The organism is Collinsella acetigenes (assembly GCF_012844445.1).
GTDB classification, from domain to species: Bacteria; Actinomycetota; Coriobacteriia; order Coriobacteriales; family Coriobacteriaceae; genus Collinsella; species Collinsella acetigenes.
Map to the genome: position 1 here is coordinate 57,672 of NZ_JABBCP010000002.1, position 115,343 is coordinate 173,014.

General features: G+C 59.3%; 95 protein-coding genes and 1 tRNA gene. 56 read left to right on the forward strand and 40 right to left on the reverse strand.

All coding sequences use genetic code 11. The features are described 5' to 3' along the window. Window positions 1-394: 394 nt before the first annotated feature. The 7 genes from HF320_RS03275 (at window position 395) to HF320_RS03305 (ending at window position 9,992) form a co-directional block, all read left to right on the forward strand. On the forward strand, window positions 395-3,202 hold the full coding sequence (locus HF320_RS03275; protein ID WP_169277052.1) for a coiled-coil domain-containing protein: 2,808 nt from the start codon (window positions 395-397) through the stop codon (window positions 3,200-3,202). A gap of 546 nt (window positions 3,203-3,748) precedes the next feature. Beyond that, window positions 3,749-5,971, forward strand: coding sequence for an anaerobic ribonucleoside-triphosphate reductase (gene nrdD, locus HF320_RS03280; RefSeq protein ID WP_169277053.1), 2,223 nt, complete (start codon window positions 3,749-3,751; stop codon window positions 5,969-5,971). Between the two features lie 129 nt (window positions 5,972-6,100). Further along, window positions 6,101-6,685, forward strand: a complete 585-nt coding sequence (nrdG, locus tag HF320_RS03285) for an anaerobic ribonucleoside-triphosphate reductase activating protein (RefSeq protein WP_169277054.1) — start codon at window positions 6,101-6,103, stop codon at window positions 6,683-6,685. An 11-nt stretch (window positions 6,686-6,696) separates the two neighbouring features. Further along, window positions 6,697-7,254, forward strand: a complete 558-nt coding sequence (gene folE / locus HF320_RS03290) for a GTP cyclohydrolase I FolE (protein ID WP_169277055.1) — start codon at window positions 6,697-6,699, stop codon at window positions 7,252-7,254. A gap of 14 nt (window positions 7,255-7,268) precedes the next feature. Then, the gene (locus tag HF320_RS03295) at window positions 7,269-7,787 is read left to right on the forward strand and encodes an HD domain-containing protein (protein WP_169277056.1); all 519 of its coding nucleotides are present in this window, start codon (window positions 7,269-7,271) and stop codon (window positions 7,785-7,787) included. A gap of 32 nt (window positions 7,788-7,819) precedes the next feature. Beyond that, complete coding sequence (gene folB, locus HF320_RS03300) at window positions 7,820-8,308, forward strand: dihydroneopterin aldolase (protein ID WP_169277057.1); 489 nt, start codon at window positions 7,820-7,822, stop codon at window positions 8,306-8,308. Between the two features lie 166 nt (window positions 8,309-8,474). Next, window positions 8,475-9,992, forward strand: a complete 1,518-nt coding sequence (locus HF320_RS03305) for a zinc ribbon domain-containing protein (protein WP_169277058.1) — start codon at window positions 8,475-8,477, stop codon at window positions 9,990-9,992. 24 nt (window positions 9,993-10,016) lie between these two features. Here HF320_RS03305 and HF320_RS03310 read toward each other — a convergent pair whose 3' ends face one another. Beyond that, entirely contained in the window at window positions 10,017-10,709 is a 693-nt protein-coding gene (locus tag HF320_RS03310) for a M48 family metallopeptidase (protein WP_349290694.1), read from the reverse strand. Between the two features lie 141 nt (window positions 10,710-10,850). Between HF320_RS03310 and HF320_RS03315 the strand changes: the two genes are divergently transcribed. After that, window positions 10,851-11,915 carry a D-alanine--D-alanine ligase family protein gene (locus tag HF320_RS03315; protein ID WP_211158936.1) on the forward strand — a complete coding sequence of 355 codons (1,065 nt, stop codon included), beginning with the start codon at window positions 10,851-10,853 and terminating at the stop codon, window positions 11,913-11,915. 108 nt (window positions 11,916-12,023) lie between these two features. On the opposite strand, the gene HF320_RS03320 is transcribed toward HF320_RS03315, so the two are convergent. Beyond that, a complete protein-coding gene (locus HF320_RS03320; RefSeq protein ID WP_169277060.1) occupies window positions 12,024-13,040 on the reverse strand; it encodes a dipeptidase in 1,017 nt (338 codons plus the stop codon). 163 nt (window positions 13,041-13,203) lie between these two features. On the opposite strand from HF320_RS03320, the gene HF320_RS03325 reads away from it, so the two are divergent. After that, a complete protein-coding gene (locus HF320_RS03325; protein WP_169277061.1) occupies window positions 13,204-13,632 on the forward strand; it encodes an FKBP-type peptidyl-prolyl cis-trans isomerase in 429 nt (142 codons plus the stop codon). A gap of 209 nt (window positions 13,633-13,841) precedes the next feature. Here HF320_RS03325 and HF320_RS03330 read toward each other — a convergent pair whose 3' ends face one another. The 5 genes from HF320_RS03330 to HF320_RS03350 all read right to left on the reverse strand — a co-directional run bounded on the left by HF320_RS03330 (window position 13,842) and on the right by HF320_RS03350 (window position 19,229). Beyond that, a complete protein-coding gene (locus HF320_RS03330) occupies window positions 13,842-15,794 on the reverse strand; it encodes a heavy metal translocating P-type ATPase (RefSeq protein ID WP_169277062.1) in 1,953 nt (650 codons plus the stop codon). 93 nt (window positions 15,795-15,887) lie between these two features. Beyond that, the gene (locus tag HF320_RS03335; protein WP_040220728.1) at window positions 15,888-16,106 is read right to left on the reverse strand and encodes a cation transporter; all 219 of its coding nucleotides are present in this window, start codon (window positions 16,104-16,106) and stop codon (window positions 15,888-15,890) included. 62 nt (window positions 16,107-16,168) lie between these two features. Next, window positions 16,169-16,534: an ArsR/SmtB family transcription factor gene (locus HF320_RS03340; protein WP_248276590.1), complete on the reverse strand. Its 366-nt coding sequence runs from the start codon at window positions 16,532-16,534 to the stop codon at window positions 16,169-16,171. A 376-nt stretch (window positions 16,535-16,910) separates the two neighbouring features. After that, on the reverse strand, window positions 16,911-18,095 hold the full coding sequence (locus HF320_RS03345; protein ID WP_169277063.1) for a PDDEXK family nuclease: 1,185 nt from the start codon (window positions 18,093-18,095) through the stop codon (window positions 16,911-16,913). Between the two features lie 165 nt (window positions 18,096-18,260). After that, the gene (locus HF320_RS03350; protein WP_022386241.1) at window positions 18,261-19,229 is read right to left on the reverse strand and encodes a 3'-5' exonuclease; all 969 of its coding nucleotides are present in this window, start codon (window positions 19,227-19,229) and stop codon (window positions 18,261-18,263) included. Between the two features lie 156 nt (window positions 19,230-19,385). Between HF320_RS03350 and HF320_RS03355 the strand changes: the two genes are divergently transcribed. Further along, complete coding sequence (locus HF320_RS03355) at window positions 19,386-20,474, forward strand: putative manganese transporter (RefSeq protein WP_169277064.1); 1,089 nt, start codon at window positions 19,386-19,388, stop codon at window positions 20,472-20,474. Window positions 20,475-20,528: 54 nt separating this feature from the next. On the opposite strand, the gene HF320_RS03360 is transcribed toward HF320_RS03355, so the two are convergent. Continuing rightward, entirely contained in the window at window positions 20,529-21,188 is a 660-nt protein-coding gene (locus tag HF320_RS03360; protein ID WP_248276591.1) for a YaiI/YqxD family protein, read from the reverse strand. Between the two features lie 99 nt (window positions 21,189-21,287). Here HF320_RS03360 and HF320_RS03365 point away from each other — a divergent pair, with 99 nt between their 5' ends. From HF320_RS03365 to HF320_RS03375, 3 genes are read left to right on the forward strand one after another with little or no spacing between them, the layout of a single operon-like run. Next, window positions 21,288-21,944: a nitroreductase family protein gene (locus HF320_RS03365; RefSeq protein ID WP_211158937.1), complete on the forward strand. Its 657-nt coding sequence runs from the start codon at window positions 21,288-21,290 to the stop codon at window positions 21,942-21,944. Window positions 21,945-21,986: 42 nt separating this feature from the next. Next, window positions 21,987-22,298, forward strand: coding sequence for a phosphoglycerate mutase family protein (locus HF320_RS03370; protein ID WP_169277065.1), 312 nt, complete (start codon window positions 21,987-21,989; stop codon window positions 22,296-22,298). Next, entirely contained in the window at window positions 22,231-22,590 is a 360-nt protein-coding gene (locus tag HF320_RS03375) for a histidine phosphatase family protein (protein WP_169277066.1), read from the forward strand. The genes HF320_RS03370 and HF320_RS03375 overlap by 68 nt, the downstream gene beginning before the upstream one ends. A 476-nt stretch (window positions 22,591-23,066) precedes the next feature. Here HF320_RS03375 and HF320_RS03380 read toward each other — a convergent pair whose 3' ends face one another. The 5 genes from HF320_RS03380 to HF320_RS03400 all read right to left on the reverse strand — a co-directional run bounded on the left by HF320_RS03380 (window position 23,067) and on the right by HF320_RS03400 (window position 27,184). Further along, a complete protein-coding gene (locus tag HF320_RS03380; RefSeq protein ID WP_169277067.1) occupies window positions 23,067-23,615 on the reverse strand; it encodes a DUF1015 family protein in 549 nt (182 codons plus the stop codon). Between the two features lie 128 nt (window positions 23,616-23,743). Beyond that, window positions 23,744-24,205 (reverse strand): hypothetical protein, encoded by a 462-nt coding sequence (locus tag HF320_RS03385; RefSeq protein WP_248276592.1) that lies wholly within the window; start codon window positions 24,203-24,205, stop codon window positions 23,744-23,746. Window positions 24,206-24,320: 115 nt separating this feature from the next. Continuing rightward, complete coding sequence (locus HF320_RS03390; protein WP_169277068.1) at window positions 24,321-24,593, reverse strand: metal-sensing transcriptional repressor; 273 nt, start codon at window positions 24,591-24,593, stop codon at window positions 24,321-24,323. Between the two features lie 8 nt (window positions 24,594-24,601). Beyond that, a complete protein-coding gene (locus tag HF320_RS03395; RefSeq protein ID WP_169277069.1) occupies window positions 24,602-24,823 on the reverse strand; it encodes a heavy-metal-associated domain-containing protein in 222 nt (73 codons plus the stop codon). 33 nt (window positions 24,824-24,856) lie between these two features. After that, the gene (locus HF320_RS03400) at window positions 24,857-27,184 is read right to left on the reverse strand and encodes a heavy metal translocating P-type ATPase (protein WP_169277070.1); all 2,328 of its coding nucleotides are present in this window, start codon (window positions 27,182-27,184) and stop codon (window positions 24,857-24,859) included. A gap of 449 nt (window positions 27,185-27,633) precedes the next feature. On the opposite strand from HF320_RS03400, the gene HF320_RS03405 reads away from it, so the two are divergent. Continuing rightward, a complete protein-coding gene (locus HF320_RS03405; RefSeq protein WP_169277071.1) occupies window positions 27,634-29,610 on the forward strand; it encodes a DEAD/DEAH box helicase in 1,977 nt (658 codons plus the stop codon). Window positions 29,611-29,677: 67 nt separating this feature from the next. Here HF320_RS03405 and HF320_RS03410 read toward each other — a convergent pair whose 3' ends face one another. Both HF320_RS03410 and HF320_RS03415 read right to left on the reverse strand, forming a co-directional pair. Continuing rightward, window positions 29,678-30,646 (reverse strand): YdcF family protein, encoded by a 969-nt coding sequence (locus HF320_RS03410; protein ID WP_169277072.1) that lies wholly within the window; start codon window positions 30,644-30,646, stop codon window positions 29,678-29,680. A gap of 69 nt (window positions 30,647-30,715) precedes the next feature. Next, a tRNA-Ala gene (locus tag HF320_RS03415) sits at window positions 30,716-30,788 on the reverse strand. 407 nt (window positions 30,789-31,195) lie between these two features. Between HF320_RS03415 and HF320_RS03420 the strand changes: the two genes are divergently transcribed. From HF320_RS03420 to proB, 4 genes are all read left to right on the forward strand, one after another. Beyond that, complete coding sequence (locus HF320_RS03420; RefSeq protein ID WP_169277418.1) at window positions 31,196-32,116, forward strand: radical SAM protein; 921 nt, start codon at window positions 31,196-31,198, stop codon at window positions 32,114-32,116. A gap of 138 nt (window positions 32,117-32,254) precedes the next feature. Continuing rightward, window positions 32,255-32,653, forward strand: coding sequence for a hypothetical protein (locus HF320_RS03425; RefSeq protein ID WP_169277073.1), 399 nt, complete (start codon window positions 32,255-32,257; stop codon window positions 32,651-32,653). A 39-nt stretch (window positions 32,654-32,692) separates the two neighbouring features. After that, complete coding sequence (locus tag HF320_RS03430) at window positions 32,693-34,207, forward strand: nicotinate phosphoribosyltransferase (RefSeq protein ID WP_169277074.1); 1,515 nt, start codon at window positions 32,693-32,695, stop codon at window positions 34,205-34,207. A gap of 3 nt (window positions 34,208-34,210) precedes the next feature. Continuing rightward, window positions 34,211-35,338: a glutamate 5-kinase gene (gene proB, locus HF320_RS03435; RefSeq protein WP_169277075.1), complete on the forward strand. Its 1,128-nt coding sequence runs from the start codon at window positions 34,211-34,213 to the stop codon at window positions 35,336-35,338. A gap of 195 nt (window positions 35,339-35,533) precedes the next feature. On the opposite strand, the gene HF320_RS03440 is transcribed toward proB, so the two are convergent. Next, complete coding sequence (locus tag HF320_RS03440) at window positions 35,534-36,673, reverse strand: DUF389 domain-containing protein (protein WP_169277076.1); 1,140 nt, start codon at window positions 36,671-36,673, stop codon at window positions 35,534-35,536. Window positions 36,674-36,712: 39 nt separating this feature from the next. Then, window positions 36,713-38,134, reverse strand: coding sequence for an alpha/beta fold hydrolase (locus HF320_RS03445; protein ID WP_169277077.1), 1,422 nt, complete (start codon window positions 38,132-38,134; stop codon window positions 36,713-36,715). A 168-nt stretch (window positions 38,135-38,302) separates the two neighbouring features. Here HF320_RS03445 and HF320_RS03450 point away from each other — a divergent pair, with 168 nt between their 5' ends. The 4 genes from HF320_RS03450 (at window position 38,303) to HF320_RS03465 (ending at window position 46,946) form a co-directional block, all read left to right on the forward strand. After that, on the forward strand, window positions 38,303-39,586 hold the full coding sequence (locus HF320_RS03450; RefSeq protein ID WP_169277078.1) for a glutamate-5-semialdehyde dehydrogenase: 1,284 nt from the start codon (window positions 38,303-38,305) through the stop codon (window positions 39,584-39,586). Window positions 39,587-39,828: 242 nt separating this feature from the next. After that, window positions 39,829-40,128, forward strand: a complete 300-nt coding sequence (locus HF320_RS03455; RefSeq protein ID WP_022387688.1) for a YerC/YecD family TrpR-related protein — start codon at window positions 39,829-39,831, stop codon at window positions 40,126-40,128. 144 nt (window positions 40,129-40,272) lie between these two features. Beyond that, the gene (locus tag HF320_RS03460; RefSeq protein WP_169277079.1) at window positions 40,273-43,305 is read left to right on the forward strand and encodes a PD-(D/E)XK nuclease family protein; all 3,033 of its coding nucleotides are present in this window, start codon (window positions 40,273-40,275) and stop codon (window positions 43,303-43,305) included. A gap of 5 nt (window positions 43,306-43,310) precedes the next feature. Beyond that, the gene (locus HF320_RS03465; RefSeq protein ID WP_169277419.1) at window positions 43,311-46,946 is read left to right on the forward strand and encodes a UvrD-helicase domain-containing protein; all 3,636 of its coding nucleotides are present in this window, start codon (window positions 43,311-43,313) and stop codon (window positions 46,944-46,946) included. Here the strand turns inward: HF320_RS03465 and HF320_RS03470 are convergent. Then, window positions 46,943-47,890, reverse strand: a complete 948-nt coding sequence (locus HF320_RS03470) for a LysR family transcriptional regulator (protein WP_169277080.1) — start codon at window positions 47,888-47,890, stop codon at window positions 46,943-46,945. The two genes, HF320_RS03465 and HF320_RS03470, sit on opposite strands and share 4 nt — an antisense overlap. A 310-nt stretch (window positions 47,891-48,200) precedes the next feature. Between HF320_RS03470 and HF320_RS03475 the strand changes: the two genes are divergently transcribed. Beyond that, complete coding sequence (locus HF320_RS03475) at window positions 48,201-49,508, forward strand: O-acetylhomoserine aminocarboxypropyltransferase/cysteine synthase family protein (protein WP_169277081.1); 1,308 nt, start codon at window positions 48,201-48,203, stop codon at window positions 49,506-49,508. Between the two features lie 141 nt (window positions 49,509-49,649). Here HF320_RS03475 and HF320_RS03480 read toward each other — a convergent pair whose 3' ends face one another. After that, window positions 49,650-50,561 (reverse strand): ketopantoate reductase family protein, encoded by a 912-nt coding sequence (locus HF320_RS03480; protein ID WP_169277082.1) that lies wholly within the window; start codon window positions 50,559-50,561, stop codon window positions 49,650-49,652. 142 nt (window positions 50,562-50,703) lie between these two features. On the opposite strand from HF320_RS03480, the gene HF320_RS03485 reads away from it, so the two are divergent. Continuing rightward, window positions 50,704-51,909 carry an aldo/keto reductase gene (locus tag HF320_RS03485; protein ID WP_169277083.1) on the forward strand — a complete coding sequence of 402 codons (1,206 nt, stop codon included), beginning with the start codon at window positions 50,704-50,706 and terminating at the stop codon, window positions 51,907-51,909. A gap of 83 nt (window positions 51,910-51,992) precedes the next feature. Here the strand turns inward: HF320_RS03485 and HF320_RS03490 are convergent, their stop codons facing one another. Then, window positions 51,993-52,865, reverse strand: a complete 873-nt coding sequence (locus HF320_RS03490) for a LysR substrate-binding domain-containing protein (RefSeq protein WP_169277084.1) — start codon at window positions 52,863-52,865, stop codon at window positions 51,993-51,995. A gap of 169 nt (window positions 52,866-53,034) precedes the next feature. Between HF320_RS03490 and HF320_RS03495 the strand changes: the two genes are divergently transcribed. Continuing rightward, a complete protein-coding gene (locus tag HF320_RS03495; RefSeq protein WP_211158939.1) occupies window positions 53,035-53,985 on the forward strand; it encodes a DMT family transporter in 951 nt (316 codons plus the stop codon). Window positions 53,986-54,526: 541 nt separating this feature from the next. Here HF320_RS03495 and HF320_RS03500 read toward each other — a convergent pair. Beyond that, window positions 54,527-56,284: a coiled-coil domain-containing protein gene (locus HF320_RS03500; protein ID WP_169277085.1), complete on the reverse strand. Its 1,758-nt coding sequence runs from the start codon at window positions 56,282-56,284 to the stop codon at window positions 54,527-54,529. Window positions 56,285-56,500: 216 nt separating this feature from the next. Here HF320_RS03500 and HF320_RS03505 point away from each other — a divergent pair, with 216 nt between their 5' ends. The 11 genes from HF320_RS03505 to HF320_RS03555 all read left to right on the forward strand — a co-directional run bounded on the left by HF320_RS03505 (window position 56,501) and on the right by HF320_RS03555 (window position 66,987). After that, the gene (locus HF320_RS03505; RefSeq protein ID WP_169277086.1) at window positions 56,501-57,301 is read left to right on the forward strand and encodes an SDR family NAD(P)-dependent oxidoreductase; all 801 of its coding nucleotides are present in this window, start codon (window positions 56,501-56,503) and stop codon (window positions 57,299-57,301) included. A gap of 218 nt (window positions 57,302-57,519) precedes the next feature. Then, window positions 57,520-58,410 carry a substrate-binding periplasmic protein gene (locus HF320_RS03510; protein ID WP_169277087.1) on the forward strand — a complete coding sequence of 297 codons (891 nt, stop codon included), beginning with the start codon at window positions 57,520-57,522 and terminating at the stop codon, window positions 58,408-58,410. 33 nt (window positions 58,411-58,443) lie between these two features. Next, complete coding sequence (locus HF320_RS03515) at window positions 58,444-59,097, forward strand: amino acid ABC transporter permease (RefSeq protein ID WP_169277088.1); 654 nt, start codon at window positions 58,444-58,446, stop codon at window positions 59,095-59,097. A 175-nt stretch (window positions 59,098-59,272) separates the two neighbouring features. Then, the gene (locus HF320_RS03520) at window positions 59,273-60,433 is read left to right on the forward strand and encodes an FprA family A-type flavoprotein (RefSeq protein WP_169277089.1); all 1,161 of its coding nucleotides are present in this window, start codon (window positions 59,273-59,275) and stop codon (window positions 60,431-60,433) included. Window positions 60,434-60,575: 142 nt separating this feature from the next. Then, window positions 60,576-61,715 (forward strand): tRNA guanosine(34) transglycosylase Tgt, encoded by a 1,140-nt coding sequence (gene tgt / locus HF320_RS03525; RefSeq protein ID WP_022387674.1) that lies wholly within the window; start codon window positions 60,576-60,578, stop codon window positions 61,713-61,715. 78 nt (window positions 61,716-61,793) lie between these two features. Further along, window positions 61,794-62,810 (forward strand): sugar-transfer associated ATP-grasp domain-containing protein, encoded by a 1,017-nt coding sequence (locus HF320_RS03530; RefSeq protein ID WP_169277090.1) that lies wholly within the window; start codon window positions 61,794-61,796, stop codon window positions 62,808-62,810. Between the two features lie 519 nt (window positions 62,811-63,329). Beyond that, complete coding sequence (locus tag HF320_RS03535) at window positions 63,330-63,956, forward strand: YczE/YyaS/YitT family protein (protein WP_211158940.1); 627 nt, start codon at window positions 63,330-63,332, stop codon at window positions 63,954-63,956. A 15-nt stretch (window positions 63,957-63,971) separates the two neighbouring features. Beyond that, window positions 63,972-64,403, forward strand: coding sequence for a hypothetical protein (locus HF320_RS09010; RefSeq protein ID WP_211158941.1), 432 nt, complete (start codon window positions 63,972-63,974; stop codon window positions 64,401-64,403). A gap of 91 nt (window positions 64,404-64,494) precedes the next feature. Beyond that, entirely contained in the window at window positions 64,495-64,854 is a 360-nt protein-coding gene (locus HF320_RS03545; protein ID WP_169277092.1) for a hypothetical protein, read from the forward strand. Between the two features lie 356 nt (window positions 64,855-65,210). Next, a complete protein-coding gene (locus HF320_RS03550) occupies window positions 65,211-65,924 on the forward strand; it encodes an SDR family oxidoreductase (RefSeq protein ID WP_169277093.1) in 714 nt (237 codons plus the stop codon). A gap of 277 nt (window positions 65,925-66,201) precedes the next feature. After that, the gene (locus HF320_RS03555) at window positions 66,202-66,987 is read left to right on the forward strand and encodes an ADP-ribosylglycohydrolase family protein (RefSeq protein WP_169277094.1); all 786 of its coding nucleotides are present in this window, start codon (window positions 66,202-66,204) and stop codon (window positions 66,985-66,987) included. A gap of 25 nt (window positions 66,988-67,012) precedes the next feature. On the opposite strand, the gene HF320_RS03560 is transcribed toward HF320_RS03555, so the two are convergent. After that, the gene (locus HF320_RS03560; RefSeq protein WP_169277095.1) at window positions 67,013-67,600 is read right to left on the reverse strand and encodes a GNAT family N-acetyltransferase; all 588 of its coding nucleotides are present in this window, start codon (window positions 67,598-67,600) and stop codon (window positions 67,013-67,015) included. 186 nt (window positions 67,601-67,786) lie between these two features. On the opposite strand from HF320_RS03560, the gene HF320_RS03565 reads away from it, so the two are divergent. After that, entirely contained in the window at window positions 67,787-69,589 is a 1,803-nt protein-coding gene (locus HF320_RS03565) for an ABC transporter ATP-binding protein (protein ID WP_169277096.1), read from the forward strand. Between the two features lie 634 nt (window positions 69,590-70,223). On the opposite strand, the gene HF320_RS03570 is transcribed toward HF320_RS03565, so the two are convergent. The 4 genes from HF320_RS03570 to HF320_RS03585 all read right to left on the reverse strand — a co-directional run bounded on the left by HF320_RS03570 (window position 70,224) and on the right by HF320_RS03585 (window position 75,322). Next, window positions 70,224-71,561 carry a TFIIB-type zinc ribbon-containing protein gene (locus HF320_RS03570; RefSeq protein WP_169277097.1) on the reverse strand — a complete coding sequence of 446 codons (1,338 nt, stop codon included), beginning with the start codon at window positions 71,559-71,561 and terminating at the stop codon, window positions 70,224-70,226. Window positions 71,562-71,934: 373 nt separating this feature from the next. Beyond that, window positions 71,935-73,152: an ABC transporter permease gene (locus HF320_RS03575; RefSeq protein WP_169277098.1), complete on the reverse strand. Its 1,218-nt coding sequence runs from the start codon at window positions 73,150-73,152 to the stop codon at window positions 71,935-71,937. Beyond that, window positions 73,149-73,943: an ABC transporter ATP-binding protein gene (locus tag HF320_RS03580; RefSeq protein ID WP_248276593.1), complete on the reverse strand. Its 795-nt coding sequence runs from the start codon at window positions 73,941-73,943 to the stop codon at window positions 73,149-73,151. The genes HF320_RS03575 and HF320_RS03580 overlap by 4 nt, the downstream gene beginning before the upstream one ends. Further along, window positions 73,943-75,322, reverse strand: coding sequence for an efflux RND transporter periplasmic adaptor subunit (locus tag HF320_RS03585; RefSeq protein WP_169277099.1), 1,380 nt, complete (start codon window positions 75,320-75,322; stop codon window positions 73,943-73,945). Before HF320_RS03585 ends, HF320_RS03580 begins: the two co-directional genes overlap by 1 nt. Before the next feature lie 391 nt (window positions 75,323-75,713). On the opposite strand from HF320_RS03585, the gene HF320_RS03590 reads away from it, so the two are divergent. Further along, window positions 75,714-76,976 (forward strand): arginine deiminase, encoded by a 1,263-nt coding sequence (locus HF320_RS03590; protein WP_169277100.1) that lies wholly within the window; start codon window positions 75,714-75,716, stop codon window positions 76,974-76,976. A gap of 103 nt (window positions 76,977-77,079) precedes the next feature. Here HF320_RS03590 and HF320_RS03595 read toward each other — a convergent pair whose 3' ends face one another. Beyond that, complete coding sequence (locus HF320_RS03595; RefSeq protein WP_169277101.1) at window positions 77,080-78,207, reverse strand: 5-methyltetrahydropteroyltriglutamate--homocysteine S-methyltransferase; 1,128 nt, start codon at window positions 78,205-78,207, stop codon at window positions 77,080-77,082. Window positions 78,208-79,028: 821 nt separating this feature from the next. Between HF320_RS03595 and rbr the strand changes: the two genes are divergently transcribed. Beyond that, window positions 79,029-79,565 carry a rubrerythrin gene (rbr, locus tag HF320_RS03600; RefSeq protein WP_169277102.1) on the forward strand — a complete coding sequence of 179 codons (537 nt, stop codon included), beginning with the start codon at window positions 79,029-79,031 and terminating at the stop codon, window positions 79,563-79,565. A gap of 179 nt (window positions 79,566-79,744) precedes the next feature. Then, window positions 79,745-80,965 carry a tRNA preQ1(34) S-adenosylmethionine ribosyltransferase-isomerase QueA gene (queA, locus tag HF320_RS03605; RefSeq protein ID WP_169277422.1) on the forward strand — a complete coding sequence of 407 codons (1,221 nt, stop codon included), beginning with the start codon at window positions 79,745-79,747 and terminating at the stop codon, window positions 80,963-80,965. 165 nt (window positions 80,966-81,130) lie between these two features. Here the strand turns inward: queA and ilvC are convergent, their stop codons facing one another. The 5 genes from ilvC to ilvA all read right to left on the reverse strand — a co-directional run bounded on the left by ilvC (window position 81,131) and on the right by ilvA (window position 87,937). After that, window positions 81,131-82,126, reverse strand: a complete 996-nt coding sequence (ilvC, locus tag HF320_RS03610; protein WP_040220671.1) for a ketol-acid reductoisomerase — start codon at window positions 82,124-82,126, stop codon at window positions 81,131-81,133. A 128-nt stretch (window positions 82,127-82,254) separates the two neighbouring features. Next, window positions 82,255-82,746 (reverse strand): acetolactate synthase small subunit, encoded by a 492-nt coding sequence (ilvN, locus tag HF320_RS03615; protein WP_022387721.1) that lies wholly within the window; start codon window positions 82,744-82,746, stop codon window positions 82,255-82,257. 2 nt (window positions 82,747-82,748) lie between these two features. Further along, a complete protein-coding gene (gene ilvB, locus HF320_RS03620) occupies window positions 82,749-84,599 on the reverse strand; it encodes a biosynthetic-type acetolactate synthase large subunit (protein ID WP_169277103.1) in 1,851 nt (616 codons plus the stop codon). Beyond that, complete coding sequence (gene ilvD / locus HF320_RS03625; RefSeq protein ID WP_169277104.1) at window positions 84,596-86,272, reverse strand: dihydroxy-acid dehydratase; 1,677 nt, start codon at window positions 86,270-86,272, stop codon at window positions 84,596-84,598. Before ilvD ends, ilvB begins: the two co-directional genes overlap by 4 nt. Before the next feature lie 444 nt (window positions 86,273-86,716). Then, the gene (gene ilvA, locus HF320_RS03630; RefSeq protein WP_169277105.1) at window positions 86,717-87,937 is read right to left on the reverse strand and encodes a threonine ammonia-lyase; all 1,221 of its coding nucleotides are present in this window, start codon (window positions 87,935-87,937) and stop codon (window positions 86,717-86,719) included. 108 nt (window positions 87,938-88,045) lie between these two features. On the opposite strand from ilvA, the gene HF320_RS03635 reads away from it, so the two are divergent. The 6 genes from HF320_RS03635 to HF320_RS03660 all read left to right on the forward strand — a co-directional run bounded on the left by HF320_RS03635 (window position 88,046) and on the right by HF320_RS03660 (window position 94,007). Further along, a complete protein-coding gene (locus HF320_RS03635; protein ID WP_248276594.1) occupies window positions 88,046-88,873 on the forward strand; it encodes an ABC transporter ATP-binding protein in 828 nt (275 codons plus the stop codon). An 8-nt stretch (window positions 88,874-88,881) separates the two neighbouring features. Then, complete coding sequence (locus HF320_RS03640) at window positions 88,882-89,751, forward strand: deoxyribonuclease IV (RefSeq protein WP_169277106.1); 870 nt, start codon at window positions 88,882-88,884, stop codon at window positions 89,749-89,751. Between the two features lie 150 nt (window positions 89,752-89,901). After that, window positions 89,902-90,738, forward strand: a complete 837-nt coding sequence (locus HF320_RS03645; RefSeq protein WP_169277107.1) for an ABC transporter substrate-binding protein — start codon at window positions 89,902-89,904, stop codon at window positions 90,736-90,738. 106 nt (window positions 90,739-90,844) lie between these two features. After that, window positions 90,845-92,188 carry an amino acid ABC transporter permease gene (locus tag HF320_RS03650; RefSeq protein WP_349290695.1) on the forward strand — a complete coding sequence of 448 codons (1,344 nt, stop codon included), beginning with the start codon at window positions 90,845-90,847 and terminating at the stop codon, window positions 92,186-92,188. A gap of 21 nt (window positions 92,189-92,209) precedes the next feature. After that, complete coding sequence (locus HF320_RS03655; RefSeq protein WP_169277108.1) at window positions 92,210-92,983, forward strand: amino acid ABC transporter ATP-binding protein; 774 nt, start codon at window positions 92,210-92,212, stop codon at window positions 92,981-92,983. Window positions 92,984-93,203: 220 nt separating this feature from the next. After that, window positions 93,204-94,007: a DUF3825 domain-containing protein gene (locus HF320_RS03660; RefSeq protein ID WP_169277109.1), complete on the forward strand. Its 804-nt coding sequence runs from the start codon at window positions 93,204-93,206 to the stop codon at window positions 94,005-94,007. Between the two features lie 198 nt (window positions 94,008-94,205). Here HF320_RS03660 and HF320_RS03665 read toward each other — a convergent pair whose 3' ends face one another. The 3 genes from HF320_RS03665 to HF320_RS03675 all read right to left on the reverse strand — a co-directional run bounded on the left by HF320_RS03665 (window position 94,206) and on the right by HF320_RS03675 (window position 96,890). Then, window positions 94,206-95,432 (reverse strand): iron-containing alcohol dehydrogenase, encoded by a 1,227-nt coding sequence (locus HF320_RS03665; RefSeq protein ID WP_169277110.1) that lies wholly within the window; start codon window positions 95,430-95,432, stop codon window positions 94,206-94,208. 266 nt (window positions 95,433-95,698) lie between these two features. Further along, window positions 95,699-96,118 carry a flavodoxin gene (locus HF320_RS03670; RefSeq protein WP_169277111.1) on the reverse strand — a complete coding sequence of 140 codons (420 nt, stop codon included), beginning with the start codon at window positions 96,116-96,118 and terminating at the stop codon, window positions 95,699-95,701. Window positions 96,119-96,158: 40 nt separating this feature from the next. After that, the gene (locus HF320_RS03675; RefSeq protein ID WP_169277112.1) at window positions 96,159-96,890 is read right to left on the reverse strand and encodes a DUF3793 family protein; all 732 of its coding nucleotides are present in this window, start codon (window positions 96,888-96,890) and stop codon (window positions 96,159-96,161) included. A gap of 216 nt (window positions 96,891-97,106) precedes the next feature. Here HF320_RS03675 and HF320_RS03680 point away from each other — a divergent pair, with 216 nt between their 5' ends. The 8 genes from HF320_RS03680 to HF320_RS03715 all read left to right on the forward strand — a co-directional run bounded on the left by HF320_RS03680 (window position 97,107) and on the right by HF320_RS03715 (window position 106,284). Continuing rightward, window positions 97,107-97,478, forward strand: coding sequence for a heavy-metal-associated domain-containing protein (locus HF320_RS03680; protein WP_169277113.1), 372 nt, complete (start codon window positions 97,107-97,109; stop codon window positions 97,476-97,478). 309 nt (window positions 97,479-97,787) lie between these two features. After that, on the forward strand, window positions 97,788-98,492 hold the full coding sequence (locus tag HF320_RS03685; protein ID WP_169277114.1) for a zinc metallopeptidase: 705 nt from the start codon (window positions 97,788-97,790) through the stop codon (window positions 98,490-98,492). Window positions 98,493-98,637: 145 nt separating this feature from the next. Then, window positions 98,638-100,170 carry an exodeoxyribonuclease VII large subunit gene (xseA, locus tag HF320_RS03690; protein ID WP_432417934.1) on the forward strand — a complete coding sequence of 511 codons (1,533 nt, stop codon included), beginning with the start codon at window positions 98,638-98,640 and terminating at the stop codon, window positions 100,168-100,170. Between the two features lie 46 nt (window positions 100,171-100,216). Further along, window positions 100,217-100,486 carry an exodeoxyribonuclease VII small subunit gene (xseB, locus tag HF320_RS03695; RefSeq protein ID WP_022387738.1) on the forward strand — a complete coding sequence of 90 codons (270 nt, stop codon included), beginning with the start codon at window positions 100,217-100,219 and terminating at the stop codon, window positions 100,484-100,486. Between the two features lie 173 nt (window positions 100,487-100,659). Continuing rightward, window positions 100,660-100,995 (forward strand): histidine triad nucleotide-binding protein, encoded by a 336-nt coding sequence (locus HF320_RS03700; protein WP_169277115.1) that lies wholly within the window; start codon window positions 100,660-100,662, stop codon window positions 100,993-100,995. A gap of 167 nt (window positions 100,996-101,162) precedes the next feature. Beyond that, complete coding sequence (locus HF320_RS03705; RefSeq protein WP_169277116.1) at window positions 101,163-102,329, forward strand: acetate/propionate family kinase; 1,167 nt, start codon at window positions 101,163-101,165, stop codon at window positions 102,327-102,329. A gap of 392 nt (window positions 102,330-102,721) precedes the next feature. Further along, a complete protein-coding gene (locus tag HF320_RS03710) occupies window positions 102,722-104,551 on the forward strand; it encodes an NAD(P)-binding protein (protein WP_169277117.1) in 1,830 nt (609 codons plus the stop codon). Continuing rightward, entirely contained in the window at window positions 104,545-106,284 is a 1,740-nt protein-coding gene (locus HF320_RS03715) for a [FeFe] hydrogenase, group A (RefSeq protein ID WP_169277118.1), read from the forward strand. The genes HF320_RS03710 and HF320_RS03715 overlap by 7 nt, the downstream gene beginning before the upstream one ends. A gap of 111 nt (window positions 106,285-106,395) precedes the next feature. On the opposite strand, the gene pta is transcribed toward HF320_RS03715, so the two are convergent. Continuing rightward, entirely contained in the window at window positions 106,396-107,376 is a 981-nt protein-coding gene (gene pta / locus HF320_RS03720; protein ID WP_169277119.1) for a phosphate acetyltransferase, read from the reverse strand. 154 nt (window positions 107,377-107,530) lie between these two features. Here pta and glf point away from each other — a divergent pair, with 154 nt between their 5' ends. Continuing rightward, on the forward strand, window positions 107,531-108,733 hold the full coding sequence (gene glf, locus HF320_RS03725; protein WP_169277120.1) for a UDP-galactopyranose mutase: 1,203 nt from the start codon (window positions 107,531-107,533) through the stop codon (window positions 108,731-108,733). Then, complete coding sequence (locus HF320_RS03730; RefSeq protein WP_211158942.1) at window positions 108,726-109,772, forward strand: glycosyltransferase family 2 protein; 1,047 nt, start codon at window positions 108,726-108,728, stop codon at window positions 109,770-109,772. The genes glf and HF320_RS03730 overlap by 8 nt, the downstream gene beginning before the upstream one ends. A 252-nt stretch (window positions 109,773-110,024) precedes the next feature. Here the strand turns inward: HF320_RS03730 and HF320_RS03735 are convergent, their stop codons facing one another. The 4 genes from HF320_RS03735 to ppk1 all read right to left on the reverse strand — a co-directional run bounded on the left by HF320_RS03735 (window position 110,025) and on the right by ppk1 (window position 115,299). Further along, on the reverse strand, window positions 110,025-110,579 hold the full coding sequence (locus HF320_RS03735) for a Maf family nucleotide pyrophosphatase (RefSeq protein ID WP_169277122.1): 555 nt from the start codon (window positions 110,577-110,579) through the stop codon (window positions 110,025-110,027). Next, window positions 110,576-111,121 carry a DJ-1 family glyoxalase III gene (locus HF320_RS03740; RefSeq protein WP_169277123.1) on the reverse strand — a complete coding sequence of 182 codons (546 nt, stop codon included), beginning with the start codon at window positions 111,119-111,121 and terminating at the stop codon, window positions 110,576-110,578. The genes HF320_RS03735 and HF320_RS03740 overlap by 4 nt, the downstream gene beginning before the upstream one ends. Window positions 111,122-111,256: 135 nt before the next feature. After that, complete coding sequence (gene rlmD / locus HF320_RS03745; RefSeq protein ID WP_349290696.1) at window positions 111,257-112,603, reverse strand: 23S rRNA (uracil(1939)-C(5))-methyltransferase RlmD; 1,347 nt, start codon at window positions 112,601-112,603, stop codon at window positions 111,257-111,259. A gap of 53 nt (window positions 112,604-112,656) precedes the next feature. Next, the gene (ppk1, locus tag HF320_RS03750; protein ID WP_169277125.1) at window positions 112,657-115,299 is read right to left on the reverse strand and encodes a polyphosphate kinase 1; all 2,643 of its coding nucleotides are present in this window, start codon (window positions 115,297-115,299) and stop codon (window positions 112,657-112,659) included. Window positions 115,300-115,343 lie beyond the last annotated feature (44 nt).

The following is a 115,343-nucleotide window of genomic DNA, read 5'->3' on the forward strand; positions in this document are numbered from 1 at the left end:
GGGGCCCTCCGAAAGGAGGGCCCCTTTTCGTTCGCGGCACCCAGATTCGGGCGGTGCCGGCGGCGCGGTGCGCGCCGCCCCGTGCGGATCCGGGCGCTTTTCCAAATGGAGCAAGAAATCCCATTTGGCACGGGCCCAAGACGGTCCAAATGGGACTTTCTGCTCCATTTGGGATTCGAACCTTTGCTGAGGGCGGGCATGTTCTCGGAAGATTCCTCGACACCCTGCTTTCGATAAAAACATTATTTGTCGATTATGCATCAAATGTACGTTTCTCTACATATGTGGTCTACTTATCCATTGTTGAAGAAAAGCTTGAGGGGTATTCTTTCGCAGTGAATTTAATGGACACATGTCGCTTCAACGGCGGCAACGCAGCGGAAAAAGGTGCATCATGGCCTCTTCCAAGAAGAATTACTTCAAGCCGACGGTTGCCGCGGTGATAACGGCCGGATTCGCACTTTCCCCTATGCTCTCTACTGCCGCGATGGCGCAGACCAATAACGACTTGGTGCTCGCCGGCTGCTATGAGGAGTGCCAGGGCGGTACCATGTCGCTTACCGCTTGCAAGAAAAATCTCGATGACGCCAAGGCCAAGCTCGATAAAGCAAAGGCTAATTACCAGGCCAAGCGCGATGCGACCGGCGACGCTGCGACCGATCTTGAGGTTGCCCAGGCAGCAGAGAAGAAGGCTGCCGCGAATCTCGAGGCGGCTCAGGCGGCATACGACGAGGCTGCGGCCGCAAACGAGGCTGCCCAGCAACATCTTAAGGATATCGAGGGCGAATGGACCGAGAAGAGCGACGAGGTCAAGGAAGCCGACCGCACGGTCGTGAAGAAGACCGCCGGGCTCGAAGTTGCTAAAGCCGAGCACGCCAAAGCGACGCTCGAGGTACAGCGCCTCCAAGCTCTCGCCGGTCTTTCGAGCGATTCCGTTGATAGTCTTAAGGCGGCGGCCGGTCTTGCTCAGAAGAATTACGAAGCTGCTCAGAAACTCTGGGAGACGGCGAGTGCTCAAAGTAAAAAGGCGCAGGACAAGTTTGACGATGCGCGAACCAAGCACGATGCCGCGGTAAGCGCGCTCGAGACTGCCAAGAAGAATCTCGAAAACGCCGAGAACTGGTATAACAACATGGTCGATCGTCAAAAGGACGCGCAGGCCAAGTACGACAAGGCCAAGAAGGCCCTGGACGATGCCAATGCGCGTCGCGACGAGATCAATCAGGGACACGTCGACCTTGAGAAGAAGGTCGACGAGGCAAATACGGCGCTCGACGCGGCAAAGGCCGATGTTGCCTCGGCGCAGGCCGCGCTCGACGCCGCGACGAGTTCGTATAACGATGCGGTGGCAAATCAGCAGGCAAAACAGAAGGCAGCCGATGATGCCCGTGCGCTTTATGAGGATGCCACGAAGATCGCCGGAGATGCATCGCAGGTTCAGGCGCTACGTGCGCACAAACATGAACTCGAGGACAAGGTTGCCCGCGGGCAGCAGCAGGTTGAAGGCGATCAAGAGGCACTCGATAGGGCCGCAGCGGCGCTCGATGCTGCGCAAGCGACTCAGAAGACTGCCGAGGACAATCTGGTCGCCCCGACGCAGGCGGTGAAGGATGCCCAGGCTGCTCTTTCCGCTAGGCAGAAGGAGAAGTCGGATATTGACTTCAGGGTGAGCGCTTCCCGGACCGCATATAACCTCGCAAAGGTCAATTACGATGCTGTCAAATGGGTTCCGTCGTTGAAAAACGAGGCCAAGAAGAGGCTTGACTCTGCCGAAGCCGACCTGAACAGCTGGAAGGCGAAGCAGGATGCCAAGGCAGAGGAGGTCGCCGCCGCCCAGGCTGCACTCGACAGCGCAAACACCGCGAAGGCGCCGTTTGATGAGGCTCTGGCTCAGGCAAAGCAAAGTGTTGCCGATGCTCAGGCGGCAAAGCAGGCGGCAAGCGATGACCTCGATGCGGCGAAGGCGGCGCTCAGTGCCGATCAGACTGAGCTCGATAATGTGAGCACTCGGCTGGACGCTATCGGCCATTTGGATGAGTACAAGCGAAAGCTCGACGATGCCGAGAAGGCTCTCGAGCAAGCGAAGCAGCAGACCAAGCAGGCAGAGGCGAAAAAGAACGAGGCCCAGCAGGCTCTCGATCAAAAGCTGGCAGTCCAGAAAGACGCGCAAGCTGGTGTCGATGCTGCAAACTCCGCCGTTTCTTCCTACGACACGCAGCACGCTGCCGAGCTCAAAAAGCTCAATGAGCAAATTGACGGCAAGACCGTGCTTGGCGTGAAGATTCCAGGCGAGCTTACCCGAAAGTACGAAGAGGCGAAGGCAGAGCTCGATATCGTGAATGCCCAGCTTGCGGTGGCTGCCAAGAACCTGGACGCCGCCCGTGTGCTCATGGTGGGCGCCGAGGTTGCCGAGAAGGCAACGAAGCTCGCCATGGACGCAGCGGGTGTTCAGCTGCAGGTTGCAAAGGACGCCGAGGCTGCCGCCTATACCGTTATGGAGGCTGCGCGCAAGGTGGCGGAGTCTGCCTCTAAACTTGCTGAGAACGCCGAACAGGCGGCCCAGCAGGCAGCGCAAAAGCTCGAGGAGGCTCGTGCGGCGCAGGCGGCTGCAAAGCAGAAGGTCGACCAGTCCCGTACCGACCTGGATGCGGCGAAGCAGCACGCCGAGCGCGCAAACAAGGAGCTGGCCGAGCTGAGCGCGCAGGTTGCCCAGGCCGAGGTGAACGCCATCAAGGCTAAGATCGGCTTGCAGATGAAGGAGAAACCGCTTGCCTCCGCCAAGGCGGCGTTTGATGCCGCCCATGCGAACACGTTGGCGAAACAGGCTGCATACGACAGCGCTGTGTCCGCGGAACAGCAAGCTAAAGATGAGCTCGATGCCGCGCAGGCAAACTACGACGCTGCACTCGAGTGCTACAACAAGTGTTCGCAGGCTGCAGGTTCTGGTGCCGCCGCGGGCTCGGGCTCTGCATCCGGCACCTCTTCGACGTCTTCGACGGAGGCTCCGACTGGGGGCAAGGGCGGCGCATCTGCTACGTCCCAGCAGGCTTCGAGCGGCGCTGCTGTCACCTCGCGCGCCGCAATCGCTACGCTGCCGCAGACGGGCGATGCGACTCTTGAGGGCATCGTCGTCATTGCCGGCACCGGCGCTGCTGCCATCGCTGCGGGTGAGGCTGCTCGTCGCCGTCATGCGGCGAAGTAGCCGCGGGCTTTCGCATCCATAACCTTCGATTTGGAGGGCGCGTCGAATCAATGCGGTTTGACGCGCCTTTTTCTCGGTGAACGCACAACATATAGGTCAAGTGCTTTTTTAACGCCGTTCATCGCGGGACTCGTGAGGTTTTGAAAGATTTCCAAAAGGAATATGTCCAATATGCTTGAGGGCCAAACTGCAGGTCACGTGTTGGCGGCGCGTGGAATAAATCGACCCGTGGAGGCAATGTAAATGTTTACGGTATCTTTCTTACGCCGTTGACCTGCTAAAACACAATATATAGTGTTGACCATAAATAAGAAAACATTATATAGGGTGAGTAACTTGTCGTATGATAGGTATCGACGCACTGTAAGATATGACTTCGCGCCTGCCAAGCACGTTACGACACTTCCCTTGCCGCCCTATGGGCAAGGCCGGGATCTGTCCGCACGCGAGCGTAAAGTCTTTCAACGAATAGAGAAGACGCAGGAAGGCGGGAGAGACCCGCGACGTTCGTGCGCCTTGTAGAAGAGGACGAGAGGTACGAGCTTCATGAAGATCATCAAGCGCAGCGGAGTGGAAGTTACGTTTGACATCGAGAAGATCAGCAGCGCGATTCGAGCGGCGAACCGTGAGGTCAAGGAGGCCGATCGCTTGACCGAGCGCCAGGTTGTCTATGCCGCGCAAAACGTTGCCGATGCCTGCGAGAACGCAGGCCACACCGTTTCCGTCGAAGAGATCCAGGATATGGTCGAGGACGAGATTATGCGTCTCGACCGCTACGAGGTGGCTCGCCACTACATCATCTACCGCTATGTGCAGAGTCTCAAGCGCACCAAGAACACTACCGACGACAAGATTCTCTCGCTCATCGAGTGCAACAACGAAGAGGTCAAGCAGGAGAACTCTAACAAGAACCCCACCGTCAATTCCGTTCAGCGCGACTACATGGCTGGCGAGGTTTCCAAGGATCTGGCCCAGCGCGTCTTGCTGCCTGCCGATGTCGTGGCCGCTCATAACGAGGGCATCATCCACTTCCACGACTCGGATTACTTTGCTCAGCATATGCACAACTGCGACCTGGTGAACCTTGAGGACATGCTGCAAAACGGCACGGTTATCTCGGGTACGCTTATCGAGAAGCCGCATAGTTTCTCGACGGCGTGCAACATCGCCACGCAGATCATCGCCCAGGTTGCGTCGTCTCAGTATGGCGGCCAGTCCATCTCGCTGACGCATCTGGCGCCTTTTGTCGAGGTGAGCCGCCAAAAGATCCGTCGTGAGGTGACTCGCGAGCTCGAAGAGCTTGGTGTGAGCGCTCCCGAGGAGAAGGTGCATGAGGTTGTGGAGGAGCGTCTGCGCGACGAGATTCGTCGTGGCGTTCAGACCATCCAGTACCAGGTTGTAACCCTTATGACCACCAACGGTCAGGCCCCGTTTGTCACCGTGTTCATGTATCTTAACGAGGCTCGTTCCGAGTCCGAGAAGCATGACCTCGCCATGATTGTCGAGGAGACCTTGCGCCAGCGTTATGAGGGCGTGAAGAACGAGGCGGGCGTATGGATCACCCCAGCGTTTCCCAAACTCATCTACGTGCTCGAGGACGACAACGTAGCCGAAGATTCTCCGTTTTTCTACCTCACGCAGCTTGCGGCCAAGTGTACCGCCAAGCGTATGGTGCCCGATTACATCTCTGAGAAGAAGATGCGCGAGTACAAGCTGTCTCTGGGCGAGACCGAGGGCAACGGCGACTGCTACACCTGCATGGGCTGCCGCAGCTTCTTGACTCCCGATCGCTCTGGCAACGGCTATGACAACGTGGCGAATGCCGGCAACTGGGAGCCGGGTAAGCCCAAGTACTACGGTCGCTTTAACCAAGGCGTTGTCACCATCAATCTCCCCGACGTGGCGCTCTCGTCGCATCAGGACATGGACAAGTTCTGGGAGATCTTTGACGAGCGCTTGGAGCTGTGCCACAAGGCGCTCATGTGCCGCCACGATCGCCTGAAGGGCACACTATCCGACGCCGCTCCGATTCTGTGGCAGTACGGTGCCCTTGCGCGTCTGAAGAAGGGCGAGACCATCGACAAGCTGCTGTATGGCGGGTATTCGACCATCTCGCTTGGCTATGCGGGCCTGTACGAATGCGTCAAGTACATGACCGGCCACAGCCATACAGAGTCGGAGGGTACGCCCTTTGCGATGCAGGTCATGCAGCACATGAACGACAAGTGCAACGAATGGAAGGCCGGGAGCAACATCGACTTTTCGCTTTACGGCACGCCGCTCGAGTCCACGACGTACAAATTTGCCAAGTCGCTGCAGCGCCGCTTTGGCATCGTTCCCGGCGTGACCGACAAGGGCTACATCACCAACAGCTATCACGTGCACGTGTCCGAGCAGATTGACGCTTTTGACAAGCTCAAGTTCGAGAGCCAGTTCCAGCGTCTGAGCCCTGGTGGCGCCATCTCTTACGTTGAGGTTCCCAACATGCAGGATAACCTCAAGGCCGTTATCCGCGTGATGCAGTACATCTACGACAACATCATGTACGCCGAACTCAACACCAAGAGCGACTATTGCCAGGTATGTGGTTACGATGGCGAGATCAAGATTGTGGAAGACGATGGCAAGCTGGTGTGGGAGTGCCCCCACTGCGGTAACCGCGACCAGGAAAAGATGAACGTGGCGCGTCGTACTTGCGGCTATATCGGTACGCAGTTTTGGAACCAGGGTCGCACCGAGGAGATTCGCGACCGCGTTTTGCACCTATAAGAGATTGCGCTGAGGTGCGGTCTTTCTGCCTGCAATAATTGATGGGGCTGTTTTTGCGGCCCCATTCTTTCATCTGCAGGATGTTTGGTCGGTGAACATAGGGCGGGTGCCGTTTTTTAGGGAGGCAGTGTGAATTACTCGGCTATCAAATACTTTGATATCGCCAATGGCGAGGGGGTTCGTACTACGCTGTTCGTCAGCGGGTGCCGCCGCGGCTGCAAGAATTGCTTTAATGCCGTGGCATGGGATTTTGCTGCCGGTGACCCGTTTACGCCTGGGATTGCCGACCAAATCATTGCAAGCATCGACCATCCGTTTTGCGACGGCCTTACCCTGCTGGGTGGCGAGCCGATGGAGCCGGAGAACCAAATGGGCCTCGTGGACTTTGTCGAGCGCGTGCGCGCGGCATATCCTACAGAATCGGGCAAGACCATCTGGTGCTATACGGGCGACACGCTTGATGCGCTTATGCCGGGCGGGGCGCATCGCACCGACGTTACGGATCGCCTTCTCGCCTGTATCGATATCTTGGTTGACGGTCCTTTCGTGCAGGATTTGCATGACATCTCGCTGCGCTTTCGCGGATCGTCCAATCAACGTATCATCGACATGAACGCGACGCGTGCCCGTGCCGCCTCCGAGGGCGTGAGCCTTGCAGATGCGGTTGAGCTCTGGCATGACGAAGCGGTGTACAGCACCCATACAATGAAGTAGGAAAGGCCCCCATGGTCGATTCGGAAAAGGTAAAAGAAGCGATTCGTCTGCTGCTCGAGGGAATCGGTGAAGACCCAACGCGCGAGGGGCTCGTGGAAACCCCCGATCGCGTGGCGCGCATGTGGGAGGAGCTTGCCGGCGGAATGGAGTCGGACGCCTCCGAGCATTTGAGTCGCACCTTTGCGGTGAATTCGAACGATCTGGTGATCGAGCGTGATATCACGTTTTACTCCATGTGCGAGCATCACATGCTTCCCTTTTATGGTCGTGTGACCATTGGCTATATACCGTGCGGTCGCGTGGCGGGGCTGTCGAAGCTTGCACGCACGGTCGAGGTCTATGCGCGTCGTTTACAACTGCAAGAGCAGCTTACCGCGCAGATTGCCGATGCGCTGATGGAGCATTTGGCTCCCGAGGGCGCGATCGTCCTTATCGAAGCGGAACATATGTGTATGACCATGCGTGGCGTGCAGAAGCCCGGCACTACCACGGTGACACTTGCGCGACGCGGTTGTTTTGAGAGCGATCCCGCCCTCGAGGAGCGTTTCTTCCGCATGCTGGAGCGCTAACGTTGCTTGCGAGCATGCCGCGGGTCGACGCAATTTGGGCAAACCCCTTATTTCAAGAAAACCTGGCTGCCATCGAAGCAGCGGAGACGCAGCGCGTCTACTGCAGGCACGGTTTGTCCCACCTGTTGGATGTGGCGCGTACGGCGTGGATTATCAACCTCGAAGGTGGCTTTGGTCTTGCACGGGACGTTGTCTACGCTGCGGCGCTTTTGCATGACATCGGTCGCGCTGCTGAATATTCCGAGGGCATTTCCCATGATGTGGCGGGCGTCGAGATAGCGCGCCGGATTTTGGGTACGGTAGTGGCTGAACAGAGATTCTCTTCCGCCGAGGCGGAGGCAATCGTCAAGGCGGTGCGAGGTCACCGTGCCGACGACGCCGATGCGGCATCGTGCGAGCTTTCCTCTCTGTCAAGTCGTTTGGCCCGCGTGATTGCCGAGGCCGACCATCGGTCGCGTCCTTGCTTCGCGTGCTCCGCTTGTGCTACCTGCTATTGGCCGGAAGAGAAGAAAAACATGGCGGTGCGTGTCTAGCCGATGCGAACCGCATTGGAGGAGTGATTCGCATGAGTAGCAAGAAATTGCCCGATAGCACAACGCCGATTGAAGGGGCAAAGCTTGCGCGCCGCGATGGCGCGAATGTCCCGGCGACGCGAACCTCGATCGTTCGTGCGACCTCCGATCAGATTTCTCGTGCCGATCGCATCCTGATTGACGGTCTTGAGGTTTTTGCCAATCACGGCGTGTACCCCGAGGAAAATACCCTGGGGCAGAAATTCGTCGTTTCGCTGGTGCTCTACGCCGATCTGCATGCGGCGGGGGAGAGCGACGACCTGAACACGTCAATCGATTATGGCGCTGTCTGCCACGATGTGGACAGCTATATGCGAGGGCATACGTTCAAGCTCATCGAGGCGGCGGCGGAGGGTGTGGCACAGACCTTGCTCGCACGTTATCCGTTGCTCCTGGGTGTGCGTGTGAAGATCGAAAAGCCCTGGGCACCCGTAGGCCTGCCGCTTGTCTCTTGCGGCGTGGAAATTGAGCGCTTGCGCTAACGAAGTTGAGGCATGTGTTTGAAACCCCTGTGCATCATTCGGTGTGCAGGGGTTTGCTGTTCGACGCATGCCGATTATACCTTTGCACCTGTAGAGTTGGAGCGGGGCCACAGCGGCGCGTATGTGATAATCACGGTAAGACCCGATTCTGATATGGGGGTATGCCATGTTTTGCACCAACTGCGGGGCGCAGCTGAACGAAGGTACCAAATTCTGCACGAGCTGCGGCGCTCCTGTCGCCGGCCCTGCTCCCGAGCCGGAGGCGCAGTCGTCCGCCGACGTTGCGCCCGAATCCGCGCCGATGCCTGAGTTAGCATCAATTCCCGAACCTGCTTCGGATTCTGCGGCTGCTTTCCAAACCGCGCCGGAGCCGGTGCCAGAGACTGAGCCCATGTCGATCCCGGAGGCCGTATCCGGGTTTGATTCTGAGCCCGAGCCTGTTGCAGCAACAGAACCCATGACGATTCCCGAGCCCATGCCGGAGCCTACGCCGGCCCCCATGCCGGAGCCGTCGTATGATTCTGTCGCCGACTCTCAGCCTGCAGCCGAGACGGTGCCCGATTTCCAACCTGCTCAGGCACCTGACTTCTCGTCTCAGGTCGCGACGCCCTCGCCTAAGAAGAACACAAAGCTGCCCATTATCATCGCTGCCGTTGTCGTTATTGCTGCTCTTGTTGTTGGTGGGTTCTTCCTGCTGGGCAATGGCGGCTCTGGCAAGCTCGCCGAAGACGTCACCCCTCAGATTGAGGAGCTGCTGGAAGAGGAGTACGGAGAATCCTTCGAGGGCTTTGCTTCCAACGATTATGTCGAGGAGGCCAAGTATCGCGTCAAAGACGTCGAGGTGTCGGACATTAAGGAAGAAAACGGCCACGTTACCGCGACTGCCGAGGCAACTATTCAGAATCGATTCTTTGTTTCCGAGGCGACGTTTGCGGTCAGTGCGCATATCGATAGCGACAACGACATTTCTTCCGTTCGCTTCGAGCTAGAAGATCAGACCACCACGCCGCGTTGCGGTGTTATGCGCGACGATGACAACGGTGGAGCCGCGCTTGACAGCAAGCTTTCGTCCGATAAGAAGAGCTGCTCTGTTGTGACCACCGGTTGCTGGGTTACCGGCGGTACCGAGGTTGCGAAGAGATATGTCTTTACGGGCAAGAAGTGGGAGCTTGATAGCTCGAACACAACGGGCGAGCAGAACAAGTGGGATGTCGCGGGCAAGTACTATAGCGATGACGATTACATCGAGATTTCCAATTGGGACAACAACCGCCATACGGCGACGGTGAAGCTCTACATGGAGTGCAGCCTCAATCTCGATAACGGTTCGGAGGACTGTTCGGTTACCGCTACGCTTGATTCCGTTCAGATCATGGATGCCGGCGACGATTACTATTGGTTCCGGTTCGAAGATTACGGTGCCAAGACCAGTACTGGCAGGCCCGCGCTCGTCCACTTCGATGTCTACTTCAATCCGACCGAGAAAGGCGAGCTCGCGCTCTTTGCAGACGCCGACGCTGTGAACGAGAACGTTTTAAGCGAGGACGGCTATGCGGCCGCTGAAACCGTGATGGAGGTCGAGGTGTCGGAGGAGGGCGCTTACTACGGCGTCTACACCGATCTTTCCGACTTCGAGAAGAATGAGGATGCGTTTGTCTACAACTACTTGAACTTCTATCGATAGGATATACTGAGTAAAACAGGTTACCTACCGCGGGGCGCTGCAGCAATTGAGCTCGGCGCCCCGCGTCATGTTTACGGCTTCGAGCGGGGATTTCCTGAGGATACGCGAAGCCTCTCGATTGCTAGGGCAATAGGTGTCGAGCAAAGCGTGGAACCGGGCGTTATGGCTGGGCTCCATCAGGTGCACGAGCTCATGGGTGACGACCATCTCCAAGCAGAGGGGCGGGTAGGCGGCGAGCTGCGTATTGATACGGATTGTCTTGCGTGCAGGCGTGCACGAGCCCCAGCGCGACTTCATGGTCCGGAGGCTCCATCGCTCGGCGTGTATACCCATGGTTGCCTCGATGCGCCCTACGATACGTGGCAGCGCCCTTTCCAACTCCAAGCGATAAAGCTGTTGGAGCGTGGTTGCGTTGGGAATGACCTCAGCCGCGTCTACAAGTTCGCCCCAGAGGGGGATGAGACCGTCGCAGGTTGGTTCATCGCGCCGTGGTTGCATGCGCGCTGCCTGCTCGGCGCGCTCGACGTGCCGCACAATCCAGGATGCATGCCGGGTGAGAAAGTCATCGATTTGCTTGCTGCTCGCTGCGTTTGGGGCGCTGCAAAAGACGCTTGCGTCGGCACGGACATGCAGGTTGAAGTTCTTGACGCGCTTGCGCTCGACAAGAACGGGTACATCGCGCCCGGCGTGATGAACGCAATGCGAGCTAGGCTTCACGCCCTCTCCTTTCAGCCGGTTCATAAGCGTTTGTCATTCTAGCGTTTATGAGACGATGCACCATCTTTGGCAACGATGCTTATAATAGGGCCTCGTGAACAAGCGCGCCCACGGGCGTCGCTGCGAGAGAGGACAATCCCCATGATCAACGTCGCCATCCTGTTCGGAGGCATCTCTACCGAGCACGATATCTCCCTTAAGTCTGCCGATAACGTTATCGCCGCGCTCGATTCCGAGCGCTTCTGCCCGGTGCTGATCGGCATCGATCGCAACGGTTCCTGGTTCCATTACACGGGTGATCTTGCCGATGTGGTGACGGGTGCCTGGGAGGAGCATGATTGCGCTCCCGTAGTGCTGATTCCTGGCAGCGCACCCGATGCCCGCGGCGGCTTTCTCGAGCTTGTCGACGGCGAGTTTCGCGAGCTCGAGGTCGATGTGGCCCTTCCTGTCTTGCATGGTCAGGGCGGCGAGGACGGCACCGTTCAGGGCGCGCTTGAGGTTTGCGGCGTTCCCTATGTGGGCTGTGGCGTGCTTGCGAGCGCTGTGTGCATGGATAAGGATGCGAGCCATCGCCTTGCTGCGGCGGCCGGCGTGCGCTCGCCGAAGTGCGAAGTGCTCTACCGCGGCGCTACTGTCGAGGACGAGGCTGCCGTAGTGGAGAAGTGCGGCGGATACCCCGTCTTCGTGAAGCCCGCTCGTGGCGGCAGCTCGATCGGCGTCTCCAAGGCGAACGATGCAGATGAGTATCGTGAAGCGCTCGACGCTGCTTTCGCGCTCGATGAGAAGGTTGCCGTTGAGGAGAACATCACCGGTGTCGAGGTCGGTTGTGCCGTCGTGGGTGATGCTGTTCATGGCGTACGCATGGGCGAGGTGGACGAGATTGTCGTTCATGGTGACGGCTTCTTCCGCATCCATCTGGAAAAGGACCCGGGTGCCAATACCGAGCTCCGCTGCCCGTCCGAGCTCCCCGCAGATGTGCTCGAGCGTATACGTCAGGTGGGGCGCACGGTATATGAGGCTCTCAACTGCTCGGGTTTTGCACGTGTGGACCTGTTTGTCACACCCGAGGGCGAGGTCGTGTTCAATGAGGTCAACTCTACGCCCGGCATGACGTATTACAGTCGCTTCCCGCAGATGATGCGCGTTGCCGGACATGAGCTGGGCGAAGTGCTGGCAGATCTTATCGACACGAGGCTTGGGCTGTAGATAAGTCACCTTAGTACAAGGCAAGCGCTCAATCGCTAAAGAAGCGCGGGCGCGGGATGCAACTCAGTGTATCCCGCGCCCGTTTTGTTATTTGGATGGGGCCGTGACCTAGAAGCGTTCGAAGAAGGACAGTGCGTTCTCAAAGCAAAGCTTGCGCGTGATCGTTTCGCCAAAACGTTCGACAAGCATCTGCTGGAATGCGGGGAACTTGGAGGCATCTGCCACGTACTCGGGCACATCGGCTCCGTCGAGGTCGCCGCCAAGCGCGATGACATCTTCGCCGCCCAGCTCGAGCCAGTGCTCGATGTGGCGTGCGGTGGCGTCAAAGGTGACCAGTTCGGCCGACGTATCTTTATTGGCGCCATCGACCAAGAAGCCATTGCAGTAGTTGAGGCCCACGACACCGCCGGCGTCGCGGATAACTTGGAACTGCTGGTCGGTGAGGTTGCGCACGTGACCGCAGATGGCACGCGAATTGGAGTGGCTTGCTGCGAAGGGGCGCTTGGCAAGGGCGGCTACCTCGTCAAAACACTCATCGTTGAGATGCGAGACGTCGAGCACCATGCCGCAGCGTTCCATCTCGGCAACTGCCTGGCGACCAAGATCGGTGAGGCCTGCGTGAGTATCGTGTCCACTGGCAAGCGGGCCCGCGGCGTTCCACGTAAGGGAGGCCATGAGCACGCCGGCACGTTTGAGGGCCTCGATGAGGTTGAGGTCGTGCGCGAACATGCGCGCGTTCTCGATCGTGTGGATGCAGGCGAATCGACTCTGATCGAGAGCGGGGCGAATGTCGCTTGCTGCATGTACCTCGGTTGCTTCGGCATGGTTGAGGTTCGTCTGAGCGCTGATGTGCGCCATGATCTGCGCATGGAAACGCAGAGACTGCTCGGGGGAGAAGCAATCGGGGACGAACGTGGCAAAGCACTGCGCCCAGGGGGTGCTTCCGGCCATGTCGATCGAGATGGCGCAGTCGTTGTCCTTAAGGGAGAAGTAGCGCTCGGGGCATTCGGCGTCGTCTGGGGTGAAGAATTCGTCTCCCGAGACGGTCTTGAGTTCGCGATCGATGGTTTGCCAGCCCAAGCGATCGGCGGTGTCGCAATGTAGGTCAAGTACGGGAATAGACATGAAGCCTCCTGTTGGTGCGGTTTTAGTCTCGTCCATTCTACACGTCTACGTGTAGGCTACGCTCGTCCGATAGGTTGGATTGCGGCATACGGTTTGGGGTATAGTTGACCCTACGTGTCCGCTCCGGCGGGCAAAATCGAGTTTTCACTGAAATGAGGACGATATGTCAAACGAAGGCAAGAAGGTGCGCGCCCACTACCGCGGTACGCTGGATGACGGCACCCAGTTCGATAGCTCCTACGATCGCGGCGAGCCGTTGGAGTTCACCTGCTGCGCCCACCAGATGATTCCCGGCTTTGATGCCGCCGTGAAGGACATGAAGGTGGGCGAGAAGAAGACCGTCCATATTCCGTGTGCCGAGGCCTATGGCGAGCGCCGTGAGGACCTGGTCATGTTCTTCCCCGCCGCGCAAGTACCCAACATCGACCAGATTCATGTGGGTGATAAGCTCGCGCTTTCCGGTGCCGGCGGTCAGCCTGTTCCCGTTACGGTTGTCGAGGTGACCCCCGAGGGCGTCAAGATCGACGCCAACCACGAGATGGCCGGCAAGGACCTCAACTTCGAGATCGAGCTCGTAGAGGTTCTGGGCTAATTCAACTCAGATAAAACGAGCAGGAGCGGCGACGTTGGTGCAACGTCGCCGCTCCTTTTTTGATTTTTTGCCCTGAATCTTGCAAGGCAAGCCATAAGCGTATGGAGAATATTCCCGCAGCCGAGAGCCGGCATTTCCCTCCCGAGCGATTCCGCAGCGAAGCGAGGACCAGCGAGGGAAGGAAATGCCGGCTCTCGGCGTTGGGGCCCTTAAGCCCCCTTGACGTTCATGGCGCGCATTGCGTTCAGGATCGCTATGATTGCCACTCCCACGTCGCCAAAGACCGCAAGCCACATGTTGGCGATGCCCAGCGCTGCAAGCGCGAGGATCAGCAGCTTCACCGCAAGGGCAAACACGATGTTTTGCCAGACGATACCCATGGTTTTGCGTGCGATGCGCATGGCACGCGCGATATTGGAGGGCTTGTCGTCCATCAGCACGATGTCGGCCGCCTCGATGGCCGCGTCGGAACCCATAGCGCCCATGGCGATACCGACGTCAGCGCGCGTGAGGACCGGGGCGTCGTTGATGCCGTCGCCCACAAAGGCAAGCTTGTGTTTGGCACCTTCACTGGCGAGGAGTTTTTCGACGCGTTCCACCTTGTCGCCGGGAAGGAGCTGCGCGTGGTACTCGTCCAGGCAAAGCTCGCGGGATACTGCCGCTGCCACCTCCTTGCGGTCGCCTGTGAGCATCACGCAGCGGCGCACTCCCGCGGCGTGAAGGTCGCTGATGGTTTGCTTGGCGTCGTCTTTTACGGTGTCGGCGATCACGATATGGCCAGCGTAAGTGGTATCGACCAGCACGTGGAGAATCGTTCCCGCGATTTCGCAATCGGGCGCTGTGAAGCCTGCTTTTGCAAGCATTTTTGCGTTGCCCACTATGGCCTTTTTGCCGTCGATGGTTGCGAAGACGCCATGGCCGGAGTCATTGCCGGAATTCGTGACGCGCTTGGAGTCCAGTTCGCCCGTGTAGGCGGCACGGACAGACTGCGCGATGGGGTGATCGGAGAAGGATTCTGCAAGGGCCGCCATTTCGAGCAGGGAGGACTCGGTGTAGCCGTTTTCGGGATGAATCGCTGCGACGGAAAACGTGCCGCGCGTAAGCGTACCCGTCTTATCGAACACTACGGTGTCGACTTCGGCGAGGGCCTCCAGGTAGTTTGACCCCTTGACCAGGACGCCGATTTTGGAAGCACCGCCGATGCCGCCAAAAAAGCTCAGGGGCACGCTGATCACGAGCGCGCAAGGGCAGGAGACGACTAAGAATGTGAGGCCGCGCAAAATCCAATCAGGCCACGCCCCCGTGACGATCCCGCCACCCACCGCGAGCAGTGCCGCGGCGCCGGTGACGGCAGGCGTGTAAATGCGGGCAAAACGCGTGATGAAGTTTTCGGTCCGTGCCTTCTTTTCGCTGGCGTTCTCCACAAGCTCAAGGATGCGCGAGACAGTGGACTCGCCAAAGGGCTTGGTAGTCTTGACCTTGATGAGGCCCGTCATGTTGATGCAGCCCGAGACGACCTCGGCGCCCGTTTCCGCATGACGAGGGATGGATTCGCCGGTGAGAGCGGCGGCGTCGAGCTGGGTGGCACCCTCAACGATTGTTCCGTCGATGGGCACGCGCTCGCCTGGCTTGATTACGATGATGCTTCCGCACGCCACCTCATCGGGGTCTACCTGCTTAAGGTTGCCTTCGGCATCTTCGATGTTTGCATAATCGGGCGCGATATCCATCATGGAGCTAATAGACTTGCGGCTCTTTCCTACGGCGTAGGCCTGGAAGAGCTCTCCCACTTGGTAAAAGAGCATAACGGCTGCTCCCTCTGCCATGTGCGGGTCGGTGTCTGGAAAAAACACCATAGCAAAAGCGCCGAGCGTGGCCACGGCCATGAGGAAGCTCTCGTCAAATGCTTTGCCGTGACGAATGTTATTCCAGGCTTTTTTGAGCACGTCATGGCCGGCGATGACAAATGGCACGAGGAAGAGCATGAAGCTTGCGTAAACGTCCCCGGGGTTTCCAAAGGCGCGCTCAAGGACGCCCAGTTCATCCATCGCGTATACCGCGACAAAGGTTGCAAGCGCTACAAGGATGCGACTGCGTTTGTGCTCGAGTGACTCCTTCTTGCGACGCTTCTTCTTTTTCTTTTTGGGATCGGCGGTTGCCATGATTCAAATACCTCCCATTTGAATGTATGAACACTCGCTCATATGACTTTGCGAATGAAGGCCGCAGTGACTGCGGCCTTGCTGGCGTGTGGGCTAGAGAATGATTTCGCAGTCAGGTTCTGCTTCGGCGGTGAACTCAACCACGCGGTCGAGTACCTCATCGAACTCGTTGTCTTCGGCCTCGAGGGTAAGTTTTTGTGTCATAAAGTTCACGGAGACGGATTTGACGCCCTCGAGCCGGGTGAGCTCGTCTTGGAGCTCACGAGCGCAGTTAGCGCAGTCGATTTCGTCGAGCTTGAAGGACTTTTTCATGATGGGTTCCTTTCCTGTGCTGGAGGCATAGATGCGGGCCGCGTTGTTGCCTTGCTGGATTGTTATTCGCAGATATGGCTCATGCCTTGATTGAGCATGGTGTAGACATGATCATCCGCGAGCGAGTAGAGGATGTTTCGGCCGTCGCGGCGAAATTTGACCAGGTGGGAGCTTTTAAGCGTGCGCAGCTGATGGGAGACGGCCGATTGGGACGTTTGCGTGGCATCAGCAATATCGGCTACGCACAACTCGCGGCCCATGAGGGCATAGAGAATCTTGATGCGCGTAGTGTCGCTAAAGACCTTGAAGAGGTCTGCAAGGTCGTAGAGCAGCTCCTCGTCGGGAAGGTCTTCGGGAGAGCAAGTTGCTGCAAGGGGAGCGTCATATCCGTTGGGGTTGTTTATGAGCCCCAAAGACTGTTCGTTCATGGCAACGTCCTTTCATATGAACATGCGCTCATATTTTCTAGTACTGATTATATGAATGCATGCTCATATGTCAATGGAATTCCGCTGAACACCTCTTTGTTTGGTTGAAAGCGACGGCGGACGGGGTGAGATTACCGCCGTTGAGGTATCGAGACTGTGGTAGGTGGTCGGGTACTGTGCAAAATTTAATGTATTCAGCACAAGAGCTGGGATTTTTGTCATGTCGAAAGGTCAAAATGGGCAAAATGAACGCAATACTCCACAGATGTGAAAATATTATCTGAGCAGAGCGTCCAATAGACCCGCTTGGAACAAGGCAAATAGACCTAGCGGCTGAATACTTTGATTTTTGCACGGTACCAGAGCATCTATTCCTTTATTTGAGTTCGATACCGACTCCAAACACTTTGCCATCAGGCGCGCGGCCGCTCGCGTTGTCTTCGTGAGGCGCTTGATGCTCGAATGTCTGCATGTCGTTAATTTCTGGAACGGTATTGATTGACGGATCGTCAAGGACCCCATCAAACAGGGCCTTTTCGAGGTCAATCCGGTTTCGCTCTTCACGGTCGCGCCGGATTTTCTCCTCGAGCTGTTTCTTTTCCTCGAGATGTCTTCGAAGTACGAACTTCCTCAGCTCCTCCTGTTTAGCTTTAAAGTTCTTTGGGAGGCGCGAGGGACGAATGCCTTCTTTTCGTTGAATTACTTCCATGACTCGGGCAAACGGCTCGGCATGCATAAATGAGTGCCTGCTGATGGTGATAATTCCATAGCCCATCGCTGCAAGTGCGTTTTTGCGTTCTTCATCGATAGCACGATTTTCTTCCGTATCGTGATGAAAGCCGTTGTATTCGATGTCGATGCGAGAACGTTTGAGGTACGCGTCCATGTAGAACTTCGTTCGTCTTGTGAGGCCTTTCGCGACGTTGGCGACCTTGATCTCATAGTCGGTTTCGAGGGCCCTTATCCCCAGGCCGCCTTCGTTTTTTGGCAGCGTGAGCATCATGACAAAGGCTGTTTCCATGGGTGAACGGCAGCCGTCCCGTACGCACTTGATGGCCTTCCGTGCCGGAATGAGTCCATCGCAAGCAGAAAGCGTATTGAAGAAATGCTTGAGTCGTGCGGTTGTTGTGAGGGCTGGCCTTTCGCTGTACGAGGTTGTTGAACCCATCTTCAGGGAATAGGCCCCGCACAATTCAAAGTAGTATTCAACAAGCTTGCGAAAGGGCAGATAAGTTGCGGCTTGAAGGGCGCACAGCTCAACTCCGACTATCGAGATGTCGTCGGTGAGCTTGACGAATCGAGAACTCGAGAATCGTTTTGTCGAGACGTGAGTCCGGCAGCCTGTCAGATTACGCATACCGTTGCGCTCGAAGACCATTGTCTCAATGGGGGCGTTTTCGTCCGCTTCTACATTGTGGATAGCGAGCCATCTTAACGCATCGTCAACAAGCTTTCTGCTCGGATGCGACTTGAAGACAGCAACATCGCTACAGGGCTCGATGCCGCTGCGTGCAATCGAGTGGACGGTTTGATAGACCGCTCTTGCCGTGGTATGTGACAAAACGATTCCCATATATCAATAATGTCATAAGCCAGACCTTCCGCCTGTGAAAATATGACATCCGAGCTTTGCGCGTTGCGGGTTACGTGGCGTGTCTGAGCTCTATGGGGGCAAAGGGCCGGATGCGACGCGCTCGCGGCAATTGGTCGCATCCGGCTGATTGAGCTATTTGGCGAAAAGGTTTTTCTCGTTGAACTCCGCTTGCACCGTGCGAAGCATGAGGTCGGTGTCGTCGAGACCCAAATGCTGTTCGACTTCGCCCGTTCCGAGCGTGCCGCGGCGGCGTGCCCAATTCTCAAGCGCAGCAGGGGAGCTCTCGCGCGGGAGGGTCTTCACCTCGCCATCGAGCCTGCGACAGATTTCGCGCGAGTCGATGATGACGATTTTGCCCTCACGACGTGCCTCGGCATAGCCCTCAAGATGCAGCTTGAACCAGGAGTCTTCGAAGGCGGCGTTGTGCGCCATATAGGGGTACTTTTTCATGAGTTTGAGAATCTGCTTCTGCAGCGCCTTGTTTTCGCGAAAGGGTGTTTTGTTGTCGATATCTTCCCAGGTGATATGATGGATTTCGGTGAGTGGAACACCGGACTCGCGGTAGATCTCGGGCAGGCCGCAATAGTGGGCCTCGGCATCGTGCGGGGTCGCATCGCTCGTGAGCTCCATGATCTCCCAGCCCACGTTGATGATGTAGCCGCGTTCGGGCGCGCGCCCGGTCGTTTCGATATCGATGCCGAGCACCGTGCCCTGGATGGGCTTGCGCGTGAAAGCGACGCCAAGCGCCTCGCGATCTCCGTGAATTTCGCGCATGACGGCGGAGGCGCTGCGGCGCTGCATCTTGCCGATAGCGGCGCAGGTGTCTGCGTCGGACAGGCTGCGAGCGAGCATGGAGGATGGCTTGTTGCGCAGTCGTGTTTCGCCCACGTGATCGCATAGCTCGCGATTACGATCGGCGAGGTCCACGATCACATCGTAGCCAAAGGATGGCTCGGGATTTGTGTTCCATTCGTCAACAAGGGCTTTGAGCGCTTCTTCACTGCGCAGACGTTCGGATTCGACCATCTCGTAGCCGCCGCCGAAGATGAACATGGGAATAAACGGTTGCATCGAGTATTCAAGTGCCTGTTGAGTATTCATTGCCGCACCTTTCGCTGTGTGGAAATAGAGGTTTGCTGCTTACATCAGTTTACCAATGGAAACTTTTATGTTGAACTATCATCTTCAGTACAATAGATTAATTTAAGCCTTGGAACTCAAAATCTTGGTAAAGCCATCGATGGGAGCATGCACTGCATGGATTTGATTGCGGATATCGTGTTGGACGCCGGCAAAGATACGCTGGCTTTGGTTCCGTTTTTGTTCGTGACGTATCTGGCGCTCGAATTGTTGGAACACGTGGCGGGAGAGCGCGTTAACAACACGATTCGTCGCGCGGGAACGGCCGGCCCTGCTGTGGGCGCCTTGCTGGGAATCTTTCCGCAATGTGGCTTCTCCGCCATGGCGGCGACGCTCTACGCTGGGCGCATTGTGACGCTGGGAACGCTGGTGGCGGTGTTTCTTTCTACTTCCGATGAGATGCTACCCATGCTCATGGCCGAGCACATGCCCCTGAAAAGCATGACAACCATTTTGGCTATCAAGATGCTCGTGGCGCTTATTACGGGATTTTTGATTGACATGGCTGTGCGCGCTTTGCGCAAAAATGCACGTGTCCATGCGGCGCTGCGCCAAACCGTGCTTGGCGCAGCCGTGAATCCAAGCCATGTGAACTGCGGTCATGGCGACCATAGCGAAGGCGATATCGTCGATGAGATTTCCGAGGCGGGCGTGAGCGCCGAGCACATCCATGAGCTGTGCGAACGTGATTGCTGCGGCTGCGAGGAGCACGTGGGGCACCACCATCATCGCGATAGCGATTCGATGCGCGAGCATTCTTGCGCTCACGAGCATGGGAGCGCTCATGAACATACCCATGACAATGAGCACATGCTGTCTTCGATCGTACGGAGTGCGCTTTCTCATACCGTGCAGGTGAGCGTCTTCATTTTCTTGGTGACGCTCGTGCTGGTGGGCATCTTGGATACCGTGGGCGAGCCGGTGCTCGAGCGGGTGCTACGTGGCAACGAGACGCTTGCGGTGTTTGCATCTGCTTTGGTGGGCCTCATCCCCAACTGCTCGGCGAGCGTGGTTATCACGCAGCTCTATCTCGAGGGCGTGCTGACGCTTGCCCCCATGCTTGCAGGCACGCTCATCTCTGCCGGTGTGGGTTACCTGGTGCTGTTCCGCACCAATCGCTCGGTACGCGAAAACATGGTCATCATCGTCATGCTCTATGGCATCGGCGTCGCGTGGGGATTGCTCTTTACGGCGTTGGGGCTCTAGGCGGTATTGAGCTCCGGTCCAGGGTTCACGCCACCCTGCAATCTCGGGTGCCAGCTATTTGCGGAGCAGCTCGATAAGGTTGTGGCGAAAGCGCGTTCGGTCTGAGCCTTTAAATGGCTCTGGCCCGCGCGTGCGTCCTCCGGCGCGACGTACCTTTTTCTCTTCGTGACGAATAAAAAGCTGCATGTCGATGGTCGCTTTGTCATACACGCGACCTCGCACTCCGATGGCTGCCGCTCCGCGGCCCAGTACCATGCTGGCAAGGCCGATGTCCTGGGTCACCACGATGTCGTTTGGCAAAAGACGCTCTACGATGGCGAAATCTGCGCTGTCCGCTCCGATTGAGACATCGAGCACATCGACCCAAAAGCCATCGTGGCTGGCGTCTCGGCCGCGTGCTTTTTCGGGCGAGCGTGGATCGCCATGGCGTATGTGCCGCTCGAGGTTTTGGGTCGTATTGCCTACGATGACGACAGGCGTGCAGGCGTCGCGGGCGCAAGCAAGGGCAACGCTTGTGACGGGGCAGGCGTCGGCGTCGATAAATAGGACTCGACCGCGCGAGGGGGCTGCGTCCTCTTCCTCCCACATATCATATTCCTCATCTGGCTCGGAATCTTCCGGAGTGTTCTTGCTGGGGTTAACCGGCTTCTTCTCATCGTTGCGGACAAGGGGGTTATCAAAAGCGGCCATTTGGGACACGTTCTCTTTGTTCATGTTCTCTCCGTTCGTATCGTGCACTCTCATTGTACGCTGTCGTGAAGACGCTTCTGCGGCGGTACAATGGCGCGAAGCCGCTAACGAAAGGAGACTCCCATGACAGAGAACGAGAGCGTTTCCGTGCAAGCAGCGTCCGCGCGAGACGAATATGGTCTTGTCCAGATGGCCAACCTTGTTGCTTCGTGCCGGAGCTTTCGCCGCTTTGACGAGGGCCGGCGTGTGCCGGAGGGGTTCTTGCTCGAGTTGGTTGATATGGCCCGCCTGTGCGCCAACGGCGCAAATCGGCAGCTGCTGCGCTTTCGCGTTGTGAGCGATCCTGCGGCATGCGACGCCGTGTTCGCCGAGCTTGCTTGGGCAGGTTACTTCAAGGATTGGGCTGGTCCCGCGGTGAGGGAGCGTCCTACCGGTTATGTGGTGATTGCTGCCGAGCGCGGCGCTGCAGGGAAGTCTGCCGCGCCCATCGCCGAGGTCGATTGCGGCATTGCGGCGCAGACCATGATGCTTGCTGCGCGGTCGGCTACGCCTTCCTATGCGGGTTGTATGCTTAGAGCGTTTACGCCGCGTCTGATAGATGTGCTGGGCCTCGATGTCGAGCGCTATGAGCTCAAGCTCGTCTGCGCTTTTGGCCTTCCTGCCGAGGAGGTGCGCCTGGAGCCGCTTTCCGCCTCGCCGGATGGCTCCATCAAATACTGGCGCGATGATGCCGGGGTGCACCATGTGCCCAAGCGTTCGCTTGAGGATGTTTTGATCTAACGCAATTGTCGTCCGCTGCCCTTATTGCCTCCCGGAGGAATTATGACCAACGACCTGTATCTTGTTCGCCACGGCCAGACCCTGTTCAATCGCAAGAAGATGATTTCGGGCTGGACCGATTCTCCGCTCACCGAGCTAGGCCTCGAGCAGGCACGCCGTGCCGGTGCGTTTTTGCGCCATCGGGGCCTTGTGTTCGATCATGCCTATACCTCGACGCTCACGCGCACGCATGTGACCATCCAGGCCGTCATACCCGGTATCGAGTTTGAGCAGCGAGCCGGTATTCGTGAATGGTTTTTTTGGCGAGTACGAAGGCGAGCGTATCTCCTTGATGCCCCAGCGTCCCTGGGGTGATTACTTTGCGCACTTCGGTGGCGAATCGCAACAGGAGGTTCGCGACCGCATGATGGCGACGCTGGGCGAAGTTATGGAAACGCCGGCAAGCAGGTGCGTTCTCGCCGTTTCGCATGGATCGGCCATCAAAGAGTTTCACGATGCGGTGTTGGGCGACGCCGCCGACCTGCTCAAGCCGGTACCCGGCAATGCTTCTACCATGCATTTTACCTATGAGGACGGTGCCTTCACGCTGCAAGAGGTTTTCATGCAGGAAGATTATGCACGTGAGTTGGGCGTCGAGCCACTTTAGGTGCGATTGCGGTGTCCTCTCGGGCAAAAAGTGATGGCGTACGCTTCGCCCGGTGTTCGAGGCGACTTCGTGCTGCCGATATAGCGCGTTTGGGTCCGTTACAAAATGCTACTGCAATAAAACAATTCGAAATAGGTACCCTAATTTGCTTTGGCGAAGTAGAAGACGGTTTTGGCCGAGAAAACCCCAGGATTCAGAGGTGCTAAAACCGTTGCTACTTGCAAAAATCGAAACAGGGTACCTATTTCGATGAGTTTTGAAAAACAACCCCTCTGTTGCAGCCCGAGCATTCATGTCACGGGCGAGGATAGCGCTTTCAAATACGGGATGTTACCAGGAGAACTATGGGAGGGACTTTGCGCCGCCCGCGCCTGAGGAGGCTGCGAATGGTTCAAATAAAGATTGATCCGCAACAAGGGGGCTGACCCCGGAGTTCCTTCGGAGTCAGCCCCCTTGCGGCTTAACGAGGCGAATTGCTACAGTTTGGCAATCTGATGTGCAAGAAATCCGACGGGCATGGCCGGCAGAGCGGTTTTTGCTCCATCGGTGGGATAGAGCGCTAGCAAGACATAGTTAAAGGGTTCACGTCCGGTATAAGTGCCTGCCGTTTGGGCCGCCTTGCGAGCGGTTCGCGCATGGGCGACCATCGAGGCGAGAACGCCCGACGAGCCATCGCTTACTGAGGGAATCTGCTGCACCATGGTGCGCACGGCTTCGACGGCTTCGGTGCGACCGATATGCCAGATGCGGTGACGCGCTCCCGCAGGATCGTAGAGATCGTACAGAGGCGCGCCCTGTTGTGCGGCAGAAAGAATCACGTCTAATACCGGTTGACGCTTGTAGGTAACCGGTGCGGGCGTACACTGAAGGGCGAGACATGCACCGGACGGCGCCGCCTCAACGTTCTGCGCGACATCGCATGCGAGTGATTCCAGGGCGCAGATGCCAATGAGCGCCGTTTGACGAGCGCCGTTCGCTGTTGTGTTTTCGTACAGGTAATACGAGGGACGCGCGTCCTTAAGCAAAATCCCCGCCTCCTGCGCCCGCAAGATGGAACCGGCTGATGCCAATGTATCAATCGGTTGGGAAAGGACCTCGATAACGTGATCCTCAGCAGGGCGAAGACAAGGAAATGGCAGGACGTTCATGGTGGTTAGGAACGCTTTTCTGCTTTGCAGCCGCACTTGGGGCAGGTGATGAGAATGCGGCCTTTACCGCGCGGGACAGAAAGAATCTGGCCACAGTTCTTGCAGCGGAAGTACATCGTGGTCTTGCGGTTGACGAGCATCTTCTTGGCGGTGCGGCCGGCGCGCGCCATGCGCTCGGCTCCATGCTTGAACGGCAGCTTGTCAAAGAAGCTGTCGAGGGCGGGCGCCTTGGAGGTGAGCTGGCGGAACTGATCGTTCTCGCGCTCGCGGGCGGGGAAATTCTTGGAGATGGCACGCACGATGGCAAGCACGATAACGATGATGGCAATCCAGGTGAACAGGCCAACCTTTAGGAGCGCACCCAGCAAGGCGATGATTACGCCCAAGGCGCCGAGCGCACAAGAAAGATCGTCAACGCCGTAGCGATCATCCATAAAATGCTTCAGCTTGTTCAAGAAATCCTGCATGAAATACTCCCCGTCGAGATGCTAATCGTTAAAAGAATACTCACAGTTTTACCCACATGCAACGCGAAAAGTGCAGTTTCCCGCACATCCCCGTACCGAGGGGGCGAGAGGGTCGTTATTTGGTGAGTTTTTCGATAACGCGGCCGATCTCGTCGAGTTTCTGGGCTTTTTGTTCCTCGCTGCCATCTTGCAGGGCGCTGCGCACGCAGCCTTCGACATGTGCTTTGAGCACGTCGGCGTTGATGCGTGCGATGAGCGACTGCGTGGCCATGAGCTGAGTGGAGATGTCGATGCAGTAGCGATCTTCATCGACCATCTTCATGATGCCGTCAATCTGGCCGCGGGCGGTCTTGAGCAGGCGCGCTATCTTGTCGTGGTCTGCCACCATAGTTGTGCCTACGCTATCTCGATGGAGACGACGGCAAAGTTCTCGCTTGCGCCCTCGATGGCGGCAGTGAGGGACTCGGGCGTCGTGTCCTGCGTGCACTCGACCTCGACGGTGTTGGTCTCGTGGTCGGCGTCGGCATCGGTCACGCCGGCGACCTTGAGCAGTGCCGCCTCGACGGAGGCGTCGCAATGTCCGCAGTGCAGGCCGCGAGTCTTGATCTGGTACTTCATGGTTGGTCCTTCCTTAGATGTCTAACAGATATATTAGCAACTGCGCGAGCGAAATCGGCGCAGGCGCAGCGCGTTGGTGACCACACAGACGCTTGAGAGGCTCATGGCAGCGGCGCCGAACATGGGAGAGAGCTGCCATCCCAAAAGCGGATAGAGCACGCCTGCCGCCAGGGGAATGCCCATCGAGTTGTAAAAGAGCGCCCAAAACAGGTCTTGCTTGATATTGCGGATAACCGCGCGCGAAAGCTCAAGGGCACGCGCCACGTCGGCAAGGTCGCTGTGCATGAGAATCACGTCCGCGCCCTCTTTGGCAATGTCGGCGCCGGCTCCAATGGCCAGGCCCACATCGGCGCGGGCGAGAGCGGGGGAGTCGTTGATGCCGTCTCCCACCATGGCAACGCGGTGGCCGGCCCGTTGCAGCTCGTGCACATGGCGCTCTTTGTCGGCAGGCATGACGCCTGCAATCACAGCTGCGCTGTCGATTCCCGCGCTGCGTGCAATCGCTTGGGCGGTGACGGCATTGTCGCCGGTGAGCATCACGGAGCGGATGCCCAGGTTCGCGAGCGCTCTGATCGCCTCCGGGCTCGTGGGCTTCACTTCGTCGGCGACGGCGATGATGCCCACGAGCTCACCGTTTTTGGCAAAGAGCAGCGGCGTTTTGCCCTGCGCGGAGAGCGTGACGAGGGTCTCGTTGCTGTAGGCGATGCCCAGGCTGTCCATGAGTCGAGCGTTGCCGGCGGCGATGACATTTTGTCCCTCGTGCGCCGTGACGCCTTGTCCGGGGATGGCGCGGAAGTCCTCGACGCTGCGGGCGACGATGCCCAATTTGTCGGCGTGGTCCATGATGGCTTCGGCCAGGGGATGCTCGCTGCCGCGTTCGAGGGCACAGGCGAGCTTCATCAGCTGCTTTTGGGTCATGGCGCTGCCGTCGCTGCGCACCTGGGGCATGATGTCGACGACGGCGGGCTTGCCGCGCGTGATCGTGCCGGTTTTGTCGAGCACGACGGTGTCAACCTTTTGGAGTGTCTCGAGCGCTTCGGCATTTTTGAAGAGCACGCCCATTTCGGCGCCGCGGCCGGTGCCCACCATGATGGCTACGGGCGTGGCGAGGCCGAGCGCGCAGGGGCAGCTGATTACCAGGACGGCGACGCTTGCGGTGAGCGCCTGCGTGATGCTGCCGCCCGCGGCGAGCCATACGATAAACGTGACGGCGGCGATGCCCAACACCACGGGTACAAAGACGCCTGCCACTTTGTCGGCCAGGCGCGCAATGGGTGCCTTCGTGGCGTTGGCGTCCTCGACCAGCTGAATGATCTTTGACAGATTGGTGTCGGAGCCCACGCGTGTGGCGCGCAAGTCAAACGAGCCCGTGCGGTTGATGGTGGCGGCATATACGGTGTCACCCACAGTTTTTTCCTGCGGGATGGACTCTCCGGTGAGGGCGCTTTCGTCTACGGCGGTGGATCCTTCGACCACGACACCGTCGACGGGGATGGATTCACCGGGCTTGACGCGCAAAATCTGGCCCATCTGGACGAGCGTGGCGTCGACGGTGCTCTCGCTGCCGTCCGGGCTCACAAGATGGGCCTGTTTGGGGGCGAGGTCGATAAGCCCCTCGATGGCGCTGCCCGTCTTTGACTTGCTTCGGCACTCCAAGTACTTGCCTACGGTGACAAGCGTGAGGATGGTGCCCGCGCTTTCGAAGTACAGGTTGTCCATGGCAGTCATCATGGCCATGTGCACCTGGGCGCGGGCGAGTTGGTCGGCCATGACAAAGAGCGCGTAGACCGACCAAGCTACGCTCGCCGTAGCGCCGATGGCGATAAGTGCGTCCATGGTGGGGGCGCGGTGCGCAAGGGACTTGAAACCGTTGATAAAGTAGGCGCGGTTCATATAGAGGATGGGGAGCAGAAGCATGAGCTCGGTGAGGGCGAGCGTCATGGAGTGCGCGTGGTCGGCAAACACTGCGGGCAGTGGCCAGCCGAGCATGTGGCCCATGCCTAAGTAGAATAGCGGGATGAGAAAGATGATGGAGGCGATCAGGCGCGTCTTCATGGCGCGTGCCGCCGCTTCGAGCTTTTTGGTAGGGGATTCCATAGGCGCTGTGCCTGCGGAGGCGGAGGTTCCAGCAGCGCCGGTGCCCGCGGCAGCTATCGGCGCTGCGCTGTAGCCGGCGCGATCGACGGCACTGCATATGGTGTCTGCGTCACAGGCGGCGTCGTTGTAATCGACGGCCATCGAGCCCGAGAGCAAATTGACCGAAACGCTCGACACACCGGGAACGTTTTCCACAGCGTGCTCCACGTGCGTCTGGCACGCGGCGCACGTCATGCCTCCTACGTCGAATTTCTGATGAGCCATGGGTGACGGCTTCCTTTCTATTACTGCATGCGTGCGTCTCCAGATGAAGACAGCTGCATTCGAGTTGGCCCCTCTTGATAGGTCAACCATACCCCCACCCCCAGGGGGTGTCAACGGATGAAAGCCAAATTCGGTTGCATGTATTCTCCGCGTTAGCACCGTTCGCAGCCTCGTACTCATCCTCCTGCCGAAAACATGGGATTCGGGTGTGGACAAGCGAAAGCCGTGTGGCATGTCGCAGGCGCGATTTATACTTCACTGTTGGCGAAACCTGCTCCATCGTCCATTAGCGCACGCTGTTATTCCACTCGCTTATCGCGCGCGGACGATTCGCCCCATGCGAACCCGTCCTTTTCGCATGGTGTCATTGCAATCCATATCAACACTCACGAGCGCGGTCGCGAACGGGCTTATGTTCGCGTGCGCCGCGAGAGAACGGATATATCTTCATGCCTTCTACTATCGTTGAAGAAACGAACGAGAACCTGCCTGCCGAGGAAGAGGCGACGGTCCGCTTTGCCGACTTGGGCCTTTCCGATGCCGTGATGCAGGCCGTCGTCGACATGGGCTACGAGACCCCCACGCCCGTGCAGGCGGCCTCTATCCCCGAGGTTCTTGCTGGTCGCGACATCTTGGCCGCGGCGCAGACGGGCACCGGCAAGACGGCGGCCTTCCTGCTCCCCACTATGTCTAAACTGGGCCATGTGGTGCCTCCCGCAAAGAAGGGCGACCGCGGCCGTCGTCGTCGCAACGCCGCGCGCGGCCGTGGTCCGCTGATGCTCGTCATCACCCCCACGCGCGAGCTCGCCCAGCAGATCGACGAGGTTTGCACCACCGTTGCCAAGCGCACGGGTCATACGGCTGTGACCGTCGTGGGCGGCTTGAGCTACGGTCCGCAAAAGCAGGCCCTTGCTCGCGGTTGCGACATCCTGGTGGCGACGCCGGGGCGCCTGGTGGATCTGATCGAGCAGGGCGCCGCCAACCTCGACGAGGTGGGCGTGCTTGTCCTGGACGAGGCCGACCGCATGCTTGACATGGGCTTTTTGCCTCAGGTACGCACCATCGTGAGCAAGTGCCGCGAGGAGCGCCAGACGCTCCTGTTCTCGGCTACGCTTGACGAGGAGCGCGTGGGCGCCATCACCGACCTGGTCCACGAGCCCGCTCGTGTGGAGATTGCTCCGGTCACTTCCACGGCAGATACCGTCGACCAGTACGTGGTGCCCGTCTCCATGGACGAGAAGAACGCTCTTCTGGCCGAGGTCCTCAAGAAGGAGGGCCCCGAGCGCGTGATCGTCTTCGTGCGCACCAAGCGTCGCGCCGACACCTGCGTGCGCCGTCTTGCGCGCAGCGGCTTTAAGTGCGAGGCCATCCACGGTGACCGCAGCCAGGGCCAGCGCCAGCGCGCCCTCGCCGCATTCCGCGATGGTCGCGTTCAGGTTCTCGTGGCAACGGATGTTCTCGCGCGCGGCATCGATGTCTCTGACGTGCGCTACGTTATCAACTTCGATGTTCCCGAGGAGCCTACCGACTACATCCACCGCATTGGCCGTACGGGCCGTGCCGGTGAGGAAGGCTGGTCGCTCACCTTCGTGACCAAGGCGGATATCGCTGAGTTCTTTGACATTGAGGCTCTGATGGGCAAGACCGCCGACATGTATGATGCGACCGGTTTGACCCTTGGTACCGACCTGCCGCGCATCAACCCCGATCGCGTGCCCGCCGATCATGCTGCGACCAAAAACGAGCGCAAGCGCCGCAAGCAAAAGGAAAAGCGTCGCGAGAATGCTGCTAAGCGCGCTGCCGCCAAGCGCGGCGATAGCAATCGCCCCGCTCGTCCTAAGCGCGCCGGTAAAGCGCGCGTACGCGCCGATGAGGCTACGGGGACTGTGGAGGCCGAGACCGCGCCTAAGGCCGAGACGCCTGAGGTGGGCGGCAACCGCGCCGAGCGTCGTGCTGCGAAGTTCGCCGGCCGCGAGCGTGAGTTTGATCGCCGCGACCGTCGTCGTGAGTCCGACCGTTCTCGCCGTGGGTCTCGCAAACCGGCTTTTGAGCGCGCGGACAAGAGCGAGGGCAAGGCTCAACGCGGCGAGGAGGCACGCTTTGATCGCGAGAAAAAGGCCTCTCGCGGCGGCGCTGCCAAGCGCAGTCGTAGCGGTGCGGCACTTTCTGCCCGCGGTCGTCACGGCTCCGACGTCGATGCGCGTACGCGCAACGGCGAAGAGGTTCGCTTTAACGGTCGCGCCAAGCACGATACCTGGCGCAACTATGACGAGGGCGAGTATGGCCGCGGCGGTCGTGGCGGTCGCGGTGGCTACGGTGCCGGCGCGCGCTCCGGTCGCAGTGGCGGCCGCGACAATCGTGGCAGCTACGGCGGCGGCAATCGTGGCGGACGTCGCGTGGGCGATCGCGGCGGCAAGCGCTCGTAGATAGCTGTTCTGGGCGCGGTGCTCTTGGGCACCGCGCTTTTTCTATATCTCGATCCGTTGCGGGGTCCTATGGCATACAGACGAGGGCGATGAGTATCGGGATGCCATACGTGGGGAGAATCGCGCGCGTGAGGGCGACGGTTTCGCGGATATAGCCGCGCGACCATGCTCGATGCGCGCTCGAGGCACCCACGCTCACGGCATCGAGACCCTCCGATGCGGCAAACATCGCGCAGCGCGGGAGATGGTAGTCGGTTGATACTACGGCAACGCGCATCCCAGCACCCAGGTGCTCCTCGATGAGCAGGCGAGAATAACGCATATTTTCCTTGGTTGTAGTGGAATGGCTTTCGTCGATGATGAGCCCGTCTGGCACGCCTTGCTCTGCGAGGTACCGATGCATGGCGCTAGCCTCGCTTGCGCATTCATCGGAGCCCTGCCCGCCCGAAACTACGATATGCGCGTAACACCCCTGTTCGCGCCACAGCTCGAGTGCTCGCTCGAGACGCGAGGTGAGAAACGGGGAGGGGCGACTGCCCCTAAGCGCTGCGCCGGGCACGATGATGACATCTACGTAATCTTTTGGGTTACATCGATGCGCATGAGCGTACCGATCGAGCGCGGCGATGCTCAGCGAGAACCAAAGGCCGCACGCGTGCAGTGCGTTCGCGCAGAAAAGAGCTGCTCCGTGCCATTTTGCACCCATCGCGACGGGCAAGGCGAGGGAGCAGGCAACAATACAAAGCGAGAGGACGCATCCCAGGCAAGCGATTAAAGAGAGGCCGCGGGTGCGCATCGATGTGCAAATGTGGAGGGCAAGCGACCCTGCGCACCACCAGCAAATCATGATGACTATGATGGCGGCACCCAGGCGGGGAGCCTGCGCTGCCTGGGTGCAGGCGCGCTCAAGCACCCATGTTGTTGCGGTCATAAGGGGGATCACACAGGTAAAGGAGCCGGGGTGCCGCCTGCGACAAATCGCATAGGCGATAATGCACGCCAGGAGAACAAGCAATTCGAATGCCATGGCTGCCATGATGCTCCGAGCACGATGCCGAGGGCTAATAAAAAAGCCCCAACAAGGTTGGAGCTTGAAACGTCAGGGTGGAGACGAAGGGAGTCGAACCCTCGGCCTCTGCCATGCGACGGCAGCGCTCTCCCAACTGAGCTACGTCCCCAAGACAAGTGTCTATGATAGCAAGACGATGAACGCTGTCAACTAAGACACACAAAAAGGGCCACCCCACGCGTCACGAAAATGAACCCACCTAAACAAGGTGGGTGCCCTCATCGCTCTCTCCAGCGTCCTTAACAACGAAGGATACCTGTACCAGAAACGACTGTGTGGGCTCCCTAAATAAACTCGACGGTTCACCCAGTTGCTTCGCGTGGGGCGGAACACCTTCATCATAGGGCACCACATATCCAATACCAGTCTTGACTTATAACAATCTATGTCACAAGATAAAAAACAGGTCTCGATGTTGTTTCCGCATGGAGATAGTTAATAGAATCATGAAGACGCCGCAGGTAAAAGCGGCGTTTTTCATATGGAGGCGTTGTTTTGACCACTCAATCCGCACCGATGGCCCCTGCGTCTTGTGCGCTGTGCCCCAGGCTTTGTCGTGCCGATCGCGCCGCGGGTGCGACTGGCATTTGCGGCGCCGATGACACCCTGCGTGTGGCTCGCGCCGCTTTGCACATGTGGGAAGAGCCGCCCATTTCCGGCGAGGCGGGATCGGGCACCATTTTCTTTAGCGGATGCTCCCTTAAATGCGTTTTTTGCCAAAACCATGAGATTTCGACGGGGAACTTCGGTCTCAAGATCGAGCCGGAGCGTTTAGTGCAAATCATGCTGGAGCTCCAGGACCAAGGCGCCCTCAATATCAATCTCGTCACGGCGACGCACTATGCCCATCTGCTCCCTTGGGCTATTGGGCGTGCTCGCGAGGAGGGGCTTTCTATCCCCATCGTCTACAACACGAGTGGCTACGAGCTCGAGCGGGCTGTGCGCGACCTGGGCGATTTGGTTGACGTGTGGCTTACCGACTACAAGTACGCTTCGCCCGATCTTGCCGCCAAGCTGTCAAACGTGCGCGACTACCCGGATGTCGCGCGTCGTGGCTTGGCGCAGATGTGCCGCGAGATTCGTCGCCGCGGCGGCATTGAATACGACGAGCATGGCACGATGCTGCAGGGAATGATCGTGCGCCATCTGGTGCTGCCGGGCCATGCGGACGATTCGTGCCGCGTGCTCGATGCGGTGTGGGACGTTGCGGGAGACGTACCTATTTCGGTGATGAATCAGTACACGCCCAATGAGGGCATGCGCGTTGCGGGCGGTAACCTTGCACGCGCCGTGACCGACGAGGAATATGAGCACGTGCTCGACCATGCTGACGATTTGGGCTTTACCACTCTGTTTTGGCAGGAGGGCGGTACGGTCGACGAGAGCTTTACGCCGGCTTTCGACACCACCGGTGTGCTGCGCGCCGCCGACGCCTAGACATCGTGGATGTTGATGGTGCGCTAAAGCTGCGGTCGCGGGGCCGTCGCGTTAGATAATACGGGTATACTGCAAGCCAATGCGAACCGCTTCGCACGGATTTGTTGCCCTGCGAAACGTTGAAAACGAGGTACTCTCATGACCGATACCGAAGCATCGCCCTTAAGCGATGATGAACGCGCCGAGCTTGAGGCTCTGCGCGCCGAGAAGGCTCGCCGCGAGGAGGAAGAGCGTGCGCGCCAGGAGCGTGCCGAGCTTGAAGCTCTGCGTGCCGAGCAGCAGCGTGCCGATGAGGCCAAGACCCGGAAGGCCGAGCGCCCCGCGCAGGTGGCGCCCGCAAAGGCGGCGCCTCGCCCCGCATCTACCCAGAAGAAACCCGTTGTTGATCCCGATCACCTCACCTTTGGCCAGAAGATGGTGCTGGGCAATACCAACGATGACGAAGATATTCCCGGTATGCCACCAGCTCAAAAGCTCATCGTCGGTCTGGCCCTGCTCTTTGTCGCGGTCGGCGCCGTCTGGATGTTCCTCCACTAGGAGCAAACTGTTTAATTAACCCCTGTCATTGGAGATACCATGGCGCTGACAGATGTTTCTCGCCCTACCGATGTGGCAATGCTTACCGACCTTTATGAGCTCACGATGGCACAGGGCCTGTGGGAAAACGGCAAGCTCGAGGAGCGCGACTGCTTTACGGCGTTTTATCGCGACAAGCCCTTTGGCAGTGCCTATGCCGTTATGTGCGGCACCTCCGACCTGCCCGATTTGGTAGAGAACCTGCGCTTTACCGATGAGGATATCGATTACCTGGCGTCGCTTTTTGCTCCTGCGGGCGGACGTATGTTCAACCCGGCGTTTCTCGAGTACTTGCGGGGATTTCGCGCCCACGTGGATATCGATGCGGTTGCCGAGGGCGACCTCGTGTTTCCGCGCGAACCCATGGTGCGTGTGACCGGACCTGCCCTTGAGTGCCAACTGCTTGAGACGGCGTTGCTCAACACAATCGGCTTCCAGACGCTCGCGGCCACAAAGACCGCGCGTGTGGTCGCTGCTGCCAAGGGGCGTCCCGTGGCTGAGTTTGGCCTGCGCCGTGCCCAGGGTCCCGACGGCGGTATGGCTGTTGCCCGCGCGAGCTACGTGGCGGGTGCCGCAAGCACATCCAACGTGCTTGCGGGCCGCAAATACGGCATCCCTGTCTTTGGCACGCACGCGCACAGCTGGGTGATGAGTTTTGACACCGAGCTCGAGGCGTTCCGTGCTTTTGCAAAGTCCATGCCCAATAATTGCACGCTGCTCATCGATACGTACGATGTGCGCGAGGGCATTGAGAATGCCATTACGGTGGCAAAGGAGATGGAGGCGCGCGGCGAACGCCTTTCTGCCATCCGTATCGACTCGGGCGATCTGGCAAAGCTATCTGCCTACGTGCGCGATCGCATGGACGCCGAGGGGCTGGGATATGTCAAGATCTCGGTTTCCAACGACTTGGACGAGTACACCATTCAGTCGCTTTTGTCCCAGGGCGCTCCCATCGATTCGTTTGGCGTGGGCACCAAGCTTGCCACCTGCTACGACCAGCCGGCGCTGGGAGGCGTGTACAAGCTTACGGCGCGCCTGGAGGACGGTTGCGACGAGTGGACCCCGGTGGTCAAGCTTTCCGAGCAGCCATACAAACGCACCATTCCGGGACGTCAGCATATCCGTCGCTTTATGGATGAAGCGGGTAGCCCCGTGTGCGACATGATTTATGACGAGATGTACATGGAGGGGGAGGGCACCTCGCGCGGCACCTCTGTCGTGAGCGTGGACGATGCCGCCTTGGTTGCCGACGTTTCCGGTCTTTCCAGCCGCGAGGTCATGGTTCCCATTGTGCGCGATGGCCACGCTGTGGCACCGCGCGAATCCGTCGAGCTTGCGCGCACGCGTTGCCGCGAGGCGCTTGATTCCCTCGATGACGTATATAAGCGTTTCCTGTACCCGCAGTCCTACATGGTGGGCATGGAATCTGGCCTTTCGCGCCTGCGCGACGAACTCGTGCGCGAGCGCATGGCCGAGACCGCCCCAACGCTTATGTGGAAGAAGCGAGGCTAGAGCATGACAAACGATGCCAAGACGATGGTCGTGAAGATCGGCTCCTCCACGATAGTGGGAGAAGACGGTCGTATCGACCGCGCGTTCATATCCAATCTGGCACGTCAGGCGGCGGAGCTGCGCCGCCTGGGATGGAACCTGGTAGTGGTGAGCTCGGGCGCTATGGCGTGCGGCTATCCCATCTTGGGGTTTGCTGCCAAGCCCAAGGGCGACCTGCCAAGTTTGCAGGCGTGCGCTTCTGCCGGCCAGTGTATTTTGAGCGCGGCCTACGACGAGGAGTTCCATGCCCATGACATCTTGACCTCGCTCGTGCTGCTCACGCGCCACGATACCGCCCGCCGCTCTTCCTACCTGCATGCACGCGATGCTCTGCTGCGCCTGGTCGAACTTGGCGTGGTGCCCGTCGTAAACGAGAACGACACCGTGAGCGTGGCCGAGATTAAGTTTGGGGACAACGATACCCTGGCGGCGCTTGTGAGCTGTCTGGTCTCGGCCGACATGTGCGTCACCCTTTCCGATATCGACGGCCTCTACACGGCCAATCCCACGCTCGACCCCAATGCGCGCTTTATCCCGCGCGTGGACAAGATCGACGCGTCCATTATCGGCTCTGCGGGCGATTCATCTACCTCGGTGGGCACTGGCGGCATGATCACGAAGATCCGCGCGAGTCGCATCCTTATGACGGCGGGTATCGAGAGCGTCATCTGCTCCGGTTCCGAGCCGGATGCCTTGGTTCGTATCGCGCGCGGTGAGAGCGTGGGCACGTTGTTTGCGCCCCCGGTCAAGCGTTTGGACATCGCGCCGCGCAAACTGTGGATTGCCCTGGGCGACCAGACTCACGGCTCTGTGACGGTGGACGACGGCGCGGCACATGCCCTTATCGATAACGGCTCCTCCTTGCTTGCCGTAGGCATCCGCGGGGTCCAGGGGCCATTTGCTGCGGGAGACATTTTGGATGTCAAGGACGCGAGCGGTATGGTCATTGCCCGTGGTATCGCCGAGGCAGATTCCGATACGCTTGAGCTTGCTGCAGGGCGCCGGCAAGAGGATATCGAGTCCAACCGTCTCCTGGCGCAGCTGGCGGGAAAGCCCGCCATCCATCGCGATAATTTGATCGTGTTTGCATAAGGGCATACGTCTTTTATCGAGTGGTTTTGAACGGGTCATGGTCTTAGGTGCGTAGCATCTTGGAGCATGGCCCTTTTTTGTAGAACTCGCACGTGTGGGAAGCGCCGGTAACGCCTTGGTCGCAAGCGGGACTTGACCGAGTGAAGAACAAGTCCTGCGACCGGCCGCTCAGCGTGCGGTCCTCTCGCAACAGCCTCACTCTGTAATGAATTCCACCCGGTCGAGTTCGGGAACGTTGAGGGAGATGAGCTTCTCGGCCGTCTCGCGGTCGTGCTTGTCGAGCTCCGCCTCGGTGGTGACGCGCGCGACAACCTCGCGCTTGGTGCCGTCTTGCGAGCCATCGTTTGCAAGGGAAGTCTCGACGCCCACGGTGTAATCTTCAAATCCCGGCACCACGGCGGCGAGCTCGCGTGTGGTTTCTGCTACGCCGTAGGCGTCGGTGACGCCCGATTCGGCCGAGCCGATGGAGCTTGCCGTCAAAACGAGGCAAGGAATGGCAAAGATCGCCGTGCCGATGATGATGCGCCGGCGGACGATGTGCGAGAGCTTGTCTGCAATCGCGCTCTCCTCGTCGGTGACGATGCCGTCATCGTTGAGGTCGCGCTTAAGGGGGGTGCGCAGCATCAGCAGCACCGCCTCGGTGCCAAGTGCGATGAATACCACGTTAATGCCAAACTCATAAAGCGCAGAGAGAAATAGCGACAGGTCCCAGGCCGCGATGCCGTAGCCCGCGGCGCACAGCGGAGGCATGAGGGCCGTGGCGACGGCTACGCCCGCGATGAGCGTCGAGGGCTCCTGCTCGCGTGAGTTGCCAAGGCCTCCTGCAAAGCCGCCTGCAAGCGCCACGGCGAGGTCCCAGATATTGGGCGATGAGTTGTCTACCAGCGCGGGCGTGACGGTAGAGATGGGCGAGAGCTTGAAGTAGAGCGTCGATGTTGCAAGACAAAATGCCATCTGCAGCAAAAGGCCCGTTAGGGCGTCGCGCGTGACGTTGCGGTCAAGGGTCGCGATGCCGTAAGCGATAGCCAAAACCGAACCCATCAGGGGGCATATGAGCATGGCTCCGATGATGGCGATGTCGGAGTTGATGTCGAGTCCGATGCTCGCGATGAGCATGGCGACGATCAGGATGCACAGGTGCGTCCCGTCAAGGCGAGAGCCGTTAATAAAGCGCTTACGAATTGCGTTATAGGGCGCCCTGCCTTGGCGGATGTTAAAGGCACGCTTGAGAAAGCGCCTCGTGCGCATGCCGGCCTTGCTGTGCCAAGGGTGAATTCCGTGACGTCGATGGTGCCGCTCGCGCAGGCGCTTGAGCTCTTTGCGATCAAGTTCCATGGTCGTTTTCGCGTTCCGTTTCCGTGCGTCTTGGCAAGACTAGAGAATCCCTGCGAGGTCGCCACGCATAAGGGCCTCGTCAAGAAGGTGCTTGAACACGGTGTCGCCATGCAGGCCGTCGTGCTCAAATTCGTTGGTGACCCAGGCGTGGGTTGCACCCACATGGCTGAGGGTGTCCAGCTGCAAGGTGGAGTCGACGTACATATCGTCAAAGTAGACAGCTGCCTGCAGCGGCACTTCGTTTGCGGCGAGGCGCTGGGGGTCATAGATATGGTCCCAAGAGGTGTCCTCCATAAGGAGGTCCATCGCCGGCGCAAAGGGTTTGAGCTCGGGCATCTCCTCAAACATCCAGGGGAAGGCGGCCTCGCCGGTGAGCATGAGCGGGCGGGCGGCTGGATCGAACTCCGGGCGACTTGCCTTTTCTGCGGCGGCTGCCCAGCCGATGGGCATGGTGTCCCCGTCGGCGTAGATGAACTCCTGTAGCGTCCAGTAGAGCGGATTCGCCGCGGTCGTGGTGCGCGCGAGGGCGCTCATCAAAAAGCCGTCGGAGATGGTGGGATCGGCGTTGCCCAGGGTACCGTCGCCATCTTCAAAGGCATGGTCCATGATCCAATGCATGCGCTCAAAGCTCGGCTTCATGCCAAAATCGCTGCCAAAGAGCTGCAGACGCTCGACTGTCATGAGGCTAGCGTCGGGCAAAGTTACGGGCGTGGCGCTGAGCGCGTTGGCAAGGGCGGCTACGCGCTCGACGTCCTGCGGATAGCGCTCGTAGTACTGTTGAGTCTTCGTTGCCATGCGCGGGAAGGTGTGCGCATAGACCTCGGCGGCACTGGCCGGAACATGAGGAATGCCGCCGCAGGTAAAGCAGGCGGCGAGGCCTGCGGGGAAGAGCGAAAGGTACGTGAGAGTCAAAAAGCCGCCATAGCTTTGACCGAGCGACACCCAGCGATTTCCGCCAAATTGCGTGAGACGCAGGTACTCAAAATCGCGGACGATCGAGCTTGCCAGGTAGCGCTTGAGGAAATCTGCCTGCGCGCGGGCGGGGCTGGCGCCTGCCACGGTCGCGCGGGTGCCCAGGGCTTCAATCCCCTTGCCGCTCACGCGAGCGCTGCGACCGCATCCGCGCTGGTCGGGCAAAACGATGCGGAAGTGCTTGATGGCCTCGGCGATCCAGCCATCGCTTGTGTGCGAGCAGGGGCGAGGGCATTCGCCGCCGGGGCCGCCTTGGAAAAAGACGAGCAGGGGAAGGTTGTCGTTTTCGCGACCCGGCGCGCACAGGACGCGGTAGAACAGCTTGATGCTCTCGGGCGCACCGGGGATCGGCGCGGGCATGGCACCGCGGCGCATGGTAGAGCCCACGGCAAGTAGCGCCGGTTCGAGACCGCGCCAGTCGAGGGGGACATCGATGGAATGGTCCTCGACATAGAGGCCGGGGACGTAATAGCTGGCGAGTTTGGTCATGGTTGCTCCTTTGGGGTCATTCGGTATATTCATCATAGCCAAAGCACCGTGGGGCACAGACCTCGGTGCGCGTCCGTTTCTAATTGGGACACCCATCCATCTTGCCATGTCTAGACGAGGCCGTTTCGTTTACCATGGGGTGCAATTAACGGACGGATGGAGGTAACCATGGAAGATATCGCAACGTATGTGGAGGGGCTTGCGGCTGCGGCGAAGGCGGCGTCGCGGCCCCTGGGTTTTGCTTCCAACGAGCAGCGTGTCGCTGCCGTGCGCGCGATGGCGACCGCCCTGCGTGATGCCGAGCCGACGATTCTCGAGCAAAACGGACTCGACATGGACGCCGCTGCCAAGGCGGGCACGAACGCTGGCCTGCTCGATCGCCTCAAGCTTACGCACGAGCGCATCGAGGGCATGGCTTCCGGCCTTGAGAAACTCGCCGAGCTTCCCGATCCAATGGGGCGCGTACTTGAGCATCGCACAATCGATTGCGGCCTTGACCTGCAGAAGGTAAGCGTGCCGCTGGGTCTTGTCGCCATGGTCTACGAGGCTCGTCCCAACGTGACGGCAGATGCCGCCGGTATCTGCATTCGCACCGGTAACGCCTGCATCCTTCGCGGCGGCTCCATGGCACAGCGCTCCTGCGTCGCTATCGCGCACGCGCTTGCCGATGCCGTTGAAGCATGCGGCTTTTCGCGTGAGGCCGTGAGTATTATCGAGACCACCGACCGTGCCGCCACGGGGGCCCTCATGGGTCTGCGCGGCATCGTCGATGTGCTCATCCCGCGCGGTGGTGCCGGCCTTATCCAGCGCTGCGTAAAGGAATCGCTTGTTCCGGTTATCGAGACGGGAACGGGAAACTGCCATATCTACCTGCATAAGGATGTTGATATGCAAAAGGCCCTGCCCATCATCGTCAATGCCAAGACGCAGCGCGTGGGCGTGTGCAATGCTGCCGAGTCCCTGCTGGTGGACGATGCGGTTGCCGATGCCGCGCTGCCTCAGGTGGTGAAGACTTTGCACGAGCACGGCGTCTTTATTCACGGTGACGCGATGACGTGCGCTGCCGCTGCGGCCGCTGGCCTTGCCGAGGGCGCCGATTACGTCCCGGCGACCGAGCAGGACTGGGGACGCGAGTACTTGGCGCTCGAGATGAGCGTCAAGGTGGTGGCAGACGAGGACGAGGCCATTGCGCACATCAACCGCTACGGCACGGGTCACTCCGAGGCTATCGTGACCGAGGACACGGCAGCGGGCGAGCGTTTCTTGCGTGAGGTCGACGCGAGCTCCGTTTACGTAAATGCAAGCACGCGCTTTACCGACGGTGGCGAGTTTGGGCTTGGCGCAGAGATTGGTATCTCCACCCAGAAACTGCATGCCCGCGGCCCCTTTGCCGCCGAGGCACTCACCACCTACAAATACGAAATCCGCGGCTGCGGCCAAACCCGCCCCTAATGTGACAAAAAGTCGACAGGTTTATTTTGTCACATTTTCACATCCTGTTCATATGTGTGTAGGACCCGTGAAGATGTGACAAAATAAACCTGTCGAAAAAGTGACACATTTTGAGGGGGAGGGGGACCGTCCGCGGAGTGGGCGGATACTTTAGCGTGATGGCGTGTTACACTGGCCGATGGAAAAACAGGCGCGCTGGTCATCGTTACCAGTGCACTCTTCGATATGACGGTGAGGTTCCCATGGATGTTGAAGCTCTATTCGATCGTGAAGACGTCGATCAACTTGTAAAGGCACTGCTTTTGCTCAAGAACGAGGATGATGTTCGAGCATTCCTCAAAGACCTGTGCACGCCACGCGAGATTTGCGATTTTGCTCAGCGTCTGACGGTTGCTCGTTTCCTCGACGCTGGTGAGCCCTATGTCGAGGTCCAGGCTCGTACCGGTGCCTCGTCGACCACAGTGAGCCGCGTCTCAAAGGCCCTGAACGGCGAATCTGGCGGCTATCGTCGCGTGCTTATCGAGCTTGATGACGCGAAATAGGCATCTGATTTAAGGCGATTGTCACCCGGGCTCCGCTCCTTTGGAACGGGGCCTGTTTTGTTTGCGCGAGGCGCCTGCCGTGATGCTGTCTGTCCGCACGGGCATGTAGCATGGTTAGTGGCAAAAAGAGAACGTAGGAGGACCATGGCAGTTCACATTCGTATTGTCGATTCGGCTGCGGAGCCTGTTGGCGCGGAATTTTTGACCATACGTCGTGCGGTGACTGCGCGCGGGCGCGTTGAGCTGCTGACCTCTTCTTTCGAGGAACGCGAGACGTGTCGTCATGCGTTGGCACAGGCCGGCTGTGGCCTTGGCGTTGAGGTGACAACGCCTGCCGGATGGATCGCTTCGCTTTGGGAGCTGCTGGGGACGGGCACCCATCTGGTGAGCGCTCTGCAGCGAAGCTTGCTTATCGCCGACATTCTGGCATCCTGGGACCCTTCCGATCTGGAGCCGCTGCGTGATACTCCGGGCACGCGTTTCCTGCTCGCCTCCATGGCGCGCGACTTTTTGCCGTATGTGCTCGATGGGGCGCGCATGGCTCGTCTGGCACCCGCTTCGCAAGCCGAGGACCTGGTTGTACGCCTGCTCAGGCGCTACGCGGATCGTCTTGCAAAGCTTGGCCTCGAGGAGCCCTCGGCGGCGGCGGTCCGCCTGGCTCACTCATTTGCAGACGAGCTTCCCGCCTGCGCCTCCTGCGTAATCGTGCGCGACATGCAAAAGGTTCCCGCCTACCTTATGGACTTGCTTGCTTCGGTGGGGGCGGCGGGCGAATGCACCGTGCTGCTCGCTCCGCAGCAACGCGATGCCGCCTTGTGTATCGAAGAGGCGTTTGGTGTCCGTGGTGTTGAGGCTTCGGTCGAGGAGTCTCTTGCGGGCGAAGCCGCTGCTTCCCCCGTGCTTCCCGCGTTGTTTTTTGAAGTGGCGGGTCCGCATGCACGCGAGCGCTCCTACGCTCAGCTTATTTCCCGCGCCGCCGAGCAGGCGTGCGCGGCAGCATCGAGCCCACAGGCTGTTGTCGCGGTCGTGGCGCGCCGCCCGGCGAAGGCGGCCTGCCAGCTTGCCGAGCGTCTTACCGCCTGCGGAGTGCGGGCGATTGCTCCTGCCGATGCCAGGTTCGACGAGTCGCGTACGGGCGCGCAATTCAACGCTTTGGCCAATTTCGTGGCGCGCATGAGGGCTGCGGCGGCGGGAGAGATTCCCGATTCCGAGTGGTGGCCTGCCCCCGAGCTCTCCGACTGGCTTGCCTGTCCGCTTTCGGGCTGCGATGCCTGGTCTGCGCGCGTTTTTGATAAGAAGATCCGTGGCAAGCGCGCCATGGGCGTCGATGCCGTGCTGAGTGAGCTGCAGAGTATCCAGACGCGCGTGACCGCCCAGCGCAAGAAGCTCGATTCCGACAATCCCTGGGCGCAGGTTCCCGCGGTGTGTGCCGATGTAGTGCAGTACCTGATGCAGGAGCGTCCCGTCTCGGCATTTAAATCGATGCTTTTGGTTGTGGAGGCGCTGCCCGCGTATGCTTTTGGCAATACGGATGGAGCGGTGGCGCGTGAGCGCGAGGCGTCCATGCTCAAAATGGTGATTGCCATGCTTATGGATGAGACGCGTGCCGTCGACGTCCCTCAAAGTGTGGCTACGGGCGTGCTCTCCGGTCTCAAGGTTGGCATATCGGCAAAGACATCCGAGGTCGAAGCCAACAATGATCTTTCCGAGCCCGCCGATGCTTCGGGATCGCGCCCCGTGGTGCAGTTCCTGACGCTTGCCGCGGCGGCCGCGGCTCGCCCGGGCGCCTTCGATGCGATGGTCTTTTTGGATGTCGACGCCGAAACCTATTCCCTTGCGGTCAAAGAGGACGCTTCCACGTTGCTGGGCGAGCGCCTGGCAGCGGCTCCGGTGGCAATCGATCCCGCGTCGTACCAGCGTGTGCTCTTCGACCGCGCCGTTCGCGCTTCAAGCGGCGCGGCGATTCTTGCACGCGTGACGCATGATCGCCAGGCCAAGGATATCTATCCCGCTGCCATCTGGACCGAACTTCGCACGCGCGCGGGTGCCGCTGCGAATGTGGAACAGACCGACGAGGGCGATATCGTACTCGATCTTGATCCCTCGGGCACCGTTGGCCTCGATACGTGCCAAGTCCAGTGCCTTCCTCCTCAGCAGTTGAGCGACGAGGCTACGCCTTATGTGGTCCTTCGCCAACGCAGCGAGGACGGTGAGCTGGTTGCGCGGCAACTATCCGCTTCGCAGATCGAAAGCTACAGCTCCTGCCCCCTGTGCTGGTTTATTTCCTCGCGTGTGCGTCCTTCTTCGATCGACGCCGGCTTTGGCAATATCGAAAAAGGCAACTTCGTCCACGATGTTATGTTCCGCTTTCATAGCGAACTGCTCGAGGCGGGCGTGGACCGCGTGCGCCCCGAGAACGTGCCGGCGGCTCTTTCCGTCTTGCACGAGGCGTTTGATGAGGTCCGTGCGGAACACGCACGAGGCAAGACGACGAGCTCCGGCGCGCTTGTGCCCCTCGACGCAGGCGAGCGCGCGCAGATTGACGAGATCTTGCCTCAGCTCGAGCGTGTGGTGCGCTATGAGGCGGGCGCCCTTATGCCGTTCAAGCCTGCATATCTTGAGTACTCCTTCAATGGCCTGGGCGTCACTTACGCCGGGTGGCCCCTGGGCGGGCGCATCGACCGTGTGGATGTGGATGCCGAGGGCCGCGCGGCCATTATCGATTACAAGCATCGCGGGGACGTCAATCCCTTCAAGCTCAAAGATCCCACCATGCCACTCAAGGACGGCACGATTCCGGCTGAGGATGAACGTTGGCTCCCCGAGCACACACAATCGCTCATCTATGCTCAGGCGATGCGTCGTGCCCTGGGCCTTGAACCGGCCGCTGCGCTTTACTTCTCCACGAAGGGGCGCGCACCCGCCATGCGTGGCGCTGCCGCCGCAGCGCTTGTGGGCGACAAGGCCGAGGAGGGCATGATCCCCGGGCTGCGCGACGGCTTCCCTGCAGCGGAGCATGGCGGGACTATGACGTTTGAGCAGCTGCTTGACCGCGTCGAAGATGCTATCGCACAGCGCCTGGATGAGATGGCCCATGGTGTTGTGTGTGCATCCGAAGATCCCGCCGGCCGTTGTTCGTTTAACCATCCGTCTGGATTTGAGAGGAGGGGAGCGTGAGTACCATGGATCTCTCAACATTGATGCCTCAACAGCGCGAGATCGTGACGACGCTCGATCGCCCTCTGTTTGTGTCGGCGGGCGCCGGCTCGGGCAAGACCTTCACCCTTACGCGCCGTATCCTGTGGGCGCTCTCCCCGGAGTCCGGTCCTTTTGCCGAGCATCTGGACCAGGTGCTCGCTATCACATTTACCAAAGACGCCGCGGCGGAGATTCGCGAGCGCGTGCGTGCCGCTCTTATTGAAGCCGGCATGGCAGAAGAGGCCCTGACGGTCGACGATTCTTGGATTTCGACCATTCACGGCATGTGCTCTCGTATTCTTCGCACCCATGCTCTCGAGCTGGGTATCGATCCCGCTTTCCAGGTGCTTGAGGAGGGGTCGGCCGCGGTCCTCATGGACCGTGCGGTGGAGCACGTACTTTCTGCAGCCCGCGATGAGCGCGGCGATGACGCCGATCCTTTTGCCGAACTCAAAACCTGGTATCCGCTCTACGGAGAGATCGGTCCTTCCGGTAGCGAGATGGGCACTTCGGCGCGCTCCCTGGTGCGTCGTTTGCTTGAGGTGTCCTGCGCGCTTCCGCATGGCATGGATGACATTCACGTTGTGGGGGCGCAGGCGGATTTAAGCAGTCTGGCCGATGCGTATCGCCCTTGCTTGGAGGCGAGTTCCGGTGCCGCCGAATGCGCCCGCACGGCGCTTGCCGCTATCGACGCTTTCGAGGCGAGCGAAAAGACCATGGCAGATCTTGGTGCCTGCATGCTGGCTTGCTCTGCTCCGCGCGCGAGCAAGGCGTTTCCCAAAGACCAGGTTTTGCTTCTTAAAGCCGAGGCGGCGGATAGCTTTATCAATGCGATGGTGGCTGTGGGCTCTGCCGCGACAGAGCAGCTCTTTGAGCTTGCTCGCCGCGTCGAGGCCGAGTACCGCGAGCTCAAGCGCGCCGCGGGCGGCTTGGACAACAACGATCTTCTGCGCATGACCCATGAGGCTTTGCGCGATTATCCTTCAGTGCGTTCTGCTTATGAGAACCGTTTCAAGCTCGTGATGATTGATGAGTTTCAAGATACCGATCAACAGCAGGTCGACCTTATTTCCTATCTAACGGGCGAGGATGGCCGTGCGCTATGCACCGTTGGCGATGCCCAGCAGTCGATCTATCGTTTTCGCGGCGCAGATGTCGAAGTGTTTCGTCGTCAGGAACGCTCAATCGCCCAGGCAGCCGGCAACAGCGACTCGTCCTCTCGGGGGCGCATCGTCAAGCTCGTGCGCAACTTCCGCAGTCACGCTCAGATTTTGGAATATGTGGCGCGTGTCTTTGATGGCGAACAAGGCGGCTTGATGCGCGATTTCCTGGATCTAGAAGCGCATGAGGGCAGGCACGATGCGCTGGTCGCCGCGGACGTCTCACGTCGTCAGGCAATTTTTGTTGCGGGCGGCAGTGCAGAGGAGCGCATTGACGTCAAGGCGGCAACGATTGCAGCTCGCTTTAAAGAGCTTGCCGATAAGGGTCAGCCCGTGGGCGGCATGGTATTGCTTTTGGGCGGCATGACCTTTGCCGACCGCTATGCCGCTGCATTTCGCGCGCGGGGACTCGACTGTGTCATCTCCGGTGGCTCGGTGTTCTCAAGCGCGCCCGAGGTGTCCGCCGTGCGCGCTCTCGTCTGCGCGCTTGCGAATCCTGCAGACACTGCCCAAGGACTCATGCCGTTGCTTGCTTCTCCGATGTTCGCGCTCGGCGTCGAGGAGTTCTTGGCTCTCGCTACCACGTACGACCCCGAAACAGGCGAGACGCGGCGCCGTAACCTGGATGCAGGCATTGCTTCGGATGACGATGCGCCCGGTTTTGAGAATCTTCGCCTGCTCCATCGCGCGCGACAGGTGCTTCGCTATGCCTTCGCACGTGTGGGTCGCGATTCTTTTGCCCGCATCGCGCGCGATGTGATCAACGCCTCGGGATGGTTTGTCCGCCTGGCGAAGCGCGGCCCCGAAGGGCGTGCCATCGCCGCCAACGTGCTCAAGGCTCTCGACGCCCTGCAGGATGCGGAAGACGCCCTTGGCAATGCGCCACGACAGATCGCGGGCGCGTTCGATGCATTTTTGGCGGGCAAGGAGGCTCCCGGTGCCCTAAATGAGGGTGACGCCTCGGCAGTTCGCATCATGACGGTGCATGCCTCGAAGGGCTTGGAGTTCCCGGTTGTCGCGGTGGCGGATTGCTATAGCATCCACGCTAATTCTTCTCGCATGCAGATGCGCCGCGCCGCAGACCATGCCGACGTTTCGCTGCTGCCCGCCCGTTTTGCGGGGGGCCGCGCTGCAGACGGGACGTTTGTCGCAAGCGCCGATGTCGAGAAGGCCTTCAATAAGTATTTCCGCGGTAGCACGTCCTCGCCCGCATGGCTTGACCCTGAGCTTATGGATGATGTGTGCGCCACGGATTCTGCTGCGGGCGAGTTTGTCGCCATGCGAGAAGAAGGCGAAGCGGCATCGCTCAAGGAGCGTGCACGTCTGCTCTACGTTGCCATGACGCGCGCCCGCGAAGTGCTCATCTTGGCACTCGATGCGGGTACGGGGACGGCGCGCAAGGCAGGCAAGGTTGCAGAGCTCAAGTTCAACGAGGACCGCGACCTTACCGCTGCCGTGCTCGATCGCATTTTGCCCAAGGGTATAGCGGACCTTGCTCAGGATCGCCTGGTGTTCGAGGGCTCTGAAAGCGGTGATTACGCCTTTATTCCGTTGGGGGATTTTTCCTACGGCGAATCTCGTTATGTCGACATGACCGATAAACTTGCTGTCGCGCAAGGCGCGTCTGACACCGATGCGGACGTTCTTCCCAACGACGGCGGACCGCTCGATACCTTTACCTTGGCATACCCGGAGCATCATCGCCTTCGCTCCACTGTCGCTCCGCGTGCGGAACGCGATTCCTATAGCTACTCCTCGATGGCAGCAACGCTTGACGAGGAGGGGGAGGATCGTCTGCCTTCGCAGGGGTCAAATCTCGTGTTTATCCCTCGGGCCGATGCGTTTGATGACTTGACGGGCGATGCACTCGAAGAGACGCTGACTTCGTCTGACGTGGCCTCGTCGCGCGCCCTCCTGCACGAGGGCGACCCCTGTGCGCTCGGCTCGGCATTTCATGCTGCGGCGCAATGGCTAATCGAGACAGGCTCTGCGTCGCTGCCGGCTGCGCGTGCAGAGGCGCTGTGCTCGTACTGGAAAGTGTCGGCCTCGCAGCGCGCTCGCTTTGATGAGGCGTTGGGGCTTTGGTCTGACTCGGATGTGCGCGCCGAGCTTCTTGGCTGGCCGCGCGTCTTGGCCGAGGTTCCGTTTTTCTCGTTGGGCCTTGATGACGATGAGATCCGTCAGCGTTTTGGCGGCTTTGCGGAAGGCGCGATCGATGCCTTGGCATACGATCCTGCCAACCCTTCGCGCGCGCTGGTCATCGACTACAAAACGGGCGGTTCTCCCGACGAAACCCTCGAGGAGTTGCGGAAAAAACACGGTCTGCAAGCGCGTGTCTACCTCGACGTTCTGCATCGCGCGGGCTTTTGCGAGGTAACCCTTAAGTTCGTGCGCGTTGAAGTCGAAGACCCTCAAAGGTCGGGGCAGCCGCAGGTTATAACCTATCGCTTGCTGGCCTAGGCGCTCGTGCCGTTCTCCGCGATGAGAACGGCACCGTTGCGGTCGGCATCGGCGATGATGCGTCGCAGCTCGGAGAGGTATTGCGTGAGGATCGGTGCGGGCCGTCGCTCGTCGTGCACGATGTAGCCAACAAGCATGTGCGCATCTTCTTTGAGCGGGATGCTCGCCATGCCCGACTGCATTTCGCTCGAAAGCACGCCGGTGGACAGTGCGTATCCGTTTGATGTGGTAAGCAGGTTGGTGAGGGTTCCACGGTCCGATACGCGTATATTGCGCGCACAGGGGATGTGCGAGAAAGGCTCCTCCGAAAAGTAGAACGAGTTGGACGTTCCCTGTTCAAAGCTGTAGCGCGTATAGGGCACGAGGTCTTCAAGGCAAATGGAAGGCTTCCTCGCGAGGGGATGACTCTCGCTTACAAACACGTGGACGCGCGCGTTGAAGAGCGGATGAAAGCTCACGCGTGCGTCGGCAAAGGCCTTTTCCAGTACGCGTCGATTGAAATCGTCGAGGTAGAGGATTCCTACTTCACTGCGAAACGCGCGTACGTCGTCGATGATTTGTGCGGTTGTGGTCTCGCGCATGGTGAACTCGAACTTTTGGGCGTCGCACGCCTCGACCACGTTGATAAACGCCTGCACCGAGAAGGCGTAGTGCTGAGCCGAGACAGCGAGACGCTCCTGTGGTGCCTCGTTGTGCTCGTAGCGGGCTTCGAGCATATTTGCTTGCTCGACTACCTGGCGAGCGTAGCCCAGCAGCTCGGTGCCGTCCGAGGTGAGCATGACGCCGCGGCTGCTGCGCGTGAAGATTGATATCCCCAGCTCCCCCTCAAGCGATTTGATGGCGCTCGATATGTTCGATTGGGCGGTATAGAGGTTTTGAGCTGCGGCGTTGATGGAGCCGTTCTCGGCTACCGCAATGAGGAAGCGCAGTTGCTGCAGAGTCATGGATGTCCTCTCGTCTGAGTTGTTATCTATTTTAACGATAGCTAGCTACTATATTTTAATGATTGACGTGAAGTATCGGCGATTTTACTATGCTAAACATACCAAGCCGATAGGGAATTGTCCCTGCGGAGAACGAACCAGAGGGGAGGACCCACAGATGTGTCAGATGGAACGAATGCATAGCTCCCGGTTGCCACGCATGCTGGGGACAACCCGCGATTCGCGAATGTCCCGATAGCACCGTGTGACCGGGAGCTTTAACGCCCGCTTTTCCCGCGCTTTTGCGCCTACCCTGTTTAAGGAGAACATCATGTCCCAGTTTGTCAACAACCCCGAGCATACCTTTGGCTTCGATACCCTTCAGCTGCATGTTGGCCAGGAGAGCGCGGATCCCGCATCCGATGCTCGCGCTGTGCCCATTTATCAGACCACGAGCTATGTCTTCCGTAACTCCCAACATGCTGCCGATCGCTTTGGCCTGGCCGATGCCGGCAACATTTACGGGCGCTTGACCAATTCGACTCAGAGCGTCTTTGAGGATCGTATCGCCGCGCTCGAGGGCGGCGTGGCGGGCCTTGCCGTCGCGTCGGGTGCTGCTGCCATTACCTATGCCATCCAGGCACTTGCGCAGTCCGGTGACCATGTGGTTGCTCAGAAGACCATCTATGGCGGCTCGTTCAATCTGCTCGAGCATACGCTTTCGCAGTTTGGTATTGAGACGACCTTTGTCGATGCTCATAATCTCGAGGAGGTCGAGGGCGCAATTCAGGACAACACCACCGTTGTCTATCTGGAGACCCTGGGCAACCCCAACTCCGATATCCCCAACATCGACGCAATCTCCGAGATTGCCCACAAGCACGGTCTGCCTGTTGTTGTGGACAATACCTTTGGCACCCCGTACTTGTTCCGTCCGCTGGAGCACGGTGCAAACGTCGTCGTTCACTCCGCGACAAAGTTCATCGGTGGTCACGGCACTTCGCTTGGCGGCGTGATCGTCGATGGCGGCAACTTTGACTGGAAGGCTTCCGGCAAGTATCCGCAGCTCGCCGATCCCAACCCCTCCTACCATGGCATTTCTTTCGTCGATGCCGTGGGTGCCGCTGCGTTTGCAACCTATATCCGCGCTATTCTCCTGCGCGACGAGGGCGCCTGCATCTCTCCGTTCAACGCATTCCTGCTGCTTCAGGGTACCGAGACGCTTTCTTTGCGCGTCGACCGCCATGTGGAGAACACCAAGAAGGTCGTTGAGTTTCTGAGCCAGGACCCGCATGTTGCCTCCGTCAACCACCCGAGCCTGCCCGATCATCCCGATCATGAGCTTTATCAGCGCTATTTCCCCAACGGTGGCGCCTCGATCTTCACCTTCGAGATCAAGGGCGGCCAGGAGGCGGCTTGGAAGTTCATCGACAACCTGCAGATCTTCTCGCTGCTCGCCAACGTTGCCGACGTGAAGAGCCTGGCAATTCACCCGGCAACCACCACGCACTCCCAGCTCACCGAGGCCGAGCTCGCCGATCAGGGCATCACCCCCTCGACGATTCGCCTCTCCATCGGCACCGAGAACGTCGAGGATATCATCTGGGATCTGAGCCAGGCCTTCGCCAAGCTCGACTAATGTGACAAAAAGTCGACAGGTTTATTTTGTCACATCTTCATACTTTCATCATATTGTAAAAGCGAAACCGGACGCCCTCGCGCATTTGCATGCGGGCGTCCGGTTTTGCATTGCTCTATGGCCGCTTTACGTTCTCGTCTTTTACCAGGAAGACTCAATCTCCCGTACGCGCTCAAGCAGCCAGCGGTTTTGAGGCACCAATAATCCGTGGCGTTCGGCGCGCTCGATGATGGTGCCGGCAAAAAGCGCCACCTCTGTACGTTTGCGGTTGATGCGGTCTTGAGCCATCGAGGGCATGCCGTTGGGGTCGAGGTTGGCGATGATGGAGATCATCTCGTTGAGGTCACCTTCGGTGATTATGATCCCCTCTGCGTTGGCGACGGCCTTCGCCTCGCGCATGGCGGCGACAAGACAGCGATTCTGCTCGCCATCTGAAAGCGCGGTTCCGTAGGTACCGCCATATACCATGCATGTTTGATTGATGCCAACGTTCATCATCAGCTTTGCCCACATGCGTCGGCGAATATCCTTCTCAACCGCATGGGAGATACCGGCGCGCTCGAGCAGGTCGGCGATGTCTTCAACGACGCCCGCCTCGGTTTGCGCCGCTGCACCCAGACGAATTTCGCCTGCGTGGCTGTAGGTGAGTACGTTGTCGATAAAAACGGCGTCCATGCCCTGCGTGATGGCAAGAACCAGATGCTTCCAGCCATAGCGCGCGGCGATTGCCTCCTCGCTCGTTACTCCGTTGAGCAGCGAGATGATGCGCGTTTCGGGTCCCACCAGGCCTTCCATACTATTGATTGCCTGGTCGAGTCCGGTTGCCTTGACGGCAAGGATAACCAGGTCGACGGGTTTTGCTTGGCCGGCGGGGATGGTAGTGAAGTTTTGATCCTCACCGTTGATGACGATTCTATCTGTGCGATGCCGCAGGTAGCGCTCGTCGTCCATTACATACTCGAGATGCTTGGACCCAACGGCTTTTGCGATTTTGCTACCGTGGAGCAAGCCCACGGCTCCCTTTCCGATGATGGCAACGGTCTCGATGGGCATGCGCGTTCCTCTCGGTTGGGGTGTGATACGCGTTTGCTTATGATAGCGCCATTACAACGGGATACTGCGATGTTGCGCGCAGGTTAACAGTTTGCTTGAGCGCGGTATGATGATGCTCGAGTATGCTGAGGAAAGGACGTGCATGCAGTACAGAACGGATCCTGCAAGTGGCAACAGGCTTTCTGCTTTGGGCTTGGGCTGCATGCGCTTCCCGGGTTATCAACTGGGCCGGCCCGACGCGAAGGCGGCGCAAGATATTATCTCCCGCGCCGTCGAGCGGGGCATTAACTACTTGGATACAGCCTATCTCTATCCAGGCAACGAGGCTTGCGTGGGAATGGCGCTCGAAAAGCTTGGCTTGCGCGACAAGGTCTTTATCGCAACCAAGCTTCCCCATGCCTCGTGTAAGCGCACCGAGGATTTTGATCGGTTCTTTAACGAGCAGCTCAAGCGGCTGCGTACCGACCATATCGACTACTATCTCATGCATAACATCACAAGTCCTGCACAATGGGAGCACGTGGCGGCATTGGGCATCAAGGATTGGATTGCGCGGCAGAAGCGCGAGGGACGTATTCGACAGATCGGTTTTTCCTATCATGGCTCTGCCGATGATTTTCCGCGCATGCTCGACGCATATGACTGGGATTTTGTTCAGGTGCAATATAACTATGCGAACGAACACTACCAGGCGGGGACTGCCGGCGTGATGGAGGCCCATGCCCGCGGCCTTGCCGTGTTCGTGATGGAACCGCTCCTGGGCGGGCGTTTGGTCGATAAGCTTCCGCGTGCAGCTCAGGAAATCTTGAAAAAGGCGCGAGCTGGGCATCTTCAGACTCCTGCGGATTGGGGCTTGAGCTGGGTGTGGAATCATCCGCAGGTCACCATGCTGCTCTCGGGCATGGCTTCGACCGAGCAGGTTGACCAAAACGCCTCAATCGCCGATGCGGCCCTACCCAAAGCCATGACGCCCTCTCAGCTCGAGACCATCGCGCGCGTGGTCGAAGTCTTCGAGCGCTTTAACCGCGTGCCCTGTACGGGTTGCAACTACTGCATGCCCTGCCCGCAGGGAATCAATATCCCCGGATGTTTTGCCGCCTATAATGCCAGTTTTGCTTATGGCCGCTGGACGGGACTGTCTCAGTATTTCACCGCGAGCGCCGTGCGAACCGCTTCTCCCAAGCTGGTAAGTAATTGCATCCATTGCGGCAAGTGCGCTCGGCATTGCCCGCAGCAGATCGATATTCCCGCGCGCCTGGAGGATGTGCGACATCGCTTGCAACCGGGGCCGGTCGATGCGGCGCTCCGCGTCCTCGCACGGTTTCGGCGCGATGGCGCTGCAGAGTGATTGCAGGGTGCAGCGATACGGATGTTGCACTTAGGGGCTTTGCGTCCAAGCCGCTGTGCTGCCATTGCCTCTTGTCGCGGCGATTAGATGCGATGCATCGGTGCGTCTTCAACAAGGAAATCGATAAAGGTCTGCGCGAGCATCGAGATGCCGCCTTTGGGCAGCGATGCGATGCCGATGGTTCGGTAGCGCTTTGGAGATAGAGGCCTTGCTACGGGATACGACTTGCAGCTCTTGAGGATTAGCTCGGGCATGATTGCCACGCCAAGTCCGCCTTCGACCATAGAAAGCACCGAGAAGTCGTCGTTGAGGACGTAGCGGATGTTCGCGGGCTTCTCGGTCTCCTTGAGAACTGCGTTGATGTCGTTGTCCGAGCCTTGTGCGGGAATGATCAGTTCCTCATCCAGCAGATCGTCGAGCGTGAGTGAACGCTTACGGGCAAGGGGGTGTCCCTTGGGCAAAAACGCCAACATGGGGTCGCGGTAGAGCGGGAAGAATTCGAGTCCTTCGTGCACGGGCGCCGCCAAAAAGCCACAGTCGACCTTGCCCGCCATGAGCATTTCGGTGATTTGGTCGTAGTCTCCTGCCTGCAGGTCGAACTCGACGCCGGGGTGGCGCGCGGTGAAGTTTTGAATTAGTCGCGGCAGCCATTGCATCGAGACGCTGGTGAAGGTCCCCACGCGCAGTGTTCCCGCTACCACGCCGCCAATTTGATTGATCGCTTGCGTGAGGGCGTGTTGGTCGTTCACGAGCGCTTGAATCGAGGGCAACAGGCGGCGCCCGTTTTCGGTCAGCGTGACGCCGCGCGCCGTACGCGCAAAGAGTGTGAGGCCGGTCTCTTTTTCCAGTGCAGCGATGGCGTGGCTTATACCGGCTTGCGTGTAGTGCACGGACTGCGCGCACTTTGTGATATTGCCGCACTCGGCGACCTTCAAGAAGATTTCATAGCGGTTCACGTGCGGTCCTTACGTTTGCGAGGCGTTGCGGCGGTCTTGTATTCGGCGCATTTTTGCCATAATAACTTGTAATGGCTTCAATAATAATCATTCGCTTCTCAAATGAAAATCAAGGGGTTATAACAGTCCCGTCGAATGAAGCGGACGGAGTACGGAAGGGGGCTACTCGATGAACACGAAGACTGTGCATTCATTTGCATGGACTCAGGGTAAGGCTGATATTGCCCTGGGCCTGGTCGCCGTGGGGTGGGGGAGCTCCTACCTCCTTATGAAGATCGGCTTGGGCGGTATGGGTCCGTTCATGGTAATCGCGATGCGTTTTCTTATCGCGTTTGCTGTGGTGGGAGCCGTGTCGTTCCGCAAGATTGCCCATACCAATCGCGTTATTCTTAAATATGCATCCGTGCTCGGTCTGCTTCTGTTCGGCCTTTTTGCGTTTCTTACCCATGGACTCGAGACGACGTCGGCGTCAAACGGCGGCTTTTTGACCGCGATGGCAGTCGTGTTCGTTCCTATCATCAATGCGGCACTTCAACGTCGCATGCCGCCTCGTCCTATCATTGCGGGAACTATGGTGACGCTTGCGGGCATCGCTTTGCTTTCGCTGCGCGGCGGGCTTGAGTTGCATCCGGGAGACGCTCTTTGTCTGGCGGGCGCCCTTCTTTATGCCGTGTTCATTGTTGCTACCGATAGACTGGCTCCGGGTATCGACGGCATGCTGCTTGGAACGTGGCAGCTTGGATTTGCCGGCCTATATGGCTTGGTGTTTTCCCTTGTTTGCGAGGTCCCAACGTTGCCGCAGACGCCAGCGCAGTGGGGTGCCATTTTGGGGCTCGCCATTGTGTGCAGCGCATTTGGATTTGTGTTGCAGCCTGTTGCGCAGCCGCATACCACGCCCGAGCACACTGCTTTGCTGTTCTCAATCGAACCGGTCGCTTCTGCCGTGCTGGCCTTTTTCGTGCTGGGCGAGACGCTTCCCGCGCAAGGCTACCTTGGTGCTGTGCTCGTGGTGACGGGCGTTGTGGTGGCGTCGCTGCCTGGCCGTGAAGGCGATCAGGCTGCCCCGGGCTTGGATGAGCCCGTCGAATCGATGCCGGATGGCTCTGTGCCGGTAATGTGATGCATGGCTTAGGACGTTGACCTGACGGTAGTCCGGTGCCGGGCGTGGGCGACGAGCATCTTGCGCTCTGATTCTTCCAGCGAGCAGCGCACTGCGCCTCATGCCCTTCTTTGCTGTGCTCATGCTTGGAGAAGGCGCTGCGCGTCAATGTGCATAAGGGTGCTGATGACGCTTTTCTTTACCCCGTTCGCGTCTTAAGAAATGCTATCTGAACAAAACAATTCGAAATGTGTACCCTAAAATCAAAATGCTGAGTAGAGCGGCTGTTTGAGCTTCGAAATCCTGGGGTTTTGCTGATTCAAACGGCTGTCTACTCGAAGAAATCGATTTAGGGTACACATTTCGAAGAGTTTTGAAAAGCAACCCCCTATCTACCCTCTGTAAGCAGGCGGTGAACGCATGATTGCGGGGCATTCATGGCATGTTGCCATCTTCGAGCGATGCCTTGTGCATCACCTGCGCAAAAAAAGGGGCGCATCAGCCGATGCGCCCCCTTCATTACCATGACAGCTTAAATGCCGCGTGAGGTCGAAGCCTTTCGCTACTTCATAAACGTGGTCCAGCAAAAGATGAGAAGCGCGACCGCCACGACGATCGCTGCCACAATGCCCACGAACTTAAGGCGCGACGTGCGCGTTTGCTCGCGAACATTCTTCTCGGTTGCGGCAAGCGATTCGACTTGCTGCATCTGCTGGGCCTGGTACTGCTTATCCGAGTCGATACGGGCGGCGAGCTGCTGAGTGATTTCCGGGTGAGCGTGGATATCGTTCGCGTCGGCGAGGATTTCTGCCGCGTTGTCGGCGTCGTCTTGGGCTTCTTGCTGGGCTTTCTGTTGGTTTTTGAGAGCCTTTTCCTGTTCGTTGATCTGGGAACGAAGTTCCTTTTGACGGGTTTCGGCGTCTTTGCGAGCGGCGTCTAAAGCGTCGCGAGCTTCGGCGGTGGCATTTGAGACATCGCGGAACGAAGAGCGGGCTTCTTCGATAGGTTTGTTGGCTTCGGCCACGACCGCTTCGGCGTCGGCAATGGATTGGTCGAGCTCGGCGGTAAGGCGCGGCAACTGCTCTTGTGCGGTGCGGAGCTGCTCGGCGGCGTCGGAGATATCGTTTTCGAGTTCAGTGCCGCGTACGCTGTATGCGGCAGAGTTCGCAGACGGATTGCGCTGGATTTCGGCGAATTCCTCGCGTAGGGCGTTGAGGCGTGCCTGTGCGCTCTCCACGGCCTTCCGTGCGGCGGCAAGGTTGGTTTCGCGATCGGCTTTTGCCGATTCAAGTCCGCGCTGAGCGTCGGTTACACGTCTTACCAGGCGATTTGCCCCTTCTCGTGCGGATGCCTCCTGGGACTCGGCGGCGTCAAGCGCCGACTTAAGGCGCTTTTCGGTTGCCTTGTCTGCGTCCTTCATGGCAGAGAGACTCTGTTTGAGGTCGTCGATTGTCTTGGCGATCGCCTGCTGGGCGGCGACGGCAGCACGTACGGACTCCAAGCAGCTAGCTTGGCGAGCGGTCTGTTCGGCAACGATTTGAGCGTAGTTCGCCTCCACATCGCGGCGATGCGTAAGCTCGTCCTCGTTTTCCTCGATGACTTGCGAGAGCTCGTCCAGGTGATCGCGCGCTTCACTGTGCGCGCGTCGGGCGGCACTCACCTCGCGGACGGCTCCCATACCCTGCGAGAGCATCGTGCCCACGCTCGCGGCGGCGTCGGCGATTGCAGCTCCGGCCTTGGCGACGGCTTGCGCGGCGCCATCCTCTGGTTTTGCTGGCAGCGCTTCCTTAGGGGCACTTTCCTCGTCGGGGACAGTGGGAGTTTGAGCCCCGCCTGTCGCCGAGATTCCTCCGTCGATGACTTCAAAGCCCGAGGGCAAAGGATCGGGATCGTCTCCCACTTGCTCATACTGGTCGCGCGTGAGGAAGCGCGGGATGTTTTCGGTATCAGACACGGTGGCGGCGACATCAGCGAGCACGGGCACGCCGTCGAGGGCGAGGGGGGTACTGTCTTGCTGGTCGTCTTCTTTGCCGGGCTCAATCTGCTCGTCGGTGTCGGCCTCTTCGCCCGCCGGCTCGCTCTTGTCATCGGCATGCTTCTCGCCCGCCGGCTCGCTTGCATTGTCGGTGCGCTCATCGTCGTCGTGGTTGTCGTTGGCCTCCGCGACGTCGTCCTCGAGTACGGCACCCTCCGGGCGCGCTGCATCGCTCGTCGTGGCCTCGATGCCCTCGATCTGGTCCAGGTTGTCCTGCTCGGCATCCGTCTTTTCCATTTCGTCTACATCTACCTGGGAATCTGGCGTCTTGATGTCTTCGCTCATGGCGCTCCTATCTGTGTGCGCCCGATGCGCACCTTACAATCGTTTTGTTCAATCTTATACCCGCGCGTGAACACCGAATGACGGTGAGGTGTTGCCTTTCACCCCATTTGGCTCCATTTTTGGCGTCGAGGGCGCAAACGCTCAGCTACATTAGTGGTTTAAACCTCGGGCCCTCGCCCGTGGAGATTTGAAGCTTCGATGCGATAGGAGTATCACATGGGACTGTTTGACGGAAAGACCGTGATCGTAACCGGCGGTGGCAAGGCGACACTCAAGGACGGCAGCGCTGGGTCCATCGGCTATGGCATCGATATCGCGTTCGCCAAAGAGGGCGCGAACCTCGTTATCACCGGGCGCAATGTCAAGAAGCTCGAGGCTGCCAAGGAGAGCCTTGAGGCCGAGTTCGGCATCAAGGTGCTGCCCGTGCAGGCAGACGTCTCGGCTGGTCAGGATAACGAGGCTGTGGTCCAAAACGTTATCGACAAGGCTATCGAAGAGTTTGGCCGCATCGACGCCGTGGTTAACAACGCACAGGCTTCCGCCTCGGGCGTGACCATCGCCGATCACACGATGGATCAGTTCAACCTTGCCATCTACTCCGGTCTCTATGCAACCTACCTGTACATGCAGAAGGCCTACCCGCACCTCAAGGAGACCAAGGGCTCTGTGGTGAACTTCGCCTCGGGCGCCGGCCTCTTTGGCAACTTCGGCCAGTGCAGCTATGCTGCCGCGAAAGAGGGCATCCGCGGCCTATCGCGCGTGGCTGCAAACGAGTGGGGTCCCGACGGTATCAACGTTAACGTCGTGTGCCCGCTTGCCTGGACGGCTCAGCTCGAGAACTTCGAGGCTGCCTATCCCGAGGCGTTCAAGGCCAATGTCCATATGCCGCCGGCGGGTCACTACGGTGACGTCGAGAAGGAAATCGGCCGCGTGGTCGTGCAGCTGTGCGGGCCCGACTTTAAGTACATGAACGGCGAGACCGTCACCCTCGAGGGCGGCATGGGCCAGCGCCCGTAGGCTGACATCTGCTCATGTCGTTTGAGTGCCGGTGGGCTCCGCGTTTGCGCGGGGCCCATTTTTGATGTGCGGCTATCGTTTTGTGTGCCCTTTGTTTGGGTTTGGCACACAGGGCATGTTTCGCCCTGGTTAGTTTTCATCGTCGTGCGAGCTGCGATAGGTTACGCCGTAGAATGGAGCGTGCTGATTAGTGCCGCATCTTGTCGAAAGGCTTTAATATGACGTGTTCTATCTCCCGTCGCGGTTTTGTTGGGCTTCTCGCCGGGGGTGCCGTCGCCGCGCTTGCCGGCTGTTCTGCTCAAAACGCCGCCCAGGGCTCTGCCGCATCTGGCTCTGCCGCGGCGACCGCCACTGGTATCAAGGGCGCCAAGCTCACTTTTGTGGGAGACGATGCCTTTGCCCCGTATCGCTATATCGATACCGATGCAGACGGCAAGCACAAGGTCGTGGGTCTCGACATCGCCATTGCCGACGAGATGGCTTCGCGCTTGGGATTCACCTATACCTTCGAGCCGCAGGACTTCGCTGCCACGCTCGCGTCCATCCAGGGCAATGACACCGCCTTCACCATGGCGATGAGCGCCAACGAGGAGCGCGAGGAGACCTACGACTTTACGCGCGGCTATTATCAGCCGCTTGTAGGCGTGCTCACTATGGGCGGGGACCCCATCAAGAGCGTCCAGGACCTTGCGGGCAAGTCCATCGCTTGCACTACCGGTACCGTGCAAAACAAGTTCATCACCAAGGTGATGCCGGACGCCGACGTGCACACGTACGACGGCGGCGACCAGTGCCTGCAGGAGGTGCTTGCCGGCCGTATCGACGCCTACCTGTGCGATGGTGCCGAGGGCCAGTCCATGCGCGATGCTAACGAGGGCCTGGTGCTCGGCCTGCTCGACCGCGCCGAGACCGCCGACCATGTGGGCGTCTATCGTCTGATGTCCAACAAGGGCGCGAGCTTTGTGACCGAGCTCGACCTTTGCATTGGGGAGATGCTCGAGGACGGCACAATCGACAAGTACATCAAAAAGTACGTGGGTGCCGACTTCATGTGGAACGGCGACTTCTCTGCTTCGGGTACCTCGACCGTCGAGTCCCAGGGCAAGTAGTCGCCCGCCGCGCCTCTGATCAAGCTTGCGTACATGACGATGAAGTTCCACCTTTTGCAGCCGTACATATCGATGTTTGTCGAGGGCCTGGCCGTGACCTGCGAGGTCACGGCGGCCGCCCTCGCAATCGCTCTTGTGCTGGGCTTTATTATCGCCGTGCTCAAAGTGGTGCCCTGCCGTCCGCTGCGGGCGCTGCTCGATTTCTATACGTCGATCTTTCGCGGTGTGCCCCTCATCGTGCTGCTCTTTATGGCGTACTTCGCAACGCCGCAGCTCACGGGCTATAAGATCTCAATGTTTGGCGCCGGCGTCATCACGCTGGGGCTCAATGGCTCGGCGACGGTTTCGGAGACCGTGCGCGGCGGTATCGAGGGGGTTGACCGCGGACAGTACGATGCCGCCCGCGCCATCGGACTGCCATATGGCACCATGATGCGTCTGATTATTATCCCGCAGGCGCTGCGCTCGGTGATTCCCGCCCTTGTGAACGAGGTCATCACCGTGCTCAAAAGTTCCTCGCTTGTTGCCACCATTGGCCTTATGGACATGATGCGCGCGGCTCAAAGCGTGCAGGCGTTGACCTATCGTGCGTTTGAGCCGTTCCTGGCGGTGGCCGTTGTGTACTACCTTATCGTTATGGCGCTCACCGTTGCGGGGCATGCCATCGAGCGCAAGTTTTGCCTCTAGGGGCGTGCGGGCGTGCCGCGCGTGGCGGCCGTGGGCGTGCTTGACCTTGCGGCGCTGCTTCTTGTTTCGCTGAAGCTTGGGACGCATGCGCATACCATGTGACTGCTGCTGCAACATACTGCGCGCGTGGTAGAATGCATGACGAATTCAGGGATCAGCTCGAGATGGGAGCATCATGGAGATTACCGAGGATATCCGCTACATTGGCGTCAACGATCACGACATCGACTTGTTTGAGGGCCAGTATGACGTGAGTGAAAACGGCATGTCGTACAACAGCTATGTGATTCTTTCCGATAAAGTGGCTGTTGCCGATACCGTCGACGCTCATTTTGTTGACGAGTGGCTGGGCAATCTCGAGGCCGTGCTCGACGGTCGCACGCCCGACTACCTGATTGTTCACCATATGGAGCCCGATCACTCTGCGGGCATCGCCGCCTTCATGGAGCGCTATCCCGAGGCTCAGGTTGTTTCCTCGGCCATGGCTTTCAAGATGATGAAGAACTACTTTGGCACCGATTTTGCGGGCTGCAGCGTAGTTGTCAAGGAGGGCAGCGAGCTTGACCTCGGTGCTCATAAGCTTGCCTTTGTGGCAGCGCCCAACGTGCACTGGCCGGAGGTCATGTTTTCCTACGACGCTCACGACAAGGTTTTGTTCTCGGCCGACGGTTTTGGCAAGTTTGGTGCCAACGACATCGAGGACCCCGAGGGCTGGTCGTGCGAGGCGCGCCGCTACTACTTTGGTATCGTGGGCAAGTTTGGCAAGAACGTGCAAGCGGTGCTCAAGAAGGCCGCCGGCCTCGACATCCAGGTTATCTGCCCGCTCCATGGTCCCGTGCTCAAGGAGAACCTGGGTTACTACCTGGAGACCTACAATACCTGGTCTTCTTATCAGCCCGAGGACCGTGGCGTGACTATCGCCTACGCGAGTGTCTACGGTCACATGAAACAGACCGCCGAGGAGCTTGCCGCAGCGCTTGAAGAGCGCGGCCAGAAGGTTTCGCTGTTCGACCTTGCTCGCGACGACATGGCCGAGGCCGTGGAAGACGCCTTCCGCTACGATCGCTTGGTCCTGTGCTCCATCACCTATGCGACGGGCATCTTCCCGTTTATGAGCACGTTTATCCACACGCTGGCCGAGCATAACTACCAGAACCGCACGATCGCGCTGGTCGAGGGCGGTTCTTGGATGCCCATGGCGGCCAAGGTTATGAAGAAGCAGCTTGCCGAGCTCTCTGACATCACCTTTACCCAGGCGGGCGTTACCGTCCTGGGTGCGCTCGATGACGATTCGCGCGCGCAGATCGCGACGCTTGCCGACGAGCTTTCAGCGTAGGGGAGTACGGAGGACCCGGCGTCTCGCCGCCGATTGCCTTGCAACCAGAAACGCTATGTAAACGGCGCGGGTTTTGCTCCCGCGCCGTTTTTGTGTGCGAAACTACTGCACGTACATGCATATCAACAAGGAGCTCCAATACATGGATCAATCCCTCTTCAAATACGACATCGTCGCTGAGGATCCCAAGACACATGCGCGTGCGGGCGTTTTGCACACGCCGCACGGCGATGTCGAGACGCCCATCTTTATGCCCGTGGGAACCAAGGCTAACGTCAAGGGCATCCCCACCGAGACGGTTAAGGCGTTGGGCGCGCAGATCGTGCTTGCCAACACCTATCACCTGAGCATGCGCCCGGGCGAGGACCTGATTGATGAGCTGGGCGGGCTCCATAACTTTATGAACTGGCACGGTCCCATTCTTACCGATTCGGGCGGCTTCCAGGTCTTTAGCCATAACGATGCCGTCAAGCTCTCTGACGACGGCGTGCGCTTTATCGTGACCGACTACGATGGCCGTCATGTGTTCTGGACGCCCGAGGACAACATGCAGATTGCCATGAAGCTGGGAAGCGACATCTGCATGCAGCTGGACCAGTGCCCGGGCTACCCGGCAACGCGCGCCTATGTGGAGCGTGCCGTTGAGCTTTCGAGCAAGTGGGCCGAGCGCTGCTACGCCGCGCATACGCGCCCCGACCAGGCTCTTTTTGGCATCGTGCAGGGTGGCATGCATCTGGATTTGCGCGTGCGCTCGCTCAGGCATCTGGAAGAGTGCGGCGATTTTCCCGGCTATGGCATCGGTGGCTATTCTGTGGGCGAGGACCACGAGACGATGTTCGAGACGCTTGCGCCGCTTGCTTCTGAGTACATGCCGCGCAACAAGCCTCGTTACCTCATGGGTGTGGGAAACCCCACCACGCTCGTGCGCGGTGTGGGCGTGGGCATCGATATGTTCGACTGCGTGCTGCCTACGCGCACGGGCCGCATGGGCACGGCGTTTTCCAGCCAGGGTCGTCTGAACTTCCGCAACGCCAAGTTTGCGCACGACGACGGCCCCATCGATCCCAAGTGCACCTGCCCGGTGTGCACGGGCGGCTACAGCCGTGCGCTTATCCGTCACATGGTCACGCAAAAGGAGATGCTCGGCGGCATCTTGCTTTCCGAGCACAATATCTACTTCTTGTTGGACCTGATGCGCCGTGCTCGCCAAGCGATTATCGAGGGACGCTATGCCGAGTTCCAAAGCGAGTGGATGGCAAGCGAAGGCGCCGTGGACTATTAAGGGTGCGCGCTGTCGCGTTGCGCTGACGCACGGCGGCCTATACTCACGTTGGGTTATCTGAGCATTCGAGGAGCCATTATGGGCAAGTTGGGTTATATCTTTCGTTGCATCGCGCACATGGATTACGGTGCGCTGTTTCAAACGGTGGGGGACTGCCATGACAAGAGCGGGAAGAACCGCGTATGGCTGTTTGCCGACGTGGTGAAGTGCGGCTTTAAGTTTGGTGCCGGCTACAAGGATTACTCGCTGCTGGAGTTCTACAACATGAACGATGCGCAGCGCGCCACCTTTGTGACCAGAGGGGTTAATAACACCATTGTGCGCCGTCTGAATAATCCGGAGTATTACCACCTGGTGGATAACAAGAACGAGTTCTATGAGTTCTTTAACGAGTATCTGCATCGCGGATGGCTGCATTTCTCTACTTGCTCCAAGGAGGAGTTCCTCGCCTTTATGGAGGGACGCGAGCAGATTATCGCCAAGCCGAGCGATCTGTGCTGCGGCCAGGGCGTGGAAAAGCTCAAGGTGGCGGATTTTGATTCGCTGGATGCCCTGTATGACTATCTAAAGGGCTCGGGTGCCGACCTGATTGAGGACGTGGTGGTACAGCACCCCGCCATGGCCAAGATTTATCCGGGTTCGGTGAATACCATCCGCGTGTACACGGTGCGCCCCGAGGACGGAGAGCCGCATGTGATCTATGCGTGCATCCGCATGGGCAACAGCGACCGCCCTGTAGATAACATCAACGCTGGTGGCATGTACGCCGTGGTGGACCTGGAGACGGGAAAGATTGCGGGCCCTGCCTGCGACAAGGAGTTTCATGTGTACGAGCGTCACCCGCGCTCCGGCACCGAGCTGCCCGGCTATCAGATTCCCATGTGGGACAAGGTTATGAATCTGTGCCATGCGGCTGCAGCAAAGATTCCGGGCATGGGCTATGTGGGCTGGGACGTTGCTATCACCGAGGACGGCCCGCTGTTCATCGAGGCAAACAACCTGCCTGGTCATGATGCCTTCCCGCAAATGCCGAGTCAGGCGCCTGACCATATTGGCTTCAAGCCGCAGTTTGAGAAGTACCTTGGCAAGCTGTAGGTGCTGATGGGTTTGAGGCGCGTTGCCCGGCCCTGATGAGTTGGTTTTAGCCGCCCTTTTTGTTCATGTGCCGCTCTTTGCGACGGACGCGTGGACAAAGGGGCCGGCTTTTTTGCGTTTTGACAGGGGGTGCCGTGCGTGTTGGGTGGGTGACTGGGCGAAAAAATACGGTTATAGGTAGGTTGAAGAGGGGGTGCTGAGTAGGGAATCGTTTGCGTGCGCGTTTATGCAGGAAAATGGTCATTGTAGGCGGGGTCTATTTGCGTCTTTTGGATCAACCTACCTATAACCGCATTTTTTGATTGCAAGGGTAGGGGTTGGCGTGGCTGCGGGAGTGTTGTCTGCGCAATTGCGCCGCGGCGAATAGGGCGCTTGCTGATTTCTATTCTGTTGTCTGCCATCAAATGTTCGGTGTCACTCTATGATGTGCCCGGCAGACGTGTCCGTGTGACGCGCGGTGCATTTTCCGATGTTTGAATGTGGGGTAGCTGAGCGATGAAGAATTTAAGGGTCCGGATTTTGGTTTATATCTTTGGGCTCTTTATCATGGCGATTGGCGTTGCTCTTTCGGTTAGATCGAATCTGGGAGTTTCTCCTGTTAGCTCTATTCCCTATACGATGACTTGCGTGTGGGGGATAGAAATGGGAAAGGCGACGATTCTGTTCCATATCGCTCTGGTCTTGTTGCAGATTCTGCTGTTGCGACGTGAGTTTCATCCTGTTCAGCTTCTGCAAATCGTTGCCGGCGTGGTGTTTGGCTACTTTACGACGTTTTGCAATTACTTGGTGACGTTTTTGCCAGTGGCCGATCTTATTGTCGTTCGCGTTGCCATGATATTCGTAAGTGCGCTCTTCGTTGCGTGGGGCATCTTCCTGTACCTTCCCACAAACCTGATTCCCTTGGCGGGGGAGGGAGCCATGCATGCGGTTTCTCGGGTGACCGGTGTCGATTTTTCCAAGGTCAAGATCGGCTTTGACTGCACGATGGCTGCTATCTCGTTGACGACCTGCCTGTTCGTGATTCGTGGCCTAGGCAGCGTGGGCATTGGGACTATTCTTGCGGCCGTGCTGGTAGGGACGGTGCACGGGGCTATCACAAAGCGTTTTGGTGCATTGAAGGATTGGCTGCTGCATCTTGACTGTTGATTGCGCGGCGTCGTCGTGGCTAAACCGGTGCTGCAGCAAGTTGCGTCTACCGATTTGTTGCCTCTCATTAAATGGCGTGTCCGCACGGCGTTTTATCATGCATATATCAAAAGAGCCTGCTTGCGGATGATCATGACGAGTCGAAGTGCCCCGCGAGGGATGCGGGCAATTCTGCTTTTGCCGGGTTGTGTTTGGCATGCGGCATCGATCCATCTGGTATCCAAGCGAATTGAAAAGAAAAGGCCTGCGATGACAAGCGAAAGCATAGGGGCTAAACAGGAAAAGATGATTGAGCAGGTCGCTGCGACCATGGCCCTGGAAAACATGCCGCTGTCGCGAGACTGCTATAAGAACTTAAGAGCCATGGCGTCTGGCGAAAAGACTCGCGAGCAGGTTACTCGGGAGATCACGACAAAATTCAAAAAGAGGATGCTAGAGGACGGATAGCAAATTATTCGGCACAGATACTCTTATGGGAAAGTGCTGATTTAGCCGGTAACCAAGCGTCAGAAAGAATACTAGGGTTGGATTTTCGAGCATGGGGGCTGCTGCGGCGCATTTTGGGATAAGGTACGCGAACGACCTGACCGGTGAATACAGCAAATACGTCGTGGACTCCATCGATCTCCTGAACGCGCAGCTCGCGCCTCACGACATGAGCTTCTTCTTCGACACGATAGACGTCCACCAGCAGATCATTGGCGGCAAGCACTGCTGTGATATGTTCGGATGGGTCGTTCCAAACGGTTTGGTTCCCGATTTCGAGCCGACCTGGCTCGCCGGCGAAGATGAGAAGCTCGAAAGCTATAACTGCTACGTCTGCGCGAGTTGGGAAGACCGCGACGGCATGGCGTATGCTGCCGTCGATGGCAACTTCCCGGAGGAGGCTTACGCATGAGGCTTCCGCTTTAGGTTGATGTTCTAGCTGCCGGTTTCGCGCGCATGCTCCTTCATCCCCATCGGTTGCCCGATGGAGCTGTCAAGGGGCGCACGACAAGGGGAGCAGAGCAATTCGCGGAGGGGGCAATTAATCCTGGCATCCGGTGTGGCTGCTTGAGCTGCGGGAGTGGGGGAGCCGTTCAGACGATGCTGCTGTCGTACAGCTAGCAGTTTAATCGGGCGACGTTTCAAACCCATTCTGGCCGCTTCCACAGCGTTTCTTGCAATTTTGACGTTGGAAATAAAAAGAAAGGTTGCCGGCCCTATGATGCATTCAGCAGAATTATCAAAAAGCCTCAAGCGGGAGGAGTGCAAATGAAAACGAGCATCGAGGGACGTCGAGCTTTGATCACCGGTGCGGGCTCGGGCATTGGCAGGGCTGTTGCCCAGCGGCTGAGCGAGCTTGGCTGCGACGTTGTCCTGGTGGGCAGGACCGGCGTCACGCTCAATGAGACCGCTGCCCTTTGTCCCGGTGCCACCAAGACCGTCACCTGTGACCTTACGGACGAGAGCAGCATCCTTGCGCTTGTGGGGTACATCCGCGCAACTGGCGGGCTCGATATCTTGGTGAACAATGCGGGCATCGTGCAATCGGGGCCGCTGGAGGGCATATCGACTGAGGAGTTCGACGCCGTGATGGCAACGAACGTGCGCGCTCCGTTCATCCTCATGCGCGAGACATTGCCGCTCCTTAAGGCATCGCCATCGCCTGAGATTATCAACGTCTGCTCCGTCGTTGCCCATGAGGGTTATCCCAATCAGAGCGCCTATGTTGCGAGCAAGCATGCCCTGTGCGGTCTTTCCAAGTCGTTTGCCAACGAGGTCTTTGACGACGGCGTTCGCGTCCACCTCATCTCCCCGGGAGGCGTTTTGACCGGCATGGTTGCCAAGGTGCGTCCCGAGATTGTGGGAACGCCCATGATTTTGCCAGAGGACGTTGCAGATGCGGCGGAGTACCTGCTCACGCATCGCAGCGATGCCGTTTGCGACGAGATCCGTCTCCATCGTGTGACAAAGGCGCCGTTTTAGGGGCTTTGGGTCGCTGCGGGGCGGTGGCCTGGCGGCGCGTAAGCGCACGACCGCTGTGCGCTCATTGCATTTCTTGTCCGCGCGAGGGCTTACGATTTGTCTACGAGGAGTCGCAGGCATGTCCATATTTATCCTAGGTGACGCCCGTTCTTATGGTGACAGGCGGCGCGACGGTTGGCGCTGTCTCACTAACACGGACATTGTTGCTTTGGGGTAGTGCTTGTCTGATTACCGATGAGAGACTGGAAAGAAACTGTCGAGGGCAAGGAGAATCGTCATGGCAAACGTTCGAGACTGCATATACGGCCAGGCTGTTGGCGATGCGCTGGGGGTTCCGTTTGAGTTTCGCGGGCGGGATACGTTTGAGTGCACTGGGATGGTCGGCTTTGGTACGCATGGACAGCCGGCAGGCACCTGGAGCGACGACACGTCCATGGCGCTCGCGATATGCGACAGCTATCGTGAGCTGGGCTGCATTGATACTGACGACATCCGCACGAGGTTTCTGGCGTGGTATCGTGACGGCGCCTATACATGCGACGGACTTTTCGATATCGGCAACGCGACGGCGCAGGCGCTCATTGCGGGCCACGGCCTGTCTGGCGAGCGCGATAACGGCAATGGCTCGCTTATGCGCACGGTTCCTTTGGCGCTTTTTGATGTGACGGACGATGAGGTCCGCGCTGTTTCCGCCATCACCCATGCACATCCGACTTCAACCGAGGCATGCGTGCAAATGGTGCACGTTGCCAAGGCGCTTGTCGACGGCATGTCGGTTGGCGATGCCGTGGCCATGGGCGGGGTTGACGCAGGGAAGCCACGTGGCTCGATCAGTTCTGGCGGATATGTCCTCCATACGTACGAAGCGGCACTTTGGTGCCTTGCCAACACGTCGAGCTACGCGGAGTGCGTGCTGACGGCTGTCAACCTTGGCGACGATACCGATACGACCGCCGCCGTTGCCGGCGCCCTTGCTGGTATTGTCTACGGCTTCGATGGCATACCTAGCAGCTGGGTGGATGCGCTCAGGGGCAAGGATGTTATCGAGGCGTGCCTGCCGTAGATAGACGGCTTGGGGCGCCGTTCGCTTAGCGCATCAGCTCGAAAGTCAATCCATCGTAGACGCCTCCACGCACCTGGCGAATCCCGTCTTTTCGCCTGTACTCTTTGAAGCCGAGCTTTTTCGCCAGCGCGATCATGCGCTCGTTGCCCGACCAGGTTTGGGTGAAGATGCGCTGGCTTCCATGGGCTTTTAGGTAATCGATAAGACCCGTGAGTGCCGCGGTGGCAATGCCGTGCCGGCGGTACTGGGGGTCAAACACGCAGATGCCAATCGCCCTGCCGAGGGACGTTGTATCGCACCCGTCCAAGATATTGCAGTCGCCGTCAATCAGATAGCTCGCGCAGGAGCCCACGTGTTCGCCCTGATAGTCGATCTCAAAACGGCTGCGAATGCTCGAATCGGAATACTCGGATGCTTCGGAAACCCAGCGCCCGAGTTTCTCGATATATTCCTTGAGTTCGCGCTCGCATTGCTCGGGAGTACGTCCTTCGTAAAGCCAGGGGGCATCCCAAAGCTGCCATTCGGTCTCGATGGTTTCCCATCGGATGTAGTCGGTGATGTCTTCTTGACGAATATCGCGCAGCGTCACATCGTCATTCGTTTGTATTTTCAAGGCGATTCGCCCCCATATCTAGATTGTGCTGCTTTGGATTGTGACACAAAGTTGTTTCTGGAGAATAACGGCGGAACTTGGTGGGGGCGGGCGGATGCCGGCGGGCCGTTGACGCTGTGCCGGCATCCGCGCTACCCTCCAATGTGCAACAATATCCTTTCACCCACCATCAGCGAAGGGAAGCCCATGTCTCAGCGAAGCGCCAGCCCGCTCAAGCGATCGACCGTGCGTCGAACACTGCGGCGATTTTGGGATGTCACGCGCACGCAGCCGCTGATTGTCTTCCTTTCGGTGTTTTCGTCTGCGGGCTACATCTTCTTGCTTACGTTTGCCAACACCTATGTCATGGCGCTTATCGTCGACCGTGTTCAAGCCGGTCCTGTGGCGGGCAATCAGGTATTCAAGGTCTTTGGGCCGTATATTCTCGCGCTCGTGCTCGTTAACCTGGTGGGCCAAATTCTTTCCAAGCTGCAGGACTATACCGTCTACAAGCTCGAGATTGCCGGCAATTATCATCTGGCGCGCCTGTGCTTTGACACGCTCTCCAATCAGTCCATGACGTTTCACACCAGCCGTTTTGGCGGATCGCTCGTGAGTCAGACGAGTCGCTTCATGAGCGGCTACACCGGTCTGGTTGACGTAACCGTCTACTCGCTCATTCCCACGATTACCTCGGTTATCTGCACGGTTGCGGCCCTGGCGCCGGTGGTGCCGCTGTTCACGGTGATTCTGGTCCTCATCATGATCGTCTACATCGCTTTTGTATGGCTGATGTACAAGCGCATCATGCCGCTTTCTGCCGCTACGTCTGCTGCGCAAAACAAGCTCTCGGGCGTGCTTTCTGACGCTGTGACCAATATCTTGGCTGTTAAGACCTGCGGCCGAGAGGACTTTGAACGCGATCTATTCGACACCGCCGACCGTGCCGCGCGCGATGCCGAGACGGTTTCGATGCACGCCATGATGCAGCGCAACTTCACGACTTCCGGCCTTATCGTTATCACCATGGCCGTGGTGAGCGTTTTCGTGGCGGGCGGCAACGCGTGGTTTGGCATCTCGGCCGGTGCGCTCGTTATGATCTTTACCTACACGTACAACCTCACCATGCGGCTCAATTACGTGAGCTCCATGATGCAGCGCATCAACCGTGCGCTGGGTGACGCCGCCGAGATGACGCGCGTGCTGGACGAGCCGCGCTTGGTGGCAGATGACAAGGACGCTCCCGAGCTTAAGGTGGGCGAGGGCGCGATTGATTTCGAGCACTTGAACTTTGCCTATCGCGATGCCGCATCGGGCGAGAGCGTGTTTGACGACCTTACACTGCACGTGCCGGCGGGCCAGCGTGTGGGTCTGGTGGGCAAATCGGGCTCGGGCAAGACGACGCTCACCAAGCTACTGCTTCGCCTGGACGACGTCCAGGGCGGGCGCGTGCTTGTGGACGGGCAGGACGTTTCGCGTTGCACGCAGCAAAGCCTGCGCCGCCAGGTGGCATACGTGCCGCAGGAGGCGCTGCTGTTTCATCGTTCCATTCGCGAGAATATCGCCTACGGGCGCCCCGACGCTACCGACGAGCAGATTCGCGAGGCGGCTCGCTTGGCTAACGCGACCGAGTTTATCGACCGTCTGCCGCAGGGCTTTGACACCATGGTGGGTGAGCGCGGCGTTAAGCTCTCGGGCGGGCAGCGCCAGCGCGTGGCTATCGCGCGTGCCATTTTGACCGATGCTCCGATCTTGGTGCTTGACGAGGCGACATCTGCTCTCGACAGCGAGTCCGAGGCGCTGGTGCAGGAGGCGCTCGAGAACCTCATGCGCGGGCGCACCTCGATTGTGGTGGCGCACCGCCTCTCCACGGTGGCGGCGCTCGATCGCATCGTGGTGCTTGCCGATGGCAAGATCGTGGAAGACGGCACGCACGCGCAACTTGTGGATGCGGGCGGCGAGTATGCGAGCCTGTGGGGTCGTCAGACGGGTGCCTTCCTGGAGGCGTAGCGCGGCGGTGCCGATGGGGTGCTTGCGGATGGCGTTCCGGGCTGCTTTCCTCGTTAACGAGTGGCGGTAAAACGTTCATTTCAAAATGAGTGGCGGATAATCGTGCAGAATCGGGCCGTGTCTAGCCCGGAGGCGTTTCAAAAACCGCCACTCGTCGGGAGATGTTGAAAAAACCGCCACTCATTTCCGGGTGACGCCGCCATGGTGGGCAACATGTTCGTGAGCGCACCAAGGCGGCACCGAGACGGTGCTCGGCCTCGTATTCGCCGATCGACGATTGGCGGTAAAACGTGCATTTCAAAATGAGTGGCGGATAATCGTGCGGAATCAAGCCGTATCTAGCCCGGAGACGCTTCCAAAACCGCCACTCGTTCAAAAATGTTCGAAAACCGCCACTCATTTGAAACGATGCAATGGCCCAAGCGGGTGCCGTGCTCGCAAGTGCATTAAAAACCGCCACTCATCCAGGAACAGCATCGTTCTCGATGGTCGGTATGTCCGTGGCCGCGGCAAGCCTGCCACTCGTTCTGAACCAGCACCGCTCCAAGCCGCTGCAACCGCCGCCGTCAACAAAAGGGCGCCGCTGGCAGATGCGCTGCGGCGCCCTGCTCCCATTTTCTGCCGGGTCACTCGGCTACTTTCCAAAAATTGCGCCGAAGAGCCCCCTGCGCTTGGTCTTTTCCTCTCGATACGCACCCTGGCTTGCCGCAGCGGTTTGCTGCCCGGTGCTCTTGCCACCTCGACGGACGATCTGGTACAAGAAAGGCGACTTGACGTATTTGACCTCTATAGGCGTTGCGTGCACAGTGCTCTCGCTCGAAAGGCGCAGGCTCGGATTGAGGGGCGCCACGATGTGCGTCTCGCGCTTTTCGCTGAACACCACTGCTGCCGCGCGACCGGTCTGCCCGTTGACGGCGATGCGCACCTGTTCGCCGTCTCGGCCATCCTCCGCTGGACGGTCGACAAAATACACAGGCACCATGACCAGGCCGTCCTTGTGCTTGCGCGCCTTGCGTGCCCACTTGCGGATGCTCTTTTTGTTAAACCCTAGGGCGGACTCGGCGTCATTGCCCGCGATATCGAGCGCTAGCTTGTCGATAACGACGTTGTCTTTGGTCGAGGCATCGACGGCGATCACGCGGAAGTCACCCTCCTGCATTGCGGGATCGAACGGGGCGACTTTCGAGAAATCCCAGGGCTCGAGAATGCCCATAAGGCGAACATCCAGGTAATTGGCTCGGGGGTACGCCCAGTCGAGTACCTCGTAATACACCAGTGCTTCCTTATTCAGGCCCTTGCCTGGGAAGGATGCCATCATACGCAGGTCGGCAAGCGCCATGGGGAAGTAGAAGAGCATCATATCGTTTTGAATGGCGTCTTCCACGTTATGGCCTGCAAAGGCATCGGGGTATTGCCGCACGAGGTGCAAAGCGTTGGCGCGTGCCTGTTGCTCGGTAATCGTGCAGGAAATTCCCTGCTCGGGCACGTATTCCGCGCCAACACCCATGGTCAGGCGCTTGCTGAATGTGCCGGGTTTGAGCAGGTCGGCGACACCGATTTTATTGCCGCACGACGGGCACTCGAACACGCGCTGTGTCGACGAGCCCTCAAAGGCCGCACCACAAAACGGGCAAGGGATGGTCACGTGCTCGGCTTCTTGGTACTCAGAAGCGGTGGCGCGGTCTTCCCATAGAAGATGCTCGAGCACCGTTTGGTTGCGCCAATGGGGATTGAAGAAATACCAATCGGGATCTTCGGGCGTTTCGAACTGCGAGACATGGGTGAGCTTGAGCAGACCGTCGACAACTTGAAGCGTCTGATGCCGAATGCCCAGAGCGCTCTTGGGCTCTCCCGCGCCCGGGGCCCACGGTGTGGTCGTTCCGCAGTATGCGCACTCAAATGAGCGATTGGCCTGGTGCGAATACATGGGACCGCCGCAGTTTTGGCACTTGATGGCAAAGAACTCGTCCATGGGGGTGGGCCTCCTTAACGCTTGGTCTGTTACCACCAAGTATGCGCAGGCTCGCTTTGTGCGCCTAGACCCTTAGGTCCCGTTTTGAAGCTGTGACGGCGCCCTGCGGTGCACTGTCATGCAGGGCTAGATGGATGGGCGCCGTCAGGCGGTCGCTGTGCGTCGGGTGGTCGCTGTGCGTCGGGTGGCCATTTCATGCCCGGCGGCCATCGAGTGTCGGGCGCTAGCTCGTGCCCGCAGAGTCCTGTCCTCGCAAGAACCCGTGCTGGCAATCGTCAGCACGCACATGTGCCAACGCCCGCAATCGCCCACGTCGGCAATCGCCAGCGTACGAAAATGCCAACGCCCATGACCGCCCGCACCCACAGTCGCCCTACTGATACCTCAGACACTCCACCGGGTCGAGCTTTGCTGCACGACGAGCGGGGTAGAAGCCAAAGATCACGCCAATGCCCACGGATACCGCAAAGGCGAGCAGTACCGTTGTGATGGAAAAGCTCGGGGCGATTCCTCCGCTTGCGCCAAGCTCGCTCAGGATGCCGGAGTTTGCGGCGAAAAGCGTCAGCGCCCAGGCAAGCAGGTATCCGATGACAACGCCCAGGATGCCGCCCGTGATGCATAGCGCCGAGGATTCGGCCAGGAACTGGGCTGTGATATCGCGCCTGCTCGCGCCCAGTGCGCGGCGGATACCGATCTCGCGGATGCGCTCGGTAACGTTGGTGAGCATCATGTTCATGATGCCGATGCCGCCCACCAAAAGCGAGATGCCCGCCACAGCTCCCATGATGAGCGAGAACGACCCCATAAAGGAGTTCATGGCGTCGATAGCGCTTTTCATCGAGCTGACCATGACGTCTCCGCTTTCATCGTCGCCGCTCAGCCCCTTGAATTCCTGAATCTTGGTCTTGATGGTGTCGCACAGCTCGTCGATATCGGCACCCTCTCGTGCGAGGGCGGTCACGCTGGGAAACACGCTATACGACTCCGTGAACAGCGCGGCGATTGTCGCCCTCGGCATGATGAGCGACAGCAATCCCAGGGATTCGGCGCCATTATCGACCACGCCGACGATGCGCACTTCTCCGCTCGATACCTTGATTGTCTTTCCCAGGGCGTCTTCCATGTTTTGGCCAAAAAGTTGTTCAGCGCCGTTGCGGCTGATCATCGCCACACGCGCGCCAGTCTTGGCCTCGGCCTCAGTATAGGAGCGTCCGCAGAGGGGCTCGTCATACCCCTTAATCTTGAGCACGGAGATGTCCATGCCCTCAGTTGAGACGTTATATGTGGTGTCGCCTTTTTGATAATCGGTATAGGCGTTGTCGATGATGCCTATCTGCTCGATCTGGGGAATCGTCTTACGCAGTTTCTCGATATCCGAATCGGTGAGGTTTTCTGATGAATAGATTTGGATCATGCGCGCCGCATTGAGGCCCAGACTGTTGATAAGGCCGTTTTGGATGCCGCCGATGAGCGAGGTCATGGCTATGACCGAGGCGATGCCAATGACGATGCCCAAGATGGTAAGCAGGCTTCGACCCTTGTTGGATTCAAGCGAGTGCAATGCCTCGCGAATCAAATCGCGGATGCTCATAGCGTCGCCCCCTCTCGTGGCTGCGGGATGGGAAGCGCGGCGATATCCGAGCGAAAGCCGGTGGCGCCGGCAGCGTTGGCAGCACCTCGCGCGTGCGCCGCGCGCGGAATATAGGCGCCTGCGTGCAGACGGCCGTCGCGGATGGTCACGGCGCGGTCGGCCTCGGCGGCAATGCCGGGGTCGTGCGTGATGAGCACGATGGTCTTGCCGCGCTCTTGGAGCTTGTGGAACGTTTCCATGACAAGGGCTCCGGTGGTCGAGTCAAGGTTGCCCGTGGGCTCGTCGGCCAAGATGATGGGCGGATCGTTGACGAGGGCGCGCGCGATGGCGACGCGTTGCATTTGGCCGCCCGAGAGCTCGGATATGCGATGGTCCCAATGGTCGACCGGAAGCGTGACAGCTTGCAGTGCGTGTACGGCGCGCATCTCGCGCTGCGAGCGCGGCACGTCGGTGTAGGAGAGGGGGAGCATCACGTTTTCGATGACCGAAAGGCGCGGCAGCAGGTTGAAGCTCTGAAAGACAAAGCCGATGCTCAAGGCGCGCACCTCGGTAAGCTCGTCGTCATCGAGTTCGGCTACATTGAGTCCTTGCAAGAAGTAGTCTCCCGCCGTCGGTTTGTCCAGGCAACCCAGGATGTTCATGAGCGTCGACTTACCCGAGCCGGAGGGGCCGGTGATGGCCACGAACTCGCCCGGATCTACAGCTAGGCTCACGTTATGGAGGATGTGCGCGCAGCCGGCCTCGCTCTCAAAGATGCGATGCACGTTGCGGATGTCGATGACGGGGCGCATTACATGTCCTCATATGGCGTGGCGTCTACGGGAGCGTCGGCATCGCTGGAGCCGGATTCCGTGTCGACCACAAGAGTGTCGCCGCCGCGCAGCTTGGTTACGGGAACGTTTGGATTGATCTCGTTGCCCTGGTCGTCGTACTCGACCTCAACCTTGCCCACCACGGCCTCGTCGTCATTTTGGGTCACGATGGTCACCTCGACGCGGCGGGTCTCGATGCCCGTCTCGTCGGTTGCCAGGTTGACGTAGTGTGTGTCGCCATCACCGGTCATGAGGGCGAGAGTCGGAACCATGACAACGTTGTCCAGCTGTTCGGTGATGATCGAGACCTCGGCGGTCATGCCGGGCTTTAGGCGTTTGTCGGGCGCGTCGATGAGGATGTCGACGTCGAAGTTTACGCTGTCGCCGCCATCACCGCTTGCCACCGAGGCGATGGCGGTGACGGTTCCCTGGCTCGTGATATCGGGAAATGCGGGGTAGGTCACGTTGGCTGTCTGTCCTACGGCGATCTTCGCGATGTCTTTTTCACCCACCTGGACCGTCACCTTCATCTTGGAGAGGTCGGCGATCTGCATGCACTGCTTGCCGCCGCTCGTGTCGCCTTCGCCCATGACCATGCCGCCCGAGACGGTGGCACCCACCTTGGCGTTGAGCTCCACGATGCTGCCCGAGCTGGGTGCCTTTACGGTGCGCTCGGCGGCGCGGGCATTGGCCTGGTCGAGGGCCGCTTGGGCGGATTCCACGGAACGCTGAGCGCTCGAGACGGCGCTTTGCTCCGAGGAGGTATCGGTAAGGACGGGGTTGCCCTCATCGTCGATGGCCGGTGCGCTCTGTGCGCTGGCAAGGGCCCTTTTTGCAGCGGCGAGGTCTTCCTGCGCTGCGGCGAGGGCGCGCTGGGCCTCGGCAACGTCGCGATCGAGTTCGTCGTTCTTGATGGTCATGAGCACGTCGCCGGCATTGACCTGTTGGCCCGTCTGTACGTTGATTTCTGCCACGGTTCCGTCGACGGTAGGGGAGACCACCGATGCCGAGATGGGCTTGAGCTGGCCTTTTGCCTCAACCGAGGTCGTAAACGTTCCTTCCTGGACCATCTCGAGTACGGGCTCGTTTGTGGACTGCGGCTTCGAGCTCATGATGGCGGTCGCAACGACAGCGATGAGTATGACGCTGGCGATGACGCCCGCGACGATGCTGCGGCGGATGAGCTTCTTGCGACGGCGCTCGGCACGCTTGGCCTTGAGCTTGGCATATGCCTCTTCATCGGAGATGGAAGAATCCTGCTGCTCAGGGTCTGAGGTGGTCAAAAGCGGCAAGGTCTCAGTCGAGTCTACGGGCAGATGCTGGACCTCGTCCTGGGAGGTGCTGGGATCTTGAGCCATGGGGTCTCCTCTATAGATTCGGTTTCCTCGATGGTTTACATGCTTTCCTCGAAAGTTTACATGACGACCTTGGACGGTGCGTCGTGCGTGCGCTTTCTTACGAGCATGTTAGGAACCGAAGGGGCCGCTCGGGTGGCATCCCTTTGCGCACATGAAGCAAATTCGACCAGCGGCACCGCGCCGTGCGGGAACCGGCTCATCCCTCTGCGCAAATGAAGCAAATAATCCCATTTGGGGGCACGGTTGCGGGCTCTAAATGGGATCATTTGCTTCATTTGGAAGCGTAGCGAGCCTGTGCCTGTTTTTGCGCCTCTGGTCGTTCCTCGATTCCAGGGGTATCAAACGCCCAAAGCGGGGATAATACGGCCAAGACGATAAACCAGGGAGAATTATGGGTGATAGCCTACATATCCGGTCCGAGATCGGCCGGTTGAAAAAAGTCATGCTCCATCGACCGGGCAGGGAGTTTCTCAATCTCTCGCCGGACAGTATGGGACGTTTGCTGTTCGATGACATCCCGTATCTTGCAGCGGCGCAAGAGGAGCACGATAGATTTGCCGAGCTTCTGCGCGAAAACGACGTTGAGGTTCTGTACCTTGACCAGCTCGTTGCCGAGTCGATCGCATCGAACGCGACTGCCCGGGAAGAGCTCCTGGATGGTTGGCTTGCGCAGTCGGGCGTTTCTTCCCCTTCGGTTCTCGAGGCGGTGAAAGATAGGCTCGAAAGGACTGAGGACCCCCTTGTCCTTGTTGACAAGCTGATCGAAGGTATCAGGGCCGACGAGCTCGAGCTTTGCGCGAGCGGGGCGTGTCGTTCGCTTGCTGATGTTGTTGCAGCAGGCGGTAATGAGCGCGGCGGCCTTCTTATCGATCCCATTCCCAACTTGTACTTTACGAGAGATCCCTTTTCCATCATCGGACAGGGCGTGTCGCTTAACAGTATGTGGTCGGTCACGCGGCGTCGCGAGCCGTTGTTTGGGCAGATTGTTTTTAAGCATCATCCTGTCTATGCGGGCGCGCCCGTATGGCACGAGCCCGGCCATGAGGCGAGCGGATGTATCGAGGGCGGAGACATTCTCGTGCTCGGGCCGAGTACGATTGGTATCGGCATTTCCGAAAGGACCGATGCTTCCGGTATCGACGCTCTTGCCGAGACGCTGCTGTGGGGGAGTCCCGCCTCTGGCGTCGACCGAGTTTTGGCGTTTTCGATTCCGCGCAAACGTTCGTGCATGCATCTGGACACGGTGTTTACGCAGCTTGATGTCGACGCGTTCTTGGTGCACCCCGGGATTCTCGAGACGCTCAAGGTTTTTGAGCTGACACGTGGGGTGAGCGCCGGCTCGACTGCCATCAGAAGTCTCGAAGGAATGCCGCTCGAGAGCGTGCTGGCCGATGCGATAGGCGTAGATTCCGTTCGAATCTACGAATGCGGTGGTGGCGACCCGTTGGCGGCTGCCCGCGAGCAGTGGAACGACGGCGCCAACACGCTGGCTGTAAGTCCCGGCAAGGTTATTGTCTACCAGCGAAATTCGGTCACGAACGACCTTCTGTATAAGGGCGGGTTCGATCTTATCGAGGTCCCGTCATCCGAGCTTTCGCGCGGTAGGGGAGGTCCTCACTGCATGAGCATGGCCTTTGAGCGAGAGGATTTGTAGGCACAAGTTCCCGCTACAACAAAGCGCGGCGCGCAGATGCCCATGGCTCTGCGCGCCGCGCTATTTATGTAAATGGGTTTTACTGCGATACCCGAGAGGTTGTTTAGCCCCACACGCGTTCGGCTACGCGCTTGACCAGCGCGATCTTTGTCCATTGCTCATCTTCGGTAAGCTTGTTGCCGCATTCGCAGGAGGCAAAGCCACATTGCGGGGAGAGATAAAGATTCTCGAGCGGCACGTACCTGGCGGCTTCATTGATACGGTCGATCAAGAGCCCTTCGTCCTCAAGGCCGGGCTGCTTGGAGGTCACGAGGCCGAGCACGACCTTCTTGCCGGGCGCTACATACTTGAGCGGTTCGAAGGTGCCGGCACGCGGCGTGTCGAACTCAAGGTAAAAAGCGTCGACGTTCTCGTGAGCGAACAGGTATGGCGCGATGGGGTCGTAGCCACCCTCGAAAGCGTATGTCGAGTGGTAGTTGCCGCGGCACACGTGCGTGGTGATCGCCAGATCCTCGGGCTTGCCCTCAATCGCAAGGTTGTTGAGGCGAACGCCCAACTCGGAGACCTTTTGGATGTCAACCGGGCTCATACCGGTCTTGGCCACGAAGTCCGTGTCGCAGTAGATGCCCCAGGTGCAGTCGTCAAACTGGATATTGCGGCAACCTGCGGCGTAGAGGTCGGCGATGACGGTGCGGTAGGCGGCAGCGATGTCTTCGATGAGGGCCTCGTCTGTCGAGTAGACGGAGCGCAGGCTTTCGATCTGCCCGTCGCAGCGGTCAAGAATCACCTCGGAGTAGGTCTGGACGGGGGCGGGGATGGTCTGGCGCGCGACCTGGCCGTCCTCCTCGAGCGCCTTCACGAACTTGAAGTGCTCGACGAACGGATGGTTCTCACCGGAGATTTTGCCGGTAACGACGGCGGTATCGGCCGTGGTCTCCTCGTCGTGGAACATATAGCCGGTGCGGCTCGTGCGACGCTCGATACCGTTGAGTCCCCACATGAAGTCGAGGTGCCAATAGCTGCGGCGAAACTCGCCATCGGTGATTACGTGCAGGCCGGCGGCCTTTTGTTTGGCTACGAGGTCGCGGATGGCAACGTCTTCGACGGTCTTCAGCGCGGCGTCGTCGATGATGCCTGCGGCGTGGTCGGCGCGGGCCTGCTTGAGCACGTCGGGTCGCAGGAAGCTCCCGACGATGTCATAGCGAAACGGTGCGTTATGGGTGGTGGACATTGGGGTCCTCTCTCTGGTTTGATTGATAAGCTAGAGTATGGCAGCAGCTTTTGTCATAGGGAAGTACTAAGAATTTATCGATGTATATAGGTAATGGCTATGGTCTGACGAGGAATCTAGATTTGGATTGGTTTCCGCTTTGTTGGAAGGCCTGCGCCTGTTGAATGCTGCGGCTCGAAGTCGGGTGGGGCTGATTTGCCGAGCGTCTGGGAAGCAGAATGATAGTATAAAATGTATAAAAATGTCCAAATCGGCTGTATAAATGTATCAAGAAAACTTCAGTTTTCCCATATTGACGTTTTAGGGCGCTTGACTGCAGGCCGGCTGTTCCGAAATGGCAAAAAAGTCAAATATTGCGCGATGGCAGGATGTCTTTTTGGCTCATACGGGGCATTTGAAGGTTTGGGGATGGTTCATGAACAGCGTTCATGAACCATTTTGCATGTTAAGGCTTTTATACATTGATAAATGAAGGGGTTCCGAAGGCCCCTCATCGCGCATTTCTAAACTTTTTTACCAGATAGATCAGCGCATGTTGCAGCGAAGTGATTTTTTTGTTGCGACCTAGTTGATATATCGCGACAGGGTGGGGGTCGAACATGTCTTTCAAGGGTCGATACTTAGCTTTGCCTTCGAGTGTCGCTTTGACTCTCGCGCTTTTGCTCAATCGAATACGAATGCATTTTGCATAGGAGTTTTCACTTGACGACTCTGTGTCGCCGGCGCCGCAAAAGCGCCCGTGCGATTCAACCCACAGAAAGCCGGGTAGGTATGTCATAGATTAAAGGGCCGCGGCAGCGCCGCGAAGAAGAGGAGGACCTATGTCTAAATACGCCGGAACCCAGACCGAGAAGAACTTGGCGGCTGCCTTTGCCGGTGAGTCACAGGCAACCAATAAGTACACGTACTTCGCCTCGGTCGCAAAGAAGGAGGGCTTCGAGCAGATTGCGGAGATCTTCCGTAAGACCTCTGCAAACGAGCAGTATCACGCCAAGATGTGGTTCCGCGAGCTCGAGGGTATCGGCAACACTGCCGAAAATCTTGCCGCTGCAGCCGACGGCGAGAACTTTGAGTGGACCGACATGTACGACGGCTTTGCCAAGACCGCCGAGGAGGAGGGCTTCCCTGAGCTTGCCGTGAAGTTCCGCGAGGTGGGCGAGATTGAGAAGCACCACGAGGAGCGTTACCGTGCGCTGCTGCACAACGTCGAGACCGCCACTGTCTTTGAGAAGAGCGAGGTCAAGGTGTGGGAATGCCGCAACTGCGGCCATATCGTTGTAGGTACGAAGGCGCCGGACGTCTGCCCGGTCTGCAACCACCCGCAGGCGTACTTTGAGGTTAAGGCCGAGAACTACTAAGGTCCGGTAAGTCGTATATACGACGGCCCCATCGGCTAGAGCTAACGCCACGGCATCGCACAGGTGCCGTGGCGTTTTTAATGCGCAGTGGGCTTGGGTCGTATGTTTTGCGTTGAGTTTGCGCGGTCATGCTAGGATGGTCAACGAACTTTGACTCAAAGGGGATGTCAACCGTGACCATGCGTACCGATGATTTTGATTACACCTTGCCTGAGGAACTTATCGCCCAGGCGCCTGCCGAGCCGCGCGACTCGTGCCGTCTACTTGTACTTAACCGCAAGGGGAGCGACGCCGCAGATGTCGTGACGTTGGAGCACGGTGGGACGGTCGAGCACCGCATCTTCCGCGACATCATCGATTACATCGAGCCGGGTGATCTGCTGGTCATCAACAAGACCCGCGTGATGCCGGCGCGCCTGATGGGGCGCAAGGCAGAGACTGGCGGAGTGGTAGAGACGCTTTTGCTCAAGCGCCGCGAAGACATTGATCCTTTGGGTCACGTGTGGGAATGCCTGGTCAAGCCCGGAAAGCGCCTAAAGCCCGGCGCAAAGATCGAATATCGTGCGGGCGGCGCCCATGCTCCCGAGAGCGCGCCGGTCGTGTTGACTGCCGAGGTTACCGATTACGTTGAGGACAGCCGTGGTGGTCGCCTGGTTCGCTTTGAGCCTCAAGGCACCGACCCCGCAACGGGCGAGTCGCGCACGCTTGACGAGGCCATTCATGCTGCGGGCCACGTGCCTCTGCCTCCCTACATCACTGATTACGAGGGCGATCCCGAGAAGTACCAGACCGTCTACGCAATGCCCGAAGAGCATTCGGCAGCGGCGCCAACGGCGGGTCTGCACTTCACTCCCGAGCTTATGCAGCGCATCGAGGATAAGGGAGCGCACTTTGCCGCCGTTGAGCTCGAGGTGGGTATCGATACGTTTCGTCTGGTGGAGGAGGACGACCCGACTCAGCATGTCATGCATACCGAGCGCTATCATGTGCCGGCCGAGGTGGTTGACGCCGTACATGCCACCAAGGCGGCGGGCCATCGCGTGATCGCTGTGGGGACCACCGCTGTGCGCTCCCTCGAAAGCGCCTTTGACGCGGAGGCTCCCGTGGCCCCAAAACCCGTTACCGCACGGTACTTCGAGAATCGCGCCGATGGCGCCGACACTCTCGGCCGCGGCGATATCACCGTGCATGAGAACGCGACCACGCAGCTCTACCTCATGCCGGGAAGCACCTATCACGTGGTGGACGCGCTCATCACCAACTTCCATGTGCCGCGCTCCACGCTCATGATGCTTGTCTCGGCGCTTGCCTCGCGCGATCAGGTGATGGACGCATACGGGCAGGCCATCAAGGCACGGTATCGCTTCTTTAGCTTTGGCGATGCGATGCTCATCGAGTAGAGTCCTGCCGAGCAAGGCATTTGCTGTGCGCGGCCAAATATGAAGGCCGTGTGAAAATGTGACAAAATAAACCTGTCGTTTTACTGTCACATCGACGAAAAACGGTCGCCCGGGATGTGGGGCGACCGTTTTTCGTTGCGTGCGATATGAAAAGCTGCACTCGAGTTACTTCTTGATCCAGCTGAACATGGAGCGGATCTTCTCGCCGGTCTTCTCGATCGGGTGCTCGTTGATGGCCTCGCGCTGCTCGAGCAGCCACTTGTGGCCGTTGTTGCAGTCGTCCACGAACTCCTGGGCAAAGCTGCCGTCCTGGATGCGGGCGAGAATCTCTTTCATGGCACGGCGGCTCTCGTCGTTGATGACCTTGGGGCCGGCATAGTACTCGCCGTACTCGGCGGTGTTGGAGATGGAGTAGTTCATGAAGTGGATGCCGCTCTCGTACATGAGGTCGACGATCATCTTCATCTCGTGGTAGACCTCGAAGTAGGCGAGCTCCTCGGGGTAGCCGGCCTCGGTCAGGGTCTCGAAACCGGCCTTGATCATCTCGACGAGGCCGCCGCAGAGCACGGCCTGCTCACCAAAGAGGTCTTCCTCGGTCTCGTCCTTGAAGGTCGACTTGATGATGCCGGAGCGGGCGCCGCCCAGACCCCAAGCGTAGGAGAGGGCGATATCCCAGGCGTCGCCGGTGGCATCCTGGTACACGCAAGCCAGATCGGGTACACCGGAGCCCTCGGTGTACTGACGACGAACGATGTGACCGGGGCCCTTGGGGGCGATCATGATGACGTTGACGTCCTCGGGAGCCTTGATGTAGCCGTAGTGAATGTTGAAGCCGTGAGCAAAGCACAGGGTGTCGCCGGCCTCCAGGTTGGGCTCCACAAACTCCTTGTAGACGGCGGGCTGAGTCTCGTCGGGGGTGAGGATCATGATGACGTTGGCCTCCTTGGCGGCGGTGGCCATGTCGGTCACCTTAAGGCCTGCCTCGCGGGCCTTGTCGGCAGAGGAGGAACCCTCGCGCAGGCCGACGCGCACGTCGCAGCCGGAGTCCATGAGGTTGAGTGCATGAGCGTGGCCCTGGGAGCCGTATCCGATGATGGCGACCTTCTTGCCCTGGATGATGCTGGGATCGCAATCCTGCTCGTGATAAATGGTGACTGCCATGTCGTCTGTCTCCTTAAAATCGTTGGTAGGTGTGACATGTGCGCCCGTGGGGGCTATCTATTCGCCGGATGGGCGGATAAACCGATGAATGGGTGCTCGGTCGCGCCGCGGCGCGGTCGCGCGAGGTGTTACAGGTCGTGGTCGTGTGCCCCGCGGGACATCGCGATCTTACCGGTGCGCGTGAGCTGGCGAATGCCGTAACCGCGAAAGAGGTCTTCCATGGCGTCGAGCTTGGAAGGGGTTCCCGTGGCTTCGACGGTGAGCGTGTTTTTGCCCACGTCGACCACTTTGGCACGAAAGACGTTTGCGATTTCGATGATCTCGTGGCGACGCTCGGGCGTGGCGAGCACCTTGAAGAGCACAAGCTCGCGCTCGATAGCATCGGCCTCGGTGAGGTCGGAAATCTTAAAGACACTCACGAGCTTATGGAGCTGCTTGGTGATCTGCTCAAAGCCCACCTCGTCTGCCTCCACGATAATGGTCATGCGCGAGAGCGTTTCGTCCTCGGTAGGGGCGACGGTAAGGGACTCGATATTGAAGCCGCGACGCGAGATCATGCCGGTGACGCGTGAGAGCACGCCGCTTTTATTCTCGACGAGAACGGACAAGATGTGCTTCATGCTCACTCGCCTCCCTTCTTGGGCCCGAAGCCCTTCTCGCTCACACGCACGCCGCCAAGGGTGACGTCGAGCGCGCCGATGATATCGTCGATTGGCGCGCCGGGGGCGACCATCGGGTAGACCGTCTGATCGATGGGGATCTGAACGTCCAGCAGGTAGGGGCCTTCTGCCGAGAGCATCGCGTCGAGCGCCCCGTCGATCTCCTCGGGCTTGCTGATGCGCGCGGCCTGCCAGCCGTAGGCGTCGGCGAGTTTGACGAAATCGGGGTTGGCATCGAGCTCGGTGAACGAGTAGCGCTCGTTGTAGAACAGGCGCTGCCACTGGTGAACCATGCCCAGGGCGCGATTGTCCATGATGAGCACCTTGACGCCCACCTTGTTGATGGCGGCGGTGGCCATTTCCTGCGAGTTCATCTGGAAGGAGCCGTCGCCTGCGATGCAGACGACCTCGTCCTCGGGGCAGCCGATCTTGGCGCCAATAGCGGCGGGGAAGCCAAAGCCCATGGTGCCCAGGCCACCGCTCGACAGGAACGTGCGCGCGTGCTCGCGATGGATGTTCTGGTGCGCCCACATCTGGTGCTGGCCCACTTCGGTGGTGACGATGGAGGCCTCGGGATCGAGCTTGTCGGAAAGGTGGGAGAGCACGACTTCGGGTGCGATCATACCGGGGAAATCCTCAAAGTCCTCGGTGTAAAGCGGCCAGCGCTCGCGCCACTCGCACACGGTCTTGACCCACTCGGTACCTACGGGTTGCGCCTCGGTCTTTTCGAGACGGTCGTTGATAGCGCCGAGCACCACCTTCGCGTCGCCCACGATGGGTACAGCCGGGTCGATGATCTTGCCGATTTCTGCCGGGTCGATATCGATGTGGATGATTTTGGCGTGCGGGGCAAACTCATCGACCTTGCCGGTCACGCGGTCGGAAAAGCGCGCCCCCACGGCGATGAGCAGGTCACACTCGGTGACGGCCATGTTGGCGTACTTGGAGCCGTGCATGCCCACAGGACCGAGGTTCAGCGGGTTGGAGCAGCGCATGGCGCCCTTGCCCATGAGCGAGGTGACCACGGGGATCTGCATGCGCTCGGCAAGTTCGGTGAGCTCGGAGCAAGCGTGGCTCGTCACGATGCCGCCGCCGGCGTAGATGAGCGGGCGCTTGGATTCTTGGATGCAGGCCACGGCCTGGCGCACCTGCTTGGCGTTTCCCTTATAGGTGGGTCGGTAGCTGGGCAGGCTGATCTTGTCGGGGTAATGGAAGACCATCTCTGCGCTGGACAGGTCGCTTGGGATATCGATAAGGACAGGGCCGGGGCGGCCGGTGCTCGCGATATAGAATGCTTCGCGGAATGTGCGCGTAAGGTCGTCGGTGGACTGGAGCAGGAAGGAGTGCTTGACCACGGGCATGGTGATGCCCACGATATCGGACTCTTGGAATGCGTCGGTGCCGATGACGCCGCGCGTAACCTGGCCGGTGATGACCACGAGGGGCACGGAATCCATGTAGGCGGTGGCGATGCCCGTCACCGTGTTGGTGGCGCCGGGGCCGGAGGTGACCAGCACCACGCCCACCTTGCCGGTAGCGCGGGCATAGCCGTCTGCCATGTGCGTGGCACCCTGCTCGTGGCGGGTAAGCACATGGTGAATCTTCTTGGAGTCGTACAGCGCGTCGTAAATCTTGATGGCCTGGCCGCCAGGGTAGCCAAAGAGCGTATCGACGCCCTCGGCCTCAAGGCTGGCGATAACAGCCTGGGCACCGGTCATGGTTTTGCCCTCGTGCTCGGTTTTCGAGCCGGGACCGAACGGACGGCCCTCAATGGCGGCCTTCCTCATCGCGAGTTTCTCTTCGAGTGTCGTCATCCGATATACGCCCCCTTATCTGCGCTGGAAACGAGTTTTGCGTACTTGGCAAGCACGCCGTGATTGTGCTTGGGTGCGGGTGCCGTGAAGGAGGCGCGGCGAGCGGCCATCTCCTCGTCCGAAACGTCGACATCGAGCTTGCCGCCTTCGATGTTGACGGTCACCATGTCGCCTTCGTGAATAAGGGCGATGGGGCCGCCGGCTGCGGCTTCGGGGCTCACGTGTCCAATGCACGGGCCCTTGGAGGCGCCGGAAAAACGGCCGTCGGTGATGAGCGCCACGCTGGTGGAAAGCCCCATGCCGCAGATGGCGGAGGTGGGGGTGAGCATCTCGCGCATGCCCGGACCGCCGGCGGGACCCTCGTAGCGGATGACCACAACGTCACCGGGGTTGATCTTGCCGCCGAAGATGGCCTCGCAGGCCTCTTCCTCGGAATCAAAGCAGCGAGCGGGGCCGGTATGCTTCATCATCGAGGGGTCGACGGCTGCCTTCTTGACGATGCCGCCGTCGGGAGCGATGTTGCCGTGCAGGACGCGCAGAGCGCCAACGGGCGAGATGGGGTTGTCGTGCGTGCGGCAGACCTCACCGTCGGCGGGCTTGGTGCAGCCCTTGAGGTACTCGGGCAAGGTGCCCATGCACGTAAGGGCACTCGTGTCGAGCAAGTCGAGCTCGGCCAGCTCGTGCATGACCACAGGCACGCCGCCCACGGCGTACAGGTCGATGAGCGGGCGCGGGCCGGAGGGCTGGAGCTTTACCAGGTGCGGGGTGCGTGCGGATGCGGCGTCCCAGTCGTCCATGGTGATGGGGCAGCCTGCCTCCATGGCGATGGCGGTAAGGTGTAGCACCGTGTTGGTAGAGCCGCCAAAGGCCATATCGCACTCCATCGCGTTGTGGATGGCGGCGGGGGTGATGATGTCGCGGATGCAGATGTTTTTCTCCAGCAGCTCCATCACCTTCATGCCGGCGTGCTTGGCCAGGCGCAGGCGCTCGGAGTAGACGGCGGGGATGGTGCCGTTGCCGGGAAGCGCGATTCCCAGCGCTTCGCACAGGCAGTTCATGGAATTGGCGGTGAACATGCCGGAGCACGATCCGCAGGTGGGGCAGGCGGAATCCTCAAGGTACTTGAGCTCCCCGTCGGTCATGGTGCCGGCCTGGACCTGGCCCACGCCATCGAACAGCGAGTTGAGGTCGGTGGTGGGGCCGCAGGCGCAGCCCTGCTTGTGACCGGGGAGCATGGGGCCGCCCGAGACAAAGACGGTGGGAAGGTTTACGCGCAGCGCGCCCAGGAGCATGCCGGGGACGATTTTGTCGCAGTTAGGGATGCAGACGGCGGCATCGAAAGCGTGGCCCTGGACAGCGATCTCAAAGCTGTCTGCGATGGTCTCGCGCGAGACCAGGCTGTAGTGCATACCGTCGTGGTTCATGGCGATGCCGTCGCATACGCCGATGGTATCGATTTCAAACGGAACGCCGCCCGCCATATAGATGCCGGCCTTTACGGCTTCGGAAATCTTGTCCAGGTTGTTGTGCCCGGGGATGATATCACTTTTGGAGCTAAAGACCGCGACGAGCGGACGATCCATTTCCTCATCGGTGAGTCCGTCTGCCTTAAGGAGGCTGCGGTGGGGGGCTCGGGCCAAACCGCGCTTGATGGCATCGCTTCGAAGTTGCACGCTCGTGTCTCGCTTTCTCGCTGCGTTGGATACTCAACGGTTTGATGAGAAAATGCGAGCCAGATAGCGGTGCCCATCGCTCGATGCCTATGACGGAAGGCTTCCGGCCAAAAGGTACTTGCGCCGATCGGGACCGTGCGGGGGTGACCGCTGGCCGTGCGCGTTCGCTCGAGGCTGCTCGAGGGGATGTTCGGAACCGTCCACCGCAGGTTCTCAGGTCTGCCTGCTTGCTGTGGGGTGGATGAGGCTCCTACTCGCCCTGTCATCGCATTTACTCGTTGGCGGAACTATACAGGAATATTGCGGCTCACGGTAGAAAAAGTTTGGCGAAAGGCGGGAAATACTCTAGACGACTAAAGTTTGCAGGAAGAATAATGCCCCCGAAATCTTGAGCGATTGCAGGGGCATGCGGTTTGACGTGAGTCGTAGAAGTAGCAGGTTTGTTTACAGTTGCGTCTGAACAATCTGCGGGGTAAAGCCGGCGGCGGCAAGTGCCTCGACGATTTGCTGCTTGTGTTCCTCGCCGTAGGCCTCGATGGTTACGCGCAGCTCCACTGCAGCGTTGCGGTTGGTGGTCACGAACTGGTTGTGATCGAGCTTGATGACGTTACCGTTCTGCTCGGCGATGGCGCTTGCCACCTTGAGGAGCATTCCGGGGCGGTCGGGCAGCATCGTGGAGACGGTGAAGATGCGTCCGCGCTGAATCAGGCCGTGCTGCACGACGCTCGCCATGGTGATGACGTCCATGTTGCCGCCGGAGAGGATGGAGACCACGCGCTTGTTCTCGGCAGGTAGGTGCTTGAGCGCCGCTACGGTGAGCAGGCCGGAGTTCTCCACGATCATCTTGTGGTTCTCCACCATGTCGAGGAAGCAGCCGATGAGCTCCTCGTCGGGGATGCGAATCACGTCGTCAAGGTTTTTCTGCAGGTACGGGAAGACTTTGTCGCCCACTTCAAGCACGGCGGTGCCGTCGGCGATGGTGTTGGCGTGGTCGAGTTTGACGGTGCGGCCAGCTTCGAGCGCACGCGTGAGGCTGGGCGCGCCCTCGGGCTCCACGCCGATCACGCGGATCTTGGGATTGTACAGCTTGGCAAAGGTCGAGACGCCGCAGGACAGACCGCCGCCTCCCACGGGGACCAAAATGGTGTCGACCAGCGGCAGCTCCTGGATGATCTCCATGGCGATGGTGCCCTGGCCAGTAGCGATGGTCTCGTCGTTGAACGGTGGGATATAGGTGAGGCCCTCGCGCTCGGCGAGCTCGATAGCGTGCGCCTGTGCCTCGTCGAACACGTCGCCAAAGAGCACGACCTCGGCGCCGTAGCCCTTGGTGCGCTCGACCTTGATGAGCGGTGTGGTAGTGGGCATCACGACCACGGAGCGCGCACCCGCGTGCGAGGCTGCATATGCCACGCCCTGCGCGTGGTTGCCGGCACTTGCGGTGATGACGCCGCGATCGAGCTCCTCTTGGCTGAGCTTGGAGATCTTGTAGTAGGCGCCGCGCAGCTTGTAGGCACCCGTGCGCTGCATGTTCTCGGGCTTGAGCCACACGCGATTGCCGCATTGCGCGGAAAGCGAGGGGCTCTCCACCAGTTTGGTCTCCTGGGTGACCTCCTTGACCTTTGCGGAGGCTTCCTCAAAGGCTTCGAGGGTGAGCATGTCTGCCATATGCACTTCCTTTTGATTTTTGCGCGTACGCCGCCGGTGATTTGCCTATAGTAAGGCAATCGGCTTTTCAATTTGGTGGGGTTTATGCAAAAAGGGGAGTGCACATCTATGGAAGAGGCACGTATCGATGCGGGTTCGCCCGTCATGCCGCCGCTGTTTCGCATTCACGATGCAGAGGTGGTGCGTGCGGGCAAGACGATTTTGCGCGTGGACGATTTTAGCCTGGCGGAGGGCGAGCACGTGGCGCTGCTCGGTCCTAACGGCGCGGGCAAGTCGACCTTTATCCAGTTGCTCACGCGCGAGGTTTTCCCGCTGTATCGCGACGAGCCCCCTGTGCGCTTTCGCGGGCAGGAGCGCCCCTTGCTGGACGATATTAAACGTGCCCTTGGCATTGTGAGCTCGACCATGCACGAACAGGTGCGCGTGCACCTGCCGGCCGAGGAGATCGTGTGCGGCGGCATCTTTGGCACGTTGGGTTTGCCCATGCATCGCGAGGTGAGCGACGCCGACCACGCGCGTGCGCTCGAGGCGCTCGACCGCTTGCACATCGCGAGCCTTGCCAATCGCGACATCATGACGCTTTCCACCGGCCAGGTACGCCGTGTGCTCGTGGCGCGCGAGCTGGTGCGCAACCCCTCTGTGCTGGTGTTTGACGAGCCTTGTACGGGCCTTGACCCGCAGGGTATGTATCACTTGCGCGAAACTATGCGCACGCTTGCCGCCGAGGGCTGCTCCATCATTCTGGTCACGCACTATCCGGAGGACATCATCCCTGTCATCGACCGCGTGCTGCTTATCAAAGATGCGTCCATTTTTGCCGACGGCTCCAAGCGCGAGCTGCTGTGCAACGACGTGATGAGCGATCTGTTTGACGTGCCCTTGACCGTGAGCGAGCATGACGGCTGGTATTCGCTCTATGGCGCTCATCGGGGATAGGAGCTGCGATGTTAACGATTGGATGTCATCTTTCCATCTCAGATGGATACGAGGCAATGGGAAAGACGGCACTGTCTATTGGCGCCAACACGTTCGCGTTTTTCACGCGCAACCCGCGCGGCGGTTCTGTGCGTCAACTCGATTTAGACGATGTGGCCGCGCTGCGCTCGCTCATGGCGGAGCATTCGTTTGGGCCACTCGTGGCGCATGCTCCCTATACCTATAACCCCTGCTCTGCTAAAGAGCGTGCGCGCGAGTTCGCGCTCGAGGCGATGGGGGAAGACCTGCGACGTATGGAGGCATTGCCGGGCAATTACTATAATTTCCATCCTGGAGCCCATGTGGGCCAGGGCATCGAGTGCGGGATCGAGCTCATCGCCGATACACTGTGCCAGGTGATGTTTGAGGGGCAGCGCACGTGCGTGCTGCTCGAGACCATGGCGGGCAAGGGCACCGAGGTGGGAAGCCGCTTTGAAGAGCTCGCGGCGATTATCGATGCGGTGCGTACGCGCCGGCCCGAGCTGGACGCCTGCCTGGGTGTATGCCTCGATACCTGCCATGTGAGTGATGCCGGCTACGATATCGTGCACGACCTCGACGGCGTGCTGGCTGAGTTCGACCGTGTGGTGGGGGCTTCGCGTCTTCGCGCCGTTCACATCAACGACTCCAAGAATCCCTGCGGGGCGCATAAGGATCGTCACGAAGTCATTGGCGCGGGCTACCTGGGATCTGCCGAGCTTGGCGGGGGCGAGGAGGTTTTCGCGCGCATTGTTTCTCATCCGCGTCTGCGCGATCTGCCGTTTATTCTGGAAACGCCCAATGAGCTTGCGGGTTATGCGCATGAGATTCAACTGCTGCGGGGTCTGCAGGGGGACTAGTCGTTTGGGCGATTGTTTTCAATTGTGGATAAAAATAAGTCTATTTTGTTACAAAGCACTTTTTCGGAGGGCCATTATGCACGGCGGAGCATAATGGCCCCTAGTTTTATGCGTTCCTGACCAAGAGGGGACGCGTGGAAGGAGAAAAGTATGTACAAGTTCAAGAAGTTTGGCGCTGTCGTCGCCGCAGGCGCATTCGCCGCCGTTCTCGCCCTTGCCGGTTGTTCCGGCAACGGCGGTACCTCCGCGGGTAGCACCGACGCCGGTTCTGCTGCGAAGTCCGACAGCGTGCAGCTCGTCACCAAGGGCAAGCTGACCGTGGGCACCTCTGCCGAGTACGAGCCGTTTGAGTATATGGAGGATGGCGATTACAAGGGCTTCGACCTCGAGCTCATCAAGAAGATCGCTGAGAAGCTTGATCTTGAGGTCGAGTACAAAAACGTCGACTTCGACTCCCTGGTAGCAGGCGTTGCCAGCGGCACTAAGTACGACTGCTCCATCGCGGCCATCACTGCCACTCCCGATCGCAAGAAGGAAGTCGACTTCTCCGACTCCTATTACATGGACGACCAGGCTATCGTCACCCTTAAGGACAACACCGCCATCACTGGCGACAACTATGCCGACGAGCTTAACAAGGAGGGCGTGAAGATCGCCGTCCAGTCCGGCTCCACCGCCGAGTCCTTCGCAAAGGAGAACTTCCCCAACGCCGAACTCGTTCCGTTCAAGAACGCCACGGACTGCTTCTCTGCACTTCAGGCTTCTAAGGCCGACGCTTTGGTGACCAACCGCTCCGTCGCTTCCCAGCTCACCGCATCCTCGTTCGACAACTGCCAGACCATCAAGCAGGTTAGCACCGGCGAGGAGTATGCCATCGCTGTCAACAAGGACAACCCCGAGCTCACCAAGAAGATCAACGAGGCTCTGAAGGAGCTTACCGAGGACGGTACCGTTGACGCTCTCATGGAGCAGTACAACATCAAGTAGTTTGTTGCCCCGCTTGTAGCCATTCGGCCCCTTTCGCTCAGCGCGGGAGGGGCCTTTGCGCGTATTCGCGCGTGCTTTGGCGAGCGGGGGTGTAAGGAGTTTTATCGTGACTGAACCCGTGAACACAACACTCGGCGGCGCCCGCGCGGCCCTGCGTCGTTTGGCTGTTGCCTGTGCCCTTGCGGCTTGCGCTTTGGGCTGCGGCGCCGTTCTGGCCCCCGCGCCTGCCTGCGCCCTTGAGGTGCAAAAGCTCACCGCACAGCCCAATGCCGATGCCGGCAGCGACGTCCTGGGCGGCAAGGAGACGCGCCTGACCTGGGAGTTCCAGGCCGATAAAGACGAGGCCCTCACCGGATTTACCGTTACCCTTCCACAGGGGACCGAGTTTTCCACCGAGGACGCGCGCGTGACCATCCTGTCCGGCGAAGACCTTATGGATCGCACGTTCGTCAAGCCCAAGTACAGCGTCGACGGCCAGACGGTAAAGGCCACCTTCCCTAAGGCAACCGAGGCGGGCAAGTACTTCCGCTTAGAGTTGTACCATGTGGTCTTTCCCGCGCATGGCGGCAGTGAGCAGCTGAGCGCCACCTATGAGCTCGCCGATGGTACCGAGAAGGATGTGGCGAACATCCCCGCCCTCACCATCAAGGGTACTTCGGCACTCGACCAGTTTGAGTCGTTCCTCGAGGAGCAGCCTTGGGTTGAGGCATGGAATTCCAACCGCTTCCTGCGCTTGTTCCTCAACCCGCTCATCATCGTCTCCAGCTTGCCTGTTGTGTTCTCGGGCTTTTTGATGGCGCTCGCTATCGTGCTCGTGGCCTTTCCGCTGGCCATTCCCTTTGGCTTCATCCTTTCGCTTATGCGCATCTCCAACTCGCGCATCCTGCACGGCATCTCGGGGTTCTATATCAACATCATCCGCGGCACGCCGGCGTTCCTGCAGATCTACATCGCATTTTTTGGCCTGCCGCTTGCGGGCGTGAATATTGGCAACTATCCGCTGGGCGTCATCGTGATGGCCATGAATTCGGCGGCCTATCTGTGCGAGATCTTCCGCGCGGGCATCCAATCTATCCCGCCGGGACAAAACGAGGCAGCTCGCTCCCTTGGCATGAATCGTGTGCAGACGATGCTCTATGTCATCATTCCGCAGACCTTCCGCAATGTCTTGCCTACGCTTACCAGCGAGTTTATCCTGCTGTACAAGGATACGTCGCTGCTCGCCGCCGTGGGTGTGATGGAGATCGTCATGTATGCGAAGACGATCGTCGCCACTACCGGCTCCATCACTCCGTATGTGGTGGCGGCCTTGTTCTACCTGCTGGTTACCCTGCCGCTTACGCGTGTGGTGAGCGGTCTGGAGAACAGGCTTGCGGGTAAGACGCCTGCCAAGAAGAATTCCCCCAAGGGCGCCCGTGCAAAGGCGAATGCTGCCGACGCCACCCTCTAGGACCGAGAAGGAGATCTATCTATGAGTGAGAGCAACGAGGTCCAGGAGGGCGCTATGTCCGAGGACGACGTAATTGTTCGCATTAAGGATTTGCACAAGAGCTATGGGGACCTGGAGGTCCTGCGCGGCATCGACATCGACGTGCACCGCGGTGAGGTTGTGGTTGTGCTTGGCCCTTCCGGTTCTGGTAAGTCGACCATGCTGCGCTGCGTTAACTTGCTTGAGAAGCCCACGAGCGGCCAGATTATCTTCGAGGGCGCCGACATCACGGCCAAGGGCGTGGATATCAACGGTGTGCGTGCCAAGCTGGGCATGGTGTTCCAGCAGTTCAACCTGTTCCCGCATCTTTCGGTCAAGAAGAACGTCATGATCGCCCAGCAAAAGGTGCTCAAGCGTTCCAAGGAGGAGGCCGAGCAGATCGCTATCCAGGGGCTGAAGAAGGTTGGTTTGGGCGACCGCGTGGATTTCATGCCGAGCCAGCTTTCGGGCGGTCAGCAGCAGCGCGTCGCCATCGCCCGCGCCCTGGCCATGAACCCGCACGTGATGCTGTTTGACGAGGCAACAAGTGCGCTGGACCCCGAGCTCGTGCGCGACGTCCTTGCCGTTATGCGTGACCTTGCCCGCGGCGGCATGACCATGATTGTGGTGACGCATGAGATGAAGTTCGCGCGTGATGTTGCCGACCGCGTGATCTTCATGGACGGCGGCGTGGTTGTCGAGCAGGGCACCCCGGCGGAGGTCTTTGACCACCCCAAATCCGAGCGCACCCGCGAATTCCTCGGCCACATCTCCTAATGTGACAAAAAGTCGACAGGTTTATTTTGTCACATTTTCACAAGGCCTTCATATTCTAGGCGGTTGAATGCAGCGTCCCCGCTGAGGTGATCCTTGGCAGGGGCGCTGCTGTGCTTAGGTGTTTGGGGCAGGCGAGTGCCGGCAGTGTCTTCTCGACAGCAGCTTGTGTCCGGACGGCATGCTACTTTGATGCGAGTTAAAAACGAGCGTAAGGATTACCGTGTTTAGCATTGAAGAGAACCTGTTTGATTTCGCATTTTACCCCATGCCCGCCTTTGCCTATCTGAGCGAGCTTGCCGCTCCCGAGGATTGGGGCGAAAACGATCGCGTGCTCAAGAACTATCTGACGTTTACGTTCAAGCGCGCCGTCCATCTGTACAACAAAGCCGCTGAGGTGGGGGAGGGCTGCTCGGCCCTGATTTTTCAGCATGACTGCTGCCTGATGGATACGGGTCTGTTTACGGAGCGTTTCGAGCCCATCTACGTGCTGTTTGAGCCCAATGAGCGACCGGATGCCCGCCAGCAGTGGTTTCTCAAGGGCTTTTATAAGGCGAGCGACCCGCGTCTGATTGAGTTCAGCGTGCTTCCCGATCGCGTGCACTTTAGCGAGAATCCTGCCGACTTCGTGTTTGATTATCGTCTTGAGGTGCGGACCAATATCGATCATATCTTGGGCGATGCCGAGAATCTCTCTCGCATACCGGAGCAGCTCAAGGGCGAAGATAGGGCGTTTTTGCTGCGCCACGCTTTTGAGGGTGCCGTCATGGAGGCAAGTCGCCGGGCTGCTGCCAATTACACCATCGCCGTGCCGCAGTACTACAACGGCAGGATTCAGCTGCTGCTGCCGCTTTGCTTGACGGGCGATACCCCGGAGCTGGCTCTCACCATTCAGCGCGAGGACGGTTACTATTCGGCTCGCACCTGTCTGACGCTTGATATGGCGTACAACAACGCGCGTTTGATCTGCCGCCCCGAGGCTCCTTGGATTAAGGACGCCGCTTGTCCGGACGTGTGCGGCGACTAGTGGGTGCGGCTGAGTAGTTTGTGCCGAAGGATGACGACGCCCCCGCCGAGATTGATTCTCGGCGGGGGCGCGTTGCGTTTGGGATTATGCGCGTGCCGGGGTCGGGGCATACTCCGGTGCGATGCGCATCGTTGCGGCTTCTGCGTGCGGCGATCGAGGTGGCGCGGGCGAGAACGAGTGGCGCGGTCGGGCTTCTGGCTAGAGCGCAGATTCGTAAATCGCGCGGGCGTCGTCCAATGTGAGCTTTTTGAAGTTGCCAAACACCTCGCCGCGCGTGATCTTGAGGCCCGGCATCAGGCTGTCGATATCATCGGCCTTCATGCCAAATTCCGCGAGCGTGCGCGGCATGCCGAGGGAGCAGAAAAACTCCTGGAGTTCGTCGATGGTTTCCATCACGGCATCTTCGATTGCCTGCTCGGGCGTGATGCCTACGCCGTCTGCCTCGGGGTCCACTGGCTCGATGCCAAAGACCTGACGGCCAAACTCCAAGAAGCGCTCGGGGTGCTCGCGCCACACGTAGCGCATCCAGGCGGGGAAAAGTACTGCGAGGCCGGCACCGTGCGTGATCTTCACATCAAAGGCCGAGAGCTCATGCTCCATGCCGTGGCAGCTCCAGTCGCCATCGCGGCCACCGGCACAGCCTAGGCCAAGACCCGCGATGCCGTTGTGGGCGAGGGTGCCTGCCCACATGATGTTGGCGCGCGCGTCGTAGTCTTGCGGATTTTCCATTACGCGCGGTGCAGCATCCATGATGGCGCGAATTAGGCCGCAGGCGATGTTATCGGTAACGGGAACCGCGGGCTGGCCGGAGAAGAACCGCTCCATGATGTGCGCGCACATGTCCGTGATGCCCGCTGCGGTTTGGTAGGGCGGCAGGGTGAAGGTGAGCTCGGGGTCCATGAACGCCATGACGGGGCGGTTGAGGTCGGTGTTGCAGCCGCATTTGAGGTGCTCGGCATCGTTGCTGATGACGCAGGAATTGGAGGCTTCGGAACCGGATGCGGGGAGAGTGAGCACGCAGGCGACGTCTATGCGCTGAGCCGGTGCGGCGCGCTTGCGGAAGAAATCCCAGACATCGCCGTCGTAGGGAATGCCCAGGGCAATGGCCTTGGCGCAGTCGATGGCGCTGCCGCCGCCCACAGGCAGAATCAAGTCGACGTTTGCCTCGCGTGCGATGCGCAGGCCCTCGCGAACCGAGGAAATTTCGGGGTTGGGGCGTACGTCGCCGAGCTCCACGTGCGCGACGCCCGCGGCGTCGAGTGAGGCTTTAACGCGCTCGAGCGTTCCGGTGCGCACTACGGAGCTGGTGCCGTATACCAGGAGTGCCGAGGTGTAGCCAGCGGCTGCGACGTGCTCTCCTACGTGGTCGGCCATTTTGCGGCCAAACATGATGCGCGTTGGCGAATAGAAGGAAAAATCGTTCATGAAACGCCCTTTCTCGATGGTGTCGTGGCGACATCTACTATAGCGCCCGCCGATGGGGGCCAGCGGACGCTATTTGGGCGGTGACGCAAATTAGTTGAGGTGGGGCGCTCGGCAGTTACGCACATGCCGCTGTCGGACGGTTTGATATTTTTGATAGAAGGCAAAATGTGACAGATTAAACCTGAGGACTTTTGTCACACATGGAGGAGTCGACCGGTGAACGGTCGGATGTGACAGAATAAACCTGTCGACTTGCTGTCACGTTGCTAGGCGAGTTGGGCGCCGAGGGCCTGGCACGCGGCAATGCCGTCGTCATCGGGCTCCTCGTTGATGATGAGGGAGTCAATCACGTTGGCGCCGGCTTCTTCGGCATCTTCCTTCCAAGCGTCCATCCACTCCCCGTTGCCCCAGCCGTAAGAGCCAAAGAGTACGACTTTCTTGTCGCCAAGACTGCCCTTAACCTCGTCCCACATGGGCTGGAATTCGCTGTCTTCAAGCTCCTCTGCGCCCATGGCGGGGCAACCAAAGGCGTAGGCGTCGTATTCCTCGGCTGCGGAGAGGGAGAAATCGGCGGCTAGAATCTGTTCGACGGTTGCGTTCTTCGCCTCGGCTCCCTCAGCCACTGCCGCCGCCATCGCCTCGGTGTTGCCGCTGCCGGTCCAATACACCACTGCTACCTTACTCATGTTGAACTCCTTTGTTCGATTGATGCCCGAATGGGCAGGATTACCGTTGTGTTTGCTGTGGGCGCGCTGCGTTGCGCCCGTTTACCGTGGGACGTACTGTGAGGCGGCGAAGGCTTCGTCCGCATCGATATGCGCGGGCGTATATCGATGCGCAGCGTCGAAAGCGAGCGAATGTTCGCCTGGCTTGGTTTTGGTTGGCGTATACCTTCCAGGGGCCAACTTCGAGGTAGTTTTGCCCGTGGTTTTTAATAAAGCCGATTACGTCTTCGTAGGGATAGCCCAGGAAAAAGCCGATTTCGTGCGGAAACTCATTTCGGCAGACGCGATTGCTGCAGGGACAGGGCTTGCTTTCATCGTTTGCTCGTTTGACGGCTGCGTTCGACCGGTTCTGCAGGCGACGCGACAGCTCATCGAGGCACGCTTCAAGATTGCCAATGCGATACCCTTCGTTCTCGAGCGGATGCGCCGCCCGCCGGTCGACAAGATACGCTGCAAGTTCGCAAGGGCGATACACGTAGACGAGGGCTCCGCAGCGCTTCCAGGCCAGAATGCGGATTGCGACTCCGGCGTTTGAAACTTGACGTTGGCAATACTTCACAGCTTCGAGGAGGGCCTGTCTGTGCGCGCTAGCTTCGTTCTGGTTCTCAGGTGCTTGCGCTGTGAACGAGCCGGGAAAGGTGAACAGGCTGGCGGGTTTTAGTGCAGCCAAAGTGGGGGAACAGTTGCGCACGATGGCTTGTTCGAGGGCCTGGACATCGATGGGCCATGTCATGGCGTTCTCCTCTCGTGGCCTCGCCGTGCTTTAACAAGCGGCGGGTGATCGGCACAAGTTAACTAAGGGGAACTTATAGTGTTGAGGCCTTGCGGTCAAGAGAAAAAGTCAACTTGATTAAACTTTTATGATGACCGATGCCTCCTAGCCCGAGCGGGGTATAGTCGGCAGCGCATGGGCTCGGGGGATGTCTACCAACAAGAAAGGCGCATTGATATGTCCGTATCCACTGTCATCGTCGTGATCATCATTGCGGTGGGATTCTTCTTAGGTCTCTCTCGCATTGTTGCCAGTTTTTCTGGCAAGAGCTGCTGCTCGGATGGGCAGAAGCGCACGCGTGTTAAGAAGGCCATCGTGGCCGATACCGATGTTTCCCACTATCCGTATCAAGCAAATTTCCTCATCGGCGGTATGAGCTGCGAGGGCTGTGCGCAAAACGTCGCCAATGCCCTGAATGCCGTCGAGGGGACTTGGGCCACGGTCGACCTTGGGAGCCGTATCGCCACGGTTCGATCGAAGACTCCAATCGATCAAAAGGCTCTTTCGGATGTCGTATCCAAGGCGGGCTATAAAATCTTGCAGCCATAGTGTTGCCGGGCGTGCGTGCCGCGTCGCATTGCAACTTGGGCGGGACCCTGCGACCGGTGGGGGTAAGGGCGTGGCGGCCACGGAGCCGTCTTCGATTCGTCCGCGGTAACTCGACATTTCGGCCAGTGGCAAAATGTGACAGATTAAACCTGTCGTCTTTTTGTCACACAGGCATCTAGCTGGGGATTCTTGGACAGCGCTCCTCGGCGAAGGCTCGGATGTGACAAAATAAACCTGTCGACTTTTTGTCACATGGGGGCGAGGGGCTTTTGGGTACACTTCCTTAAATTTGAAATGAGGAGGACACACATGCCCTATTACGGTTACGGCTACGGCTACGGAATGGATCCGCTCTATCTGCTTGTGGTGCTTGTCTCCACGGTCATCGGCCTTGCCGCCCAGGCGTATATCAAGTCGACGTACGGCACTTGGTCTAACGTCAAGTCCGATGGCATCACCGGCGCCGAGGCAGCGCGCCGCATGCTCGATGCTAACGGCTGTCAAAACGTTGACATCAAAAGCATCGGCGGCACTCTTACCGATAACTACAACCCCACCGATAGCAACCTCTACCTTTCGCGCGATAACCAGTACGGCGGGTCGGTCGCGAGCGTTGCCGTCGCGTGCCACGAGGCGGGTCACGCCGCTCAACACGAGCAGGGCTATGCGATGATGAAGCTCCGCTCGGCCCTGGTGCCGGTCGTGAACCTCACCCAGAACGCCTGGACGATCGTCTTTATCCTCGGCGTTGCGCTGAACCTTGCGGGCCTGACCACGCTTGCCATCTGGCTCTTCTCGTTCTCCGTTCTCTTCCAGGTCGTTACCTTGCCGGTCGAGATCGATGCAAGCCGTCGCGGCGTGCGTTATATCCAGGAGTCGGGCATGAGCGCTCAGCAGGTGCGCGGCGCCAAGAAGGTACTCACCGCGGCTGCGCTTACGTACGTGGCGGCTGCCCTCTCCTCGGTGATTCAGCTGCTCTATCTGCTCGCTCGCACATCTCGTCGTAACGATTAGCGACCCTGTCGAGAAATATGACAAAACAAACCCATGGACTTTTGTCATGCGGGGAGGGGTATCGCGTCGTTCCTGTCCGGGCGGCGCGATAGACTTGTTATTTGATTAAGACGATGCTTCATATAAAAAGAGAGGGGGACTGATAGTGGAAGGCTGGAACTTGACCGGGACCTCTTCGGGCTCGTTTATCGACTTTGCGAACGCCATGGCCGATAACGAGGCTGCGGGGCAATCCGCTGCGGGAAAGGACGCCGACGCCCTTTCTGTTTCCCAAGCGGTCGAGATGGCGGCGAATGCGCTCGATGCCATCCCGCAGCTCACGGTAATTGGCGAAGTGACGGGTTTTCGCGGACCCAACGCCCGAAGCGGCCACTGCTATTTTCAAATCAAGGACGATGCCTCTGCGGTCGATTGCAAGATTTGGCGCGGCGTCTACTCAAAGCGTGCCTTCGATTTGCGCGACGGCTTGCAGGTGCAGTTTACCGGTTCGTTTGATCTGTACAAGCCCACGGGGCGCATGAGCTTTATTGCGCGGAACTTCTCTCTCGCGGGGGAGGGCCTACTTCGTCAGCAGGTGGCGGCTCTTGCCGAGAAACTGCGTCGCGAGGGCCTTATGGATGAGGCTCGCAAGCGCCATGTTCCCGTGTTTTGCAATCGCGTGGCCGTGGTCACGTCGCTTTCGGGCGCGGTGATCGACGACGTGAAGCGTACGCTGCGCCGCCGCAACCCGCTTGTGGAGCTTGTCTGCGTGGGCGCGAAGGTCCAGGGCGAGGGGGCTCCTGCCGAGCTTATCGAGGCCTTGCGCCGCGCCGCTGCAATCGAGCCTGCTCCCGACTGCATCTTGCTTGTGCGCGGAGGCGGTTCGTTTGAGGACCTCATGACCTTTAACGATGAGTGCTTGGCGCGCGCCGTGGCCTCCTGTCCGGTGCCCGTGGTGACTGGTATCGGCCATGAGCCCGACACATCCATCTGCGATATGGTGAGCGATCGACGCTGCTCGACGCCTACGGCCGCGGCGGAGTCGGTGGCGCCCGCCCTTGCCGACCTCGTCGAGGTGACCTCCACGCGCGAGCGCCGCCTGGCAAACGCGATGAACGTGCGTCTGGCTGCAGCCCAAGATGCTCTTGGCAATGATTCGCAGCGCGTGCGGAGGGCTATGGACGCGCGCTTGGAGCGCATGCGCCTCACGCTCGAGGCGGCTGCCGCCCGTCCCTGCCTGACCGATCCTACGGTTATTGTGGATCGCCGTCGGGTGGAGCTTTCGCAAACCGCCGAGCGTTTGGACGCGGCTATTGAGCACGCGCATAAGCGCTTCGCGCAGCAGCTTGACCTTGTGATCCCTCGTTTGCGTGGGGCCACCGCGGGCTTTTCCAAGAAACGTCACGCGCTCGAGCTTTCCACCTCGCAGCTTCGCCATGTGGGTGTGAGTCTTCTTAACGCTCCCTGTTCGCAGCTGGCGTCTTCGGCCGCGGCACTCGATGCGCTTTCTCCGCTCAAGGTCCTTGCGCGCGGATACTCGATTGCCTATGCGCCTGCAGGAGTGCTTACGAGCATTGCCGATGCGCACCCGGACGACGAGGTTCGCATTGCGCTCGCCGACGGTAACGTGCGCGCATGCGTGACATCTGTCGAGGCAGCAGACAATCTGAACATCGATGCTGCGGACCCTGCGAACTAGCGGGAACTTTTGGATATAGATACCTTGGAAGAAAGGGATTGTGACAATGGAGAACCAGACCAACGTAGACGAGCTGAGCTACCGCGAGGCATCGACCGAGCTCGAGCACATCATTCGCAACCTCGAATCGGGCGATATGGAACTCGAGGCTTCCCTCAAGAGCTATACGCGTGGTGTGGAGCTGCTTCGCAGCCTGCGCGGTCGCCTGGCAGATGCCGAGCAGAAGGTCTCGGTGCTCATGGCCGATATCGATGGAAACGATGTGCTGCAGCCCGCAGACGCAGCGAGCACGGAGGACAAGCCGAGCTTTTTGTAGGGATGCGCCGGGGATGCGCCGGCCTCGGCCGCTTGCGGTGAGATAGATGCGGCCGGCTCACCCGTGCTCGCCGTATAATCGAGGTGGCCTGTGCTGTCGTGGCTTTGCGTCCGGCTGCCGTGCACCGTGCGGCTGAAGCTTTGGCCTTGCAATTCAACATGAAAGGACCCAACATGGAAGACTGCATCTTCTGCAAGATTGCTGCTCACGAGATTCCCTCTACCGTGGTATACGAGGACGATCAGGTTATCGCCTTTGACGACCTGAACCCTCAGGCGCCCGTGCACGCGCTTGTTATCCCCAAGGAGCACTACGCCAACATCTGCGACGGCGTGCCGGGCGAGACGCTCGCCGCCATGGCGCACGCTGTGGACGAGGTTGTGCGGGCAAAGGGCCTTACCGGCGGATTCCGCGTGATTACTAATACCGGCGCCGACGCCGGTCAGACCGTGATGCACTTCCATATGCACGTGTTGGGCGGATGCGACCTTGGCGAGGACCTCATCTAAGCGTGCATCACAACGTTTCCCCAGCGTCAACGTCGTATTTGGTTGTAAATACCCTGTAGCGTTGCGTATTTTGCCCATGCGGACGCCGTTTCTGGCGTATCATGGGCACCGTTGTGTCGAGGGTGCGTCCTCGACACGCTTGAAAGTATCTTGAAGATAGGAGATTCATGAACGTTCTTGTTGTGAACGCAGGCAGCTCGAGCCTCAAGTATCAGTTGCTCAACACGACGACCGGCGAGGTTTTTGCCAAGGGTAACTGCGAGCGCATCGGCATCGACGGTTCCTTCATCGGCCACTCCGAGAATGGCAAGAAGGACACCCTGGAGGTTGCCCTGCCCGATCACAAGACGGCCATCAAGCATGTTTTCGATATTCTCAAGACCGTCGACCAGCCTATCGAGGGCATCGGCCACCGCGTCGTTCAGGGCGGCTGGTACTTCCCCGAGTCCAAGGTCGTTACCGACGAGACCCTCGGCTGGGTCCGTGAGGTTGCACCGCTTGCCCCGCTGCACAACTATGCCGAGGCCGATGTTATCGAGATTTGCCGCGAGATGTTCCCCGAGCTGGGTAACGTTATCGTTCCGGACACCGCATTCCACTACAACATGCCCGAGCACGCCTGGCGCTATGCCATTCCGCGTGACGTGGTCGACACCTACCACGTGCGCAAGTACGGCGCTCATGGCACCTCGCACCGCTACATCTGGCGCACTGTCGATGAGTTCACCAACCATGAGACCCATAAGCTCGTGAGCTGCCACCTGGGCTCCGGCGCTTCCCTGTGCGCCATCGAGGACGGCCAGTGCATGGATACCACCATGGGCCTGACCCCGCTCGACGGCCTGGTCATGGGTACCCGCTGCGGCGCCGTCGACCCCGCTACCGTGTTCTATCTCAACCGCGTTGCCAACATGAGCATCGACGAGATCGACACCATGATGAACAAGCAGTCCGGTCTGCTCGCTGTTTCTGCCAAGTCCTCCGATTCCCGCGATATCGAGGCCGGTATGAACGAGGGCGACGAGAAGTGCGCCATGGCTCTTGAGATGTTCTACTATCGCACGAGCCAGCTGTTTGCCGAGATGGCTGCCTCTATGGAGGGCGTGGACACCATGGCCTTTACCGCTGGTATCGGCGAGAACTCCGTGACCATGCGTCAGGGTGTTGCCGACCGTCTGGCTTGGATGGGTGTCAAGATCGATCCCGAGCTCAACGCCATTCGCTCCGACGATCCGCGCGTCATCTCCACGCCGGATTCCAAGATTCGCGTCCTCGTGGTTCCCACCAACGAGGAGCTTATGATCGCCCTCGACGTTGAGGCTCTGCTGGGTTAATCCGCAGCCGATTGCCCCGATTGATGTATGCGCTCGGTCGCGTTTGCGGCCGGGCGCATTTCTTATTGAGCAGATGGCCGGCGCTACTCCACGACACCACTCGGATTCCAGGCGATTCCCTCATGCTATTTTTGCCTTTAGCCGTGGCCGTCCCTTTTGGTGAACGGTTCAAACAAAGATGTTCATCTTTTGTACGCCGATTCAAAATAGCTTCGCCCGCGGGCTATTTAAGGCCGCTGGGGGAGGGCATCCGTCTTGCAAGAAATGGCAGCCGATACACTTACACCAATTTGTTGCTTTGCGATAGCTCATCGCAACAAGGGGAGAAATGCAAGGTAAACAAGTAAGTTTAGGCTTACTTGTTGTGTGTTGCTACGGAGAGGGGAGACTGTATGGCAAGACTTCATGTAATGGAGCGCAGCCATGCGCAGGCGGTCATGGACGATCTGCACGACGCACTTGGCCGCAGACTGGCGGTGAGTTCGCTTGCACCGTGCCCTGTCGAGTTCACCGCGGCGCTCGTGCGCATGTGTTCAACGCAGAGCTGCGGCAAGTGCACGCCGTGCCGAGTTGGGCTGCGTGCACTCGATGACCTTTTGCAAGATGTGCTTGAGGGAGAAGCCAACGACGACACGCTCGCGCTTATCGAGCGCACGGCCGAGACCATCTATTATTCGAGCGATTGCGCCATCGGCTACGAGGCGGGCGAGATGGCCCTTACCGCCATCCGCGGTTTCCGTGACGACTTTGAACATCACATTCAGCATCATAGCTGCGGGTTCGACCGAGCAGAACAGGTTCCCTGCGTTTCCGGCTGCCCTGCTCATGTTGATATCCCCGGCTACATCTCTTTGGTGGAGGCTGGACGCAATACCGATGCCGTCAAGCTTATTCGCAAGGACAACCCCCTGCCGTGCGTCTGCGGCCTTGTGTGCGAGCATCCATGCGAGATGCATTGCCGCCGTGGCATGGTAGACGACCCCATGAACATCCTTGCGCTCAAACGCTTTGCTACCGAGCATATGGAGTGCGATTACCGCCCCGCGATCGCGTCTGCCACAGGCAAGAAGATTGCCATTGTCGGAGGCGGCCCCGCCGGCCTTTCGTGCGCTTACTACCTCGCTGTTATGGGCCATAAGGTCACGATCTTTGAGCAGCGTAAGCATCTTGGCGGCATGCTGCGCTACGGCATTCCCAGCTACCGCTTGCCTCGCGAGCGCCTTCAGTCCGAGATAGACTGGATTCTCGCCTGTGGTATCGATGTTGAGCTCGAGCATTCCATCGATGCTGCGGAGCTCGAGCGTCTTGGTGCCGATTTTGACTCGGTCTATCTGGCAATTGGCGCGCATGCAGACAAGAAGCTCGGCCTTTCCAACGAGGATGCACCCGGCGTCGAGTCTGCGGTGAAGATGCTTCGCGCCATTGGCGACGAGGTCATGCCCGATCTTTCGGGCCAGCGCATCGTGGTCGTGGGAGGCGGAAACGTCGCCATGGACGTTGCCCGCTCCGCTGTTCGCCTTGGCGCACAAAAGGTTTCCATTGTTTATCGCCGCCGTATCTGCGATATGACGGCGCAGGATGCCGAGATCGCCGGTGCACAGGCTGAGGGCTGCGAAATTCTCGAGCTCACGGCCCCTGTTGCGGTTGAGGTCGATGCATCCGGGCATGCCTGCGGCCTGCGCGTTCAGCCTCAGATCATCGGCGAGCCTCGTCGTGGCCGTCCGGCACCGCGAGCTTCCGAAGAAGGCGAACGCGTGATTGCGTGCGAGCGCATCTACGTGGCCATCGGCCAGGATATCGTCTCTGCGCCGTTTGAGGCTATGGGTGTTGCCTGCAAATGGGGACGCATCCTCACCGAGCCCGATGGAAGCGTTCCTGGGTTTGATGGCATGTTTTGCGGTGGCGACTGCCAGACCGGTCCCGCAACGGTTATTTGTGCCATCAATGCGGGTAAGGTCGCAGCCGCGAATATCGACCACTATCTTGGCTTCGATCACAAGATCGGCATTGATACCGAGCTTCCTTCGCTCAAGCTCAAGGGTCTTCATAAATGCGGTCGTTGCGAGCTCAAAGAGCGTGAGGCCGGCGAGCGCATCGAGGACTGGGAGCTTGTCGAGCAGGGTCTCTCGTCCGAAGAAGCGCGCCAGGAGGCTTCGCGCTGCCTGCGCTGCGACCACTTTGGCTTTGGCTCGTTCCGCGGAGGGAGGATTGACCAATGGTAACGATTACGATTGACGGTAACGTTTGCGAAGTGCCCGCCAACATGACGATTCTGGAGGCGGCGGCTTCTGTAGGCATCAAGATCCCAACGCTGTGCTATCTCAAGGATCTAAATGAGGTGGGCGGTTGCCGCGTTTGCGTTGTTGAGGTCGAGGGCGCCGAACACCTTGTTGCCGCCTGCAACAACACCGTTCTCGATGGCATGGTCGTCCACACGAACACCCCCAAGGTCCGTGCCGCGCGTATGACCAATGTCGAGCTTTTGCTCTCTCAGCACGATTCCTCGTGTACGAGCTGCGTGCGTTCTGGCAACTGCACTCTTCAGACCGTAGCCAACGACCTGGGCATTTATCGACTTCCGTACAAGAAGCATGTCGAGCACAACTCTTGGGATCGCACGTTCCCGCTTATTCGCGATAACGAGAAGTGCATCCGCTGCCTTCGCTGCATCCAGGTGTGCGAGAAGGTTCAGGGGCTTGGAGTCTGGGATCTTACCAATCGCGCCTCGCATGCCTCTGTGGACGTGCGCGGCCGCAAGCCCATCACCGAGGTCGATTGCGCCGCGTGCGGTCAGTGCATCACCCATTGTCCCGTGGGCGCTCTTCGCGAGCGCGACGACACCGAGCGCGTCTTTGACGCCATGGCAGACCCGAACAAAGTCGTCATGTTTCAGATCGCTCCTGCCGTGCGCACCTCCTGGGGCGAGGAGCTGGGCCTTTCCCGTGAGGAGGCAACGGTCGAGCGCCTTTGCTCCCTCCTGCACGCCATGGGTGCGAGTTACGTCTTCGATACCGATTTCTCGGCCGACCTTACCATTATGGAAGAGGGCTCCGAGCTGCTGCACCGCATTGCCGAGCACGACGCCGGCGGCGAGGATGCGCCCGCGTTGCCGCTCATGACGTCGTGCTGTCCGGGCTGGGTGCGCTACGTCAAGGCGCGCTATCCGCAGTTCGTGCCGCAGGTTTCGACTTCTAAGTCCCCACAGCAGATGTTTGGCGCCATGGCAAAGACGCATTATGCCGATGTGCTTGGTGTCGAGGCGAAGGACGCATTCTGCGTCTCGGTCATGCCCTGCGTTGCGAAGAAAACCGAGGCCGCGCTTCCCACCATGGTGGGGGAGAGCGGCGACCCCGACGTCGACGTTGCCCTGACGGTTCGCGAGGTCGTGCGCATGATTCGGGCGTCGCATATGGACCCCGCCAGCTACGAAGACCGCGAGCTTGATCGACCGCTCGGTTTTGGCACGGGCGCCGGTGTGATCTTTGGCACGACCGGCGGCGTAATGGAGGCGGCGCTGCGCTCAGCGTACTTCCTCGTAGTGGGGGAGAATCCCGCGCCCGATGCCTTTAAGGAGGTCCGCGGTTGTGATGGCTGGCGCGAGGCCGTCTTCGACCTCAACGGCCGCGAGCTCCGCGTGGCGATAGCCCATGGCTTGGCAAATGCCGGCAAGCTGCTCGATGCGCTGGAGCGTGGCGCTGTGCACTATGACTTCGTTGAGGTTATGGCGTGCCCGGGCGGCTGCGTTGGCGGTGGCGGGCAGCCCATTCACGATGGCGTTGAGCTTGCCGACGAGAGGACGGCGGTGCTGCGAGCGCTCGACCATGATGCGCAGATCCGCTTTAGCCACGAGAATCCCGACGTGGCAGCCTGCTATCGAGACTTCCTGGGCGAGCCGCTTTCCGAGCTTTCCGAAAAGCTGCTGCACACAGATCATACGGCTTGGGATATGCCGTAACCCGTAGATAAAAAACGCCCTCCCTCGCTTTGACCGGTTGGTCGTTACGGGGGAGGGCAAATTCTTACCGCGTAGACAGGCGCGTTAGAAAAGGGCTTTTGAGCAGTAATGTTACTCGGCCATCTGAGCCTGGACGGCGGTGATGGCAACGACACCCACGATGTCGTCTGCAGAGCAGCCGCGGGACAGGTCGTTCACCGGCTTGGCGATACCCTGAAGCACGGGGCCGTAAGCCTCGGCACCAGCAAAGCGCTGAACGAGCTTGTAGCCGATGTTGCCGCTCTCAAGGTCGGGGAAGACCAGGATGTTGGCGTTACCGGCAACGGAGGAGTGGGGAGCCTTGAGCTCGGCCACGGACTTCACGAGCGCGGCGTCGAGCTGCAGGTCGCCGTCGAGGGCAAGCTCGGGAGCCTTCTCGTTGGCCAGCTGCACGGCCTCCTGGACCTTGGCGGGAACATCGCCTTTGGCGGAGCCCATGGTGGAGAAGGAGAGCATAGCGACCTTGGGGTCGGCACCGGGCATAAAGGCGCGCCAGGAGTCGGCGGAGGCGATGGCGATCTCGGAGAGCTCATCGGCGGTGGGGTTGATATTCAGGCCGCAGTCGGCAAACAGCAGGGTGCCGTTCTCGCCGTACTCGGGGGTCTTGGTGCACATGATGAAGAAGGCCGAGACCAGCTTGGTGCCGGGGGCGGTCTTCAGGATCTGCAGTGCGGGGCGCAGGGTGTTGGCCGTGGAGTGGCAAGCGCCGGAGACCAGGCCGTCGGCGTCGCCCATCTTGACCATCATGGTGCCAAAGTAGGTGGCGTCGTTCATCTGCTCGCGTGCCTCGGGAAGGGTGACGCCCTTCTTGGCGCGAAGCTCGGCGAACTTGGCGGCATAGGCCTCTTTGCGCTCAGCAGTGCGGGGGTTGATAACGGTGGCGCCGGGAACGTCGATCTCTGCGGGGTCGCCCAGGATGATGAGGTTGGCAAGGCCTTCCTCGACAATCTTCTTAGCAGCCTCGATGGTGCGGGGGTCCTCACCCTCGGGAAGAACGATGGTCTTCTTGTCTGCCTTGGCAGCAGCTTTCATACGGTCCAGGAAATCGCTCATGTCTCTCCTCATCTCTTTGCGCACAAACATTCAAGTTCATGTTGAGCATTCCTTGTGTGGCACGAAACATTATAGGTACCACGCGCTATAATCCATACGACATTTTGTGCACGCTATAGAGCTTGCGCATTCGAATTTCCTGCAAGGAGCTGTAATGCAGATCACTTCTGGTCTACCGGAGAATTTTAACCCCGACGCATATGACATGATCGTCGTGGGTGCCGGATACGCCGGCGCCGTTTGCGCGCGCCGTCTGGCCGAAAACGCTGGATTCCATGTTGCCGTGCTCGAGCGCCGCGACCATATTGCGGGCAACGCCTACGATTACCTGGACGAAAACGGCATCCTTGTCCACAAGTACGGTCCGCACATCTACCACACCTTCAACGAGCGCGTGCACAACTTCCTGTCGCGCTTCACCAAGTGGGCGGACTATCAGCACAAGGTTCTTGCCAACATTCACGGCACCCTGATGCCCGTGCCCTTCAATCATCAGAGCCTAAAGCTCGCCTTTGGCGAAGAGCGCGGCGAGCAGCTCTTTAACAAGCTTGTGGATACCTTTGGCCGCGACGTCAAGGTTTCCATCATGGAGCTGCGCAAGAAGAGCGACCCCGACCTCGCCGAGGTTGCGGACTACGTGTTCGAGAATGTCTTTTTGCATTACACCATGAAGCAGTGGGGCCAGACCCCCGATCAGATCGACCCGTCCATCACCGGACGCGTGCCCGTCTTTATCGGTGATGATGACCGCTACTTCCCGCAGGCTCCGTACCAGGGAATGCCGGCCGATGGCTATACCCCGCTGTTCGAGCGTATGCTCGACCACGATCTTATCGATGTCTACTGCGATATTGACGCACGCGATATCTTTGAGATCGGCGATACCATCGTGCGCGTATGCGGCAAGGTTTACGGCGGCGAGATTGTCTACACCGGTCCGCTGGACGAGCTGTTCAATCTTGATCTGGGCGCCCTGCCGTACCGTACGCTCGACATGAAGTTCGAGACCCTCGATATGGACCAGTTCCAGCCGGTGGGTACCGTCAACTACACCACGAGCGAGGACTTCACGCGTATCACCGAGTTCAAGAACATGACCGGTCAGGTTGTTCCCGGCAAGACCGTTATCATGAAGGAGTACAGCCACGCCTACGAGCCCGGTAGCGGCCAGACTCCGTACTATGCGATTCTTGAACCCGAGAACCGTGCGCTGTACGAGCGCTACCTCGAGCGCGTCCAGGACCTTTCCAACTTCCACCCGGTGGGTCGTTTGGCGGAGTATCGCTACTACGACATGGACGCCGTAACCGATTCTGCCCTCAACCTGTCTGATGAGATTATTGCCTGTCATGCCTAATACCGCTTGCGCCAAGACCATAACCTTCGGCATCCCCAGCTACAACGCCGCTGCCGACATGGACCACTGCATCACCTCTATCCTGGAGGGTTCTGCCTACGCTTCCGATGTGGAGATCATCATCGTCGACGATGGCAGCCACGACGAGACGCCGCAGAAGGCCGATGAGTGGGAGGCTCGCTATCCCGGGATCATTCGTGCGGTGCACCAGGAGAACGGCGGACATGGCATGGCCGTGATGGCTGGCCTGCGCGAGGCTCAGGGCGTCTACTATAAGGTTGTCGACTCTGACGACTGGCTGGACGGCCAGGCGCTTTCTGCCATGCTTTCCATCCTGCGTGGTTTTATCGAGCGCGATTTGCGTGTGGACCTGTTTATCTCGAACTACGTGTACGAGAAAGTGCATGAAGGTACGCACCATACCGTGGGCTACCGCATGGCATTGCCGCGCAAGAAGATTTTTGGCTGGGACGAGATGGGCCGCTTCCGCCCCGATCAAAACCTGCTCATACATAGCCTGTGCTACCGCACCGATGTACTGCGCGATGAGGGTCTGCCCATGCCGGCGCACACCTTCTACGTGGATAACATCTATGCGTACGTGCCGCTGCCGCGCTGTCGCACCATGTACTACGCCGATATCGACCTGTATCGCTATTTCATTGGTCGCGAGGGCCAGAGCGTCAACGAGGCCATCATGGTCAAGCGCTTGGACCAGCAGTTCCGCGTGACACGTATCATGATGAACTCGTTCCATTTGTTTGACGACATCGAGAGCTCGCGTTTGCGCGGCTACATGATGGGTTATTTCACCATGATGATGGCCATTTGCTCGGTGTTCACCAAGCTTTCCGACGAGGAGGGTGCCGACGAGCGCTTGAAACAGCTCTGGGCGGACCTTAAGGAGTTTGACGCTCGCATGTATCGCCATGCTCGCTATGGCGTGCTCGGCTTCTTTACCAACCTACGTGGCCGCGCCGGCGAGAAGACTACTGTGGGCATCTATCACATGGCCTCGAAGATCTTTAAATTCAACTAAGGTGCCACGGCGCAAGCTGGTTTTGCTTACAACAAGAAAGGAAGGGGCGTTTGCCCCTTCCTTTTTTAAAACTTCTCGAAGTGCGTACCCTAAATTGGATTTAACGAGTAGCTGGCTTATTTAGCCGCTTGAATCCTGGGTTTTTGTTGGGAAAAAAGTGGGGCTACTTGCTAAATTCAATTTAGGGTACGCACTTCGAATTGTTTTGTACAAGTAGCATATTCTGCAGGTGCCAAAACAGGTCGAAACCCGTTAAAGAGCGTCGAGCGCGCGTTTGACGCGGGCGATGGGAAGGCCCACCACATTGTAGAAGTCGCCATTGATGGCGCGAACGAGCATGCGACCGCCTACGCCCTGGATGCCGTAGGCGCCTGCTTTGTCCATGGGTTCGCCGCTTGCCACATAGGCTTCGATTTCAGCGTTGCTTAGCTCATAGAATGTTACGTCGGTCACTTCAACAAAGGATCGACGTGTGTCTCCGGAGATAATGCAGACGCCGGTTGCCACCTGGTGTGTGCGACCGGAGAGGTCACGCAACATGGCGCACGCTTCATTGGTATCGTGGGGCTTGCCAAGCTTTTTGTTGTCGATCGCGACGATGGTGTCGGCTGCAACAACGATCTGGCTTGCTGCGAGTGGCAGCGCGGCGATAGCTGCCGCCTTGGCGCAAGCCAGACGTTCTACGAGTTCAAAGGGTGATTCTCCAGCACGAGGGGTCTCATCGATATCGGCGGGGATGATCTGGATGTCATAGCCGGCCTCTCGCATCAGCTCAATGCGACGCGGCGATTGCGAAGCTAAGATCACAGCTGGATACCCTCGCGAACCTTGGAGACGGCAACCTCTCCGGCGATATCTTCAAGCACGGCGAGGGCAAAGGGAAGTGCCTGTCCCATGGCCGACGCGGTAATGATATTGCCGTCGACAACGACGGTCTTTTCGCCTGCATAGGCGCCTTTGGGAAAGTCGAGCTCAAATCCGGGGAAGCAGGTGGCGCGTCGGCCCTCAAGCAGGCCCAGGTGAGCCAGGATGGAAGGCGCTGCACAAATAGCGGCGACGTGCTTGGTTGCGGCGAACTCGCGCACAACGTCGCATACGCGCTCATCGTTTTGCAGGTTGGTGGTGCCAGGCATGCCGCCGGGGAGTACCACGTAGTCGTATTCGGAGAAGTCGACCTCGTCAAAGGTGCAGTCGCACGAGACGGAAATCTGTTGGGCCGAGATGACGTCGCGCGTGGGCATGATGGACACAAGCGTGGTGCGCACGCCTCCGCGGCGCAGGACATCGACAATGGTCAGACACTCGATCGTCTCAAAGCCATCGGCGGCAAGAATGGCAACAGCAGACATGTTTTCCCTCTCGGACGTGGTTGATGTTGAGGCTTTTATACCCCGCATGGCTAGAAAGCGTGTCAAAAAAACGACAGGTTTATTTTGTCACGTTTGGATTAGGCAGCGGTAAGCACGCGGTTGGCGTAGCACGTTTTATTTGCGCGTGAGGTGGGTGACGGCCTCGCAGTGGAACGTCTGGGGGAAAAGGTCCACCGGGGTGATGCTTACGGGTACGAATGTGCCCTCGTCGCAGAAGCGCTTGAGGTCGCGCGCGAGCGTGGCGGGATCGCAGCTCACATAGGCGACGTCTCGGGCGGAGGTGCTGGCGATGAGGTCGATAGCCTCGGGCGCGAGCCCCGCGCGCGGCGGGTCCACAACCAGCACGTCGGCATCCTCGTCGGGGAACTCGCGCACAGCATCGCCACCGATGACGTCAACGTTGTCCAGATGGTTGATCTCGAGGTTGCGACGCAGGTCGCGCACTGCGGGACCATACGCCTCAACGGCAGCGACGTACTCGCAGCGGCGCGCAAGCGGCAGCGTAAAGGTGCCGGCACCGCAGTAAAGGTCCACGGCGACTTCCTCGGGCTGTGGGTTCAGTGCATCCATGACCAGATCGATGAGAATCTCGGCCGCTTTGGTGTTGACCTGGAAAAACGAAGGTGCAGAAAGGCGCATCTGAGAATCGGCGATATCCTCGGTCCATGAGCCCTCGCCGGAGAGAACTTCGACCTTGGAGACGCGACGGGCCTTCTTTTCGCCCTTGCTCATCACGCGGACCATGCTTGTTGAGGGCAGTGCGTCGGAGAGTACACGCGACACTTGACCTCGGGGGAAGCCGCCGGTGGGCGTCCACAGGGCAACCTCGAGTGCGCGCGTGCGGCGCGAAGCTCGAATGCCTACGCGTTCGAGCGAAAGGTCGTGCGAGTTGCCCAAAAAGCCCAGGGCACCAGAAACAGCCTTGATGGCGCGGGGGAACTTCTTTTCAAAAAGGGGGCAGGCGTCCACATGGATGATTTGCTGTGGATCGCGTCCGTGCAGGCCCAGGCGGAAGCGTCCATTTTGAATGGTGGGCGCGAGCTCGATTTTATTGCGGTAGCCCCAATCATCGCGGGTGGCGCGGATGGGCTGCACCAGCTGGGCGACAGCGTCGTCATCAAACTTGCCAATACGTTTGAGCGAGGAACGCAGGTTTTCTTCCTTTGCGGCGAGCTGTGCCTCGCGGGAGAGGTTGCCCCAGGGACATCCGCCGCAGACGCCCACAAACGGACAGGGTGAATCCACGCGGTTGGGGGAGGGCTCCAGCACCTCGCTCACCGTGGCGCGCGAGAACGAAGAGCCGTCCTCGACGATTTGTGCCTCCACGACGTCTCCCGCAACGCCGCCGGCAACAAATACAGCTTTGCCGTCCTCGGCGTGCGCGAGGCCGTCCGGTCCGTACATCATGGATTCGATGGTGAGTTTCATGATTGTGCCCTCCTGCGTATTCAACCTGTTCATAGTAGCAGGTTGCGCAGGAGGGCACGGGTGGCACGTGCGTGTTGACGCGTTCTCTACTTGGTCTTACCGGTGATGAGTGTCTTTATGCCCATGCCGATGAGCCCCAGGCCCAGCTTGAAGCGGCCCGGCTGGCGGCGTGCAAGCGCCTTTTTTGCGGCCGTTTTGGGCCTTGCGTGCTGGCCACGAGAGCTGCCGGCAGTCGCGCAAGGTGCGGATTCCGCCTGACTATCCGGTTCGGGCTCCACGATGGTTGCTTTTACGGGGATACCTGCGGCAGCTGCGGTCTGCGGCGCGGCGGCAGCGGCGGTCTGCGGGGCAGCGCCGGCTTCGGCGCTGACCATAGGCGCGGCAGACTCGTTGAGCCCAGTCGACATTCCTGCGCCCTTGGTGGTCGCCTGGGTCTGAGCACCCGCGGGCGCCCCGGCCTCCTTGCTTGATGCGGCCTGCGTCTGGGCCTCGGCAGCGGATGCCTCGGCTGCATCAAGCTCCGCCTCGGCCTGCGCCATGGCTGCTGGGCTATCGTCTGGAATGTCCACTACGGGCGCACTCTCGCGTTTGGTTGCTGCCTCGTCGGCATCACGATATGCGCGGGCCAGCAGATACTCCTGCGAGTTGAACGGAGCCTCACCCGCGCTGCGCGTCACGGGTACCCACTCGCCTGAGGACGAGAGCACACGAGCCTTCACGTTGTCCTTGAGCTGCGCTTTCACGTAGCGCTGCACGAGGGCACGGCATGCGGGATCGAGTACCGGGTAGGCAATCTCTACGCGATGCTCGGTGTTGCGCGTCATCATATCGGCGGAGGACAGATAGATCGTGTCGGAGTCCACACCAAACGAGTAGATGCGCGCGTGCTCCAAGAAGCGTCCCACGATGGAGCGGATGTGCACGCCGTCGGTCTTGCCTTCGATGCCCGGCAGCAGGCACGAGATGCCGCGGATGATCATCTGCACTTGCACGCCGGCGCGGCTGGCCTCGGAAATCTTGTCGATGACCTCGCGGTCGGTGAGCGAGTTGAGCTTGAAGAACACGCGGGCGGGCTGGCCTGCCTGCGCACGCTCGATCTCGCGGTTGAGGCCGCGCAGGATGAGGGGCTTGAGACCCGCGGGCGCTACGCCCAGGTAGCGGTAATCGCCTTTGAGGTTGCCCAGCGAGAGGTTACGGAAGAACAAGTTTGCATCCTCGCCGATGCCGGGATGCGCGGTCATAAGCATGAAGTCCGAGTACAGCTTGGCGGTCTTCTCGTTAAAGTTGCCGGTGCCCAAAAGCGTGAGACGTGTGAGCGACATACCCTCGCGATAGGTGATCTGGCAGACCTTGGAGTGGCACTTAAAGCCTTCGGAGCCGTAGATGACGGTGCAGCCCGCCTCTTCCAGACGTTCGGCCCACTCGATGTTGTTTTGCTCGTCAAAGCGGGCGCGCAGCTCCATGAGAACGGTGACTTCCTTGCCGTTCTCCGCCGCGTCGATCAGGCTCTCGCACAGGCGGCTTTGCTTGGCTACGCGGTAGAGCGTGATGCGGATGGAGATGCAATCCTCGTCAAAGGCCGCCTGATGCACAAGGTCCAACAATGACGTCATGGCTTGATAGGGGTACATGAGGAGCTTATCGCCCTCAAGCACCTGCTCGCGCATGGGGCGGGAGGGGTCGATATCGGGGTTCTGCTGTGGCTTGAACGGGGGGAATAAAAGCCTCTCGCGCGCATGCGTCGGTACATGGCTTTCGATACCAAAGACATAGCCCAGGTCAAGCGGGGCGTCCATGTGCAGAACCGAGCGCGATTTGAGGCCAAGCGATTTGCGGATGGTTTTGAGTGTGGAGGGGGCAAGGTCGCCCGAGACGGAAAGAGCCACCGGCTGCAGGCGCAAGCGCTTCTTGAGAATGCGCTTCATGTGCATGCGGTAATCTTCGTCTTCTTCTACACCCTCGCCGTCGGGGTCGATATCGGCGTTGCGCGTCACGCGGATCACGGCGCGATCGAGCGGCGTATAGCTGCCAAAGCAGCTGTCAAAGCAGGCGAGAATAACGTCTTCGAGCAGGATGTAACGGTATTCGCCCACAGCGTGCGGCATCTCGATCACGCGGTTGAGCGAGGGCGGGATCTCGATCAGGCCCAACAGGTTTTCCTCTTCGGCGCTCTCGATGGCGCATGCCAGATACAGCCCTCCGTTGCGCAGGTTGGGGAAGGGGTGGCGCGGATCGATGACAAGCGGCGAGATGACGGGGGAGACGTAGGCTTGGAAGTAGCCTTCCACAAAGGTGCGCTCGTCGCCGTCGAGCATGTCGGGGTGCGCGCGCACGATGCCATAGCTCTCCAGCGCTGCCTCGATGCGATGCTGGGCGTCAACTGCGCGATCGATCATTGGCGGGAGAGCATTAAAAACGCACTCGATCTGCTCGGCGGGGGTCATATTGCTCTTGTTATCCACGGGCTGGCGTTTGAGCGTGGCGAGGTCTGACAGGCCGCCGATACGCACCATGAAGAACTCGACGAGATTGCTCTCGAAGATGGAGACAAACTTGAGGCGCTCGAATAGCGGAACCGTCTCGTCAAAGGCCTCGTCGAGCACGCGGCCGTCAAAGCGCAGCCACGAAAGCTCGCGATTTTGCGTGTAGCTGAGGTCGTGACGCTTGCGTGGCGAGACCTTTACCACGTTTTTTGCGGCCGATTTCTTGCTGTCCTTATTTTTTGCCATGATGCTCCCTTTGCATGTACTTTGTTCGCCATCAACAATACCCG

Excerpts from the sequence above, each read along its gene's own strand:
- HF320_RS03275 (WP_169277052.1), top strand. The coding sequence starts at position 395 with ATGGCCTCTTCCAAGAAGAATTACTTCAAGCCGACGGTTGCCGCGGTG.
- nrdD (WP_169277053.1), top strand. The coding sequence starts at position 3,749 with ATGAAGATCATCAAGCGCAGCGGAGTGGAAGTTACGTTTGACATCGAG.
- folE (WP_169277055.1), top strand. The coding sequence starts at position 6,697 with ATGGTCGATTCGGAAAAGGTAAAAGAAGCGATTCGTCTGCTGCTCGAG.
- HF320_RS03295 (WP_169277056.1), top strand. The coding sequence starts at position 7,269 with ATGCCGCGGGTCGACGCAATTTGGGCAAACCCCTTATTTCAAGAAAAC.
- folB (WP_169277057.1), top strand. The coding sequence starts at position 7,820 with ATGAGTAGCAAGAAATTGCCCGATAGCACAACGCCGATTGAAGGGGCA.
- HF320_RS03305 (WP_169277058.1), top strand. The coding sequence starts at position 8,475 with ATGTTTTGCACCAACTGCGGGGCGCAGCTGAACGAAGGTACCAAATTC.
- HF320_RS03315 (WP_211158936.1), top strand. The coding sequence starts at position 10,851 with ATGATCAACGTCGCCATCCTGTTCGGAGGCATCTCTACCGAGCACGAT.
- HF320_RS03320 (WP_169277060.1), bottom strand. The coding sequence starts at position 13,040 with ATGTCTATTCCCGTACTTGACCTACATTGCGACACCGCCGATCGCTTG.
- HF320_RS03325 (WP_169277061.1), top strand. The coding sequence starts at position 13,204 with ATGTCAAACGAAGGCAAGAAGGTGCGCGCCCACTACCGCGGTACGCTG.
- HF320_RS03330 (WP_169277062.1), bottom strand. The coding sequence starts at position 15,794 with ATGGCAACCGCCGATCCCAAAAAGAAAAAGAAGAAGCGTCGCAAGAAG.
- HF320_RS03335 (WP_040220728.1), bottom strand. The coding sequence starts at position 16,106 with ATGAAAAAGTCCTTCAAGCTCGACGAAATCGACTGCGCTAACTGCGCT.
- HF320_RS03340 (WP_248276590.1), bottom strand. The coding sequence starts at position 16,534 with ATGAACGAACAGTCTTTGGGGCTCATAAACAACCCCAACGGATATGAC.
- HF320_RS03350 (WP_022386241.1), bottom strand. The coding sequence starts at position 19,229 with ATGAATACTCAACAGGCACTTGAATACTCGATGCAACCGTTTATTCCC.
- HF320_RS03355 (WP_169277064.1), top strand. The coding sequence starts at position 19,386 with ATGGATTTGATTGCGGATATCGTGTTGGACGCCGGCAAAGATACGCTG.
- HF320_RS03360 (WP_248276591.1), bottom strand. The coding sequence starts at position 21,188 with ATGAACAAAGAGAACGTGTCCCAAATGGCCGCTTTTGATAACCCCCTT.
- HF320_RS03365 (WP_211158937.1), top strand. The coding sequence starts at position 21,288 with ATGACAGAGAACGAGAGCGTTTCCGTGCAAGCAGCGTCCGCGCGAGAC.
- HF320_RS03370 (WP_169277065.1), top strand. The coding sequence starts at position 21,987 with ATGACCAACGACCTGTATCTTGTTCGCCACGGCCAGACCCTGTTCAAT.
- HF320_RS03385 (WP_248276592.1), bottom strand. The coding sequence starts at position 24,205 with ATGCAGGATTTCTTGAACAAGCTGAAGCATTTTATGGATGATCGCTAC.
- HF320_RS03390 (WP_169277068.1), bottom strand. The coding sequence starts at position 24,593 with ATGGTGGCAGACCACGACAAGATAGCGCGCCTGCTCAAGACCGCCCGC.
- HF320_RS03395 (WP_169277069.1), bottom strand. The coding sequence starts at position 24,823 with ATGAAGTACCAGATCAAGACTCGCGGCCTGCACTGCGGACATTGCGAC.
- HF320_RS03400 (WP_169277070.1), bottom strand. The coding sequence starts at position 27,184 with ATGGCTCATCAGAAATTCGACGTAGGAGGCATGACGTGCGCCGCGTGC.
- HF320_RS03405 (WP_169277071.1), top strand. The coding sequence starts at position 27,634 with ATGCCTTCTACTATCGTTGAAGAAACGAACGAGAACCTGCCTGCCGAG.
- HF320_RS03410 (WP_169277072.1), bottom strand. The coding sequence starts at position 30,646 with ATGGCAGCCATGGCATTCGAATTGCTTGTTCTCCTGGCGTGCATTATC.
- HF320_RS03420 (WP_169277418.1), top strand. The coding sequence starts at position 31,196 with ATGGCCCCTGCGTCTTGTGCGCTGTGCCCCAGGCTTTGTCGTGCCGAT.
- HF320_RS03425 (WP_169277073.1), top strand. The coding sequence starts at position 32,255 with ATGACCGATACCGAAGCATCGCCCTTAAGCGATGATGAACGCGCCGAG.
- HF320_RS03430 (WP_169277074.1), top strand. The coding sequence starts at position 32,693 with ATGGCGCTGACAGATGTTTCTCGCCCTACCGATGTGGCAATGCTTACC.
- proB (WP_169277075.1), top strand. The coding sequence starts at position 34,211 with ATGACAAACGATGCCAAGACGATGGTCGTGAAGATCGGCTCCTCCACG.
- HF320_RS03440 (WP_169277076.1), bottom strand. The coding sequence starts at position 36,673 with ATGGAACTTGATCGCAAAGAGCTCAAGCGCCTGCGCGAGCGGCACCAT.
- HF320_RS03445 (WP_169277077.1), bottom strand. The coding sequence starts at position 38,134 with ATGACCAAACTCGCCAGCTATTACGTCCCCGGCCTCTATGTCGAGGAC.
- HF320_RS03450 (WP_169277078.1), top strand. The coding sequence starts at position 38,303 with ATGGAAGATATCGCAACGTATGTGGAGGGGCTTGCGGCTGCGGCGAAG.
- HF320_RS03455 (WP_022387688.1), top strand. The coding sequence starts at position 39,829 with ATGGATGTTGAAGCTCTATTCGATCGTGAAGACGTCGATCAACTTGTA.
- HF320_RS03460 (WP_169277079.1), top strand. The coding sequence starts at position 40,273 with ATGGCAGTTCACATTCGTATTGTCGATTCGGCTGCGGAGCCTGTTGGC.
- HF320_RS03465 (WP_169277419.1), top strand. The coding sequence starts at position 43,311 with ATGGATCTCTCAACATTGATGCCTCAACAGCGCGAGATCGTGACGACG.
- HF320_RS03470 (WP_169277080.1), bottom strand. The coding sequence starts at position 47,890 with ATGACTCTGCAGCAACTGCGCTTCCTCATTGCGGTAGCCGAGAACGGC.
- HF320_RS03475 (WP_169277081.1), top strand. The coding sequence starts at position 48,201 with ATGTCCCAGTTTGTCAACAACCCCGAGCATACCTTTGGCTTCGATACC.
- HF320_RS03480 (WP_169277082.1), bottom strand. The coding sequence starts at position 50,561 with ATGCCCATCGAGACCGTTGCCATCATCGGAAAGGGAGCCGTGGGCTTG.
- HF320_RS03485 (WP_169277083.1), top strand. The coding sequence starts at position 50,704 with ATGCAGTACAGAACGGATCCTGCAAGTGGCAACAGGCTTTCTGCTTTG.
- HF320_RS03495 (WP_211158939.1), top strand. The coding sequence starts at position 53,035 with ATGAACACGAAGACTGTGCATTCATTTGCATGGACTCAGGGTAAGGCT.
- HF320_RS03500 (WP_169277085.1), bottom strand. The coding sequence starts at position 56,284 with ATGAGCGAAGACATCAAGACGCCAGATTCCCAGGTAGATGTAGACGAA.
- HF320_RS03505 (WP_169277086.1), top strand. The coding sequence starts at position 56,501 with ATGGGACTGTTTGACGGAAAGACCGTGATCGTAACCGGCGGTGGCAAG.
- HF320_RS03510 (WP_169277087.1), top strand. The coding sequence starts at position 57,520 with ATGACGTGTTCTATCTCCCGTCGCGGTTTTGTTGGGCTTCTCGCCGGG.
- HF320_RS03515 (WP_169277088.1), top strand. The coding sequence starts at position 58,444 with ATGACGATGAAGTTCCACCTTTTGCAGCCGTACATATCGATGTTTGTC.
- HF320_RS03520 (WP_169277089.1), top strand. The coding sequence starts at position 59,273 with ATGGAGATTACCGAGGATATCCGCTACATTGGCGTCAACGATCACGAC.
- tgt (WP_022387674.1), top strand. The coding sequence starts at position 60,576 with ATGGATCAATCCCTCTTCAAATACGACATCGTCGCTGAGGATCCCAAG.
- HF320_RS03530 (WP_169277090.1), top strand. The coding sequence starts at position 61,794 with ATGGGCAAGTTGGGTTATATCTTTCGTTGCATCGCGCACATGGATTAC.
- HF320_RS03545 (WP_169277092.1), top strand. The coding sequence starts at position 64,495 with ATGGGGGCTGCTGCGGCGCATTTTGGGATAAGGTACGCGAACGACCTG.
- HF320_RS03550 (WP_169277093.1), top strand. The coding sequence starts at position 65,211 with ATGAAAACGAGCATCGAGGGACGTCGAGCTTTGATCACCGGTGCGGGC.
- HF320_RS03555 (WP_169277094.1), top strand. The coding sequence starts at position 66,202 with ATGGCAAACGTTCGAGACTGCATATACGGCCAGGCTGTTGGCGATGCG.
- HF320_RS03565 (WP_169277096.1), top strand. The coding sequence starts at position 67,787 with ATGTCTCAGCGAAGCGCCAGCCCGCTCAAGCGATCGACCGTGCGTCGA.
- HF320_RS03570 (WP_169277097.1), bottom strand. The coding sequence starts at position 71,561 with ATGGACGAGTTCTTTGCCATCAAGTGCCAAAACTGCGGCGGTCCCATG.
- HF320_RS03575 (WP_169277098.1), bottom strand. The coding sequence starts at position 73,152 with ATGAGCATCCGCGATTTGATTCGCGAGGCATTGCACTCGCTTGAATCC.
- HF320_RS03580 (WP_248276593.1), bottom strand. The coding sequence starts at position 73,943 with ATGCGCCCCGTCATCGACATCCGCAACGTGCATCGCATCTTTGAGAGC.
- HF320_RS03585 (WP_169277099.1), bottom strand. The coding sequence starts at position 75,322 with ATGGCTCAAGATCCCAGCACCTCCCAGGACGAGGTCCAGCATCTGCCC.
- HF320_RS03590 (WP_169277100.1), top strand. The coding sequence starts at position 75,714 with ATGGGTGATAGCCTACATATCCGGTCCGAGATCGGCCGGTTGAAAAAA.
- HF320_RS03595 (WP_169277101.1), bottom strand. The coding sequence starts at position 78,207 with ATGTCCACCACCCATAACGCACCGTTTCGCTATGACATCGTCGGGAGC.
- rbr (WP_169277102.1), top strand. The coding sequence starts at position 79,029 with ATGTCTAAATACGCCGGAACCCAGACCGAGAAGAACTTGGCGGCTGCC.
- queA (WP_169277422.1), top strand. The coding sequence starts at position 79,745 with ATGCGTACCGATGATTTTGATTACACCTTGCCTGAGGAACTTATCGCC.
- ilvC (WP_040220671.1), bottom strand. The coding sequence starts at position 82,126 with ATGGCAGTCACCATTTATCACGAGCAGGATTGCGATCCCAGCATCATC.
- ilvN (WP_022387721.1), bottom strand. The coding sequence starts at position 82,746 with ATGAAGCACATCTTGTCCGTTCTCGTCGAGAATAAAAGCGGCGTGCTC.
- ilvB (WP_169277103.1), bottom strand. The coding sequence starts at position 84,599 with ATGACGACACTCGAAGAGAAACTCGCGATGAGGAAGGCCGCCATTGAG.
- ilvA (WP_169277105.1), bottom strand. The coding sequence starts at position 87,937 with ATGGCAGACATGCTCACCCTCGAAGCCTTTGAGGAAGCCTCCGCAAAG.
- HF320_RS03635 (WP_248276594.1), top strand. The coding sequence starts at position 88,046 with ATGGAAGAGGCACGTATCGATGCGGGTTCGCCCGTCATGCCGCCGCTG.
- HF320_RS03640 (WP_169277106.1), top strand. The coding sequence starts at position 88,882 with ATGTTAACGATTGGATGTCATCTTTCCATCTCAGATGGATACGAGGCA.
- HF320_RS03645 (WP_169277107.1), top strand. The coding sequence starts at position 89,902 with ATGTACAAGTTCAAGAAGTTTGGCGCTGTCGTCGCCGCAGGCGCATTC.
- HF320_RS03655 (WP_169277108.1), top strand. The coding sequence starts at position 92,210 with ATGAGTGAGAGCAACGAGGTCCAGGAGGGCGCTATGTCCGAGGACGAC.
- HF320_RS03665 (WP_169277110.1), bottom strand. The coding sequence starts at position 95,432 with ATGAACGATTTTTCCTTCTATTCGCCAACGCGCATCATGTTTGGCCGC.
- HF320_RS03670 (WP_169277111.1), bottom strand. The coding sequence starts at position 96,118 with ATGAGTAAGGTAGCAGTGGTGTATTGGACCGGCAGCGGCAACACCGAG.
- HF320_RS03675 (WP_169277112.1), bottom strand. The coding sequence starts at position 96,890 with ATGACATGGCCCATCGATGTCCAGGCCCTCGAACAAGCCATCGTGCGC.
- HF320_RS03680 (WP_169277113.1), top strand. The coding sequence starts at position 97,107 with ATGTCCGTATCCACTGTCATCGTCGTGATCATCATTGCGGTGGGATTC.
- HF320_RS03685 (WP_169277114.1), top strand. The coding sequence starts at position 97,788 with ATGCCCTATTACGGTTACGGCTACGGCTACGGAATGGATCCGCTCTAT.
- xseB (WP_022387738.1), top strand. The coding sequence starts at position 100,217 with ATGGAGAACCAGACCAACGTAGACGAGCTGAGCTACCGCGAGGCATCG.
- HF320_RS03700 (WP_169277115.1), top strand. The coding sequence starts at position 100,660 with ATGGAAGACTGCATCTTCTGCAAGATTGCTGCTCACGAGATTCCCTCT.
- HF320_RS03705 (WP_169277116.1), top strand. The coding sequence starts at position 101,163 with ATGAACGTTCTTGTTGTGAACGCAGGCAGCTCGAGCCTCAAGTATCAG.
- HF320_RS03710 (WP_169277117.1), top strand. The coding sequence starts at position 102,722 with ATGGCAAGACTTCATGTAATGGAGCGCAGCCATGCGCAGGCGGTCATG.
- HF320_RS03715 (WP_169277118.1), top strand. The coding sequence starts at position 104,545 with ATGGTAACGATTACGATTGACGGTAACGTTTGCGAAGTGCCCGCCAAC.
- pta (WP_169277119.1), bottom strand. The coding sequence starts at position 107,376 with ATGAGCGATTTCCTGGACCGTATGAAAGCTGCTGCCAAGGCAGACAAG.
- glf (WP_169277120.1), top strand. The coding sequence starts at position 107,531 with ATGCAGATCACTTCTGGTCTACCGGAGAATTTTAACCCCGACGCATAT.
- HF320_RS03730 (WP_211158942.1), top strand. The coding sequence starts at position 108,726 with ATGCCTAATACCGCTTGCGCCAAGACCATAACCTTCGGCATCCCCAGC.
- HF320_RS03740 (WP_169277123.1), bottom strand. The coding sequence starts at position 111,121 with ATGTCTGCTGTTGCCATTCTTGCCGCCGATGGCTTTGAGACGATCGAG.
- rlmD (WP_349290696.1), bottom strand. The coding sequence starts at position 112,603 with ATGAACAGGTTGAATACGCAGGAGGGCACAATCATGAAACTCACCATC.
- ppk1 (WP_169277125.1), bottom strand. The coding sequence starts at position 115,299 with ATGGCAAAAAATAAGGACAGCAAGAAATCGGCCGCAAAAAACGTGGTA.